Genomic DNA, 83,438 nt, shown 5'->3' on the forward strand with positions numbered 1-83,438 from the left:
TAAAATAACCCCATCCGCAAGGGAGGATATTGATCTGCTGGCTGTAGCAGAAGAACTCATACGAGAAGATTTTTATGCTGACGATTATGTTGATTCAACTATGAAACTGATTTCTGACAATATTTTCTATGAAACTGTAAAATTGAACTATATTGAGTTGATCAGAAAAATATTACGATAAGAGCTAATTCACCCACATACAAGCCCGGTAAAACTGCTTACTTTTTGAGTAACATCCTGCCGCAGTCCCTCCATGTTTTTACAGTAACTATAGATAGGCTGTACGGAATTTTCTCGACTGTAACCTCTATATTCCTATCGATTTTTAAAGTAAAAAACAAGAGAGTAAACCGTCTACTTTTCCACCTCTGGAAACATATTTATACCTCGCAACCATATCTGCATTTACGCCTACATTTGTTTTTAATCGTGATTTCTTAGGCAAATAATAAATGCCGTTCTCATATTTTTGTAGTTTTCCCTCATCGCACAGCTTTTTTAGCTGCTGGTTCACTGCTGATTTTGTAATTTCCTCAATCACTATATCCGAAAAGAATATAGGCTCTGCTTCCTTATAATTATTTTTCAAAAATTCATATAACATAAACTTCATCCCTTTCTTCTAAATTTTTGTAACCAGAGCAGAATAAAATATAAAAAAGAACTGTTACCCTTAGGATTCCTCCCAACGTCAACAGATCTTAAATTTCTACTTACATCTTCAAACTCTTTGCCAAACTCTTCAACAAAGCCGCCATATCGTAGTGCAGAGATAAGTCCTCTGCAGAGTGCACACGCCCGCAAGGGTGTATAAGTGCGCCCTTAGTTCCTAAGGGATTTTAGTATTTTGCTCCCTTGGCTTTGTCATGGTTGGTCGCTCCTTTCTGTCTGTGGCATGAAAAAAGGACAGTCGATTTTCTCGACTGACCTTTGGTAGATTATTTAATCCTTCAATAGCGATTGATTTTATTCGACTACACTCCACTGCACATAAGCCCATTGACGTTGTGTGTTATCTACTGTGTGTTCATCAATAGTCGTTCCGCATTCTTGATAAAGATAAATTTCGCTCATATCTTCATCTTGCGGATTAACATAGATTGCACAGCCTGCCAACCCAGTATCATTAGCTTCTTTTTCCGTTAAATCTCGGAGATAATGATATTCTTCGGGTAATTCTTCAACTGGCATATTCGGTGCAACATAATTCTTGTTCATTATGGTAATCAGGGGATGATACGCCTGAAAGACGAAAGAAGATTGAAGTATGGGACCTTTCGGGTTTTGAGATGGAATGCTGATAACTGGATTATTTATAAAAATGCATAGATAAAAACGTTAAAAGCGAAATCTCTGTACCGATTGTTATTTTGTATACACAATCTCATCTGTTATGTTATAATTCAATATAATACTTCCTGTCTAAAAGAAAGGAGTTTACGAATGAAGAACTGGAAATTAGGCACTAAAATCACACTAGGCATTACCATCATCGTAATCATTTGCATGAGCCAGCTTTACCTTATTGCAAATAAGACAATGACTGGCATGATGCAGGAATCTGAGCTTAATGTTATGAAAAATACCCTGAATGCCCAAGCAAGTCTGCTCAACGAATACGTCGCACGTCAGGAATCTATCCTCACTGCTTACAGTAAAACACCTTGTGTCCGCGACTTTTTAAAGGATGTCAATAATTCTGAGCAGCAGGCAATCGTGCAGAGCTATACAGAGGACTATTATAGCGGTCTTAACAACTGGGAAGGTATTTATATCGGTGAATGGAATACGCACATCGTTGCTCATTCCAATTCAAAGGTAATCGGAATGACTACCCGCGAAGGTGATAGTTTAAAAGCCCTGCAGGATGCCATGACACAAAGAAACGGTCTGTATGATGCCGGTATTATTGTCTCCCCTTCCTCCGGTGAACTTATTTTATCCATGTACTGCCCTGTATTTGATACAGATGGAAAAACAATCCTTGGATATGTAGGCGGTGGACCATTTGTAGAAGAGCTTGAAAAACAGTTATATGATTTAAAAAGCGAAAATGACACCCTCCGCTACTATATGGTCAATACCGAAACTAATATGTACATCTTTGCAGACGACAGCAGTTTGATTGCCACCGATATTCAGGATGATATGCTGTTAAACATTATTGATAAAATTAAATCCGGCGAAACCAGTGGTGATCTTAACTACAAAGAAGGTTCCGATTCTTTTGTGGCAAGCTATCAGTCTATCGCAGAACATGGCTGGGCAATTGTTTCTTATGACAGTGAAGAGAACATTTATGAGAACGTCCACAAAAATATGCGCATCTTAGGTCTGATATGTATCATCTTCGTTTTAATCATCAGTGTACTGGCATTTATCACAATTGCAATCAGTGTCAGACCTCTGTTATATGTCGAAGATGCGATTATCCAGCTTAGCAATTTAAAACTTGAAAAGAGCAAACGTCTTACGCCTTGGATTAATACCAAGAGTGAAATTGGAAAAATTGCAACTGCAATGAATTCTTTATATGATGCACTCAGTGGCATCATTGCCACTTTATCTGACTGTTCAACATCACTTAGCAGCTCTGCGACCGCAATGCAACGTTCTTCAGAAACACTGCTTAGTTGTGTGGCAGACAACTCAAAATCCACGCAGACATTTGCAGAACATTCAGAAAATATTAACGCTACTGTAAACGATGTAGGACAGCAGATTTCCGAAATGACAATGGTTGTTTCTGATATCGAAGAACGTATCCGTCAGGGTAATGTCCACAGCAGCGAGTTACTTCAAAAAGTGGAAAAAATGCAGACCTTAGCTAATAATTCCATGGTAAATACAAATACCCAGATTGCAGAAAATCAAAAAGCTATCGAAAATGCAATGGAAGAATTACAATCATTAATGCGAATTGATGAAATGGCATCTCAAATTTTAGACATTACAAGCCAGACAAACCTTCTGTCCTTAAATGCTTCTATTGAAGCTGCAAGAGTTGGAGAGGCTGGAAAAGGATTTGCTGTAGTTGCAGGCGAAATCGGTAACCTCGCATCTAATTCATCCAAAACAGCCACAGATATTCAGGCTATCTGTAATGAAACTAAAAACAATATATCACATGTCAAAACTTGTTTCGATCAGATTATTTTCTTCCTGCAAAATGACGTCCAAACACAGTTTACAGAATTGGTTCAGGAAACCCATGATTACTACCAATCCATTCAGGAAATTCAGGTTATTATATCCGAAATTGCAGAAGAGTCTGAAACCTTTGTCAACACAGTACAAAATATTCAAAACCAGATCCATGCTATTTCAGATGTTCCTGATTCCGACCATATCAGCAGTCAGGATATCTTAGAAAAGGCAAGACAAACAGAAGAAACGACACAGGAAATGTCCGTTATCGTAAATCATAACAAAGAAAATGCTTTGGAAATTAATAATATTGTAGAACGCTTTTCCTGAAAAAATAATTAATATCATATGCAAAAATTTATTACAATCAGGGAGAAACTCAACTACTTTTTCATCCGAATCTCTGGTATCAGTCTTTTCTGTCAATGACATTTTCTCCTTTTCCCTGAACGAAAAAATCGCTCAGACTAGATTATTTAATCTAATCTGAGCGATACTTCGTCAGGCCTGTTTTCATCTCTGTAAATCACCTTTCGGTACCCGTCTGGTGCTCGGAGCACCCAGAGGATATATCCATTCCGTTCCTTACAAATTACAATCTATTTTCACACAATCCATTAATTTCATCAATATCAGCCTTAACTCTACTAATATCTAAATAGCAGCACAGGATTAAAACAACACCACACATTCCAGCCAAAACATAGACAGGAAGCTGATTAACCCAGTTAAATGCATACCCAAATATCAGAACAACTGCTAATACCAGAAGATAATGAAGCAGTATACCAAGATAAATATTTGCAATATCAATCTTATACATCATGTGTTTGATTACTTCACAAACAGCACTTAGTAAAAGAGTCTCAAAGATGGTTGATATGCAGATCATTGTTCCATCATACCATAATGCAACAACAGACAGCACTATCAGTACAATAGTAGTTGTGACAAATGCATTATTCAGAAATTGTTTTATTAATAATCCCTTTCTTCCCATGATTTTTCCTTTCCAAAAAAATAAAAAGTACTATAAGAAATGAAATGGTCTGTGCCACAGTAATCCTTAAAAACATCATTTCATCTGTGCCGGTAGAGCTCTCTATATGAAGCAGATTCACAATAGTATTATTCACAAAATGATCGACCATACCCATATACAAATTGCCTTCCATATATGTAATCATTGCAAGCTTAAGCCCAACCAAAGTTGATGAAACTATAAGCATGATAGCGTTGGCTATCATCCCCTGAAATCTACTCTGTCCGTCAATATAGTTCCTTACAGGTCCAACAATATGCCAAAATCCAAAAAGTAAAGAACATATACCGGTAACCTTCCAGAATCTCCTGCTATTTAGCATTCGAGGAAACAAACCTCTAAAAAGTCCCTCTTCCATTAGTACATTAATAAAATTGCCAATGATACAAATTAGAATAAAAAGCACACTTGTCTGCTTAGCAATATTAGTATCTACGGCATACGCGCTTACATAGAATCTTATACCTGCGTATGTTCTGTTTTGCATAAGTATTAATATTTCCACAAAATAGCCAATAGCAAACATGGAAAGCCCAAGTGCCAATCCCTTTACTGCACTTCTAATATAGCCATTTTTTACAAATCCAATATCTGAAAGTGTTTCTCCACTTCTTCTTACAACAAGACAAATGACAATGATTCCAAACAGCTTATGTATAAAAGCTTCTCCTAAAATAGTCTGGTCAGTTCTTAATACAAAATACTCGAATATCCTCGCAACAAAACATACAAGATAAATTGTTAATATCTGTCTAATTACCCGCTTATCTTTCATGATCCAATTTTCCTTTCCTGCTAAAAATTAAAAGTTCTGGCTTTAATATACACAAAAAAGGATACTCTGTGATGGATTCCTGCCGGAAATACAAATATTATGTACCAAGTTACAAATTATCGGGCAAATGCTTCTTTTATACCTGCTATATAGCTTCTTGTAACAACAATATACTCATCATTGCCAAGCACTGCTTCTATTTGACTATTCTTAGATATCATCATACTTCTAAGCTTATACTTATTTATAATACAGTTCTTTCTTACTCTGATAAAACCAGCTGCCTCTAAGAGTATCTCTAACGAGAGTAGATTCTCACTACTTTCATAAACCCGACTGGCTGTATACAGATATGTACGCCTGTCAATTGTCTCAATATACTATATATCTGTTGGATATAATTTATAGATTTCATCCTCATATTTAGCCGGAATGGTAATAGAAAGAGATCTTACAAACTTCTCAACCTGCTCTACTTCCTTCGTTTGTTTATGAAAAAACATATGAACCTCAGGCTCTTCATATTTCTCATTCTTATTCATAAATAATTTCATATGTATACCCACACTATTATCAAATTATTGCACTCAGCTTTGTTCCACTTTCATTATCAAAAAGCTTAAAACTATGAAAGAAACACTCTTTCACATACGTGATACGATTCGTGTCATTCCCGCAAATGCTTATATCATGAATGTTCTTTCACATACTGCAAAAATTCCGGTGTCTTTGACCAGTATTTTACACCCCAGTTCTCAAAATTCCATTCTTCCATGTAATCATTGCACTCGAAATCAACATAATATATTTCTTCGTTATGTACAACAAAATTCGTTGGGAAATAATCAATATTTGTATTGGCAGCATATAACAGTGCACACATTCTATGCAATTGCTCGAAACTCCTTCAAAATGCGTTCATTTTTCACATCTATTTCAAGCATGGCAGGCATCTTTATTCCGATTTCTTTCAATTTCTTGTAATCCCTGATTTCTGCCTCAAGCTTGTTTCCGAACTGATAATAATCACAAGGTTCATGATGTATCTGCTTCAAAACATACCTGTTATTTCCAGACTCTGCCAAATAAGAATATCCACCTTTACCCTTTCCCAGCAATTTAATTATTGTATAGCTTTTCCCATTTACGTTCATTTCTTTATTCATGTGTTTTCTCCTTTGTTCTGCACTACATTGATTACTGATTTTTAATATTCTGGTTCAATATTACAATAGAAGTATCGTTTTCACAAAGGTTAAACATGTAACCTACCACAAAATTTTCATTCGGTTTTTGTGATATTTTCCTATATTTCAGATTACAACACAATTTTCTTCCATTTCCTAATTTTTGTCCTGAAAGTTCCAAAAGGTGCAACAGTATTCACGTGAATGTACTTATACATTTCCCATACTGCTGTTTTAGTTGCTTCATCAGCCCATTTTCTCATATGTGGTTCCAAATATCTGTATGTTCATATCAATATTCCTTCTCTATCTCTCCATCTATTCCATACATTTTCTTGAATGCATCAAGGTCTGCCTGATTCTTAATCAGCATAACCTCTTCTATCTTACCTGTATGAATGTCCTTAAAGCCTGCAACCTGCTCGCCATTACATATGCTCGCCTTGATAACTGGTTTCTTATTTTCTTTATCATATGTCTTTGTAACTGTCTTTTTCTTAAATAGTCCCACTCTGAGCACCTTCTTTTGACTTTGCCATCAGTATAAGTTTTTCAAAGGACTGTGCAAAGCGTACATCATCTTCTTCTGTACGCTTTCTCGGTCCTTTCATATGATTCTTATGAGAGCTGCGTCTTGCCTTTTTGTTAAGATGCCGCTCCATAAGCATCTGATCTATGTTCTCATTCGTGTACCACTTACCAGATTGGTGAATAGCATATGCACCTTTCCCAAGTGCCATAGCAGCGACACCATAATCCTGCGATACTACTACATCCCCCTTATGACAAATGCTGATCAGTTTATAATCTACTGCATCTGCTCCTGCACCTACTACAATCACCTCGCTGTAATCAGAATACAAAATATGATTTGTATCACACAGCAATGTGGTGGAAATATTGTATTTCTCTGCTATTGTCTCGACAATATCCATTACCGGACACGCATCTGCATCTATAAATATCTGCATTAACCTCTCTCCATTTCTCGCCGAATCCATGTCATAATTACATCTGCAAGGTAATCCTGCTGCACCTGACTCAATTCCTTTCCTGGCTGCATTTTATGCCACTTTCGAATACACCCCCTGCAGCATGTAGCAGTTGCGTGTTGTGCTATAAATACAGGATGTCCCTTCGTTAGTGTCTGTTTACCATCGTTAGAAATTACTGCCGGTGCTTCTCTCTTGGCAATAAAATCCTTTGCATGTTGCCGAATAGTGTACATTCCCTTTTCATTGATGTAATCTATATCTTTCTGCTTCAAATGAAAACTGCTACGGAATTTGGAATTACCCAATCTCTCAAAAAGTTGCTTATATCATTCTTCTTTTGTCATTAGAATTTCACTACTTCCGGCTCATGAGTAAATGATGAGAATGTAGCTGTTGCATTTTTAAAATAGAACACCTCTGTATTACCATCATCTGCAGAATACATCTTCTGTAATGAAGGATAAGCCTCAAGCATAGACTGTCTTGCTTCCCTGCGGTCATCTTCTACAAGCTCACCAGCTACACGGAGCCACTCACCATTCTTAAAAGCACAGATTTCTACCTTCGGATTAGTGTGAATCTGCTTTGAAACATCCTTAACCTTACCTGTCTGGATATATAACTTTCCCTCAAAAATATGGGCTGTTCCAAAAGGTCTTACTCTTGGCTGGTCGCCTTCTACTGTTGCTAAATAATATGTCTCTGCTTCTTTTAAAAACTTTTCTATCCCATATAAATCAAGCATTTCCGCCACTTTCACAAGCTTACTTTTCATGACGAACGCCTAGCGTTCGTCTACGACCTGGAAGATATAGAACTTCAAGTAATAACTCTCCGGCACATTCTCAGAATTTGCCCAGAGAATCGGATGGTCCGGCGCCTGTGTTCTGAATTCCACCTGGCGGAGTCTCTTGTGTGCTGCCTTTGCCGCCTCTTTGACTGTTTTTGCCAAAAGTTCCTGTGTCATGAAATGGGAGCAGGAACAAGTTGCAAGATAGCCGCCGTCTTTTACCAGTTTTAAGCCTTTCATGTTGATCTCACGATAACCTTTGATCGCATTTTTCGTTGCCTGGCGTGACTTGGTAAATGCCGGCGGATCTAAGATGACAACATCATACTGTTCACCGTCCTGTGCTAATTTCGGCAATTCATCAAGAACGTTTGCGCAGCGGAAATGAACGGTATCCTGTAAGCCGTTTCTGCGTGCATTTTCATTCGCCTGCCCCACTGCATACTCGGAAATATCAAGCCCTGTGACATCCGCTGCTCCTGCAAGTCCTGCATTTAAGGCAAATGTGCCCATATGGGTAAAGCAGTCTAACACCTTTTTCCCTTTACATATGCGCTGCATGGCAAGTCGGTTGTATTTCTGATCTAAGAAAAATCCGGTTTTCTGTCCGTTTACGACATCGACAAGATAACGGACTCCGTTTTCCTTGATCTCAACATTGGTGTCAAATTCTTCCCCGATAAATCCTTTTACCTTTGGAAGTCCTTCTTTGGTGCGCTCATTAGCGTCGCTTCTCTCGTAGACGCCGCGCACTTTGATGCCGTCTTTTGCAAGTTCTTCCTTTAATAAAGAAACGATCGTCTCCTTAAACTGCTCCATGCCAAGTGCTAAACATTCCACCACGAGCACATCCTCATATTTGTCAACGACAAGCCCCGGCAAAAAGTCTGCTTCCCCGAAGATCACACGGCAGGATGATGTATCGACCATCGTTTTGCGGTATTCCCAGGCATTTTTCACGCGCATCTGTAAAAATGTGCGGTCGATCTCCTGGTCCACATGTCTTGTCAGCATACGGATGCGGATTTTTGAATTGGTATTGATAAATCCTTTGCCCATCGGATAGCCGTCAAAATCATGCACGACCACGATCTCTCCGTTTTCAAAACTTCCCATGACCGTATCGATCTCATTATCAAAAATCCAGGCACCGCCTGCTTTGATCGTTCTTCCCTCGCCCTTTTTTAATGTCACAACTGCACTCATTTTTCATCCACCTTTCTCACGCTTTTTCTTTTCCGTAATTTACAATATAAATTCCCACGCAGACCAGCACCAATGCCACCAGGCACAGCAAAGCAGCGCACCGATCCACACCACAATGGTTTTCTGCATCCATTGTTCATTTAATTTCATTTGTTTTCCTCATTTCCTGATTTTTGCATTTACCCATTGTAGCACATTCCATACTGCCTATAAAATATTTTTTGAGCAAAAACTGTTTCTTGTAACTGCCTGTCATGTCCGATATAATAAATACAAAAATATATTGACAGATCCAGTCTTAAAAATATACACAACAGGGGGATTTTCCATGGCTACGATAAGTTTATGCATGATCGTTAAAAATGAGGAGGCTGTTCTCGCGCGATGTCTCGACTCGATTGCAGATCTGATGGATGAGATCATCATCGTGGATACCGGTTCCACGGACCACACAAAGGAGATCGCTGCAAAATATACCAGTCAGGTCTATGATTTTAAATGGACGAGCGATTTTTCCGCGGCGAGAAATTTTTCTTTTTCAAAAGCGAATATGGATTACATATATGCCGCCGATGCGGACGAAGTTTTAGATGATTTTAACCATGAGCGTTTTCTCCGGCTCAAAAATGCACTGCTGCCGGAAATTGAGATCGTTCAGATGAAATATGTGACGGATGCCGATTTCGACACCGTTTTAAATGCAAAAAAAGAATACCGTCCGAAACTGTTCAAGCGTCTGCGCACCTTTACCTGGGTCGATCCGGTGCACGAGACAGTCCGCCTGACTCCTGTGATCTTCGACAGCGACGTTGAGATTTTACATAAACCGCAGAATTTTCACAGCAAACGTGATTTTTCCATATTTATCAAAAACTTCCAGAGCGGCCACGAACTCTCTCCGAAGATCCGCACGATGTATGCCAAAGAGCTGTTAAAGACCGGTGACACAAAAGACTTTCAGGATGCGAAACCAATTTTCCAGTATATTTTAGAACATGACCTCTCCGATGATGCCATGAAAGAAGCCTCCTGCGTACTCGCGCATGTGTACCGCTTAGAGGACAACAAAAATGAATTTTTCAAGCTGACGATGAAGGATATGCTGACCACTCCATGTTCCGAGATCTGTTATGAACTTGGCACCTATTTTCTTGCACAGAAGGATTTAAATGAGGCTGTTATCTGGTTTTACAATGCCGCCTACGAGACGGAGAGCATCTTAGATGTCCACACCAACGGCGATCTCCCACTATACGGATTGGTCGAATGTTATGAACTGCTTCTCGCCGAAGCCAAATCGAATATTCCTTCCGATACCATGCTGGTCTCAAGCTATGAGGAAGCGCTGGAAAAATACCGCCGTGAGTCGCAGAGCTGGACGATGCCGGCAGAGAATTAATTGAGTTACTGTTCACTCGCAAGCTTGACACTTGCTGTCAAGCTGTGCGCCAAAGACTATATCATGCCAGATTACAGCCCCATGCATCGAAGATGCATTTAAAATGGGCTGTAATCGTTACTGCTCACACAGTATGTGTGAACAGTAACTTAATTGACTTGTCAAACTCTCCATAAAGTGTTAGGATAAGACTATGGTAAATTTTTAACAATCTTTTTATATCATGATTTTTTACAATTATGAGGAGGTATTTGTGATGGATTATTCACAGGAATACAAACAGAAACTTGTATCTGCCGACGAGGCGGTAAAATTGATCAAATCCGGTGACTGGGTTGATTTCGGCTGGTGTACAAACACCGTAGATGCCCTTGATCAGGCGCTGGCAAAACGTACCGATGAGCTGACAAACGTGAACCTGCGCGGTGGTATCCTTTTAAAACCGTTAGCTACTTTCGCACGCGAAGATGCCGGTGAGCACTTTACATGGAACTCATGGCATATGTCCGGTATCGAACGTAAAATGATCAGCCGCGGATGCGCTTTCTATTCACCGATCCGTTACTCCGAACTGCCACGTTATTACCGCGAGCTTGACTGCCCGGATGATGTAGCAATGTTCCAGGTAGCCCCGATGGATTCCCACGGATATTTCAATTTCGGACCAAGTGCCTCCCATCTCGGTGCAATGTGTGAGAGAGCAAAACACATCATCGTAGAGGTAAATGAAAATATGCCGCGCTGCCTTGGCGGAACAGAATGCGGAATTCACATTTCCGATGTTACCTATATCGTAGAGGGTTCGAATCCTCCGATCGGTGAGCTCGGTGCCGGCGGTCCTGCAACAGACATCGACAAGACGGTTGCAAAGCTGATCGTAGATGAGATCCCGAACGGTGCATGCTTACAGCTTGGTATCGGCGGTATGCCAAACGCTGTCGGTTCCCTGATTGCAGAGTCTGACTTAAAAGACCTCGGTGTCCACACAGAGATGTATGTAGATGCATTTGTTGACATCGCAAAAGCAGGAAAGATCACCGGTGCAAAGAAAAATATCGACCGTTACCGTCAGACCTACGCTTTCGGTGCAGGTACCAAAAAAATGTACGATTACTTAGACGACAACCCAGAGCTAATGAGTGCTCCGGTTGACTATACCAACGATATCCGTTCCATCTCTGCACTCGATAACTTTATCTCCATCAACAACGCCGTTGATATCGACCTCTTCGGTCAGGTCAATGCAGAGTCAGCAGGTATCAAGCAGATCAGTGGTGCCGGCGGACAGTTAGACTTCGTATTAGGTGCTTATCTGTCAAAAGGCGGCAAGAGCTTTATCTGCCTGTCCTCGACCTTTAAGACCAAAGACGGACAGGTACAGTCAAGAATCCGCCCGACATTGGCAAACGGTTCCATCGTAACTGATACCCGTGCCAACACACATTATGTTGTAACGGAATATGGTAAAGTAAATGTCAAAGGACTTTCCGCATGGCAGAAAGCCGAAGCATTGATCTCCATCGCTCACCCGGATTTCCGTGACGAGCTGATCAAAGAGGCTGAGAAAATGCACATCTGGAGACGCAGCAACAAATACTAATTGCACATAATCTATGCATGCATAAATTATGCATAAAGAAAAGGCAGAACCGCTTCATCCCCGGCTCTGCCTTTTCTTCTTATACTGTCACTCTTTGTTTTTTCAATAAATTCCACCCCAGCACTGCCATAATAACTGCTGCCACAACTCCGGCGGCAAACAGATACTGCACGATATTTTCCAGACCGATCTGTTCACCAAGCTGATGCATCTTTGCTGCCATCACTTCATTTTCACTCAATTTGACCGGCACAAGTGTGAGAAACATCCAGATCGCCCATACTACCCAGAATGCTTTCATGCCAAACCTAAGGATCACAGCCCCTAAAAACAGTTCAACAACCGTCATTCCAACGATAACCGCAAGAAGATATTTCCACTGAAAATACTGTGTAACATCCAGTATAATTTCACACTGCGGATAGATCACACTGATTAATGCAAGTTCTATCTTTCCAAGTACAAACAGTAACAATTCCAAGCCTGCAAGTTCCACCATATTAAACAATGCATAGCTTCCCACAAATGATTTTCTTGTTGCGCCCATAGACAGCGCCATATTAAACTCTCCAACAAATGAAAATGTGATTCCAAAGAAATGCATAAATACCAATATAATCATCCCAATCAGCATTCCAAGCGTTACACATTCTTTTTCCACGGTGTTTGCCCGGATAATCATCATAACAATGATTCCAAACACATAACCGCCAAATGCAGCCACAAGGAACTGCAACACTTCCATCTTTCTTGTTTTACACTGTATCAAAAAATTTTCGATCATTTTTCACACCCTGCGCCTTTCATATCGTCCCGGTTTTCTGCACAAATTTATTACACACGAACTTCATACTTTGACACAACACGAAGCATCATGACCAGGCTTATTACATAAAACACTGCCGCTGCAACTGCACCGATCACAAGCACTCCTGCAACAATACTGCCGGACAGGCTTTCAACCCATGCGATCACCGTATCACAAAACCCGACTCCTGTAACAAAACCGGCACCCACAAAAAATACCACTGCTATCGTTATAATAATTCCTACCGCCATTCCCTTTTTTCCATAATGCATCTGCAATACAGCACAGATCTGTCCGAATGCTATGCAGAAAAGGAACGCTTCCGCAATCAGTATATTTTTAAAGCCTTCCAATCTGCCAACTGACATATAGCCTGTAAAAAGGATAAACAGATATGACGTGACTGCATAGACTGCATACAAAAGCTGTGCTCCCCATGCAGCCTCTTTTCTGCCAGAGCCAAAGGAAATGACCATCGGGATATACGCACCTGCATAACTGATTGGTCCGATGTAATTAAACATAATTCCTATAAGGATGGCAAAAAGATTGGCATTTTGCCAGAATCCATCGTCGGCACTGTTACCCAGGCTGAAAAAGAAGCCATACAATATAACAAAACCCATAAGGATCGCTGTCATCTGCACGCCATATTTCCCCCAGAAAAGCAGATTCCTTTTTATTATCATTTTAGACTGTTCCATTTTCCATTCCTCCCGCTATTTCCTAGTCATCTAATCCGCACAGTGAAACAAATAATTTCTCCAGGCTGATTGGCTGTATCGTCACATCATAACCCTTTGGCAGCGCCTGGTCTTCTTTTAAAAGTATGGTCACACTCTTGCTGCGTCCCATTTTTTCCTCGTGATGTTTCTCATATCCTTCCGTCGCCCGGTCTACCACTTCCGCAAGTCCGCTGACATGGTAACTTCTCTCCAACAGATCCTGTGTATTTTCTTTCAGCAAAAGACTGCCATCCTTAATCATAATGACCTCTTCCATCAGGTCTGCTGCCTCCTCGATAATGTGCGTGGATATCACAAAAGTCCGTCCTGTCTCTGTATACTCTTCCATCAGTTTATGGTAAAAGTACTCGCGCATCACAACATCTAACCCCGCCACCGGCTCATCTAAAAATGTGAAATCCGCTTTGCTGGCAAGTGCAACAATGATCGTTACCATGGAAAGCATACCTTTTGACATTTTGTTGATGCGCTGTTTCGTGTTCAATTCAAACTTCTCGATCAGCTCATCTGCCATCTTCTGATCCCAGTTCGGATAATAATAAGATGCATTCTTTAAATACTCTTTTACTTTTAAAGCACTGGCACCGCTTCCATACAGGTTGGTCGACAGTTCTCTCGAAAAGCAGATATGATCTAATGCTTTTCTATTTTCCCAGACCTTTTCACCATTCCATGTCACACTTCCCTCTGTCGACGGATTCTGCGCGGACAAGATTGATAACAGTGTTGTTTTTCCTGCACCGTTTCTTCCGATCAGACCATAGATTTTTCCTTTTTCCAGTGTAAAATCTATATTTTTTAAAACCTCTTTTTTCCCATAACTCTTATTGACATTGCTGCAAATGATTGCTTCCATTTTATTTTCCCCCTTTTATTTATCTGCTGACTGGATCATTTTAATGACCTCATTTTTATCAAGTCCTAAACTCGCTGCTTCCTCTAATAACTTTTTGACATAGTGCGTATAAAACTCATTTCGTCTGCGGTTTAAAATGTTTTCTTTTGCCCCTTCTGCTACAAACATGCCGATTCCTCTTTTCTTATATAAGATTCCTTCATCTACCAATATATTTACGCCCTTTGCTGCGGTCGCCGGGTTGATCGCATATAGCTTTGCCAGCTCATTAGTACTCGGCACACGCTCTTCCTCCAGAAGAATATCCCTCAAAATATCTGTTTCGATCATTTCTGCGATCTGCAGATAAATGGATTTCTCCTGCGTTAATATTTCATTCATGCATAATGGCTCCTTTCTCAAATTTTTATATTTCGTCACTTCGTTATTTAGTTATGTGGTTCATTACTTGTGTAACTAACCATAGCACTAAGATGTGATATTGTCAACTATTTTATTCAAAAAATTTTTTATAATAAAAAAGCAACACCATCATAACTGATCTGTAAATCAGATCGTTATGTGTGTTGCTTTAAACATTCCCCTTTTATTCCTGCGTTCTGCCCCCGTCCATCCGCTCACGGATCTCCACTCCGGTCGGTGTTCCGGCAAGTCCACCTTTTCCTGTCTCCCGGATATCTTCGGACATGCTTCTTCCAATGCTTCGCATCGCATCGATCACTTCATCCGGCGGAATTTTACTGAATATGCCGGCTCTCGTCAGATCGGCAGAAGTCAGCGCATTGACTGCTCCCATCACATTTCGTTTGACACACGGCACTTCCACTAATCCGGCAACCGGATCACAGGCAAGTCCCAGCAGATTTTTTAATGCCAGTGCTGCCGCATTTGCGATCTCTTTTGCACTGCCTCCTAATAAGTGCATGACACCGCCAGCCGCCATCGCAGATGCCGAACCTATCTCCGCCTGACAGCCGCCCGCTGCACCAGCTAAAAAAGCCCGCTCTGCGATTACGCCGCCGATGCCTGCTGCCACAAACAATGCCTCCACCATTTTCTCTTCGGAATATCCCTTTTCTTCCTGCAGACTCAGAAATACTGCTGGAACAACACCACATGAACCAGCCGTCGGCGCCGCCACGATACGCTTCATGCAGGCATTCGACTCACTGGTTTTTAATGCCTTTTCCATGACTTTCCCAATAAAATCGCCGCATAGTAAATTACCCGCAGCCCTTGCATCCATCATTTTTTTGCCCTCTGTGCCGACAAGCCCGCTCTCGGATTTTAATTTTTCATCATAACGCTCGTCCGCATCCTTCATTGCTTGATACATCGCGCGCATCTGCCCAAAAGACACATCCTCCGTGATTCCCTGTTCCCGGCAGTCATCCTCCTGCACGATCTTCCAAAATGGTTTCCCGGATGCTTCTTCTAATTCACATAATTCCTGTAATGATCCATACATAAAAATCTCCATTCCTGCGTGTGAAAAATGTTATTTTTCACACTACTTCCAACTTTCTATGATATATTTGATTAATGTATCAAAAGGTGTATTAATCTCTACTCTTCCACCAGGCTGCAATACGTTACCTTTAATATACCCTCTAAGCGCTCTAACCATGCAAGTGATTCTTTCGGCACTTCCTGGTCACACTCTATGACCATGACAGCATTGCCGCCTCTGCTTTTCCGGTAAAGCTGCATTGTGGCAATATTGACGCCTTTATGGGCAAGCATGGATGTTACCTCGGTAACATGTCCCGGCTGGTCGATATTATGCACGATCAGTGTCGGATAATCGCCACTGAAATTGGCAGTGATCCCGTCAAGCTCGCAGATCTGTATCCGCCCGCCTCCGATCGAAGCTGCAATCACTTCAAGTGTACGCCCGGAAATACCTGTCAGATTCATTTTCACCGAATTTGGATGAACATCACCGAGGTCGATCCCCTCCAGGGAAAATCTCATTCCTCTCTTCTCCGCAATCCTGAAACTGTCCGGTATTGCCGGATCATCCACCTGCATTCCTAATAATCCGGCAATCAGCGCCTTATCTGTGCCGTGTCCCTTGCCCGTCGCAAGGAACGAACCATGAAAGTATATTTTTGCTTCTTTTACTTCTTCCGCCAGCAGTTTACGGCTGACTCTCCCGATTCTGACGGCTCCCGCCGTATGCGAACTGGACGGGCCGACCATTACAGGTCCGATGATATCTAACAGGTTCATATCTTATCTCCGTTCTCATAAGTATTTACTTATGTTTTCTATAATTTTATCCTATTTGAAGTTATATCAAATTTATGATACATTTTAATTGCTATATACACACACACATTTATAGCATAGAAAAGAACAGTATTTCCACCGTAGAAATCCTGTTCTTTTTTTATGTAATAGGAAATTTTACTCTACCTCTCATCATTCCCATATTGACGTACAATATCCATAAAATCACGCAGTGGATCATTCCAAACCTTATGTGGATGATATACCAGATTTAAGTTTCTTTCAAGACAAATATCTTCTACTTTTATTTCCACCAGACGGCCAGCCTTTAAATATTCCTCAATCAGAAAATATGGCAGTACCGAAATACCAAATCCATCTTCCACCGCCTGTACGAGTACTTTTGTGCTCCGGCTCTCCCATAAAGGTTCGATTACGCAGTCTTTTGTCCTTAAAATAGCTTCAAACCGGTCACGTACACCGGCTCCCTTTTCCCGCAAAAGAAAAGTTTCTTTTTTCAGATCCTCAAACCTGACATGCTCCATGCCCGCCAACGGATGACCGGGTGCTGCAACAACAAGAGTCCTGTCCTTTGCAAACGGCTCCTGTATATAGTCCGTCTCACCAGGCAGATCTTCCATGATACCCAGATCGATCTGATGCGTTCTTAAAAGTTCCATCAGCTTTACCGATCCACTGACAATCACTTTCACACGAATGTCCGGATATTTTTTTTCAAATGTACGGATAAATCCACGCAGCATTTTTACTCCAACCGAAAGGTTTGCACCGATACGGATCGTCCGCACACCTTCCGTTTCTTTCAAATGCTGTTCTAAATCATGATACAGTCCAAGGATATGACACGCATACTGATAGAGCAGCCTGCCGCTCTCCGTCGGTACTACTTTGCGGTTATAGCGCTCTAAAAAGCAGACACCGCTCTCCTGCTCTAACTCCTTGATGGTCTGGCTGACTGCGGGCTGTGTCATATAAAGTTTTTCGGCTGCCTTTGTCATGCTTCCTTCTTCACATACTGTACGGAAAATGGTCAGTTGTCGGTTATTCATAGGCATTATCCCTCAACAATAAAATATCTTTTGCATCCACTGCCAGACCAGAAGGGATTGGTCCTGGCGAATCTTCCTGCTCTGTTTTTGCTATTTTCCACTGAAGCCATCCACTCTCTTTCGATGGGCGGAATGAAATATTCCACTCAAACGTATCCTCAATGATGCGGTATTCCTCTATCCTTAAAATATTCATATCCTGAACAGGCTCTGCATCCACAGGATAAAACGAATGTGCCCGGATACCAACCGCTTTTGTGTCCTTTGGAATTTCCGGAACGCACAGAGTTATCCCCCAGTCCACCGCTTTTATATGACTATTATCCACAATTTCCACTGCAGAAATGTTCTTACATCCGGATAACACAGCCGCTGTCTTTGTTTTCGGATTATGGAAAAACTCTTTTGTCTCCTCAATGACTTCCATTTTTCCATGATCGATACAGCTTACCATATTACACAGACGATAAACCTCATCACGATTGTGCGATACAAAAAGTACCGGCTTTTTCACCTCTGCTAACATATCACGCATTTCCTGCTCTAACTCCCACTTGAGATAACTGTCAAGCGCAGAAAACGGTTCATCCAAAAGCAGAATATCCGGCTCTGAAGCGATCATCCGCGCCATCGCTACACGCTGTTTCTGTCCACCGGAAAGCTGCGTGGGGTAATGTTTTTCAAGTCCTTCTAAGCGGAAACGTCTGATATAAGACTTTACTTTCTCTTCATCCGGACATTTTCCCATACCAGCTTTGATATTCTGTTCCACTGTCATATTGGGAAACAGGGCATAATCCTGAAACATATAGCCGACACGACGTTTCTGTGGCGTAAGATTGATCTTTTTTGCAGAATCAAATAATACCCTGCCGTTTAATTCGATCCGTCCCTCGTCCGGTGTCTCAATTCCGGCTATGCACTTTAGTGTCATACTCTTTCCACATCCGGATGCCCCAAGAATCGCAAATACGCCACGCTCTGTCTCGAACGCGACGTCTAAACAAAAGCTGCCAAACTTCTTTTTTATATTTACTTTCAGACTCATTCCAATCTCCATTTAAAATAATGCACTTGCCTATACTCTCCATCGATCACATGAAAAACGCCTGCGTTTTTCCGCATGAAACTTAGTACTTCTTCACGAAAGAGCCTCTGCTCTGAGTAATTAGAAGTACTTTTCATGCTACCACCTGCTCACATGTTTTATACTCTTTACCGTGATGATATTTAACAAAAATATGACCAAAAATGCAATGATCAATATCACGAGCACCCAGAATCCCGCTGTCGCATAGTCTCCGTCCTGGATGACCATCGCAATTTTCTGTGAGATTGTACTTGTTTTTTTCGGAATATTTCCTGCAAGCATTGAGGTCGCACCATACTCACCAAGTGCCCTTGCAAAGGTTAAAACTGTTCCGGATGCAATACCCGGTCCCGCCGCAGGAACCACCACTTTCCAGAAAATTTTGATCTCAGGCATCCCAAGTGTCCGCGCCGCATAAATCAGATTTACATCAATCTGTTCAAACGCAGCTCTGGCATTCCGGTACATGAGTGGAAATGCGATCACGGTTGCCGCTAAAATACAGCCAAGCCAGGTCTGTACCACTTTGAAATGAAACGTATCATAAAGATATGCTCCAAACGGTCTCCTCAGGCTGAACAATAACAGCAGAAAAAAGCCTGCCACCGTCGGTGGCAGCACCATTGGCAGTGTCAGAATTCCATCTGCCACTGCCTTTATGCGCGGTCCTGCTTTCACTACTTTTCGTGCTGCATAGATGCCTAAAAAAAATGAAATAATGGTTGCTACAATTCCGGTTTTAATTGATATCAAAAGCGGGCTCCAGTCGAGTCCACTTAAATATGCTGTCAACTGACTCATAACTGCCTCCTGTTTTCATTTTTACCTTTTATTCAACATCCGTATCAAAGTAGTATTTCTGGAAAATTGTTTTTGCATCATCCGAAACCAGGAAATTGATAAAGTCCTCTGTTGCACTCTGCTCTAACTCATCTGCTTCGTTATTTACAATCTGTGCCACCGGATAAATAACATTTCCGGTAAGGTCATACGAAACTTTTTCTAGGATTTCCAGACGGTCTTCAAAACTGTAAGTATCTGAATAATATACGGTTCCGACTTCATTAGAACCTTCTGCAACTGCAGATATTACAGCTCCTACATTGGCACACTCATTGATATCCACACCACCAAGTGCATTCTGGATTTCTGTTGTCGTAATCTGTGAAACATCGTCCACTTTGTCTAACATACCCGCATTTACCATTGCCTGTCTGGTATATTTTCCAACCGGAACAGAACCATCGGCAAGTGCAATGCTTTTTGCATTTCCGATATCGGAAAGTCCGGTTACCGTCGTGCCGCTGCCTTTGTATGTAACGACACAAACCTGATTGTTTACAACGTTATGTCTGGTTCCGTTGATAACCAGTCCGTCCTGATCCTGAAGCTGATCCATCTGTTTTTGTGCTGCGGAGAAAAATACATCACAGGCTGCTCCCTCTTCAATCTGTGTCATCAGGATTCCTGAACTGTCATAACTTCCCACGATCGATACGTTCGGCTGTGTTTTGTTATACTCTGCGATCAGCTCTTCCATAACCGTATTTAAACTCTTTGCAGCAAATACAGTTACCGTTGTTGCTTCAAACGGCTCTGCTGCTGCAGCTTCGGTTTCACCTGCCGCCTGATCCTTGTTGTTTCCACATCCGGCAAACATTGTCATTGCCATAGCTGCAGAAAGTAATACACACACACATTTTTGTTTCATTTGTTTTTCCTCTTTTTTTTATTTTAAAAAGCTCTAAAAAAGCAGCTTCTTAAATCAGCTCCATATAACTCCTTTTTCTATACCATTTCTTTTAAAAATTAATTTTATGATGATTTTTTCTCGCACGCACTTCGATCAGCTGTGCCGCAATGCTGATCGCGATCTCCGCCGGAGTCTCACTTCCGATCTCAATTCCGATCGGTGCTGTCACGCGTGCAAGCTGTTCCCCGGTAAATCCCTCCGCAATCAATTTATCATATACAAATTTTGTTTTTTTCCTGCTTCCCACAACACCGATATATCTGGCAGAAGTTTTCAGTCCAAAACGCTCTGCATCCGTATCGCAGAGATGTCCTCTTGTGACGACCACAATGTAGTCTTCCGGATGAATCGTAAATGTCTCTTCCAGTTTTCCAAAATCGATCAGCCGTATCTCTTCCGCTCCCGGAAACAGTTCCGGTTTTGTAAATTCTTCCCTGTCATCCGAAACAATGCAGCGGAACCCCAGATGTGACAGCACCGGGACAAGTTCCTGTGCTAAATGTCCGCCTCCAAAAATATAAACTTTTCCATCATAGGAGAATTGTTCTACATAGAAACGCGCTCCATCAATCTCTGTCACCGACTGATGTGCAGATGTCTGAAACTCCGGCAGTATTTTTACCTTTCCTTGCTCTAACGGCATAAGGATCCAGAATGGTTTTCTTTTTTCTTCTGCCGCTTCCATCTGTCCGATCCATGCAGCATCTTCCACCGCGTCCACATAGTAAAATAAGACGGTCGCATTTCCACCGCATGCCATTCCAAGTTCTGCTGATTTTTCCTGACCAAGATTATACTCATGCAGATAATTCTTCTTTTCGGCGAGAAGCTTTTGTCCCAGCAAAATTGCCTGATATTCCAGATTACCGCCGCCGATCGTTCCGGTCACCCTGCCATCCTCGCCGACTACCATATATGCACCTGCTTTTCGCGGTATCGAGCCGCGTCCCGCTACCACAGTGATGAGCATACTATTTTTCTTTTCATTGATTCTTTTCTTAAGAGCTTCCACAATTTCTCTCATAATAATCCTCTTTTCATCGATCTATTCCGGATGTGTTACACTGATTCTATCATAAGTTCATCCCCGACATGTATCATGCCGCCCTCTAAAACAACAGCAAATACACCTTCATGCGGCATGATACATTCTCCCATCCGCTGATAAATCTGGCAATGTGAATGACACTCTTTTCCGATTTGTGTCATCTCAAGCAGCACATCCCCGCAGCGAAACCGCGTACCGACCAGAAGATTTTTAAAATCAAATCCCTCCACGATCAGGTTTTCGCCAAATGCTCCAAACGCTACATCCGCGCCTTTTGCACGAAATTCTTCTATTTTTTCAAAGGATAGCAGACTGACCTGTCTGTGCCATTTTCCTGCATGCGCATCACCCTGAATGCCCCAGTCCCTGATAAACTCAGCCTCAGGCACTTCATGCTTTTCTGTTCCTCTTTCTTTGCTGATGCAAATTCCTTTTATGATTCCCATATATAACTGCTCTGCTTTCTAAATAATTTTCGTCTGTTTCTTTCATCCACCAATGCGTACCATCGCTTTATGCTCTGTCATTTCTGAAATCTGTTCAAAACAGTGTTCCATAGGTTTTTCTAAAACTGCCTCTTTCATCACTTTCTGTAAGGTCTGTTCCTTTTGGGGATCCCTGAGGACTGCTCTTAGATCAACACCTTTTTCATAACAGAGGCATAATTTTAAATATCCTTCAGAGGTGAGACGGATACGATTACAGTTCTTACAAAATTTATGATGTATGGCGCTGATAAAGCCGACATCTATATTTAATCCCGGAAAATGGCAGTAAACTGCAGGTCCTGCGCCATAGTTTTTATATGGCAGCTTCACTGTAACTTCCTGCTCTCCGGCTTTTTCAGATTCCACTTTTCGATCCGGTTCCATCGCACAGGCATTTCCATATATGTCCTCGATCTGCCGGAACAATTCTTCATTGGATCTTCCGGTATAATCTGCACCATATCCGATCGGCATCATCTCAATAAAACGTACCGGTATCTGCCTTTCATCTGCGTAAGCAAGAACGGCTCTCCAGTCCAGATTTTTATAATGAACCGTATTGATCTTTACCGGAATTTCCGCTTCCTGTGCCGCCCTGATTCCTGCTAACACTGCTTTTAATTCATTCCGTCCCGTCAGTCTTTGAAATTCTGTCTCATCTAAAGTATCCAGGCTGACATTTACACTATCAAGTCCTGCTTCTTTCAAAGTCCTTGCATACTCTGCAAGCAGAACCCCATTTGTGGTCATTCCAACCGTATCAATGCCGGATATATTTTTTATTTTTTTGACCAGCTCTACACAGCCACGGCGCACTAACGGCTCTCCACCGGTCAGACGGACATGCCGGATTCCAAGTGACACGGCAGTCTCTGTCACTTTTACAATTTCCTCGTATGTCAGCAGATTCGCCATATCCGTTGTCTCTATATCGCCAGGCATACAATACTTACAGCGCAGATTGCAGCGATCGGTAATCGAAATTCTCATATAATCAATCTCTCTGCCTGTCTGATCTTTCATTCAAATACTTCCTCATGCCTTTCCATAAATCTCATTTCAAAATCTGCTCTGTAGCTTATGCTACTGCTACCATCCTTTTCCAAAGCCGCAATTTGGGTAAATACAGTGTTCACAGTTTAAACAGAGTCCACCCTCGCCAAGTGCTGCAAGTTCTTCTGCGGCCACTTTGTCATCTGCCATAATGCGCGGCAGCACCAGATCAAAAATCGTACGCTTTGCATACATCACACAACCCGGCAGTCCAAGGATCGGAATGCTTTCTTTATAATAAGAAAGCAGAAACATTGCTCCCGGTAATACCGGTGCACCGTAAGAAATGATCTCTGCCCCGGTATTTTTGATGGCAAGCGGTGTTTTATCATCCGGGTCCACACTCATGCCCCCGGTACAGATCACAAGATCTGCTCCTGCTTCGATTGCCGCAAGACAGCCGTCCGTAATCTTTTCGTTATCATCATCAAAGGTCTCATGAAAAATGACTTCCGTATCATATTCTGCTAATTTTTCCCGGATGACCGGTGTAAAAGTATCTGCGATCCTTCCGTGATAAACTTCATTTCCCGTCGTGATGATCGCAGCTTTTTTCTTGTGAAATGGCTTTAGTGTAAAAATAGGAGCATCTGCACAAATCTGCCTTGCCCGTTCCATCTTTTCTTTTTTGATCACAAGTGGGATGATCCTTGTTCCAGCAAGTTTGTCTCCCGCTTTTACCGGTGTATTTCCATGGCGGCTGGCGATCATCATTTCCCCGAAACTGTTCACCGTTTTTAATTTTTCTTTATCAACTTTTAACAGTCCGTCGCAATCCGCGATCAGTTCAATTTTACCTTCTTTGACATCCGATGGATGCATGTAGTCATTTCTGCACATCTCATAAAGAATCTGCGCTGCCTCGTTTTCATGGAGAATCGTGTCATCTTTTTCCCAGATGTAAATGTGATCCTTTCCAACACTTAGAAGCACCGGAATATCTTCTTCTGTGATGATATGCCCTTTGCGGAAAACCGCATCTTTTGTAACACCCTTAATGATCTGTGTGATATCGTGGCAGAGTACCTGACCGACTGCATCTTCTGTTTTTATCAGTTTCATGAAGCATATGCTCCTTTCTTTTTATGATAAATTGTCAGTGTCAAAAGCACAGACAACTTCAAGCACACTGCCTGCAATACAGCGCGCTTTATCCGAAATGGTAAAACAGTTCGAAAGTTCGCTTTTGCGCGGATCGATATCTGCAATCTTAAAGCCTTTTGTAACCGGATATCCATCACGGATCAGTCCGCGGATAATACCGGGGATCGTGGCGGTTACCGAATATCTGGCATTTTCATCCTCATTCATGATATACGCAATTCTCTCGCCCTGTTCAACAATATCGCCGATCTTATGCACATTATAAAGAATACCCGGTGCGCCTGCATGAATCACACGTTCTGCCGCATAGCCGCCAATATTGCCCGGTATTCCGGTATTGGGAATAGCTGATCCCTCACGGATGATCCGGCCAAGATTATGTCCTCGCTTTGTCTCAATAACGATATCCACATCTTCCCCCGCAGTAAATCCGGGACCAAGTCCTACCGTAAGTGCTGCCATATTGCGTGTTGTTCCGAGATTTTTCTTTGCAAGGATTGCATCAACGACCACATCGGGCTTTAATGCTGCAATGGCTGCTCCGTCCGGATCTACCAGTAACGGAACTTTTCCAGCGCCGATCACTTTTTCTGCTTCTGTAGCATCTTTGATCAAAACAGCCTCCATGCCTTCTACCGTGGCGCTGCCCTCATAAACAGCCTCACAGATGGCTACCTGACGCCGGATTGCTGCCGGATGGTCTGTCTCAAGCACCAGAACCGGAAATCCTGCCGACCAGAGTCTGTGGATGGTTCCGGTGGCAAGATCGCCACCGCCTCTTACTATAATGAATGGTTTCTTCAATATTTCTCATCTGCCTTTCAGACAATTATCATTAAGAAAAAAAGAAAACCAATGTGGGGACTCTACCCACATTGGCTATCTTTCATTCAGCTTACACATTGCTATCTTTTATAAGAATAACCATACTTATAATTTTTGTCAAGTCAATACTGACGTATTTTATAGTGCATCACCACCATGCTCACCAGTTCTGATTCTGACCGCATCTTCTACGTCATAAATAAAAATCTTACCATCGCCAAAGTTTCCTGTCTGAATCTCCTTTACAACCTCGTCCACGATCGCCGGTGCCTGTTCATCCGTTACAACGGTTTCTACTTTAATCTTTGGCAGCAGATTAACAGAAAACTCATACTGTCTGGTCGATCTAAGATTTCCTTTTTGATTACCACATCCCATAATATTTGCGATATTCATACCATTTACCTTTTCATAGGCTTCCGGTCTCATTTTGTCTTTTCCAACAGAATGATACTTTTTTATTTAGATATATATTTCTACACTCTGTTCCATCTCAATTCCTGATTTTTCAATTTCTTTACCGGACCCTTCATAATCTCCCGGTTCCATTCTCCACGCCAGTCCACACCCTGCAGAAAGTTCTCTTGGAACCGGGATCAGCCGTCCTTTGATGGAATTCTCATTGCAATATTTTTCCATTGCCATTGCCGCTGATGTGGTATGAAATGTGATGATTCTGTAATTTTTCTTTTCTCTCATGATCTCCATCCCTGCTAACCTTATTTCGTGATGTTGGAGCCAATATCACTATTTAAATTTTGTCCGGAATTATTATAAAATATCTTAATGTAATGAATCGTCAGGCAGATTTTCCAATTATCCACACACATAAATTTCCTTTTCAGATTTTGGAAGGATCTCCCCAACTATGGCAGCCGGATGCCCTTCCTTCTTTAGATCTGCTAAAAGTGCCTCTGCCTGCTTCTCTGGCACTGCGATCAGCAGTCCGCCAGAAGTCTGTGGATCAAATAAAACCTCTTCCATTGCAAAAGTGACATTTTCAAATGAAACAGATTCACCCACATGATTCCGGTTTTTCTGACCTGCCGCCGTCAGCAAAAACTCATCTGCATAATCAAGTGCTTCTTTTATCACAGGTACCTGGTCTGCAAAAATACGGCAGGATAACTTCCCATCCATCATTTCATGCAGATGTCCTAAGAAACCAAATCCAGTCACATCGGTACATGCGTGGATATCATATGCATGGCATATATGTGAAGCAGATTTATTCAGTCTTGTCATGGAATCAATTGCAGCTTCCATTGCAGCATCAGATGCCTCTTTTACACGGTTTGCCGTACAGACAATTCCAACTCCGAGTTTCTTTGTTAAGATCAGTTTGTCACCCGGTTTTCCCTGATTATTCGGGTAGATCTTGTCCGGATGCACAATTCCCATGACAGAAAGTCCATACTTCACATCTGTATCGGCAATGGAATGACCGCCTGCAAGAGTTCCTCCCGCCTCAATGACTTTTTCGGAGCCGCCCCGCATGATCTCACCTAAAATATTCAAATCCATACTCTCCGGAAAACATACGATATTTAATGCTGTCTTTACTTCGCCGCCCATCGCATAGATATCACTGAGCGCATTTGCCGCCGCAATTTTTCCAAAGGTGTACGGATCATCCACCATTGGGGGGAAAAAATCAAGGGTCTGTACGATTGCCGTATCATCGGAAATACGATAGACTGCTGCATCATCCTTGCTGTCATATCCGATGAGAAGATTCTCATCTGCCGGGCCTTTCGGCAAACGCTCTAACACTCTGCTTAAAATGCCTGCACCGAGCTTTGCAGTGCATCCGCCACCCTTGCAAAATATGATTTTTTCCTGATTTTGTTCCATATCTGTCTTACACCTCCGTGATCTGTGCGCACTCTGTTTTATGCCTGAAAGGATGAGAGTTATTGACATTTTCTATAAATTAATTTGTGAAATATTTTTCAAACAACGTCTGTGCATCCTTCTTTAACTCCGCATCCATCGCCTGATACTTTTCCAGGAAATTCCTTCCCTGTTCTGTCAATGTCATATTGCCGCCGCCTTTTCCACCACTATTTCCGGTCATAAGTGAAAAGCCAAGTTCATTTTCAGCGCGTTTTACAATTCTCCAGCCTTTCGAATATGCCATCTGCATCTGACGGCACGCCTCAGAAAGAGATCCCGTTTTCTCCACAAGTTCCATAATTTGTGCAATGCCAGGTCCGAATATAAGCTCATCTCCATAAATACGCAGCCTCACCTGTTCATGAAGCTTTCTTTTTCCCAAACTCATATCTATCCTCTTTTCTTTGCCGCTTATTATGCAGACTCTTTCCGTCATGCTTCCTCCGCAATCTCCCGCACAGCCCGCACCGCAGCATCCACTTCCTCATCCGTATTAAAATGGGAAAAGCTGAATCTTACTGCCCCCTGCTCTTTTGTTCCAAGCGTCTCATGCATCATAGGCGCACAATGTGCCCCCGCACGGACTGCGATCTCATAATCTTCCCAGAGCCAGTCGCTTACACTGCCGGAATCTAAATCCCTGATATTTAATGAGACAACTGCCACTCTGTTTTCCGTTGTAAAATCTCCATAAATGTTTACACCGGAAATATCTTTTACGCCATTATAAAACCGATCTGCCAGAGCCATCTCACGTTTATAGATCATACCAATGCCCATTTTTTGCAGATAACCCAAAGCAGCGTACAATCCGGCAATCCCATGTCCGTTTAATGTCCCAGCTTCAAGCGCGGTCGGCATTTCTTCCGGCTGCGTTTTACTGTAACTTTTGACTCCGGTTCCTCCCGCTAAAAGCGGTCGGATATCCACACCTTTCCGCACATAAATTCCTCCGGTTCCCTGCGGGCCAAGTAATCCTTTATGACCGGTAAAACAGAGTACATCGATATTCTGTTTCTGCACATCGATTGGAAGTACTCCGGCGGTCTGTGCAGCATCCACGATTAACAATAGATGATGCTTTTGTGTAAATGCTGCGATACGTTCTAAATCTGTCACATTTCCTGTCAGATTTGACGCATGTGTGATCACAACTGCTTTCGTATCAGACTGATATGCATGTTCCAGCTCATCATACAAAATCCGCCCCTTAGAATCTGCGGGAAGATACGTTACTTTCACACCACGCTGCTCCATCAGATACAATGGACGCAGGACAGAGTTATGTTCACATACCGATGTGATCACGTGATCTCCCGGTTCAAATAAACCCTGAATCGCAATATTTAACGCTTCTGTCACATTACAGGTAAATGCAATACGTGATGCATCTTCCGCGTGAAATAATTCTGCAAGCCGCTCTCTGGTTCCATAAATGATCCTGGATGCATCAAGTGTTGCCGCGTGCGCTCCTCTTCCTGCATTTCCAAGTGTATGAAATGCCTCCGTGACGGCTTGTTCTACCTCCGGTGGTTTTGGAAATGTAGTTGCCGCATTATCTAAATAAATCATGGTTTTACAATATTTCCTGCCTGTGTCATTTTCTCAGCAATCACATACATATTTGTTACACTTCCCACCTGAAGTTTATCCGTAAGTCCATAGTGATTAAGGCATGTACCACAGGTTAAAATCTCCACGCCCTGTGCCTCTAATGATTTCAGATCCTCAAGTGTCGGTGATTCCTCACAGGTCAGTTTTGCACCTCCGTTATAAAAAAGCATGGTTTTCGGTAATACATCCTGCTCTGTCAGCGCATAAATAAATCCTTTGATGAGTACCTTTCCAAGTTCCTCAGCACCCTCACCCATATGATCTGCAGAGATCACAACAACCGTATTTCCATGGATTGCATTTGGAGTACAGATTTCTTTTTCTGTATCTGTTGCAGACATTGCATCACTCTGATTTACTGATCCTTCTCCAATCTCCATCGTCACTTTATACTGTCCCTCTGCTATTTTCTCAGACTTCACGCCATAGCCTTTCTGATTTGCCATCTTCGTCAGATTCTGAACCGCGATCTCGTTATCCACCAGTGTCTCCACAACACCAGAACCTTTAAGCTCTTTGATTGCATTTTTTGTTTTTACTACCGGAATCGGGCAGGTATCGCCCATTGCATTTACTGTGATCATCTTTTTTCCAGCCTTTCTGCTAAATTTTTCATTATTCTTATAAAGATTCCATATACCATAGGCAACTCTTAACTTCCTGCTACATCAATTTTGAACTGCCTTATAATACGGGAAACCATATGAATCAGAAAAGGGCATTACGGAATCTCTCCAGTAACACCCTCGTTATTCTTTTATAAGTATAACACTATTTTCTCAGCTTGAAAATAGTATTTTAAAAATATCTCACAAATTTTAACCGGCAGACACACCTCATTCAGCACCACACAGCTATCCTCTCCGCGCACATTCCCCATCTCTCCCCAACAAAATATCCATCCCATGTTCCAGCGAATCTAAGATATAAGTCAGGCTTTCCTCGACCGCTTTTGGACTGCCCGGCAGATTTACGATCAGGGACTGCCCCCGGATCGCACTTGCACCACGGCTTAACATGGCACGCTTCGTAATTGTCATGCTGTAAGCCCGGATTGCCTCCGCAATTCCCGGTGCATTCCGGTCACAAACGGCAAGCGTTGCCTCCGGTGTCACATCCCGCAGGGAAAATCCGGTTCCGCCTGTCGTTAAGATCAGGCTGCATTTACATTCATCCGCAAGCCTTATCATTTCCTGTTCCAGCTCTTTTTGCTCGTCCGGCAGCACCCGATAGGATATAATTTCGTATTTTTCAGACGGCAGTATTTCTCTGATCCGTTTTCCACTGATATCCTCACGCTCTCCCTTTGAACCTTTGTCGCTTGCTGTTATGATTCCGACTGTGTACTTATTATTCATCTTACTCTCCATTTCTATGCTGATTTGTTTCAATAATATCCATGCTTGTTGATAACTGTTAATAATTCCATGAACCTGCCCGCCAAATGCTGGTTTGGGTGTGAGTTGAGTTCCCCGGTGAAGGGTGGTTCCGGGGTTTTTGATTGGCAAATTGCATCAAGCCGGGACTGTTTTGTTCCGTTGTCCGAAAATAAGAAAGTCTAAGTATGCCTGATTTATATTGTGGTGGAGTGACGTGTGCGTCTTAAATGTGCCATCCGGGCACATTAAGACTTGTGCTGCCGTCCGTGGCAGCACAACACTGTATTTCGGGCAGGCATACTAAGACTTTCTAATTTTCTCCCAAAGTCACAAAACAAGTTCCGGCTTGATGCGATTTGCCAGCCACAAGGTTGTGAACCACCCTTCGCCGGGGAACTCATTTTACAACCTTGGGAGTGCGTAAATTTTTAGTGTTTTGTGTCTTTATTGCCATACACATTTGAAAAAATATTCTGTGTTATTTGGTCTGGCAATTTGCCAAGTAATCCGTATTATGCAATGCAGCAGATAAAAATTCTAGCAATTCCTTAGGATGAATATTAATGATACAGCACATTAGCATTTTAAGCATATTTTCATTCAAGCGAATATCAAAAATTCGCACCTACGCCCCCAGTTTTGAGATGAACCGCCCACCCAAATGGTGTTCATAACCTGACGGCTGGCATCTTGCGCAAAGTCGGAGCTAATTTTGTGACTTTGGGAGAAAATTAGAAAATCTTGGTATGCCTGTCAACACACAGTGATGTTCTGCCACGGATGGCAGAACGAGGCAGCATCGAGTCATGGATGACTCGTTGTTGCCGGTCACGTCACTCCGAGAAAACCTAAATCAGGCATACCTAGACTTTTCTTATTTTCGTACAACGGAACAAAAATTACTTCGGCTTTGCGCAAGATGCCATTCACAAGCCTATGAAACACCATTTGGACGGGCGATTTATTTCATAAACAAACCATCATTTGGCGGGCACCAATCTTATTTTCCACAGACATAATGTCCACTCTTGCCACCATCCTTTTCCAGCAAATGAATGTCGGTGATCCGCATCCCACGGTCCATCGCCTTGCACATATCGTAAATGGTCAGAAGTGTCACACTCACCCCTGTCATCGCCTCCATCTCAACACCAGTCTTTCCGATACAGGAGGTCTTACAGATTGCCTCAATAGCACTTTCCTCATCATGCATCTTAAAGCTGACTTCACAGTCTGTCAGTGCAATGATATGACATAGGGGGATCAGTTCCGAATTTTTCTTTGCAGCCATGATTCCTGCAATGCGCGCCACCCCAAGAACATCTCCTTTTTTTGCGGTATGTCCCTTGATTGCCGCATACACCTCCTCATTGACATATATCTTTCCGGCTGCCACTGCCACACGGTAAGTATCATCCTTGGCATGAACATCCACCATGATCGCATTTCCTTCCTTATTAAAATGAGTAAACTTTCCCATATGTGGCTCTCCTTTCCCGACGCAACATTTTCCTGATATGCCTGTGCAGACAGCACTTTATAATATCTGGGGCTTATCTGATTACCTTCTTTCCTTATTATATAGGAGATTTGCACACTTGCAATCCCAATTTTCTTCCTGTTTTTACCTGTTTTGGACATATTTTGTTCATTTTTTATTCATATTCAATAGAAAAACACAGATTGTTCATTCTTTTTTATTCATCTTTCCGATTGATTTTTTACCTGAGAAGCGATATATTCTCTTAGTGTCAAAAATAATATTTTTACACAGGGTTTACGTACCTTTTACAAAATACCAAAAACAACAGCATTTCCATTTAAAGATAGACAGTTTGATATTATACGAAACTTTGGGAGGTCACCATGAAAGAAAAATTACATCTTTGTCTTGATAAGATTTCTCTTATCCGTTCAAAATTACCAAAGAAAAAGCCACACGGCGAAAAATATTATAAAATGATAGCATTTTTAAACAAGTACTCATTAGTATTTCATTTTATCTTAGCATGCATGCTGACATTTGCGATCGAAGTGATTTCAAGAAGAGATTTTCTTTCAACCATCTCTTTCTTACATAATCACACACTTGCATACCTTTACAATGCATTTATCGTATTTGCATCGCTCTCGATCGTATACCTGTTCCGGTGCAGGGCGCAGCTACGTGTACTGATCAGTGGTTTATGGCTGTTTCTTGGTACAATCAACGGTCTGATCCTTTCAAACCGTGTCACACCTTTCAGCTACACCGATCTAAAATGTATCTCTGACCTGTTCGCAATGCAGAATACAAACTATTTTACCGCAGAAGAGGCAACTCTTGTAGTCGGTGTTGTTGTTGCATTTTTTGTATTTTTAGGTTTCTTTTTTGCAAAAGGGCCAAAATATCAGGGAAAACGTCATTTTGTATTAGGACCAGTTGCGATTGCTGCCTTACTTTTAGTAGGACTTCCGATCACAACACAGGCTGCACAGGGTTCTAACATCCTTGCTTCCTATTTTTCCAACATTGCCCAGGGTTATGCTGATTATGGTTTTGTATACGGTTTCTCCACCAGCGTGGTTGGCCGTGGTATGAGCAAACCGGATGATTATTCTGAGGAAACTGTCGACGCGATTGAAACTCTGGTCAATTCTTCCAAGGAACAGACAACAGTTTCAAAAGACAGCGAACCAAATATCATTTGTGTCCTGTTAGAGTCATTTACAGATCCTTACGAAGTAAACTTTTTAAATATGTCCGAAGATCCGATTCCGAATTTCCATAATTTAGAGAGTAACTACTCGACCGGATATCTTACCGTTCCGGTTGTCGGCGCAGGTACCGCAAACACAGAGTTTGAAGTTTTAACCGGCATGAGCATGCAGTATTTCGGAACCGGTGAATATCCTTACAAAACCATTTTAAAACAGACAGACTGCGAAAGTATTGCATCTGACTTATCAAAGATCGGTTACGGAACACATGTAGTTCACAATAATACAGCTACTTTTTACAGCAGAAACAATGCTTTCTCCATGATGGGATTTGACACATTTACCAGTAAAGAGCTGATGAACATCACACAGTACACACCAAACGGCAACTGGCCAACGGATGATGTACTGGTTCAGGAAACTGTAAAAGCCTTGGATTCCACAAAAGATCAGTCCGATTTTGTATATACGATCACCGTAGAAGGCCACGGTGATTACCCGACCGAAAAGATTTTAACTGATCCGGCAATCAAAGTTACCGGCGCAGCAACAGAAGAATCAAACAATCAGTGGGAATATTACGTAAATATGATCCATGAGGTAGATGATTTCATCGGCGATCTGATCTCCGCTGTTGACCGTCGTGGTGAGGATACCATCGTCGTAATGTTCGGCGATCATCTTCCGACCATGGGACTTTCTGATTCTGATATGAAATCCGGTGATATTTTCAAGACAAAATATATCACCTGGAATAATATGGGACTTCCGAAAGAAGATGCTGATCTGACCGCTTACCAGCTTCTTTCCCAGATCACAGATCAGGCAGGTATCCACGAAGGAACCATGTTTAATTACCATCAGACACAGCGCAATTCCGAGACATACTTAAATGGTCTTGAGAATCTGCAGTATGATTTACTTTACGGCAAAAGATATACTTACAGCGGCGAGGATCCCTATCCTGCTACTGACCTTCAGATGGATGTGGAGGATGTTACGATTTCCAATCTCCGCAAAAATTCTGACCGCAATATTTTTGCTGTGTACGGTTCAAGATTTACCAAGAATACAAAGATCTTTGTAAATGGCGAGAAAGTTCCTACCAACTACATTTCTTCTGCACTTGTTACAACCAGTCTCGATAACGTAAAAGATGGAGATACGATCAGCGTAAATATTCTCGGTTCAAAGGGGATCCTTCTTCGTACCGGAGTTGATGAGGTTGTTTATGAAGATCCAGATGTGATCCATGAGACAGAGACGGAAAATCCGACCGAGACAACTGAAGTACCAGTCCCTGCATCCACATGGAATCTGAACATGCCTTCTTCGGAAAAGACAGATATGAAATCTTCTGAAAGCACGGAAGTGAAATCTTCCGAAGATACGGAGGTGAAATCTTCCGAAAATACGGAGGTAAAATCGTCTGAGAGTACTGAAGTGAAATCGTCTGAGAACACTGAGGTAAAATCCTCTGAAAGTACAGAAGTGAAATCCTCTGAAAGCACGGAAGTGAAATCTTCCGAAAATATCTCTGACACACTTGGCAGATAGCTTTATTAAAAAATCAAAATAACAGACAAGTCCGATATGTGGCAAGATGCTGCTATTGGGCTTGTTTTTTTGCAAAATAATTTTGATTACATTATGTCCTGTGTTAAAATGGAATCAATAAATCGTTGTTTGTAAAGAAGTATAGTGCATTATGTAATATGAGGAGGTGTGTGTATGGTAGCAGATGAGAAGATAAAAAATTCTAATGAACTTGAATTTGCTATATTCTGCATTGAAAATGTTGCGGCAAAGTTAGGGGTGGATGCGGAACGCGTTTATCAGGCATTTACCGAAAAGAGCGATATTCTTAACGGTTATATTGTGCCAGAATATGAAATTTTGCATACGCAGAGCCGGGAATATATTGTAGATGACCTCCTTGATGTGATGGGAGAAAAGGGGGTGGAAGTATGATTCTTTACCATGGTTCTTTTTTAGGAATCGCACAGCCTGATTTGATTCATTCCCGTCATAACGTAGACTTTGGGAGAGGCTTTTATGTCACGCCGTTGTATGAACAGGCTGTAAAATGGTGTGGAAAATTCAAACGCCGAGGAAAAGACGGTATTATTTCAAAATATGAATATGATGAGAGCCGAGAATCTGAACTGAAAGTTTTGAAATTTGACTCCTATTCCGAGGAATGGCTTGATTTTATTCTGAATTGTCGTAGCGGAAAAGATATGACAGATTATGACCTTGTGCTTGGTGGTGTTGCTAATGATAAGGTATTTAATACTGTGGAATTGTTTTTTGACGGATTGATTGATAAAGCAGAGGCTATCAATCGGTTGAGATATGAAAAGCCGAATCTGCAAAGTTGTTTTCGCACAGAAAAAGCACTATCTTTGCTACATTTTGAAGGGAGTGAAAGAGTATGAAGGCAAATCCGATTTTACTTCAGAAAAAATATAGTCGTGTCATCGAGCGTTTTTCAAAACAGCAGGGTCTTTCATTAGATGAGGCATTGGCCTTTTTCTACAATTCTGAGGTTTATCAGCTGATGCGGGACGGCGTATCGGATATGCACTGCATGAGTGATGCATATTTAGCGGATGAATTAGAACAGGAATATAACAAATAAGCTTTCGGAATCTTGAGCTTCCTGATCAAATCCATCGGTCGGATGGACTTTGAACCTAAAGCGGAATAGCGTTTTACTGCTGAAATAAGGGACATAGAACCGAGGAGGAGTATTTTGAGAACATACGAGAATAAAGATGAACTTAAGAACGAGATAAATAAAAGTTTTGCAAAGTACATTTCAGAATTCGATATTATTCCAGAATCATTAAAAGATAAGAGAGTTGAGGAAGTTGACAGAACTCCGGCAGAAAATCTTGCTTATCAGGTTGGCTGGACAACGCTTGTTATTAAATGGGAATCTGATGAAAGAAAAGGTCTTCATGTCAAGACTCCTTCAGATAATTTTAAGTGGAATCAGCTTGGCGAATTATATCAATGGTTTACAGATACATATGCTCATCTTTCGCTTCAGGAGCTGAAAGACATGCTGAATGAGAATATTAATTCGATTTATGAAATCATTGACTCATTAAGCGATGAAGAGTTATTCGAGCCACATATGAGAAAGTGGGCCGATGAAGCAACCAAAACAGCGGTCTGGGAAGTATACAAGTTTATACATGTTAATACGGTTGCTCCGTTCGGAACTTTCAGAACTAAGATTAGGAAATGGAAAAAGATTGTACTATAAAAATCTGAATTGACCGAGCTCTTTAGAGCGAGGGATACTTCTTGTCCGAAGGGCAAGAAGATGGAACAGAGAAAGAGTTTAACAACTCGGTATTTACGAAAGAGGTACAGAACATGAAGAAAATCAATTTAGTAGTTTTGCCAGCTATAACAATAGCGTTAGAAATATTGCCGCTGGGGGCAGTTTGTACTTTTGCTCCATCTCCGACAGAAAGAGTAAAAGAAACATTCTCATACTTTAGTCCAATACCGTTTGGCTATGCAAATTTTGCTCCACTTATTACAGCCGTACTTACTGTTGTTATCTTGTTGCTGTCGTTGATTTCATTAAAGAAAAATGGAGTTTTCAATTCTATGTTTGTTCTTTCAATTATTACAACAGTTATTTCTCTTTTGCCGTTGGTGTATGGATTGAGTTATTTCACCTTTGTGGGAGCCTTGATAACGATGGCACTTGTAACCGAATGCATTTTGATTAAGACGCAACAGAAGTAAAGTAAAGCGACAACTTCATGTTTGACGAACTGGTAATATACAAAAAATAATATTAGAGTAGAATAGGCTCATAGATATGCTATAATAAAACTAATTAGCGGGACGGGTTTTGTTGGGAGGGATATTATGATGGGAAATATTATAGGGTTTGTTATATGGGCGATTGGTGGCGTTATTATCATTGGGCTTGGAATAAGCGCATATTTTTCAAGAAAAGTGGTTGGCTTTTGGGCAAACATAAAACCTATATCTATAAATGATATCGCGGGTTACAATCGTGCTGTTGGTAAGTTGTTTGTTATTTATGGAGTGATTTTGATTGCATTGGGATTGCCGCTGCTTTCAGGACAGAATTCTCCGTTTATTTTACTGTCAGTATTGGGTGTAATGATAGAAACAATAGTAATCATGGCGGTTTATAGTTTGTGCATTGAAAGGAAGTATAAAGAACAATAGAAAACTTCCAGTTTATTAGGATGATAAATTTTATTTTGAATAGGACAGGTGTTTATGAAAAAAAGCGCGAGCGCAGTTTCTGTTATTGGAGGAGCCGATGGACCGACCTCCATTTTTTTTAAGAAAAATGCAAAACTTACTCTAAAACAGAAAATTCAAAGAGCAAAAAATAAAATTAAGCGGTTCTATGTGGATAAAACCCTTTCATGTGAAGGTCATAGTTTGGATGAAGTAATAGAGTATATCGTAAATAGATATGGGTTTGCTGAAGTCGATAAGGATGCTGAAGAATTTCCAGAAGAATATCAGCAGATGAGAGCCTCTTTTATCATTCAATATGCTCCAGAATTATTAGGAGAATCTACTGCCTGTCCTAAATTAAAGAGCGAATCGCCAAAAGATGTGGAGGCTTATATCAGGCAAAGCGAGGATCGAATGCAGAGGGCAATGGAAATCCCTTCGACAGAATTTGATATTGACTTTCATAAATTCAAAAAAGCATTTGATGATATCAATGATACCATGTATATTGTTATCGAAAAAAAATATGCATATATTGGCGGTGGGGCTGGTGGAAATAAAAAGGTGGTTAAAAACTTTCAGAGTATCTATAAAGATATATACAGATATTACGGTGTCACAAAAGAGGATAAAGTAAGCAAATCGGAACGATATAAGGATGTGGTTCGAACCTTGAGTCAGTAATACAGTTTTGCAATCATTCAAGATATAGAAAAAATCTATAAAAAAGGAGCTGAGACACTGCTGATTTTAATCAGATAGTGCGACAGCCCCGAGACCGTTTCAAGTTTTGTGTAAACGCTAAAAACTGATATAAGATTTGTGAATAGTTACAAATGGGCAGAGCCGATTTTCCGGATTCTGCCCATATCTGCATTATACAGGAGTTTTTGGGCTGTCTTTTCTTCTTGCCATAAAAATAACCTCCAAACTGAGTAATTTTATCTTACATCAGTTTGGAGGTTTACACAAACTTTGGGATGCTCCCTTTTTAGGTATTAGAATCCGGGAACGAACCATTTTTAAGGCAGCTTAGAATCCAGAAACATCTGGCACCGCCTGGGCTCTTCTTTACTTCTTCATTACACGCATCAGGTTCACCATCTCGATCGCACCCACAGCGCATTCATATCCCTTATTTCCCGCCTTGCTTCCGGCACGCTCGATTGCCTGTTCAATATTATCTGTCGTGAGAACGCCAAACATAACCGGAATTTTGCTCTGTAAGGAAACGCTTGCAATCCCTTTGGAAACTTCATTGCACACATAATCATAATGGCTCGTTGCCCCGCGTATCACTGCCCCAAGGCAGATCACTGCATCATACTTTCCACTTGCCGCCATCTTCTCTGCGATCACCGGTATCTCAAACGCTCCCGGCACCCATGCCAGATCAATCTGCTCCTCCGGTACATCATGACGCTTCAACCCGTCAAGTGCACCCCCGATCAGTCTTGACACGATAAATTCATTAAACCTCGCTGCCACGATCCCAATCTTAATATCCTCTGCTCCTGTTAATTTTCCTTCTAAAACGTTCATTTTTTTATCTCCTTTTTTATAATGTTGATGTCAGGTTGACACCATAGATACTTAATATTATATTTATCCTCTTATTCAAAACGAAGCATATGCCCCATCTTTTCCTGTTTCGTCCGCAGATAAAACAGATCATACGGTGTCGCCTTCATCTGGATCGGCACGCGCTCTTTGATTTCCATGCCATAATCTTTCAACTGGTAAACTTTATCCGGGTTATTGGTCAGAAGCCGCAGCGTTTTTACACCGAGATCTTTTAAAATCTGTGCTCCGATGTAATACTCCCGCTCATCCCCCGCAAAACCGAGCGCAAGGTTCGCCTCTAACGTATCCATTCCTTTCTCCTGCAATGTATAGGCGCGCAGCTTGTTCAGTAATCCGATGCCTCTTCCCTCCTGCCGCATATAAAGCAGGATTCCGCGGCCTTCTTTTTCGATCTGTTCCATTGCCGCAGCAAGCTGTTCCCCGCAGTCACACCTCAAAGATCCGAATACATCTCCCGTCAGGCACTCGGAGTGTACACGGCATAGCACATCCTCTCCGTCTCCGATCTCACCTTTTACCAGCGCAACATGATGTTCCCCGTTTAAAATATTCTGATAACCATACGCTTTAAATTCTCCATATTTTGTCGGGAGTTTTGCGACTGCTGCGCACTCTACCAGTTTCTCATGTTTTTTGCGGTACTCCTGAATTGCCGCGATCGTGATAAAACAGATGTTCCACTTTTCTGCCAATTCCATGAGCTCTGTTGTACGCATCATTGTTCCGTCCTCACGCATAATCTCACAGCATAAACCACACTCTTTTAATCCGGCAAGACGCATCAGGTCAACGGTTGCTTCTGTATGACCGTTACGTTCTAACACACCATTCTTTTTTGCAAGCAGTGGAAACATGTGTCCCGGTCTGCGAAAATCTTCCGGTTTTGCATCCTCACTGATGCAATGCCTTGCCGTCATACCGCGTTCCTCCGCCGATATTCCAGTCGTTGTGCCGACATAATCGATCGATACGGTAAATGCGGTCTCATGGTTATCCGTATTGTCTGCCACCATCTGCGGGAGTCTTAATTTTTCACAGATCTCCTTTGACATCGGCATGCAGATCAGTCCTTTTCCATGTGTTGCCATAAAATTCAGATTTTCTGTCGTTGCAAACTCTGCCGCGCAGATAAAATCCCCTTCATTCTCACGATCTTCATCATCTGTCACAAGAATGATCTTTCCTTTTTTCAATTCTTCTAATGCCTGTTCCACTGTATCAAATTCTCTCATTATACTTCTCCCTTTCCATGCAAGAACTTTCACTTGATTTTTCTGAGTTTTCAAAATCCATTAGAAAATAAAAACTCCTTCGTGATCTTACTCTCCGTTATTTTTTCTTCCTTCCAGTTCAAAAAATGTTCTATATACTTCCCGATACAGTCATTTTCCAGATTTACCTTATCCCCCGCCTTTTTGTGAGCCAAAACCGTACACTGCGCCGTATGCGGGATAACAGACACCATAAAAGTGGTCTGTGTCGTTTCTGCAATGGTAAGGCTGATCCCATCCACTGCGACAGAACCCTTTTCAACAATGTAGTGCATGATCTTCTCAGGCGCTTTAATGGAATAATAAATCGCGATCTCATCTGATATGACTTCACAGATCGTTCCGGTTCCGTCAATATGTCCTGTCACGATGTGACCGCCAAATCTGCCGTTCGCCGCCATCGCGCGCTCCAGATTCACCGGACTGCCTGACGCTGCTTCTCCAATCGATGACCTCCGCAGCGTTTCGTGCATCACATCGGCGGTAAAATAGTTTTTTCCAAAAGATGTCACGGTAAGACAGATTCCGTTGACGGCAATGCTGTCACCAATTTTGATATCCTCCAATACTTTTTCTGCCTCTATTTTCAGTCTGGCAGAATTGCCTTTCCGGTCCGCTGTTATGATTCTTCCGACCTCTTCCACAATTCCTGTAAACAAATTTCCTCCCCTCCCTGCCTTTTTACAGTATGTTCAAACCTTATGTATCTATTTCCCTCTCATTTATTTTTCAGCTCCCCGGTGATCAGAATGTCCTCCCCCACCTGCTGTATCCTCTGATTGACTAGATGGTACGCATCATCGGGATGATCCACGCCCATTCCTGCAATCGGACTTTTGGCATCTGCACCGCCAAACAGTTTCGGTGCCACATACGCATACACCTCATTGACGATTCCGGCTTCTAACGCCGACCAGTTCAGCATGGCACCGCCCTCAAGTAATACACTCTCGATCCCGTCTGCTCCAAGCTGCCGCATCAGTTCTTTTAAATCTACTTTTCCATCCGCACGCTCTGTCACTATGATCCGGCATGCATATTTCTGATATTCCCTGATCCTTGCTTCATCCTGACAGCAGGTTGCAATGATGGTCTTCTGCTCCTCTGCGGTCTGCACGATACGGCTCTTAAGCGGTATCCGCAGTGTCGTATCACAAACGATCCTGACCGGGTCTTTTGTCTGCGGCAGACGGCAGTTTAACATTGGATCATCCGCGATTACCGTGCCTGCCCCAACCATGATTCCGGTCATTTCATGCCGCATGCGGTGTACCTGTTCTCTTGCCGCCTCTCCGGTGATCCATTGCGATTTTCCGGATGCCGATGCGATTTTTCCATCCAGTGTCATCGCATATTTCATCCGCACATAGGGCAATTTTGTCTGGATATAATGAAAAAATACCCGATTTTGGTACTCACATTCCTCCTGTAAAACTCCTTCCGTCACCAGGATGCCTTGCTCCCTTAACTGCCGGATTCCTCCTCCCGCCACAAGTGGATTAATATCTTTCGCCCCGACAAACACATGGCTGATGCCAGCTTCTATGATCGCCTGTGTACATGGAGGCGTTTTCCCGTAATGACAGCACGGTTCTAATGTCACATAAAGGTCTGCTCCCGCCGGATCTTCTCCCCTGCTCCTGCAATCCGCCAGCGCTTCCCTCTCTGCGTGAAGTCCGCCAAATTTTTTATGATAGCCTTCCCCGATGATCCTGTCCCCTTTTACAAGAACCGCACCAACCACCGGATTTGTCTTTGTCCATCCTCTGCCGAGTTCTGCAAGTTCCATTGCACGGCGCATATATCTTTCCTGTTGCATGAATACATTCCCCTTTCTGCAAGACAGAGTCTGCAATCTTTGTTGATTCATGACGATAGAATACACGCTCTGCGAAATTCTATTGTCACAAACAAAAAGGCTCTGAAATAAAACTATTCCAGAGCCTTGTATGCATTCTTACCGATCGTTTAAAACGATCCTTTCAATCCTGCTTATCCATATCTTCTTTCATCCAGACTATACTGTCGGCTTCGGAGTTACACCGAATCATGCCTTGCGGCTCGTGGGCTATACCACCGGTAGGGAATCTCACCCTGCCCTGAAGATCATATTCTGTTTTTATGTGTCCGAGTATAACACTCTTTCTTAAAATGTCAATACTTTTTTACCAGCTTCCCATAAAGATCTGCACCCAATAATAACGATATGGCGCATTCGCATCATAATAATAACCGATTCCAACCTGATCATAAGAATCGCTTAAAATATTAGCACGATGTCCCGGTGAGTTCATCCATCCATTCATAACATCTGCTGCATCGGTATAACCTGCCGCAATATTTTCACCTGCACTGCGATAATTTACCTGATACTTCTTTTCACTTAAAATAGAAAAACAGCTCTCTCCGTTTGGTCTTGTATGCGAAAACAGCTGTGTAAGCTCTTTTGCCCGCTTATCTGCTGCAGCATTTAAGGTATCATTCATTTTCAGAGAAGATTTTCCCTGCGCCTTTCTCTCTTTATTGATCAGCTTTAGAACTTCTGCTTTCTCTTTATCTGCTTTTGTCAGAACAGCTGCCGGCTTATTTTTTACCGTTACTTTGCAGGTATATTTCTTTTTCCCGACCTTTGCTGTAATTGTTGCCTTTCCTGCTTTTTTTGCAGTCAGTTTTCCACTTTTTGAAACGCTGACTACTGTTTTCTTTGAAGATGACCATTTCACTTTTTTCTGAGTCGGTCTTAACTTAAGCTGATATGTCTTTCCCTTTGTCATCGTCAGGCTCGTTTTATTCAGCTTTACAGCAGATGCCGCTGCAACAGTGACTGGCTGCATAACATCCACTGCGATCATGCTCCCGCTAAATATAAGAAGAATTGCCAACAACATTGCCGTTATCTTTTTCTTTACACTTTTCATTCCTCATCCTTCCTTTCGTACTATATTTATGATGCAAACAGCACCATTAAAATCTTACTCTAACATATAAATAAGTCCAAAACACCCCCCTCCGCAGTTACTCGTGATTGCCGCCGACGCCTCCTGCATGTATACCTGATCGAATTGCTTATATTTTTGCACTTCCTCTAAGATCATGTCTTTCGTCTCTTTTGAACACCCTGCAGACGTTATAAACAAAACTCTCTGATCAATGGAGGCAAACCGCGCCATCTGCGCACGAATATATTTTTTATAAACATTCTCCGTATCACCAAAAAAGATCGCGGACGGCACTATTTTCTTTTTGTGCAGTGACAAAACCGGATGACACTGCAGCATCTCTGTCAGTTTCCAAACCTGCTTATTTAAGAGCCCGCTGCGGTAAAGCTGCTTAGAACTGTCAAGTATAAAACTTGTCTGCACTTTTTTCTGCATCTCATCTAACTTCTGTATTATCTCATCCATATCCCTGTTTTTCAATGACATGTTTGCCGCCTGCATTACCATCAGTCCTGTGCCACTGGATAAATGTCCCGAATCATAGACCTGCACATGGGAAAATCCGGCTGCTGCCTTTCCTGCATTCTCAAATCCCTTTCCCGATCCGGAAGCAATACAGATGTGAAGCACCTGCTCTGCCTCCTCAAGCAGATTTCCAAAAAATGTCTCATACTCCCCGACTGTCGGTGCTTCTGATTTTGCATACTGATCTTTTTCAATATAAGAAAGCAGGCTGTCCGAATGGATTTCCACCATATCCTCAAAATGACCGTATTCCGTGTTTACAAAATAATGCATCATCGGTATTCCAAGCTGCCTTACCACATCATTCGGCAGATCTACCACATTATCTGTACTGATGATCAGTTTCTGTTTTTTCTTCTGTCCTAAAATACGGAATCCGTCCATTTCACTGATCTCATCCGGAGCAACCATATATTCAATACGCTCCTTCGGCAGATAACGAAGCAACATTGCCTCAAAAAGAATGCCGTTGATCGGTTTCGCAAGATAATCGGAAAATCCCATTTTACGATACTTCTCTTCCGCTCCTGACATTGCATTTGCCGTCAGGGCGATAATCGGTGTTTTCCGGCAGAATCCGCCTTCCTGATTGCGTATCAGATCCATGGTTTTTTCTCCATCCATTTCCGGCATCATATGATCCATAAAGATCACATCATAATTATTTTTCGCCGTCAGCTTTAAGCATTCCATTCCGCTGTGTGCTAAGGAAAGCTGGACTTTTGTCTCCCGGAGCAGCTTTTTGGCAACAAGCAGATTCATATCATTATCGTCCACAACAAGTACTTTTGCTTCCGGCGCTTCAAAGCTCTTTTTGTAGGAAGACCTCTGATGTCTCGATGAACTGTTGTAGTTGAGATTTCCAAGCGGTGCAGCATTCACGATCTTCTGTGGAATCGTGATCGTAAAAGTGGAACCCTTCTGATAAATACTGTCAACCGTGATCTGACCGCCCATCAGATTTACGAGCTGGCTGCAGATGGAAAGTCCAAGTCCTGTCCCTTCAATTCCTTTCGTATTGCCCTCATTGACCCGTTTAAAACTGTCAAACAGATATTTCATATCATCCTGCCGGATTCCCATACCGGTATCGATCACGGACATTTTTAAAAGGATTTCATCCGTCCCTGTCTGCTCCCCTTCCACAAACAACGTAACAGATCCTTTTTGCGTGTACTTGATCGCATTACTTAAAATATTCGTCAGAACCTGTTTGATCCTCATTTCATCGCCGTATAACATTGACGGCAGTTTTTCGGATACGTTGACACAAAACTCCAGATTTTTCTCATGTGCACGTATCCAGGTCGTATTTACGATCTCACTGAAAAGCTTACCTGTCTCATAACGTGCCGGAACAACCTCCATTTTTCCAGCCTCGATCTTCGACAGGTCTAAAATATCATTGATCAGGGATAACAGCATCTTACTTGCGCTCTGGATATTATTGGCATTTTCAATAATATCGTCCGACAGATTCTCCTCCCGCAGTGTCATTTCATTTAACCCTATGATCGTATTGATCGGCGTACGGATCTCATGACTCATATTGGCAAGAAAACGGCTCTGTGTATTCATTGCAGCAACTAGCTTTGCCTGCTGTTTTTCATTTTCTTTTCGCTGATACTCATAGAGTGTGATCTGAATAAACATAAATGCACAGGTCAGAAAAACAGTTATAACAGTACTTACAATAATGTCGACGTTAACCACAGATTCTGATTCCATATAAACAATTTTCTCCGGATAAACCATCGCTATATAAAAACAGACCGCATCTGCAATGAGCGTTATGACTGTTCCCGCGATAAGACCTTTTCCCCTGAGCAGAAAAAAAAGGGAGATAAAACCGAGTACAAACCAGAGCGGCATACCGCTTTTTAAACCCCCGGAACGCATAAATGTAACCGGCAGGAAAATCCCATTCAGTCCCAGCATCAGAATAAAGGAACAGATATCATATTGCTTAAATTTCTTTCCCGCCCAAAAAAGCACTCCCATAAAAAATGCCCCGGCAAACAATGCAATAACATTTTTTATTTCCATCCCTTCGGCAAGCGTATAAACTCCACCTACTGCCATTGCAATCGTTCCAAGCAGTGACATAAACCGGAATAACTGTGCATGAATGGAAACATCTTTCCGGATCAGTACCCGGATAATTCTGTCACTTAACTTATTCATTGCACGTCACCTCCCCATTTTTTTAATGTTTCTGCCGCACTGATAAAATCAAACAGTTCAATCTGTTCTGTCATATCAGTGATGATCTGTGCATCCGAATCCGTCAGTGAACTTCCTGCTTCATTTTTTACGTTTTCCAGCAGTTTTATTGCCTCCTCCTGATCAAAATTATCGATCGCAGCCGCTAATTTCTGTAACAAGGTCTTTTCTTCTCCCTCTGCCGTTACATATTTTGACAGTCCATCGAGAATCGCACAATAATCTGCTATCAGCTCCACATGGTTTTGTATGATATAATTTTCATTTTTATGCTCACATGCTTCCTGCATTCTCTTTGCTTTTGCAGAAAGATCTTTTGCGCCGATCGTCAGGCTCTGTCCTTTCAGAGAATGTATGTTGATCTTATAATTTTCCCAGTCTTTTTTATCATACAACTCCTGCAGTGTCTGGATCTGGCTTCTTCCCTGTTCATAAAAACACTGTACAATCTCCATATAATCCGCTTCATTATCGTCAAAATAGGAAAGTCCTAACTTATGATCAATACCTGCCACCTCAAAATTCTCTTCTTCTGATAACCCGCCGGATACTTCCTTGCTTCCATTCTGTCTTTCTTCTGACTCACCGGATACTTCACTGCTTCCATTCTGTCTTTCTTCTGACTCGCCGGATACTTCACTACTTCTACTCTGTTCCTCTTTGGACTGACCAGATATTTTCTCTGCTTCCCCGGTGTCTTTTTCAATAAATGCACTTAAATATTTGCGGAGGACACGTTCCATTGCTGACTTTTCAATCGGTTTCGCAACAAAATCATCAAATCCTTCTCTTATCAGCATCTCTCTGGCTCCGCCTATCGCATTGGCAGTCAGTGCTATGACCGGTATCTTTCTCTCCCTGAATCCCGGCAGTTCATGAATCCTGTGCATACATTCCACACCATCCATTTCCGGCATCATGTGATCCATAAACACAAGATCATAGCTTCTGTCACTTATTTTCTCTATGGCTTCTTTGCCGCTTAGTGCCGTATCGATCGTAATTCCATAATGGCTAAGCAGGCTTGAAACAACTTTTAAATTCATGGCACTGTCATCCACAGCGAGAATTTTTGCTCCCTTTATGCGGAATCTGTCATGGTGCCACCTTTCATCATAAGCATCCTGCTGAAGTTTTTCGCCATTTAAAACAGTGGCAATTGAGAACACATGGATTGGGCGGTAAATAAGCTGTACTTCTGATCCGACTTTCTGCAGATCACAATCCCTGTTTGCCATGACAACTACTTTCATTTTGTCGGTCAGGCTGTCAAAGTAACTCTGTTCCTCAAAATATTCCACATCCGCAACAAACAGGAACTGAAATGTTTCATGTTCGATACGGTTCTTTAACTCATGCATCGTAGAGCAGCGCACAGCATCTACATGAAGCTGATCGATCATCCTCTGTATACATTCAAGATAACCGTCACGAAGCTGCCCAAAGCGATATCTTTCGAGATTCATATAAAAAACGATCTTTTTATCCCCTGCATCACGTACAGATACAAGCGGCATATCCGTCAGTACTCTCTGCGGTATGATAATGGAAACGGTTGTCCCCACATCAGGAACACTCTCGATATGCATATGTCCATTCATCTTTGCGATCATTTTGCGTGAGATCGCAAGTCCTAAACCAACACCTCCGGCTCGTCTGTCGCGTGTTGTATCTACCTGATTGTATGTATTTTCCAGTGCATCTATATTTTTCTCACTCATGCCGATTCCGGTGTCTTTTACCTTCACCATGAGATTGATACCATATGGTTCCTTGCGGGCGCCAACAAACAAAATGACACCTCCGGCATCCGTAAACTTGATCGCATTGTTGATCAGATTTAAAATCATACGGTAGATCTTCTGACTGTCCCCAAGCAGATTATTCGGGATATCTGCCTCGCAATCCACAATGATCTCAAGATTCTTTTCTTTATTCCACACATGTGCCATATTTACCACATCATTGATCACAGATGTGATATTATAAGGCTCCTCCACAAGCTCCATAGTATCATTTTCAAGTTCTGAGAAATCCAGAATATCAGACACTAAGGACATCAGATTCCTGCCTGCGACCGTAATATCATATAACTGCTCTTTGGTCGTATCATCCACTTTCGCATCCAGTAACTCTGAGCCGATTCCGATGATCGAATTTAACGGTGTGCGGATCTCATGTGAAATATTTGCCATAAAATCATCTTTTGCATGTTCCGCTTCTTCAAGTTCACGCATTGCCTCGTCAAGTTCGATTTCATGCTGTATACGGTTCTTTAACTGTTTATTTTCCATGAGTTCGAGGATGATGATCGCAAGAAACTGCATAAAAATTTCCATTTCCCGTACCGGATTATCATAATTAACTTTATCTAACAGGAATGTATCAAGACCAAACAAAAGAAGCGTTGCTGCCAACGAAATATAATTAATCTCGATCTGATCAAAAAGAGACAACATCACGACACTTGCCGCAACCGTTGCCATGGTAAGAGACGATCCATCCGTAAAAACTGTATATAAAATAATGTTCATCCAGATCATTACCGAACAAAATAATTTTGCCAGTTTTGCGGATCGTCCTAACAGAATCCGAAGCCCGATGCTTGCCAAAAGTCCGCAGACTACCACTGCAGCTACCCAGCTAGGCCATTTTAAGTAAACTGCTGCCATTACCATATAAACCGTATATATGGTATAAAGTATGTACGGGATCAGTCCCGCTCTGTCCTTCCTGATTTCTCTTTTCATAACGTTTCCCCTCATTCACTGATATCCGTAATTTCCTGCTGCAATTCACAAAAAATTTCTGCAAGGTTCGGATCAAACTGGGAACCGCTGTTTTCCTTTATTATTTCAAATACTTTCGATGCGGGACGGATTGCTTTTTTGTAACACCGTTCCTGATAAAGTGCATCAAAAACATCTGCAAGTGCCATGATCCTTGCACATAACGGAATCTCCTCCCCGGCTAATCCATCCGGATATCCTGTACCATCCCATCTTTCGTGATGGTGTCTTGCTATTTTTCTGGCAATATCCACATATTCCTCATGTTCCACAGTTCCTATGATCCCGTCAATGATCTCACAGCCATCTACGGTATGCCTTTTCATGACAGCAAACTCCTCGTCAGTAAGTCTTCCCGGTTTTAAAAGGATTGCATCCGGCGTCTTAATTTTTCCAATGTCATGAAGTACCGATGCTTTTACCGTATTGAGTTCATAATTATGATCAAGTATATCTGTATAAAGTCCCCGCTCACGCAGCGCCCTCGTCAGAATCCGCACATAGTTCTGCGTATTTTTTACATGAAGTCCTGTGCTGTTGTCACGGCTTTCGATCAGGTTTGCGATACCGGTGATCACCTCATCCTGCATGCGCGTGATCTGGGCAACCTGTGATGCAACCATATCTTCTAAATGATTCTGATACTGTTTATTCTCCAGAATCCGTTTCACACGGCTTACTAATACCTGTGAGACGAATGGTTTTCCGACAAAATCCATCGCCCCTGCTTCAAAACATTTTGTCTCTGTCTCCGCATCATTATCACCGGTCAGAAACACAACCGGTATCGCAGCTCCATTTTCAAGTTCGCGAATCTTTGTCAGTGTTTCAAATCCGTTCATTCCCGGCATATTTACATCCAGAAGGATCAGATCCGGCGTCACTTTTGAAAGAAGTGATAATGCCATTTTCCCGGATGTAGTCGCAGAAATTCGAAATTCTTCCCCAAGAATTGTCTGTGCTCTTTTCAGATTACCCGGATCATCATCTACCAAAAGGATCAGTTCCCTGTTTTGTGTCTGCATACGCTTCTCCTTTGTAAAAACCTGAATTACCCTGCTCTTTTATACATAAGAATGATCGACTTTTATAATGACATAATAGTTATTTCCAAGACGATCTCTCACCTGCGATGTAATGCGTGCAACCAGCTCGTCATCCTGTATATGAAATTTATATGGTATCAGAACATCAAAAATAATATTCGTATGTGTAAGCCCCGTCACAACACGGAAATCATGCATATTGATCTGCTCATCGATTCCCTTGATAATGGATGTCACTGCAGCTTTCATCTCACTGACATGTTCATCTGATGTCACGATCGGATCCATATGTATCGTCGCATCACAGCCTAACTTTTCTTTTAATTCATTTTCAACATTATCAATAATATCATGTATCTCTAAGATATTTCCCTCTGCCGGAACTTCCGCATGCAGCGACACCATCTGTCTTCCAGGACCATAATCATGCACGATCAGATCATGAATCCCGCATATCTCCTCATGTGCCATTACGATCTGATCAATTTTCTGTACAAATTCCTCTTCCGGCGGCTGTCCCAAAAGTGGATTTAACGTATCTTTTGCTGCACCAATGCCTGCACACAAGATAAATACACCCACCAGCACACCACAATAGCCGTCCACATAAAGCCCTGTAAAATGTCCGATCAAAGTTGCTGCAAGTACCACTGCCGTTGCACAGGTATCACTCAGGCTGTCGGTTGCTGTTGCCTTCATTGCCGCAGAATCAATCTTTTTTGCCACCCCGCTGTTATAAAGATACATATACAATTTTACGAGAATCGAAACAATAAGGATCACAACCACCATTACGGAAAACTCGGTTTCTTCCGGATGAATGATCTTTACCAGCGAATCACGGATCAGCTCATATGCCATCAGAAGGATAGCTGCCGCAACGACCAGTCCCGACACATATTCAATCCGTCCATGTCCGAACGGATGCTCCGGGTCCGGTTTTGCCCCGGCTAACTTAAATCCGATCAGTGTGACTGCCGAAGATCCTGCATCAGACAGGTTGTTAAATGCATCTGCAGTTACAGCGATCGAGCGGCTGATCGTCCCTGCCAAAAATTTACCACAGAAAAGCAGGATGTTTAAAAAAATCCCCACCATACCACAAAGCATTCCGTACTCCTGCCTGATTTTCGCTTTATCCTCTTTTTCCCTGATAAAAAACTTTGAAAGAAATGTTATCATGTCTGCCCCCCTGCACCTGATGTTTACCCTCTGTCTGTCAAACTCTTTTTTATAAATTTTCTACTTAATTTTTCTGATATCCTGCAGCGGCCAGTAAATGACTTCACCCTTACCGAGTATCTTATCAATGCTTACATATTTATTATCCCAGTAACGCGCATCCCAAGAATCATTACGGTTATCTCCAAGAACCAGATAGCAGTCATCCGGCACTTCAAATAAATATGGTCCCGTCGCCACTGTCCATTCTTCTTTTAAATAATCTTCCTCAAGCGGTGTCTCATCTCCATCAATATAAATCTTTCCGTCCTCGATGCGGACTTCCTCTCCCGGCAGTCCAATGACCCTTTTTACATAAAGTTCTTCCTCGTCATCCGGATAATGGAAGATCACAACATCCCCGCGCTCCGGTGTGCTCTTTAAAAATGCCAGACGGTTTCCGATCAGACGGTCTCCCGGCATGATCGTATTTTCCATTGATCCTGTCGGCACATCCGCATTGATGATCAGATAATTTTTGATCAGAAATGCCGCTCCGATTGCTAATGCGAAAGTCAGAACCCAGCTTAGGATTTCCCGTGCTGCACCCGAACTTTTCTGTTTTTCCTCTATATTTGTCTCGTTATCCTGTCTTTTTGTTTCCATCTGTGTCCTCACTTTATGCCATAAATGCTTTCTTTATGCGGCAAAATATTTTGTATTAAACATCATTTTAGCACATTTACATTAAAATAAAAACCTTCTTTTCTGAAATCATCTGATGAGCTGCTCGCCAAATGCTGGTTTGCGGGTGACATGAGTTTCCTCGTGTAGGGTGGTTCCGGGGGTTTACGATTGGCAAATTGCATCAAGCCGGGAATGTTTTGTTTCCGTTGTCCGAAAATAAGGCAAGTCTAAGTCAGCCTGATTTAATGTTTCTCGGAGTGACGTGTGCGTCTTAAACGCCCCGTCCGGGGGCATTAAGACTTGTGCTGCCGTCCGTGGCAGCACAACACTGTGTTACGAACAGGCAGACTAAGATTGCCTAATTTTCTCCCAAAGTCACAAAACGAGTCCCAGCTTAATGCGATTTGCCAGCCACAAGGTTGTGAACCACCCTTCGCTGGAGAACTCATTTTACACCCTTGGAAGTGCGTAAATTTTTAGTGTTTTGTGTCTGAATCTGATAAAAAAATATTTCCAAATAACTATGTTTAATAGATTATTATTGGCTTGATAATACTGGAAAAACCTCAATGTATCCCGTTATGCCTATGTTTATTACCATACACATTTGAAAAAAATATTCTGTGTTATTTGGTCTGGCATTTTACGAAATAATTCATGTAATACAATGTAGCATATAAAAATTCTGGGAAGTCATTAAGCTGAATATCAATGATACAGCACATTAGGATTTTAAGCATATTTCCATTCGTGCAAATGTCAAAAATTCACACCCGCGCCCCCGATTTTGAGATGAACCGCCCACCCAAATGGTGTTTCATAACCTGGCGGCTGGCATCTTGCGCAAAGCCGAAGTAATTTTGTGACTTTGGGAGAAAATTAGAAAATCTTAGTGTGTCTATAGGTACACAGTGATGTTCTGCCACGGATGGCAGAACAAGGCAGCATCGAGTCATGGATGACTCGTTGTTGCCGGTCACGTCACTCCGAGAAAATCTAACCCAGACACACTTAGACTTTTCTTATTTTCGTACAACGGAACCAAAATTAACTCCGGCTTGCGCAAGATGCCATTCACAAACCTACGACTCACCATTTGGACGGGCGACACATATCTCAACAAACCAGCATTTGTCCGGCTTTTTCTAAAACATATATCCAAAAAAGCCACACTGCCGGTTCAATGTCACTAAATTAACATTAAATCAGCAGTGTGGCTTTTTGTCTATGATTCTATTGCAGGCTGCCATTTGTCATCTGACAGCTTTTATTATGATTGAACTTAAACAGCAAATCTTAATTCTCTGACTGACAATTGATAAAATCGGCTTAGTCAGCAAATAATGCTGTAGAGTAGTAGCGGTCACCACTGTCCGGAAGAAGGGCAACGATTGTTTTTCCTTTGTTTTCCGGGCGTTTTGCAAGCTCGATCGCAGCATATAATGCTGCGCCGGAAGAAATTCCGACTAATACACCCTCTGCTTTTGCAAGTTCTTTTCCGGTTGCAAATGCATCTTCGTTTGCTACCGGGAATACCTCATCATAAATTTTGGTATCTAATACTTCCGGAACAAATCCTGCACCGATTCCCTGAATCTTATGAGGACCTGCAGTTCCTTTGGAAAGAACCGGAGATGTCTCAGGCTCAACTGCTACAACCTTTACATCTTTATTCTGGGATTTTAAGTACTGACCAACACCGGTAACTGTTCCACCGGTACCAACACCTGCAACGAATATATCTACTTTACCGTCTGTATCTGCCCAGATCTCCGGTCCTGTTGTCTCAAAGTGAGCCTGTACGTTTGCCGGGTTTGTAAACTGGGATGGGATAAAACTTCCAGGAATCTCTTTTGCAAGTTCTTCTGCTTTTGCGATCGCACCTTTCATTCCCTTTGCACCCTCTGTTAAAACGATCTCTGCACCGTATGCTTTTAATATGTTTCGGCGCTCAACGCTCATGGTCTCAGGCATTGTTAAAATGATGCGGTAACCTTTTGCTGCTGCGATAGAAGCAAGACCGATTCCTGTATTTCCGGATGTTGGCTCAATGATAACAGAACCTTCTTTTAAAAGTCCTTTTTCCTCTGCATCTTTTACCATGTAATATGCAGCACGGTCTTTGACACTTCCTGATGTATTAAAATACTCAAGTTTTACAAGAACTTTTGCCTCAAGTCCTTTGTTTTTCTCTAATTTTGTTACTTCTAATAAAGGTGTTTTTCCAATTAAATCTGTTGCACTCTGGTATACGTTTGCCATAATAATGTCTCCTTTTCTGTGCTGTTTTGCATGAATCTGTTATTTGAATGCTGCTGTTTCCGAAATTTACAATAGATACTTTAAAACTCCGGCTGATAAAAACTACTTGTTACTTTATTGCCTTAAATGCCTCATCAAGGTCTTCAATGATATCCTTGATATTCTCTGTTCCGATGGAAAGGCGGATCGTGTTCGGGTAAATTCCCTGCTCTGCCAGTTCTGCCTCATTTAACTGTGCATGTGTGGTAGAAGCCGGATGAATGACAAGTGATTTTACATCTGCCACGTTTGCAAGTAAGGAAAAGATCTCAAGATTATCAATAAAATCTTTTGCCGTCTGCTCATCCCCTTTGATCTCAAAGGTAAAGATAGAACCGCCACCGTTCGGGAAGTATTTTTTGTACAGCTCCTGCTGCTCTTTATCCTGTGTAACGGACGGGTGATGTACCTTCTCCACCTGCGGATGATTGTTTAAATACTCTACAACCTTTAATGCATTTTCGACATGACGTTCTACACGCAAGGACAGTGTCTCAAGTCCCTGTAAAAACATAAATGCATGGAATGGCGAGATCGTTGCTCCGGTATCACGAAGTAAGATCGCACGGATTCTTGTAACGAATGCTTCCGGTCCTGCTGCCTGTGAAAAGCTGATTCCATGGTAGCTCGGATTTGGTTCCGTGATAGCAGGGAACTTGCCGGATGCCTCCCAGTCAAACTTTCCGCTGTCTACAATAACACCACCGATTGCAGTTCCATGACCACCGATGAATTTTGTTGCAGAATGAACAACGATGTCTGCACCGTATTCGATCGGGCGAAGCAGATACGGGGTTGCAAATGTATTGTCCACAACAAGTGGTATTTTATGTGCATGGGCGATCTTTGCGATTGCCTCAATGTCGCTGACATCTGAGTTTGGATTTCCGAATGTTTCTATGTAAAGTGCTTTTGTATTGTCCTGAATCGCTTTTTCAAAGTTTGAAACATCAAGCGGATCAACGAATGTTGTTGTGATTCCGTAATCCGGCAGTGTATGCTCTAACAGGTTGTAAGAACCACCGTAAATATTGTTTGCTGCAACGATATGATCACCGGCATGTGCAAGGTTCTCGATCGTATATGTGATCGCTGCTGCACCGGATGCTACTGCAAGTGCTGCAACACCACCCTCTAATGCTGCGATTCTCTTTTCAAATACATCCTCGGTCGGATTGGTAAGTCTTCCATAGATATTACCTGCATCTTTTAAGCCAAAACGGTCTGCAGCATGCTGGCTGTTATGGAATACATAAGAAGATGTCGCATAGATCGGTACTGCTCTTGCATCAGTAACCGGATCTGCTTCCTCCTGTCCTACATGTAACTGTAATGTTTCAAAACCCAGATTTCTTTCGCTCAAATGTTTTTTGCCCATAGATCACTTCCCCTTCATTTAATATAATTAGTATTCTTCTTCCTCTTCTTTTTCACTGATATCATTTACCGGACGCTCTAAGCCTTCAATCTTGATACCATTCTTCTCTGCATAATCCCAGAGTGCTGCATGGATTGCTTCCTCTGCAAGCAGGGAACAGTGTACTTTTACTGGTGGAAGTCCGTCTAATGCTTCCATAACTGCTTTGTTGGTAACTTCAAGTGCTTCCTGGATTGTTTTTCCTTTTACAAGCTCAGTTGCCATGCTGCTGGTTGCAACGGCTGCGCCGCATCCGAAAGTTTTAAATTTTGCTTCTTTAATGATTCCATTATCATCAATATCAAGATACATTCGCATGATATCTCCGCATTTTGCATTACCAACGGTACCAACACCGCTTGGATTCTCCATCTCTCCAACGTTTCTCGGATGATTAAAATGATCCATTACTTTCTCACTGTACATATCTGATTTCTCCTTCTTTATCTCTCTACGCTCAATTTGTTTTTAATTATACAAATCCATTTTTTGCTCTTGCAATTTGTTTTCATTTTGCAAATTTAAATTTTTTACTCTTACAGATCTGCTCTGATTTTATTTATTCTGTTCTTTTACAAAATCCTCATATAATGGGGACATGCCGCGCAGACGCTCAATGATCTTCTTTAACTCATCTACTGTGTAGTCGATCTCTTCCATCGTGTTCTTCTCGGATAAAGTCAGACGCAGGGAACCATGTGCGATCTCATGCGGCAGACCGATTGCAAGAAGTACATGGGATGGATCTAATGATCCCGAAGTACATGCAGAACCACTGGAACCACAGATTCCTGCCTGGTCTAAGAGAATCAGCATGGACTCTCCCTCGATGAAACGGAAGCAGAAGTTTGCATTGTTCGGCAGACGGTCTGTACGGTGTCCGTTTAATCTGGTATAAGGAATTTCTTTTAATATACGCTCGATCAGATGATCTCTTAATGCGATCTCTTTTGCACTGCGTTCTTCCATATTTTCTTTTGCAAGTTTTGCAGCTGTACCGATTCCAACGATACCCGGAACATTATGTGTACCGGCACGACGTTTTCTCTCCTGTGCACCGCCGTGGATAAAGGAACGGATCTTAACACCTTTGCGGATATACATCACACCGATACCCTTTGGTCCGTTGATCTTATGACCACTTGCACTTAACATATCAATGTTCATCTCTTCCACGTCGATCGGGATATGTCCGAATGCCTGAACTGCATCTGTGTGGAATAATACACCATGATCATGTGCGATCTTTCCGATCTCTTTGATCGGCTGGATTGTTCCGATCTCATTATTTGCTGACATAATGGATATCAGGATCGTATCCGGGCGGATCGCTTTCTCTAATTCCTCAAGGCTGATCTTTCCGTCTTCATCGACATCCAGATAAGTTACTTCATAACCTTTCTGCTCTAAGTATGCGCAGGTATGAAGGATCGCATGATGCTCGATCTTGCTTGTGATGATATGTTTTCCTTTTGACTCATATGCCTCTGCAGTTGCCTTTAATGCCCAGTTGTCTGACTCACTGCCGCCGCCGGTAAAGTAGATATCCTCCGGTCTTGCATTGATCAGATCTGCAACATTTGCTCTTGCCTCATCAACTGCTTTTTTGCTCTCTCCTGCGAAAGAATAAATAGCGGAAGGGTTGCCATAATGCTCTGTAAAATATGGGAGCATTGCATCTAATACTTCCTGATATACCTGTGTGGTTGCTGCATTATCTAAATAAATTAATTTTGCCATGATATCGTTCCTTTCTTTGTCCTTATCTTATCCATTTTATACGGTACTCATACTCGCCAAAACCCATATATTCTGTATGTATCCATAATCAGCCCGTTTTATTTCCTAGTTTGTTGATATGATATAAGTATTATACACCATCAATTCCTATTGTCAAGATAGGAATTGCAATTTTTTGTGCAAAAACAAGAACAATCCGTTTCCCTTTAAATCAAGTGACAACCCTCCTATATAATGCTATAATAAATCGTCAAACGCAACAAATATCTTAATATTCTGACAGATGATATTTTGCAGTAAATGTTTTACAAATAGAATTTAATGATGCCTCAAAATCGGGGGCAGGAATGGAGACTATTATGAACCAGTTATTTTCACCGGAACTGATTCCGGATTATATGCACGCACACCCGGAGTACGGGGTAAAACGTATTTTGACCTACACGGTCTATCGCTTTTTATCCTTTGCAGGAAAAGAGGATGATACACTTGCCGCTTATATAAAAGAAACGTTATTTCCAATGGAAGATGCACTCGACTTTTCCCTGATCAGCGATTATCTGGCTCTGGATCCTTATTTTTGTCCGATACCGGAGGAGGACAGTTTTGACGCCTTTTTCTTATATACCGCAATCAGCATCTTAGAGAATGCATTTGACGAATTTGCATTAGGTGATGAGCTTGCCATCATTGATGACCTGATTCTGACAAAATATCCGGTACTTGGTTCTGTTGCATTGGACGATGCTGATATCCGTCTGGATGCGCTGATCGGCAGCGGTGCGGAGTTTTATGCCGTTTTATATCTGGCTCTGACGAGATATCCGTCAGCACTCGGTTCACTGCTTCCACAGTTTGGCACCGCCTACCATGACAGTTACCAGTTCACCGGCGACGACACAGCACTTTACGATTTCATGGATGAATATTTTGAAACGAAAAACTGTATGCTGCAGCCATTTTTCGTGGAACTTTCCAACACGCTTGTTGACGCAACACTCGGCTATTACAAGACTGACCTTGAGACACTGCTTGCGACGGAAGTTACGGGGCTTTTAAACGGAACGGCTTCCCGCTTTGCCGTGCAGAAACGTTTCGGTGCACTCGGACTCACCAGACTGCCGGACCACGATACCTGTCTGGCACTGTTATCCGAATCTTTCCGCTATGCAGCACTTTATGAACTGCGCAGCAACCTCTTTGATTACCACCTTGAAGAAGACCGTCTGGTGACTGCGGACAACTGGAAAGATACCATCCGTTTTCACTTCGTGCAGTATCAGCATATTTATGAGCAGGCACTCGACGGATTTTATGCGGCTGTGCTTTCCAGAAAGCTGCTGCGCGCAGAGTTTTCGGAGGAATTAAAAAAACTGGGGTTCTAGTCCCCAGTTTTTTTGAATAATACCAGAAGGGGCTGCACACTAATTACCTAGTGCGGCAGCCCCCTGTTCTTAAGCCTCTCACAGCTTCTCTCACTTACATCCTATATATAAATCTTTTAATTTATCAATCAGCCCTTCAATCCGGAAGTACTGATTCCTTCTACCAGATATTTCTGGAAGAAAATAAAAATCAATACGGACGGAAGAATAGACAAACTTGCCATTGCAAACATTGCACCATAATCGGATGAAGATCCAGGATCACAGAACAGTTTCAGTGCCAGACTCACCGGATACATTGCCGTTTTATTAACATAAAGTAATGCTGAAAGGAAATCATCCCATCTCCACATAAAGGAGAAAATACATCCCGTCACTACTGCCGGCTTAATCAAAGGAACGATGACCCTGATAAAAATTCCCCAGTAGGAACAGCCGTCAATCTTTGCTGCTTCATCCAGTTCCACCGGAATGCCACTGATGAAGTTAGACATAAGATAAACAAAGAATCCCTGCGTAGCAAAGAAATACGGAATGATCAGGGGCAGATAAGAACCTACCCAGCCAAGTTTCTGATACCACAGGTACTGAGGTATCATCAGTACCTGTGCTGGGAGCATCATGGACAAAAGCATTGCCGCAAATAAGATCCCTCTGCCCCGGAATTTAAATCTTGCAAAACCGTAGGCTACCACTGCCGAAGAAAGAATTGTTCCAAAAGTTGCTAGTACGGAGATCAGAATAGAGTTTTTGAAAAATGTTGCAAATGTGATCTTTGCAAAACCCTTCCATCCGTTAATATAGTTATCCAGTGTAAAATGTTCCGGGAGCAGGGATCCTGCTGTGGTAAAAATCGTATTGGTCTCTTTAAAAGAACTCATAACCATCCATACCAGCGGGTATACCATGATCAGACCAATCAGTAAAATCACTACATGGTAGATTATAGTTCCCACCATATGTTTTTTCTCTGTACTTACCGTCTTCATGTTTATACTCCTCCTTCATATACCCAGAACTTCTTCGTTGCAAACAGAAACAGTGTGACCAGACCGATCAGCAGGAGCATTACCCATGCTAATGCTGCACCATATCCTGTATTATAGAACTCGAAAGACTGCTGATACATATAAACTGTGTAGAGCAGGGTAGAGTTCATAGGTTTTCCCTGTGTAATAATGTAACACTGGGTAAATGCCAGGAATCCATTGATCATCTGCATTACCAGGTTAAAAAAGATTGTCGGCGTCAGCAGAGGCAGTGTGATCTTAAAAAACTGATACACACCACTTGCCCCATCCACCATGGCTGCCTCATAGAGAGATGCCGGAATCTGCTTTAAAGAAGACAGAAAGATCAACATGGAAGAACCAAACTGCCATACAGCTAACAGGATCAATACCCAGATTGCTGTCTTGGTGTTGCCCAGCCAGGAAATACCGCTGTCAATTCCAATGCCTGCCAGAAGTTTGTTGACTACACCATCAATGGCAAACATACGCTTCCACAGAATTGCCACTGCTACGGATCCGCCAATGATGGATGGCAGATAATAGACAGCTCTGTAAAAACCGGACATTCTGGAATTTTTTAAAAGCAGCATTGCTACCAGCAACGCAAATACCAGTTTTAACGGAACAGATACAAAGGCAAAGAAAAAAGTAACTTTTATGGTCTGCCAGAAGGTACCATCGCCAAACATCGTTATGTAATTCTGAAGTCCTGTAAATTTTGGTGCTGACAAAATGTCGTAATCACAGAACGAATAATAAAGAGAAATCCCCATGGGAACCAGCATAAAAAAGAGGAATCCCAAAGTAAATGGAAGCGTAAACATAATTCCTGCTGTATGTTCACTGTTAAACAGTCTACGAATCGTTTTCATATAAAACCTCTATTCTGCTTATTCAGAAGCCTTGGATGCCATGATGGCGTTACCCTGTTCAAATAACTGCTGACCTGCATCTTCTGCAGACATCTGCCCATAACATACCTGCTCTTCAAACTTGTTGATCAGATCATTTACCTCACTGGAACCATCAGCACTTGGCGGATTTACCTGAGAGGAATTCGGTTCTACCACATCGTAAATAAAATCAATCACTTTCTGGCTGCTCTCATCCAGATTTGGAGAAATTGCCTCTGCTACATCACTTGACAGAGGAATACCTCTTTCTGCAAGAAGTACATTGTTGCAGTCAACGGAATTCGTAATATAATTCAGGATCTTAGCTGCTTCTGCCGGATTTTTTGAATCGGTAGAAATTGCAAAGAACTGGCTTGGTTTTAAGTAATCCGATTTGGATGGATCACTGGAAGGCCATGTGGTAATACCGATCTCCGTTCCTTCCGGAACTGCATTTTCGATTGCAGTCAACTGGTTCGAATAAGAGAATGAGCACCAGGACATTGTCTCAGGACTGGAACCATATACCAGAGGATCCTGTTCTACGGAACCGATGGTACGCTCTGCAAATACGGAAGGATCTACTACCCATCCATCTTTGATACCATCTTCATACAGCTTGAAGAAATTTATATAAGGATCTGCCGAATCGCCGCCCAGTTTGCCATCCTGATACAGTACAATATCATCTGCACGCAGGTAATATTCCAGGAACTGCTCATTCTGGTTGTAGCAAAGATTCGTCTTGTAACCGGTCTTCTCCTGGATTTCCTTGGACAGGGCAATAAACTCATCCATAGTCATGTTATCTTTTACCGTAATGCCATTTTCATCCAGTAAGGTTTTATTATAGAGAAGCGCTGGAGCGTTAATGCCGTTACACAATGCATACAGACCACCGTCTGCCTGTGCGGAATTCAGTACGTCCTGATTGCAGTTGCTGACATCAATGGTGCCGTCTTCAATATAAGGTGTCAGATCTACCAACAGGCCATTGTTTACATACTGCTGTAAATATTTATAATCCATCTGGACGATATCCGGCATGGAGTGTCCTGCTGCTGCAGTTGCAAGTTTATTCCAGTAGTCATTAAATTCAGAAAACTGTCCTTCGATCGTAACTCCCGGATTTTCCTCTGCATACATATCCAGAATACTCTGTGTACGCTCGTTTCTGGTCTGATTGCCCCACCATGCCATTACCAGGCTGGAAGAATCGCTGCTGCCGCCATTTGACTGAACAGTCTGGGAATCGTTTTCCCCGGTTGTATCAGCTCCAGCGGCATTGCCGGAATTGCTGCCACATGCTGCAAAAGATGTCACTGCCATGACTGCTGCAAGGATGCATACTAATTTCTTTTTCATACTTATAACCTCCTTAGATTCGTGAACCGAACTTTGTTGATGGTGTTATTATAGTGCACCTTTTATCTCCGTTTAATAGTTAAAACGGACATGTATGTTTAAAAAACCGACATCCTTTTTCAACTGAATTGCATTCTTTTTTTAAATTTGTATAATGTATTTAAAAGCATTTTTCAGATATAAATTAAGGAAAAAACTATGAAAAAATTTGCATCCTGGTCACTAAAATACAAAATACTTACCATTGCTTTGTTCAACAGCGTTACCATGTTATTGTGTGCTGCTTTTGGCTATCATCTTTATACCCACGCTTACAATAAACTACTTTTTGAGTCTATGGCGAGCAGCCTGTCCGTCACTTCCAAACAGATCTCACAGAAGTTAGAAAATGCGGAATACATTTCCTCTCTGATTCTTTCCTCCTCAGTCATCCAGAAAGAACTTGCCAGCCAGCCTCCTGAAAGTGACTCCATTGCCGTGGCAGAATACAATCGCACAGTCAACAATCTCCTCACCGAATACTCTGCCCTGTTTCGGACTAATGGCATTTCCTATGCAGTGCTCTATGGTGACACTTATACCAACAGCACAAACTGGGCATTGTTAAATAAGACTCCGTCCTTTTTACTGGATGCCGCTTTGGAAAATGGTTTCAAGGCAAAAGGTTCTGTTACATGGACCTACGGAGAACGTCAGCCCTATATTCTGCTCAGCCGGAATGTCAGACAGATCAGTAATCTCTCCCTGGAATCTCTGGGTAATCTGGTGATTGGTGTTGATCTCGAACAGGTTGTATCCGATGCAAGCCAGTTTGTCTCCCAATACAGGAACCAGCAGTTTATCATTGCCAGTGATTCCGGAAGCCTGATCTACGCCTCCAAAAGTCTCTCTGATGCAGATGCCAGAGAACTTATTTCGAATTTTACGGATTCCTACAAAATTGTCTCCTATGGCGGTCACAAATATTTTGCCGTAGGAGGCACTCTGCCAGATTATGAATACCGCTATGTTACTCTGGCACCTTACGATGAGGTTGCCAATGCATTGGGAGCTTCCATACGCCTGACCTACTTTCTTCTCGCCATTGGAATGCTATTGGTGTTCTATATGTCAAACCGGCTGATTCACACAATTATCAACGAATTTGACGCCCTGATCCAGAAAATGAAACTGTTTACCCAAAATGAACTGGAACTTCCTGCGGAAGATAATACCTGCTACTCTACTGAGGTCGGATCCCTGCACAGACAATTCCGTCTGATGGCAGTGCGTATCCAGAATCTGGTAAAAGTCAATTATGTAAATGAGATTCTGACCAAAGATGCCCAGCTAAAAGCGCTCCGTTCCCAGATCAGTCCACATTTTCTCTACAACACCCTGGAGACGATCAACTGGCGGGCAAAGGCTATGGGAAATGATGTCATCTCCCAGATGGTGGAATCTCTCGGAAATCTCCTGCGTGTATCCTTATCTGCCCAGGAGACACTGGTAACACTTGCCTACGAGCTGGAACTGGTAGATTCCTATATCACGATCCAGAAAATCCGCTTTGAGGAACGGCTGGAATTCCAGGTAATCACAGAGGACGCCTTTCATGAAGGCATGATTCCTCCGTTGACCATACAACCCCTGGTGGAAAATGCAATTCACTATGGCATGGAGGAAATGACCGAAGTCTGCCACATTTATCTGAAAGTCAATGTAACAGATGACATCATGGTGATTCAGATACGCAATGAGGGCTCCCATTTCGAAGATGACCTTCTGGAAAAATTGCGCAATAAAAGCCGCAATCCTCACGGATTTGGCATCGGTCTCCTGAATATTGACCAGCGGATCCAACTGTTGTTTGGCGATGAATACGGTCTGACCTTATCCAATGAAGATGATTTTGCCGTTGCTACCATAACCCTGCCCTATCGAAAGAAAGAAGGCGAATAAAATGTTAAAATTACTGATTGCTGATGATGAAAGAATTATCAGAGAAACGATTTCCAAAATTATTGACTGGAAAAAATATGATATCGAAGTGATCGGATTATGTAAAAACGGAATTGAAGCCTATGACATGATCCTCGATGAATCCCCGGATATCGTTCTTACAGATATCCGCATGCCCGGCATGAGTGGTTTAGATCTGATCCGTGAGGTCCACCAGACAGACATCCCGATTCAGTTTATCATTTTATCCGGCTACGGTGAATTTGAATATGCCAAAGAAGCCATGCATTACGGGGTCAAGCAGTATCTCCTAAAGCCATGCAATGAAACACAGATCTTAGAATGTGTGCTGGAATGTAAAAAAGACCACGACCGCATGATGCGTGAACGTACTATGCTGCAAAAACAGTTTACCCTCTATGATGGCATGCTGCACAATGTCATTTCCAGTGTCATCAACGACTGCCTCAATGAAAAACAGTCCTTAGATGAAATCGTCCTGCACTATGAACAATATGTGGATTTTCATACCACAGGGTACCATCTATTTTATGTGTATTATCTGGAATTTGATAGCCTGCCAGAATTTCTGCAGCAGTTAAAAGTCTATGTGGAAAAAGAGATGTCCCAGGTAATCTTTTACGGAATCTATGTAAAAAATACTTTTCTGCTTTTCCTTCAGAATAGTTCCGGATTTTGTGAAAACATACATAATTTCCTGAAAAACGTACACTTAAGCGGGCAAAAGGTATCCCTTGAAATTCAGGATACCAACTATCCCTCTCTAAAAATCCTGCTGTCAGATAACACAGACCGTATCATGCGTTTTCCCATGATTTATTATATCAATCATTTCCATGTCACAGCAATCTGCAACTATGACCGCGTCATTTTTCAGATCCAGCAGTTATATCAGCGGCTTCGCGGAGGAGACAGTGAAAAGTCTGACCAGGTGGCTGAGATTCTGCGTGGAATTGATAATATTGATTTTCTAAAACAACTTGTAAGCAGTTTGTTTCTCAAAATGTCTTCCAATTCCCAGATGCTTTCCCCGGTAGGTCTGGCAGAATGGCTCACTCAGATGGAAAACGAAGAAAATCTGGACAGCCTAAAAGATATGGTAGTAAACAAGTTCATGGAGTTATCCAGCATCCGTGAAACCGAGGCAAGTATCTCCCCGATGATCTCCCAGATTTATTCCTATGTCGACACACATCTGGAGGATTCTTCCCTGACCTTGAAACAGATTGCGGAAAATTATCTGTTCATAAATGTGGATTACGTCAGTAAAAAATTTTATAAAGAAACCGGACAGAAGTTTTCACAATATCTCACTGCAATGCGTATTGCCAGAGCAAAACAACTCATTGCACAGAATCCGGAAGAACCCGTAAAAAATATTGCAGAACAGGTTGGCTGCGGAAACAATCCGCAATATTTCTCCCAACTCTTCAAAAAACAGACCGGCATCACCCCTACTGACTATATTGCCTCCTTAGGACATTGATCCTTTTTGCAGAAACCACAGCATGTCGGAAATGTGGCAGACGTACTCGGTTTTTCACATTGACAAAAAACCTCTGAAAATGGAGAATAGAGACAGATTTCAGAACACATTAAGGGGGTTACCGATATGAATTATCATATAATAGAAATGGGTGCAGCCGGCGATGGAAAAAACAACGATGCTCCCATCATACAAAAAGCGATTGATCTGTGCCATGCACAGGGCGGCGGACTGGTCGTGCTGGATAGCGGACACATCTACCTGTCCGGATCTATTATTTTAAAGAGTCATGTGGAACTGGTCGTGGAAACCGGAGCAACATTAAAAGCGAGCGAAGATTTACAGGATTATAATTATATTAGTGATCTGGCGAAAAATGGACACGACCACATGGTAGAAGTCCCCACTTTTGTAAATTGCGATTACGACGGTAAACCACGTCAATACTTTATCTACTCCAAAGATACAGACGGCGTACGCATCAGCGGTGGCGGTGTCATTGATGGTTCCGAGGAAATCTACTACGGTGAGATCCGTGAAGACCAGATTGACGGCGCTTTCTATCCCCGTATCCCTCTGATTCTGATGGAGCACTGCACTCATCTGACCATCCAGAATGTAACGATCCAAAAGAGCGGCTTCTGGACAACCCATCTGGTGGGCTGCGAAGAAGTGGAAATCAGCGGCGTCCGCATCTTAAACAACCGCATGATGGCGAACTGTGACGGTATTGACCCGGATCACTGCAAACATGTCCGTATTACTAACTGTCATATTGAGGCAGCCGATGACTGCATCGTATTAAAGACCACCGAAGCAAACAGCCAGTACGGTGACTGCGAAAATATCGTAATCAGTAACTGCACCCTGGCTTCTACCAGTGCAGCGATCAAGATCGGTACCGAAAGTGTCAATAATTTCCGTGATATTATAATCACGGGCTGCAGTATCTACGATACCAACCGCGGTATCTCCTTCCAGCTCAGAGATCAGGGTAATATTGAAAATGTGTTGATTTCAAACTGCATCATCCACACAAACAATTACTCCGAATGTTGGTGGGGCTGTGCAGAACCTATTAATATCGCTTCCATCAACCGCAAAGACGACGTCCCTTCCGGCAAAATCCGTGGAATTTCCATCACCAATGTGTACTGTACCGGAGAAGGCAGTATCTATATTGCCGGAAAAGACACCTCTCCTATCGAGGATCTGACACTTGAAAATATCCGCCTGACACTTGAAAAGAATTCCAAATATCCTATCAAGGGCTATGATTTCCGTCCCTGCAGTGGTCCCTCTTTTCAGGAATGTAAGATTCATGGCGTTTATGTCAAAAATGCCAAAAACGTAAAAGCACAAAATATTGAAGTCACTGTAAAAAAAGAAATACAGGAATGGGTGGATCGTGATATCTGCTTTGAAAATACCGTCAGAACAGATTCATAAGTTTACTACAATAAACTGCAAAAAGGAGCTGCGCACTAATTACTTAGTGCAACAGCCCCTTTCCCACATCCGGCAAATATCTTATGTATCTTTTTTGTTCTTCTCTATGATCTATTCTTTTCCGTCTTTCTCTTCTGATTCCCGCAGATCACATATTCTCACCTGCTCGATCCGTTTGCCGGACATCTCTGTCACTTCTATCTCAAGTTTAAATTCCTCATCCGTATGAAAATCTCCGGCTTTCGGTATACATTCAAACAGTTCCATCACCCAGCCGCTGACGGTCTGCACATCAAATTCTGCCTCACGGTCTAAACATTCAAACAGTTTTTCCACTTTTGTTTTTCCGGCAACCAGATATTCATTGTCGCTGATGCGCTCAATTTCTGTCTCGACCTTATCGTGCTCATCCCAGATCTCACCGACAAGTTCCTCTAAAATATCTTCAAGCGTAATGATTCCAGCCGTTCCGCCGTATTCATCCATCGCAACCGCAATGTGCAGTTTCTTCTGCTGAAGTTCCCGCAAAAGATCATCGATCTTTTTATTTTTCGGTGTAAAAATAACCGGTCGCACTGAGTCACGGATCGTCACATCCGAACGGTAAATAAAGTTGTAAAAATCTTTCTGATATAAAATACCAATGATCTGGTCAATATTTTCCTCATAGACCGGAAGTCTCGAATATCCGGTGTCCGCAAATATTTTGGCGATCTCATCTTTTGGCATATCCACCGGGATACCGACAATATCAATTCGCGGTGTGTAAATATCCACTGCCTCCAGCTCATCAAACTCGATCGCGCTGCGGATCAGTACACGCTCATCTTCTCCGATACCGCCGCCTGCCTGTGCCTCATCCACAATGGTGAGCAGTTCTTCTTCTGTGATTCCCGGCTCCTCTTCTGACTTAAAGATGTGTGACAGCAGTTTTTTCCACTGTGCAAACACAAAATTAACCGGTGTCAGGATTTTTACCAGAACAGCAATGATCGGTGCGGAAAACAGTGCAAATTTGTCCGGTGATTCTTTTGCAATGCTTTTTGGTGAAATCTCACCAAAGATCAAAACCAGAACTGTCGTAACGATCGTTGAAACACTGGCCCCCTTCGCATCCCCAAGCATTTTTACAAACAGGATCGTTGCTAAGGAGGAAGATAAAATATTTACAATATTGTTTCCGATCAGGATCGTTGACAACAGGTTGTCGTACTTTTCTTCCAGTTCAAGCACCAGCGCCGCCCGTTTATTTCCTTTGTCTGCCATATTTTTCATGCGGATCCGGTTCAGCGACAAAAATGCGGTCTCCGTCGCCGAAAAATATGCTGACATGATCAGGCATATCGCAATAATGATAAAAAACAATGAGTCACTTCCCATAAAAAAATAATTCCTCTCTTTCCACGCAAAAAAGCATAGCTGCACCTGTTTGTCTCTCCAAACGGCAGTTATGCTTTCTCATATTTCAATATTGATCTTTTCATTTTGTTATTCTGATTCGGGTAAGGATCCGCGTCCCCGTCCGCACTGTCTAACATAGTACTCTCCATTTCTGCATGTGAACAATATTACCTTTCACATGATTTTCATATAAATTGTGCTATAGATGTATTATATCAAAACGCATTCTGCATAGCAAGGAATTTTTATCCATTTTCCGGTTCTGTACCCGCTAAAATACAAATAAAATTTGCTGTCAGCTCCGAATTATGGTATACTATGATAAATATATTTTAATCGGGGCACATTTCCCCTGATGGGATTCCGTTTCCTGTCAGGGGATCATCCTATAGACAGAAAAGAGGTATTTTTATGCAGGTTAACGAATCATCTGAGAACTATTTAGAGACCATCCTGATCCTTAGCAAACGTAATCCGGTCGTACGTTCCGTTGATATCGCTGAAGAGCTTGGTTTTAAAAAATCAAGTGTCAGCGTTGCAATGAAAAACTTACGCGAGAAAAATAATATCACCGTTACCAAAGAAGGATATATTTATCTGACCGATTCGGGTCGTGAAATTGCAGAAATGATCTATGAACGTCATGAACTTTTAACAGACTGGCTGACACGTCTCGGTGTTGATCCAAAGATCGCAGCCGAAGATGCATGCCGCATGGAACATGTCATCAGTAAAGAAAGTTTTGATGCGATCAAAAAACATATTAAATAACCTGATATATATACATCTATATATTAGTACATCATTTTCACAAACAACAATCTGTGCATATTTTAAACAGATCTGTTATCACAAAAACAAGAAGTGCTCACCGGAACAGATTTCCGGAAGCACCTCTTGTTTTTTTATTTATACTGTCTGCGGAACTGTACCGGCGTCATCTCATACGCTTTTTTAAACAAACGGTTAAAATGTTCCACATTCTCATATCCAACGCTTGCTGCGATTGATTCCACCGTCTGATTTGACTCTTTTAAAAGTCTTCTTGCTTTTTTCATTCGCGCAGCTTTTACCGCATCCTGGAATGTCATACCGGACTTTTCCTTGATATACTTGGAAAGATACGGTTTGGAGAGTCCGAATTTTTCAGCAAGTACATCCATCGTCACGTCCACATAATTATTCTGAATGTAATTCATGATCTCCATAATGCGCTCATCTCTGCCCTCAATGATATTTTCACTTTTCGCCATCTTATTTGTGGCAGAAACCAGTGCTGCAATAGAACTCTTGATGATATCTTCATCCACACCAACACCCCAGAAATGTTTTCCCTGGCAGATGATCTCCACGTAAGCTGCTGCCTTTGAGGAAGATCCCTCTGAAATCGCATGCTCCTGATAGGCTGCCAGCTCATAACTGATGCCAAAATACATCTTTATCGCATTGCTGACTGCATCGAGACGTCCATTTCCGGTTGTCTCGATTACTCTGCGCTCACCGTTCTGTTCAATCGTCACACTTGCAACAATACCATCTTTCTGCTCGAAGTGACAATCAGGCACATCAAATACATCTTTGATGTTGATATAGTGTTCATTAAATATCTGATAGATCATATCCGGAGTCAGTTCCTCATGTCTGTGATCAGATACACCTTTGATCAGGTAACCAACTTCTTCTTTCATCTTATCCGGCAGCGACATACCAAAGTTCTGCTTTAATACGAACGCAACCCCGCCCTTACCGGACTGGCTGTTGATACGGATAACATCAGACTCATACTCTCTTCCAACATCCTTCGGATCGATCGGCAGATACGGAACATCCCAGCGTTCACCGCTCTTTCCTGCTTCTCTCCATGCCATACCTTTTGAGATCGCATCCTGATGGGAACCGGAAAATGCGGTAAATACAAGATCTCCTGCATATGGAGTACGTTCATAAACTCTCATTCTGGTAAAACGCTCATATTTTTCACGGATTGCTGCGATATTGGAAAAATCAAGTTTCGGATCTACACCATGACATACCATGTTCATTGCAAGTGTTACGATATCCACGTTTCCGGTACGCTCTCCGTTTCCAAACAAAGTACCCTCTATACGGTCAGCTCCTGCTAACACACCAAACTCAGCGTCACTGATACCGCAGCCTCTGTCGTTGTGCGGATGTACGCTTAAGATCACGTTGTCTCTGTATTTCAAGTGTTTATGGATATACTCGATCTGACATGCAAATACGTGCGGCATTGCGATCTGTACCGTAGTCGGGATATTGATGATCGCCTTATGCTCTGCATCCGGTTTCCAGACATCCAGTACTGAATTGCAGACTTCCACCGCGTAATCAACCTCTGTTCCCGGGAAACTTTCCGGACTGTACTCAAATGTAAAGCTTCCATCTGTCTGTGCTGCAAGATCTCTTAACAGAATTGCTCCGTCCACTGCCAGCTTCTTTACTTCTTCTTTGCTCTTTTTAAACACCTGCTCTCTCTGTGCCACAGATGTGGAATTGTAAAGATGAATCACTGCATGCGGTGCACCTTTGACTGCTTCAAATGTTTTTTTGATGATATGTTCACGCGCCTGTGTTAAAACCTGTACGGTAACATCTTCCGGGATCATGTTACGCTCGATCAACGCACGCATAAAATTATACTCTGTCTCTGAAGCTGCCGGGAAACCAACCTCGATTTCCTTAAATCCGATATCTACAAGCATCTGGAAAAATTCGATCTTCTCCTCTAAGCTCATCGGCTCGATCAGAGCCTGATTACCATCACGCAGATCCACGCTGCACCAGATCGGCGGTTTTTCGATCGCATCCTTCTTTACCCAGTCATATGTAACTTCCGGCGGCATAAAATATGCCTTTCCATATTTTTCTGCAACATTAAAATTCATATTCATTCTCCTTATCCTGTTTTAACAATGATTCTATTTTCTGTGTGTCACTTTCTGTTTTCTGTCCGGAGAGCTTTTTGTGTAAGAAAAAATGTCATAATAATTTCTCATGATACAAAAAATCTCTGTATGCAAAACCTGTGTGGTTTTGTCATACAGAGACGCAAAATTTTCTTCACGCGGTACCACTCTGTTTCATGAATGACCTGTATCGTCATGCATGCACTCATCCGGCACTATCATGCCTTTTCCCTCTTACGGCGGGCGATCCGTCCAAGCCTACCCAATATCATCTGCTCATTCATAATGCATCCGATTCCTTCAGCCGGCAGCTCCAAGGCGAGTTCACAACTTCACTCTGACTGCCTCGCACCTTCCGGCAGTTCTCTGATTTCCATTCCGCTGTTACTATTCCTTTTCATTGCATTTCATTTTCTGTTCTACATAATAACATACCTTTTTCGAGTTCCGCAAGGTGTGATTTTATCAATTTTATTGATTTATTTTAATCTTCTATATTTTAAAACTGAAAATCTTCATAATCTTCCGGTGTAAAACGATGATAGATCAGATGGCAGCCCTCATCCGCGATGCAGTAACGGTAATCATCCGGCACCCCATCCTCAAAGTAAACCAGATAATCAAATTCTCCGTGTGTCGTCCGTTCTACATGTACATGATCCGAATATCTGTGAAACTGCTGTAAAAGCTCGTCTATCGTGCAGCCATGTTTTCCGATTGTTTCTATAAAACTGGAAATGAACTCACTTCCGTTCGTGTGTTCATGCACATAATCAACACCGCTCGGCGGAATTGCAATGCAGAAACGCTCACCTTTATTGGAGATTTCCACCCCGCCAAGTGTCTGCACCGTCTTTTTTGAAAATTCTGCAAGCAGTTCTGACATCTCTTTTTCTGCTACATCGGTATGGAAGAAACGGTTCAGCGAGGTAATCGGATAATATAACCGGATCAGTTCACTCCGGTAACCAAGTTTTATCTGTTCTTCCTGTATGACCTCGATGATATTTTTTTCAAGTCCCGTAAAATCCACTGCCTTTTCCATTTCTTTCTTCCTTATTATTTTACTCCCACTGTGTCAGACCGATAAATTCCGGCTTATTATTTTACTTCCACTGTGTCGGATCAATCCATTCCCACGCTTCTTATTTTCTCATAAAATTCAGATTACATACTCGCCGGCACGCTGTCTCTCGTAGTCCACTAAATCTGCGAGTGTGATACTGTCAACAACCTGGTTGATCGCCTCGTTCATTTTTTTCCACACCAGAACTGTTGCACAGTCATTCATCTTATCACAGGTGTCTTCATCCTCGACGCATGCCACCGGTGCAAGGCTTCCCTCTGTCAGGCGTAATATCATTCCGACGGTATATTCTTCCGGTCTTTTTGTCAGAATGTATCCTCCCTGTGCACCACGAATGCTCTTTACATATTTTGCCTTATTTAAAACGGAAATAATCTGCTCTAAATATTTATCTGAAATTTCCTGACGTCTCGCAATATCCTTTAAACTGATCGGCTCTCCGGTATTATTCAGTGCAAGATCCAGCATCAGGCGTAACGCATATCTTCCTTTTGTTGATATTCTCATATTTTCCTCATTTCTGCGCTGTTTTTCATATTTTAGGCTTGCGGATGCAGCGCAGCCGCAAACTTATGAATAAACGATTCTTTTATCATCGTATTAGAAGTATATCCGACTATTCATACCATGTCAATAGGAATTAAAGTATTCGTTAAAATATCTCTTTGCGCCACTGATATTTTGAGAGATCAACACATCCGTCTTTTACCTCTATGCCATCCGCTTCCAAAAGTCCGATCTGCCTGTTTTCGCCACCAAATGCAAAGGCCTCCGAAACTCTCCCCTCACGGTTTACTACCCGGTAACACGGGATTCCCTCCGGATCCGGATTTACATGCAGCGCATAGCCGACCACCCTGGCCCACCTTTTGTTGCCCGCAAGCGCTGCCACCTGTCCATAGGTTGCAACCGTACCGCGTGGAATCTGTTTTACAATGTCATATATTTTTTCGTAGGAATTTTTCTGTTCCATGCTGCTCCTTAAGTATAGACTATGATTCGCTCAGCAGTCTTATTATATCATGAAGCCCGGCTTCATGATCGTGATCTACACTCGCTCTGCTCGGCAGTCTTATTATACCATGGATTACTTTTTTGCGCCATTCACCTTGCAATCATGTTAAGAACATGCTAAAATTTTAATTTGTGTTTTTATAAATTTTTAATACTTTTTATACTTAGGAAAGAATTGGAGTACAAAAGACCTATGAACGAACTAAGACCAAAACTATTTGACGTAATGAAGGGATACACAAAAGAGCAGCTCATCAAAGATATCCTTTCCGGTATCATTGTGGCGATCATTGCTCTTCCACTTTCTATCGCACTTGCGATCGCTTCCGGTGTCGGTCCGGTACAGGGACTCTACACTGCGATCGTTGCCGGATTTTTTATTTCCTTTTTCGGAGGAAGCCGTGTACAGATTGGCGGACCAACTGCCGCATTTGTTGTTATCATCTATGGCATCGTGACCACTTACGGTACAGACGGACTGATTGTCGCAACAATCATGGCAGGTATCATTTTATGTATTATGGGTCTCTGCCATTTTGGTTCCCTGATTAAATATATTCCTTATACGATCACGACAGGTTTTACCTGTGGTATCGCAGTCACCCTGTTTGTCGGACAGATCAAAGATTTTCTTGGACTTGATATGGGTGCTGTTCCTTCTGAATTTATTGAAAAACTTGGCGCCTATGCTGCAAATATCACAACCATCAATCCGGTTACCGTCGCAATCGGTGCCGTTGCACTTGTGATTTTAATTCTGTGGCCGAAAGTAACTGACAAACTGCCGGGATCCCTGATTGCAATTATCGTGACGACTGCCATCGTTTATTTTGCTAAACTGCCGGTCAACACGATCGGAAGTGTTTACGGAGAACTTTCCTCCGAATTTCCGTCTTTCCACATGCCGGCATTCAGCTATAAATTGGTACAGGAACTGATCTCCCCGGCATTTACGATCGCGATTTTAGCCGGTATTGAATCCCTGCTTTCCGCAGTCGTATCTGATGGTATGATCGGTGACACCCACAAGTCAAATGCCGAACTGATCGGTCAGGGACTTGGAAATATTTTTTCCGGTCTGTTTGGCGGAATCCCTGCTACCGGAGCGATTGCCCGTACTGCTGCAAACGTAAGAAACGGCGGACGTACCCCGATCGCAGGTATCACACACTGTATCACTTTAAGCATTATTTTAGTTGTTTTAATGCCGCTTGCTTCCCTAATTCCTATGACAACATTAGCCGCAGTGCTTTTAGTCGTTGCATGGAACATGGCAGACTGGACTTCCTTTTTCCATCTTTGCAAAACTGCTCCAAAAAGTGATGTGATCGTACTTGTTGCGACATTTTTCCTGACTGTATTTTTTGACCTTGTCGTTGCAATTGAAGTCGGCGTTGTGCTTGCCGCACTTTTATTTATGAAACGTATGGCAGAAACTGCCGATGTCACTGCCTGGAAATATGCAGATGAGCCGGATGTCACCCCTGGCGAAGCTGAAAAAATGCGCGACATTCCGCACTCGATCCGTGTATTTGAGATCAGTGGACCGCTGTTTTTCGCCGCTGCTGACGAAATTCTTGCAATTACCAGTGACAAGTCAACCAAAGTCATCGTTATCCGTATGCGAAGTGTTCCGGCAATTGATGCCAGCGCAATGCGTTCCCTGCGTGATCTTGCTGCCCGCGCGAAGAAAAAACATATCACTTTGATCTTCTCACATGTCAACGAACAGCCGATGTCCGTTATGAAAAAAGATCACTTTATCGAGCTGATCGGGGAAGAACATTTCCTTCCGAATATTGTGGAAGCTCTCGGTTATGCGGAAAATATGGTCGCAGATTCCGGTCATAAGGCTGCGAAATAACAGAATTTATTTATTCTTATGATGAAATATCGGATTAGGATGGCTGCACACTTCCTTTTACTGTGTCAGCCATTCTATCTCCGCGTCCTCTGTCGATGTTTCCATCTCTGCCTGACCTTCCCCTTCTTTTAAAACGATGCAGTTGTGATTGTCATCCACCTGAACCTGATAAAAATATTTCAAATCGTCGCTGACACCATTACTGTACTGATATTCCACAAAATACTGCGCTTGTGCCGGTGTTTCGGCAGGTTCGAAACCAAACGACGTCTCTTTGATCTCACAATCCGAATCATATTGATCTAAATACTCCTGAAAAATTGGATCTGTGTATCCTCTTGCAATCTCACTTCGATCATACAGCTCCTGCATCACGGCATCTTCCTCTATACCGGCGGATCCGCTATTTGCTCCACATCCTGCCAAAAACATTCCCATGATAAGCAGCAAACCTGTTATTCTACTCCTGTACATCATATGTATACCTCCCCTGTAAAGACTCATACTCTGCATGCCCGGTACTCCAGGTTCCACCTTCTACCAAAAGTGATATGGTTTCAGCATCATACGCATCCAGATAAGTATTGACCACACTCCCAACGGTCGCATATTCCCCTGCTGTTCCCATCTGACCTACATATTCCTCAAACGTTTTCGACAGATCTAGTGTGATCTTATCCTCTTCCTGTTTAAAGTCAAGCACCGTCACATCCGAAGAAACTACCCCGGCATCAGCCAGTGCTGTCATGATATTTTCCGGTGTCAGTGCATCCAATGTGACTGTTTCTGTATCAAAACCATCTGCGTTTGCATTGCTTTTATATATGGTAATATTATTGTCTTCTTTATCAGCATTTTCCCGCCTGCCACAGCCTGATGCTGTCATAAGAACTATCGCTGCTAAAATCAATGCCATTTTCCGTGTTACACTTGTTCGTTTCATATTTTGCCTCCTCTTTTCCATCATTTTTCCTTTCAATCACGATTCATTTTTACCTTTTGGGTATATATGAAAATTTTGCTCGGAAAATACCCATAATTTTCCCTTAAATCCGCGTTTTTTGAGGATTTTTTTGTGATAATGGACATACACAGATAGTTTTTCATGCTATATGCCTTATACTCGCTTCGCTCGGCAGTCTTATTATATCTTATCTCATTTTGTTTTTGTTAAACCTTCGTCTAAATTAAGAAAATCTTCCATATTTCCAACCATAAAATACACGTTCTGCGAACACTCTATAATTAAGTGAAACAGCAGTCTTCACAGTTCATCCATATCTCCCCCGCAGATGCGCACCGATATCTCCGTCACATACTCCTCCACCGTCTCCGCCATCAGCTGATCCACCGTGTAAACTTCCAGGAACTCTTCCGCCAGTGTAATCTGATGTTCATCTGCATAAGCAAGAAGTTTCCGGTAAGCCTCCCCGATGTTTCTCCAGTGCCCTTTAAAATAAGTTGTCAGATATTTCCCCGCAGGCATAAAATGGCAGGACATGCCGCCCGGCTTATGTTTCATCAGCAATATTACGTTGCTGTAATTTGCATAGATCTGCCGTCTGACATCTTTTGCATACTGGATGTAACCAATCTCATAACAGATGCTTTTGCTGTTGTTCTCATAAAAATTGATCAGTTCCGCTGTGCGCTCCGCAAATTCTGATTCCGAAACGTCTAAAAATGCATCCATCAGATAATATCTGCCCGGTTTTTCACAGACAAATATTTCATCTTTTTCTTTCTCTAAATATGCCCTGATTTTTTTACTTTTTTCTTCCATCCACTGCCTGCGATCCTTTAACAGCCGGATTTTTTCTGCCAGAATCTGTTCCTCTTTTTCAAACAGCTCCAATAACTTTTCCGGAGTCCGGTCACTTAAAAAGGCCTGGATCTCTTTTAAAGACATACCAAGTTCCTTTAGCATAATGATCGCTTCGAGCACTTCGATCTGATGGATCGAATAATAACGGTACTCGTTATCAAGCACGATCTCCGGCGAAAACAAGCCGATCTTATCATAATGAAATAAAGTGTTTTTGGTGACGTGCATGAGCTTTGCAAGCTCACCAGTTGTCAGATATTGACTTTTGTCCACTTTTAATCTCCCCTCACGAAAAAAGTTCTTGACTATATGGTAACAATATAGTTTATGATAGCATTTGTGTCTCAAAACCGCAATTTTCATCCGCGCTGACACAACATTTAAAAATATTTCAAAGGAGGAACCCATTATGGCACAGTCCATTGGTCAGAAATTCACACCTGTCACTTTATTAAAATTCGCATTACCATCCATGGTCATGATGGTACTCATGTCCTGTTATACAATCACGGACGGCATTTTTATCTCGCGCTTTCTTGGAGATAATGCGCTGTCCGCAGTCAATATCGTCTATCCGGTCATCAATATCGTACTCGCCATCGGCGTCATGCTCGCAACCGGAGGAAGCGCCGTCGTCGCAAAGAAAATGGGCGAAGGGAAAGACGATGAAGCAAAAGAAAACTTTTCCATGCTCGTGTTTACCGGTGTTGTGGCTAGTGTTGTCATCCTGATACTGACGATTTTATTTTTAGAGCCAATCTGCCGCGCTCTCGGTGCAAATGATTCATTACTTGCAAACTGCAAAGCATATCTTTTTACCGTTGTTTTATTTGCCCCGGCATGTATGCTGCAGAGCCTGTTCCAGACGTTCTTCGTGACAGCGGGAAAACCGCACATTGGCATGACGTTAGTTATCAGTGCCGGCATCGCAAACGCCGTGTTGGACTATGTATTTTTATCTCCTCTTGGATTTGGCATTGAAGGAGCCGCCTTAGCCACCGGTATCGGTCAGCTCATACCTGCAGTCGTGGGACTCTTCTACTTTTTCTTTGTCAGGGGAGATCTTTATTTTACAAAATTTCATTTTCACGGAAGTGTCCTTTCCGCTGCAAGTTTTAACGGTGCATCCGAGATGGTAACGAATATTGCAAACGCTGTGATTACTTATGCATTTAACAAAATCATGCTGCGCCTTGCCGGCGAAAACGGTGTTGCCGCAATCACGATACTGCTTTATTCCCAATTTTTATTTAATGCGCTTTTTCTTGGATTTTCCATGGGTGTTGCACCTGTGATCAGTTACAATTACGGTGCAAAAAATACAGGCGGACTGAAAAGCGTCTGCAAAATCTGCAGACGCTTCGTGATCGTTTCTTCTATTATAATTACTATTTGCTGTAACCTGCTCTCCGAGCCGATCGTGCTCTTGTTTGTCGGTGGAAAAACAGCGACTTATGACCTTGCCGTCAGCGGTTTTTCGGTATTCTGTGTGACCTTTTTGTTCAGCGGATATAACATTTTTTCATCCGCTCTCTTTACGGCACTCTCAGACGGAAAAACCTCAGCGGTCATATCCTTTACAAGAACCTTTGTTTTTATCCTGCTGTCACTCCTCACACTGCCAGCCATTTGGGGGGTGACCGGTGTGTGGCTTGCAATCCCGGTGGCGGAGTTTGTGACACTGTTTTTATCGATTTTTTATCAGCGGCGCAAACGGACGGTTTATCATTATGCCTGAGCAGCCGCTTTCTTCCCAAGATATGCCAGCACATCTTTTCTGGTCACGATCCCGATAAACACCTTTTTATCATCCACAACCGGAACAAAGTTCTGGTTCATTACCTTGTCAAACAGATTCTCCATGGATTCATCAATCTTTACCGCCTGATTATCCCTTCTACGCTCAATCGATGTGATCGGCATGTCCTCAAGCAGTTTCAGATCCGGGAAATTGCGGTCCTTTAAAAACCAGAGTAGATCTCCCTCTGTGATCGTACCAATATATTTTCCTTCCACACCAAGCAGCGGAATGGCTGTGTAACCGTGATGTTCCATTTTCTCAAGCACCTGACGCATGGTGTCCGTCTCTTCCACATGTGCTACGTCCTCCTTCGGTGTCAGAAAAAATAAAATGTTCATATGTGTTGCCCCCATTTGTTTATTGATTTGTGTATTTTGATTATACTACCATTTCGGGGGTTGGACAACAAGGGAGTTATAACCTTACTATTTTCATTCCTCATCCACTAAAATCATTTCAAATATTTCATCACTTACCCTAAGTTCATGCATACTCTGGTTCTTCGCCAGATATGGTAACACCATTAATTTCTGTTGCACTTTTCCTTTATTATCAATTTCAAAATCATACTCAGAAAGTTTTGATTCCAGGCAAGCCGCATAAAATTGTTGTGCAGACAATCTTGTTTTCACACCAGTCATATGTAAAAAGTTCATATCCCGAAATCCTACATTTACTGTCTTTATATCTTTCCTTTCCCGATATATGATTAGAAACTGTTTATCATTCAGTTTTTCTTCGTATTGCTTTACAGCTTCTATCATAATCTTTAAAGCTGCTTTCTTGTCATACTTTGCCATCCATACCCCATTAACTTGAAAAAGGCTGCCCTTTCGGACAACCTTTTCTCTTTTCTTTTAATGCTGATTTTCTGTTGTCTGCCAGCCTACGAACTGGCTAAAATGTCAGATTTTTAAGGTGTCAGCGCACCCAGACAGATTTATCTGTCTGGTGAATATTCCTGTGCGGCGGAGCCGCCAGTCCAGTGTGGCGTGAGCCACCTGTCCAGACGGACTGAGCCACATAGGTTATAAATTATTCTCGTAGATTTTTAGCCAAACCGTATACTTCTCTCATGGATTTGTCATGCTCAGCATCAATACTTGTGATGTTGATGCGATAACTATCATGAGCAATGCGGTCAATGATTGCATCTGCCAGAGGACTATCATCACCACCGAGTTGGTCATACCATTCCTCGAATTCATACTGGGAGCAGAAAATCGTTGAAGATTTCTTGCGTCTCCGATGAAGCAGTTCGAAGATATCCCTCTGTTCTGAATCCGTTGGTTTCAATAGAAGCCATTCATCCAGAATCAGGACAACGGGATTGGCATACTTAGCCATGACTTTTTTGTAGCTGCCATCTGTCCGTGCCATCTCCAGATCAATAAGCAGATCAGGAAGACGGACATACTTTGTATTGAAATACTGCTTACAAGCCTCCATGCCAAAGGCACAGGCCATGTAAGTTTTACCACAGCCTGTAGCACCGGTGATAAAAAGATTCCGGTGTTCAGATATGTATTCGCAAGTTGCAAGCCGGTTAATAAGGCTCTTGTTAAGCTTGCGCCCGGAAGTGTAGTTGATATCCATGATACTTGCTTCCGGCTGGTCGAATCCAGCGTTACGAATCAGTCGTTTCTGACGATTATTTTTACGATTACTGTATTCAATGTCTACCAGCATACCGAAGCGATCCTCAAAGGGTACTTCTTTAAATTTAGAATCATCCAGCTGGTTGCGAAATGCATCTGCCATAGCAGTAAGGCGCATTTCAATAAGTTTATCTATTGTACTCTGATTTGTCATATGTGTTTACCTCCGATAGTAATCGGCACCTCTCGTGATGCCGTGTGCTTTATGTGTGATCTTGGATTCAGTCATTTCTGATTCCTGCTTTACAGAACCAGTTACGAGGATGTTTTTAATGCTCTTGTAACTGGGCGAAGATGTATAGGATAATGCTTTTTTACAGGCTGCTTCAAGCAATGCATCTGAGTATTTCTCAGCAAGCTTCAGAAGTCCCATACAGCTTCGGTAGGTCTGTTGTTCCACACGTTTGGAGGTCAGTACTGCATTGATCACAGTGTACGTATTTATGCCAATCCGCTCAGCCCATTTGCGGAACCGGTCACCGTTCCATTCCAGATATTTCTGATGGTCTTCCGGCATATGTTCCGTGACCGTGCTGTACTGCCCAGGGCGTCCTTTCAGACGACGGTGGGAAGCAATGCGGTTATGGTTGTAGAAAATTTCAATAGTGGTATCTGTTACCTTTACATCAACTTTCTTTTTGATGTATTCATAGGGAACTGAGTATAGCATTCCATCCACAGATATGTGATAATTGAACTGGACGGTGGCTGTCTTCCAGTCACTCAGTTCAAAACGGGTAGAAGGTAATGATGCCAGCAATGGTTTTTCTTCCTCAAGAAATAAGCTTCGCCGACTACCCTCTTTCTTTTGAAAGAGCCTTTGGTTGAACAGTTCGAGTTTGTCTCTGATTGCACGATTTAATTCGGCAAGGGAGAAGAACTGTTCATCCCGAAGTGCTGCTGTTATCCAGGTAGAGATATTTCCTACCGTTCCCTCAGCATTCGGCTTATCCTTGGGAGTCCTGACACGTGCCGGAATAATCGCGGTACCATAGTGTTCAGCCAGTTCCTGATAAGTTTCATTGATCTGCTGGTCTTTCCATCCGCCATTGTGAACAACTGCAGTTTTGCAGTTATCCGGTACGAGGATTCTGGCGACACCACCAAAATATTCGTACATATGGACATGTGCATTGATCCATGATTTCTGTTTCATGTCCAGAAATGCTTCCACGTATGCATACTGGCTGTAAGTCATTACACCGACAAATATGTATGCTTTGATGATTTCGCCGGTATCAGGATCAATGACTGTTGCAGGATCACCTGCCCAGTCAACTTCAACCTGTTCACCGGGTTTACGGTTGATATGCATGGTAGCACGATGCTTCTGCTCATCCTGTTGGATGTGATAGCAGAACTGTGAATACATGAGTGGTTCTTCACCGTTGGCACGGCAATCCTCCATGTATTCCGTCCATAGAAGTTTTTTGCTTACACCGTTGCGAAGCAGCTCCTTGCGGATGTAATCATAGTCAGGCATCCGTTTCTGAGGATGATTGTTTAATTGGGGATAAAATAATTTTTCAAGTACTTTGTCTGTTTGATTGTCTTGTAAAGGCCAGCACAGATTCAACTCCTGTGCTCGCTTCAAGACTTTAGCGACAGTATTTCTTGAACAAGGAACACTTAATGCAATGTTCCGGTTACTAAATCCCAAGCCAGCTAATCTTAGGATTTCACGGTATTTGGTCATTGTAGCGACCTCCTTATAATAGATTTACACAATGTTTGTGTATGAATCTATTATAAGACAGTGTGGCTCAACCGTACCGGAATGATGGCTCACTATAAAACGGAAGCGTGGCTCAATCGCACCGGACAGGTGGCTCAATCACCCCAAGATTATTCATCTGGGTACTATTATTATATGAACACCGTCTTTTTATGTCAAACAAAGCAAATTCTTTTCTGAAAATTTTGTGCATAATTACAACATCTGCACTAGCTACCCCTAATACAAATAAAACCCCCGTATACTACCGTTTCCAGCAATATACGGGGACATTTTTCAATCGTTATTTAGCTGTAATCGGGACTTATCTGCTAATTGATTAGCAAACACCCTGAGCTAACATGGCATCTTCTAAGATGTCCGCAGATTTATCGGGGTTTTGAGGTCGGTTGTATATCACGTGTATCGAGTGATTGTCTGACAATTTCGATGAATGAATATTTATACTATATATCAACTCACATTCACGGCATTTCTTCATTGCCTGTATCAATTATATACTTCTCTAAAAATATCTCAGATTTGATTAAATGAGTTTTCCACAAGATTAATTACTTGTTGATATTCATTTAGACTTGCTCTCATTTGTCTAAATAAGTCTTCAGTAAAAATAAGTGGAGTTTTATCTATCTCACCAATAAAAACTTCTCTATCTGCATGCTCATTACTACGCATTGCATGTCCCAATGCATTTCTATACTTAATAATTTCATTATAATATACTTCTGCAAATTTGTTATATTTTTTGTCTATTACCAAGCCATACTCATCAACTAAAATTTTTATTACCCTTCCAACCAAGCGAGCCTTTTTATATGAATCCAAAAAATAGTCTGGTGCACTAATAATCGCCTTTAATGCTTCTGGATTACTTTCAATTTCATCTATCTTTCTTATATACTCGTTTTTTGCTGGCACTATGAGTTTATTTTTGGTATATTCATTCAAACTCTTAATTTGAGCCTGTGAAAACTTATTAGCTGTAAGAACTAGTATATTTTGCATTTGATTTTCAAAACCACTAACATTATCCAATACCACTCCTCGCAAATTGACAATATCCTGCATTCGTCTAACCACTTTGTCTACTACTTTTTGTAGCTTAGGAAATAATTCTTCCCTTTTTCTATCCGAAAAATAAATCCCATCAACAGGTTCAATATTCATTCCTTTTTCATCAATATTATAAAGCGCCTTAACCATTTTATTATAATTGCCAGAATAGAATACTACATCTGTATAAATATCAAATTGACGCAATTTCTTTATTAATATATTACCCATGGTTCCCCTAAGTTCATAATCCATAAGAATTAAATCATACTCTTTTTTTAATTCTTCTTCAGCATCTCCCTCGTCACCTTTTTTCCAAGTAATAATGGGTACAAGATTATGACTTTCTATTATCTTTTTCATACTTCTTTCTGAAGAAGGTCTCCAACCCATTTCGTCTTCAAACCATAAAACTTTAAAGTTTACATTCATCTTTTGATCCTCACTATTAATTCAAAGCCTACTTGACATTGTTGATTTATCTCAACATGTCCATTCATGTCTTCAACCAGTAATTTAACATGATTTAGTCCAATTCCATTTCCTCCTTGCACTTTGGTAGTTGTCATTCCCAAATCAAAAATCGAATAAGGGTCTTCTATCAATGGATCCAAACCTCTACCATTGTCAGAAAAATTAATACAGATGCCATTCTCTTCATTGGAAAACTTAATATGCAATATAGATGCAGCGGCCTTTTTTGCATTACTTACAATATTATCAACAATTATACCTACAGACGAAACATCAAATATGCACAAATATTTTTCGTTCGTATCTGAATCAAAT

The 83,438-nt window shown here is 42.0% G+C and carries 86 protein-coding genes, 1 pseudogene, 1 riboswitch and 1 other annotated feature (1 of these 89 cut by a window edge); of the genes and pseudogenes, 19 read left to right on the forward strand and 68 right to left on the reverse strand.

Features of this window, described 5'->3' with window-relative positions; all coding sequences use genetic code 11:
- A protein-coding gene (locus ACDD58_RS02945) for a nucleotidyl transferase AbiEii/AbiGii toxin family protein (protein ID WP_370775631.1) crosses the window boundary here: on the forward strand, nucleotides 1-181 show its 3' portion. The gene continues 194 nt to the left of window position 1, outside the view; only the last 181 of its 375 coding nucleotides appear in the window; the start codon falls outside the window, past its left edge; it ends in the stop codon at nucleotides 179-181.
- Nucleotides 182-325: 144 nt separating this feature from the next.
- Here ACDD58_RS02945 and ACDD58_RS02950 read toward each other — a convergent pair whose 3' ends face one another.
- Together ACDD58_RS02950 and ACDD58_RS02955 are read right to left on the reverse strand one after the other, a co-directional pair.
- On the reverse strand, nucleotides 326-604 hold the full coding sequence (locus ACDD58_RS02950) for a hypothetical protein (protein ID WP_370775634.1): 279 nt from the start codon (nucleotides 602-604) through the stop codon (nucleotides 326-328).
- Nucleotides 605-966: 362 nt separating this feature from the next.
- The gene (locus tag ACDD58_RS02955) at nucleotides 967-1,218 is read right to left on the reverse strand and encodes a hypothetical protein (protein WP_370775637.1); all 252 of its coding nucleotides are present in this window, start codon (nucleotides 1,216-1,218) and stop codon (nucleotides 967-969) included.
- A gap of 225 nt (nucleotides 1,219-1,443) precedes the next feature.
- On the opposite strand from ACDD58_RS02955, the gene ACDD58_RS02960 reads away from it, so the two are divergent.
- Nucleotides 1,444-3,477, forward strand: coding sequence for a methyl-accepting chemotaxis protein (locus ACDD58_RS02960; protein ID WP_370775640.1), 2,034 nt, complete (start codon nucleotides 1,444-1,446; stop codon nucleotides 3,475-3,477).
- A gap of 262 nt (nucleotides 3,478-3,739) precedes the next feature.
- On the opposite strand, the gene ACDD58_RS02965 is transcribed toward ACDD58_RS02960, so the two are convergent.
- The 12 genes and pseudogenes from ACDD58_RS02965 to ACDD58_RS03020 all read right to left on the reverse strand — a co-directional run bounded on the left by ACDD58_RS02965 (nucleotide 3,740) and on the right by ACDD58_RS03020 (nucleotide 9,142).
- On the reverse strand, nucleotides 3,740-4,147 hold the full coding sequence (locus tag ACDD58_RS02965; RefSeq protein ID WP_370775642.1) for a DUF3021 family protein: 408 nt from the start codon (nucleotides 4,145-4,147) through the stop codon (nucleotides 3,740-3,742).
- Entirely contained in the window at nucleotides 4,107-4,964 is an 858-nt protein-coding gene (locus ACDD58_RS02970; RefSeq protein WP_370775645.1) for a CPBP family intramembrane glutamic endopeptidase, read from the reverse strand. The genes ACDD58_RS02965 and ACDD58_RS02970 overlap by 41 nt, the downstream gene beginning before the upstream one ends.
- A gap of 116 nt (nucleotides 4,965-5,080) precedes the next feature.
- A complete protein-coding gene (locus ACDD58_RS02975) occupies nucleotides 5,081-5,341 on the reverse strand; it encodes a LytTR family DNA-binding domain-containing protein (RefSeq protein WP_370775765.1) in 261 nt (86 codons plus the stop codon).
- Nucleotides 5,342-5,344: 3 nt separating this feature from the next.
- Nucleotides 5,345-5,506 (reverse strand): hypothetical protein, encoded by a 162-nt coding sequence (locus ACDD58_RS02980; RefSeq protein ID WP_370775647.1) that lies wholly within the window; start codon nucleotides 5,504-5,506, stop codon nucleotides 5,345-5,347.
- Nucleotides 5,507-5,652: 146 nt separating this feature from the next.
- Nucleotides 5,653-5,856, reverse strand: coding sequence for a hypothetical protein (locus ACDD58_RS02985; RefSeq protein ID WP_370775649.1), 204 nt, complete (start codon nucleotides 5,854-5,856; stop codon nucleotides 5,653-5,655).
- Nucleotides 5,849-6,130, reverse strand: a complete 282-nt coding sequence (locus ACDD58_RS02990; RefSeq protein WP_370775652.1) for a hypothetical protein — start codon at nucleotides 6,128-6,130, stop codon at nucleotides 5,849-5,851. The genes ACDD58_RS02985 and ACDD58_RS02990 overlap by 8 nt, the downstream gene beginning before the upstream one ends.
- A 152-nt stretch (nucleotides 6,131-6,282) precedes the next feature.
- Nucleotides 6,283-6,423: pseudogene (locus tag ACDD58_RS02995) on the reverse strand (ClbS/DfsB family four-helix bundle protein); the annotation flags it as partial.
- 20 nt (nucleotides 6,424-6,443) lie between these two features.
- A complete protein-coding gene (locus tag ACDD58_RS03000; RefSeq protein ID WP_301958898.1) occupies nucleotides 6,444-6,662 on the reverse strand; it encodes an aspartate dehydrogenase in 219 nt (72 codons plus the stop codon).
- The gene (locus tag ACDD58_RS03005) at nucleotides 6,649-7,122 is read right to left on the reverse strand and encodes a YaiI/YqxD family protein (protein ID WP_370775654.1); all 474 of its coding nucleotides are present in this window, start codon (nucleotides 7,120-7,122) and stop codon (nucleotides 6,649-6,651) included. The genes ACDD58_RS03000 and ACDD58_RS03005 overlap by 14 nt, the downstream gene beginning before the upstream one ends.
- Entirely contained in the window at nucleotides 7,122-7,451 is a 330-nt protein-coding gene (locus ACDD58_RS03010; RefSeq protein WP_370775657.1) for a DUF4186 domain-containing protein, read from the reverse strand. Before ACDD58_RS03010 ends, ACDD58_RS03005 begins: the two co-directional genes overlap by 1 nt.
- Before the next feature lie 38 nt (nucleotides 7,452-7,489).
- Complete coding sequence (locus tag ACDD58_RS03015; protein ID WP_370775659.1) at nucleotides 7,490-7,921, reverse strand: pyridoxamine 5'-phosphate oxidase family protein; 432 nt, start codon at nucleotides 7,919-7,921, stop codon at nucleotides 7,490-7,492.
- A 9-nt stretch (nucleotides 7,922-7,930) separates the two neighbouring features.
- Nucleotides 7,931-9,142 (reverse strand): class I SAM-dependent rRNA methyltransferase, encoded by a 1,212-nt coding sequence (locus tag ACDD58_RS03020; protein ID WP_370775661.1) that lies wholly within the window; start codon nucleotides 9,140-9,142, stop codon nucleotides 7,931-7,933.
- A gap of 328 nt (nucleotides 9,143-9,470) precedes the next feature.
- Here ACDD58_RS03020 and ACDD58_RS03025 point away from each other — a divergent pair, with 328 nt between their 5' ends.
- Together ACDD58_RS03025 and ACDD58_RS03030 are read left to right on the forward strand one after the other, a co-directional pair.
- Entirely contained in the window at nucleotides 9,471-10,541 is a 1,071-nt protein-coding gene (locus ACDD58_RS03025; RefSeq protein WP_370775662.1) for a glycosyltransferase family 2 protein, read from the forward strand.
- A gap of 256 nt (nucleotides 10,542-10,797) precedes the next feature.
- On the forward strand, nucleotides 10,798-12,141 hold the full coding sequence (locus tag ACDD58_RS03030; protein ID WP_370775664.1) for a butyryl-CoA:acetate CoA-transferase: 1,344 nt from the start codon (nucleotides 10,798-10,800) through the stop codon (nucleotides 12,139-12,141).
- Nucleotides 12,142-12,220: 79 nt separating this feature from the next.
- On the opposite strand, the gene ACDD58_RS03035 is transcribed toward ACDD58_RS03030, so the two are convergent.
- The 23 genes from ACDD58_RS03035 to moaC all read right to left on the reverse strand — a co-directional run bounded on the left by ACDD58_RS03035 (nucleotide 12,221) and on the right by moaC (nucleotide 31,583).
- The gene (locus tag ACDD58_RS03035; RefSeq protein ID WP_186899208.1) at nucleotides 12,221-12,925 is read right to left on the reverse strand and encodes a hypothetical protein; all 705 of its coding nucleotides are present in this window, start codon (nucleotides 12,923-12,925) and stop codon (nucleotides 12,221-12,223) included.
- Between the two features lie 50 nt (nucleotides 12,926-12,975).
- A complete protein-coding gene (locus ACDD58_RS03040; protein WP_186899209.1) occupies nucleotides 12,976-13,653 on the reverse strand; it encodes a membrane-spanning protein in 678 nt (225 codons plus the stop codon).
- Nucleotides 13,654-13,675: 22 nt separating this feature from the next.
- Complete coding sequence (locus ACDD58_RS03045; protein ID WP_186899210.1) at nucleotides 13,676-14,551, reverse strand: ABC transporter ATP-binding protein; 876 nt, start codon at nucleotides 14,549-14,551, stop codon at nucleotides 13,676-13,678.
- Between the two features lie 15 nt (nucleotides 14,552-14,566).
- Nucleotides 14,567-14,932, reverse strand: a complete 366-nt coding sequence (locus ACDD58_RS03050; RefSeq protein ID WP_186899211.1) for a GntR family transcriptional regulator — start codon at nucleotides 14,930-14,932, stop codon at nucleotides 14,567-14,569.
- 205 nt (nucleotides 14,933-15,137) lie between these two features.
- Entirely contained in the window at nucleotides 15,138-16,019 is an 882-nt protein-coding gene (sdaAA, locus tag ACDD58_RS03055) for an L-serine ammonia-lyase, iron-sulfur-dependent, subunit alpha (protein WP_370775668.1), read from the reverse strand.
- Between the two features lie 98 nt (nucleotides 16,020-16,117).
- A complete protein-coding gene (sdaAB, locus tag ACDD58_RS03060) occupies nucleotides 16,118-16,783 on the reverse strand; it encodes an L-serine ammonia-lyase, iron-sulfur-dependent subunit beta (protein ID WP_186899213.1) in 666 nt (221 codons plus the stop codon).
- A 182-nt stretch (nucleotides 16,784-16,965) separates the two neighbouring features.
- The gene (locus ACDD58_RS03065) at nucleotides 16,966-17,853 is read right to left on the reverse strand and encodes a LysR family transcriptional regulator (protein ID WP_370775670.1); all 888 of its coding nucleotides are present in this window, start codon (nucleotides 17,851-17,853) and stop codon (nucleotides 16,966-16,968) included.
- On the reverse strand, nucleotides 17,846-18,901 hold the full coding sequence (locus tag ACDD58_RS03070) for a sulfate/molybdate ABC transporter ATP-binding protein (RefSeq protein ID WP_186899214.1): 1,056 nt from the start codon (nucleotides 18,899-18,901) through the stop codon (nucleotides 17,846-17,848). Before ACDD58_RS03070 ends, ACDD58_RS03065 begins: the two co-directional genes overlap by 8 nt.
- Before the next feature lie 138 nt (nucleotides 18,902-19,039).
- Nucleotides 19,040-19,744, reverse strand: coding sequence for a molybdate ABC transporter permease subunit (gene modB / locus ACDD58_RS03075; RefSeq protein WP_117920661.1), 705 nt, complete (start codon nucleotides 19,742-19,744; stop codon nucleotides 19,040-19,042).
- Between the two features lie 28 nt (nucleotides 19,745-19,772).
- Nucleotides 19,773-20,654, reverse strand: a complete 882-nt coding sequence (gene modA, locus ACDD58_RS03080) for a molybdate ABC transporter substrate-binding protein (RefSeq protein ID WP_370775672.1) — start codon at nucleotides 20,652-20,654, stop codon at nucleotides 19,773-19,775.
- A gap of 91 nt (nucleotides 20,655-20,745) precedes the next feature.
- Nucleotides 20,746-21,720 (reverse strand): XdhC family protein, encoded by a 975-nt coding sequence (locus ACDD58_RS03085; RefSeq protein WP_370775674.1) that lies wholly within the window; start codon nucleotides 21,718-21,720, stop codon nucleotides 20,746-20,748.
- A gap of 35 nt (nucleotides 21,721-21,755) precedes the next feature.
- Entirely contained in the window at nucleotides 21,756-22,190 is a 435-nt protein-coding gene (locus ACDD58_RS03090) for an MOSC domain-containing protein (RefSeq protein WP_370775676.1), read from the reverse strand.
- A 42-nt stretch (nucleotides 22,191-22,232) separates the two neighbouring features.
- Complete coding sequence (gene moaA, locus ACDD58_RS03095; protein WP_117920665.1) at nucleotides 22,233-23,255, reverse strand: GTP 3',8-cyclase MoaA; 1,023 nt, start codon at nucleotides 23,253-23,255, stop codon at nucleotides 22,233-22,235.
- Between the two features lie 66 nt (nucleotides 23,256-23,321).
- Nucleotides 23,322-24,347, reverse strand: coding sequence for a molybdopterin-binding protein (locus ACDD58_RS03100; RefSeq protein WP_370775679.1), 1,026 nt, complete (start codon nucleotides 24,345-24,347; stop codon nucleotides 23,322-23,324).
- Nucleotides 24,348-24,368: 21 nt separating this feature from the next.
- Nucleotides 24,369-25,196: a selenium-dependent molybdenum cofactor biosynthesis protein YqeB gene (gene yqeB, locus ACDD58_RS03105; RefSeq protein WP_370775767.1), complete on the reverse strand. Its 828-nt coding sequence runs from the start codon at nucleotides 25,194-25,196 to the stop codon at nucleotides 24,369-24,371.
- Between the two features lie 156 nt (nucleotides 25,197-25,352).
- Nucleotides 25,353-25,643, reverse strand: a complete 291-nt coding sequence (locus tag ACDD58_RS03110) for a P-II family nitrogen regulator (RefSeq protein WP_186899220.1) — start codon at nucleotides 25,641-25,643, stop codon at nucleotides 25,353-25,355.
- 33 nt (nucleotides 25,644-25,676) lie between these two features.
- A complete protein-coding gene (locus ACDD58_RS03115) occupies nucleotides 25,677-25,913 on the reverse strand; it encodes a DUF3343 domain-containing protein (protein WP_117920693.1) in 237 nt (78 codons plus the stop codon).
- Nucleotides 25,914-26,030: 117 nt separating this feature from the next.
- Entirely contained in the window at nucleotides 26,031-27,068 is a 1,038-nt protein-coding gene (gene selD, locus ACDD58_RS03120; RefSeq protein ID WP_370775682.1) for a selenide, water dikinase SelD, read from the reverse strand.
- Between the two features lie 79 nt (nucleotides 27,069-27,147).
- Nucleotides 27,148-27,498, reverse strand: coding sequence for a winged helix-turn-helix domain-containing protein (locus ACDD58_RS03125; RefSeq protein WP_117920694.1), 351 nt, complete (start codon nucleotides 27,496-27,498; stop codon nucleotides 27,148-27,150).
- 44 nt (nucleotides 27,499-27,542) lie between these two features.
- Nucleotides 27,543-28,682: an aminotransferase class V-fold PLP-dependent enzyme gene (locus tag ACDD58_RS03130; protein WP_370775685.1), complete on the reverse strand. Its 1,140-nt coding sequence runs from the start codon at nucleotides 28,680-28,682 to the stop codon at nucleotides 27,543-27,545.
- Complete coding sequence (yedF, locus tag ACDD58_RS03135) at nucleotides 28,679-29,308, reverse strand: sulfurtransferase-like selenium metabolism protein YedF (protein WP_370775687.1); 630 nt, start codon at nucleotides 29,306-29,308, stop codon at nucleotides 28,679-28,681. The genes ACDD58_RS03130 and yedF overlap by 4 nt, the downstream gene beginning before the upstream one ends.
- Nucleotides 29,309-29,578: 270 nt before the next feature.
- A complete protein-coding gene (locus ACDD58_RS03140) occupies nucleotides 29,579-30,082 on the reverse strand; it encodes a molybdenum cofactor biosynthesis protein B (protein WP_118210722.1) in 504 nt (167 codons plus the stop codon).
- A gap of 1,021 nt (nucleotides 30,083-31,103) precedes the next feature.
- Nucleotides 31,104-31,583 carry a cyclic pyranopterin monophosphate synthase MoaC gene (gene moaC, locus ACDD58_RS03145; protein ID WP_370775690.1) on the reverse strand — a complete coding sequence of 160 codons (480 nt, stop codon included), beginning with the start codon at nucleotides 31,581-31,583 and terminating at the stop codon, nucleotides 31,104-31,106.
- Between the two features lie 386 nt (nucleotides 31,584-31,969).
- Between moaC and ACDD58_RS03150 the strand changes: the two genes are divergently transcribed.
- From ACDD58_RS03150 to ACDD58_RS03185, 8 genes are all read left to right on the forward strand, one after another.
- Nucleotides 31,970-34,360, forward strand: a complete 2,391-nt coding sequence (locus tag ACDD58_RS03150; RefSeq protein ID WP_186899223.1) for an LTA synthase family protein — start codon at nucleotides 31,970-31,972, stop codon at nucleotides 34,358-34,360.
- Nucleotides 34,361-34,534: 174 nt separating this feature from the next.
- Nucleotides 34,535-34,774 (forward strand): DUF3791 domain-containing protein, encoded by a 240-nt coding sequence (locus tag ACDD58_RS03155; RefSeq protein ID WP_186899224.1) that lies wholly within the window; start codon nucleotides 34,535-34,537, stop codon nucleotides 34,772-34,774.
- A complete protein-coding gene (locus ACDD58_RS03160) occupies nucleotides 34,771-35,241 on the forward strand; it encodes a DUF3990 domain-containing protein (RefSeq protein ID WP_186899225.1) in 471 nt (156 codons plus the stop codon). Before ACDD58_RS03155 ends, ACDD58_RS03160 begins: the two co-directional genes overlap by 4 nt.
- The gene (locus tag ACDD58_RS03165) at nucleotides 35,238-35,444 is read left to right on the forward strand and encodes a DUF3791 domain-containing protein (protein WP_186899226.1); all 207 of its coding nucleotides are present in this window, start codon (nucleotides 35,238-35,240) and stop codon (nucleotides 35,442-35,444) included. Before ACDD58_RS03160 ends, ACDD58_RS03165 begins: the two co-directional genes overlap by 4 nt.
- A gap of 114 nt (nucleotides 35,445-35,558) precedes the next feature.
- Entirely contained in the window at nucleotides 35,559-36,077 is a 519-nt protein-coding gene (locus ACDD58_RS03170) for a ClbS/DfsB family four-helix bundle protein (RefSeq protein ID WP_118203934.1), read from the forward strand.
- Nucleotides 36,078-36,190: 113 nt separating this feature from the next.
- Nucleotides 36,191-36,571: a hypothetical protein gene (locus ACDD58_RS03175; RefSeq protein ID WP_370775695.1), complete on the forward strand. Its 381-nt coding sequence runs from the start codon at nucleotides 36,191-36,193 to the stop codon at nucleotides 36,569-36,571.
- 126 nt (nucleotides 36,572-36,697) lie between these two features.
- Nucleotides 36,698-37,027 (forward strand): hypothetical protein, encoded by a 330-nt coding sequence (locus ACDD58_RS03180; protein ID WP_186899228.1) that lies wholly within the window; start codon nucleotides 36,698-36,700, stop codon nucleotides 37,025-37,027.
- Nucleotides 37,028-37,081: 54 nt separating this feature from the next.
- The gene (locus ACDD58_RS03185) at nucleotides 37,082-37,732 is read left to right on the forward strand and encodes a hypothetical protein (RefSeq protein WP_186899229.1); all 651 of its coding nucleotides are present in this window, start codon (nucleotides 37,082-37,084) and stop codon (nucleotides 37,730-37,732) included.
- Between the two features lie 387 nt (nucleotides 37,733-38,119).
- Here ACDD58_RS03185 and ribE read toward each other — a convergent pair whose 3' ends face one another.
- The 14 genes from ribE to nifS all read right to left on the reverse strand — a co-directional run bounded on the left by ribE (nucleotide 38,120) and on the right by nifS (nucleotide 56,731).
- Nucleotides 38,120-38,590, reverse strand: coding sequence for a 6,7-dimethyl-8-ribityllumazine synthase (ribE, locus tag ACDD58_RS03190; RefSeq protein WP_015522487.1), 471 nt, complete (start codon nucleotides 38,588-38,590; stop codon nucleotides 38,120-38,122).
- Between the two features lie 71 nt (nucleotides 38,591-38,661).
- A complete protein-coding gene (locus ACDD58_RS03195) occupies nucleotides 38,662-39,864 on the reverse strand; it encodes a bifunctional 3,4-dihydroxy-2-butanone-4-phosphate synthase/GTP cyclohydrolase II (protein ID WP_117920678.1) in 1,203 nt (400 codons plus the stop codon).
- 50 nt (nucleotides 39,865-39,914) lie between these two features.
- Nucleotides 39,915-40,562 (reverse strand): riboflavin synthase, encoded by a 648-nt coding sequence (locus ACDD58_RS03200; protein ID WP_117920679.1) that lies wholly within the window; start codon nucleotides 40,560-40,562, stop codon nucleotides 39,915-39,917.
- 59 nt (nucleotides 40,563-40,621) lie between these two features.
- A complete protein-coding gene (ribD, locus tag ACDD58_RS03205) occupies nucleotides 40,622-41,722 on the reverse strand; it encodes a bifunctional diaminohydroxyphosphoribosylaminopyrimidine deaminase/5-amino-6-(5-phosphoribosylamino)uracil reductase RibD (RefSeq protein WP_370775700.1) in 1,101 nt (366 codons plus the stop codon).
- A 177-nt stretch (nucleotides 41,723-41,899) separates the two neighbouring features.
- A riboswitch (FMN riboswitch) is annotated at nucleotides 41,900-42,014 on the reverse strand.
- A 54-nt stretch (nucleotides 42,015-42,068) separates the two neighbouring features.
- A complete protein-coding gene (locus tag ACDD58_RS03210; protein WP_370775703.1) occupies nucleotides 42,069-42,821 on the reverse strand; it encodes a CAP domain-containing protein in 753 nt (250 codons plus the stop codon).
- A 54-nt stretch (nucleotides 42,822-42,875) separates the two neighbouring features.
- Nucleotides 42,876-45,551: a DegV family protein gene (locus ACDD58_RS03215; RefSeq protein WP_370775706.1), complete on the reverse strand. Its 2,676-nt coding sequence runs from the start codon at nucleotides 45,549-45,551 to the stop codon at nucleotides 42,876-42,878.
- Nucleotides 45,548-48,340 (reverse strand): response regulator, encoded by a 2,793-nt coding sequence (locus ACDD58_RS03220; protein WP_370775708.1) that lies wholly within the window; start codon nucleotides 48,338-48,340, stop codon nucleotides 45,548-45,550. Before ACDD58_RS03220 ends, ACDD58_RS03215 begins: the two co-directional genes overlap by 4 nt.
- Nucleotides 48,341-48,351: 11 nt before the next feature.
- Nucleotides 48,352-49,404 (reverse strand): HD domain-containing phosphohydrolase, encoded by a 1,053-nt coding sequence (locus tag ACDD58_RS03225; protein ID WP_370775710.1) that lies wholly within the window; start codon nucleotides 49,402-49,404, stop codon nucleotides 48,352-48,354.
- A 39-nt stretch (nucleotides 49,405-49,443) separates the two neighbouring features.
- Complete coding sequence (locus ACDD58_RS03230; protein ID WP_370775712.1) at nucleotides 49,444-50,607, reverse strand: cation diffusion facilitator family transporter; 1,164 nt, start codon at nucleotides 50,605-50,607, stop codon at nucleotides 49,444-49,446.
- A 60-nt stretch (nucleotides 50,608-50,667) separates the two neighbouring features.
- A complete protein-coding gene (gene lepB, locus ACDD58_RS03235) occupies nucleotides 50,668-51,252 on the reverse strand; it encodes a signal peptidase I (protein WP_117920686.1) in 585 nt (194 codons plus the stop codon).
- 1,350 nt (nucleotides 51,253-52,602) lie between these two features.
- Nucleotides 52,603-53,535 carry a cysteine synthase A gene (gene cysK, locus ACDD58_RS03240; RefSeq protein WP_117922080.1) on the reverse strand — a complete coding sequence of 311 codons (933 nt, stop codon included), beginning with the start codon at nucleotides 53,533-53,535 and terminating at the stop codon, nucleotides 52,603-52,605.
- A gap of 109 nt (nucleotides 53,536-53,644) precedes the next feature.
- Nucleotides 53,645-54,952 (reverse strand): O-acetylhomoserine aminocarboxypropyltransferase/cysteine synthase family protein, encoded by a 1,308-nt coding sequence (locus ACDD58_RS03245; protein ID WP_370775718.1) that lies wholly within the window; start codon nucleotides 54,950-54,952, stop codon nucleotides 53,645-53,647.
- Between the two features lie 27 nt (nucleotides 54,953-54,979).
- Entirely contained in the window at nucleotides 54,980-55,417 is a 438-nt protein-coding gene (nifU, locus tag ACDD58_RS03250; RefSeq protein ID WP_117922078.1) for a Fe-S cluster assembly scaffold protein NifU, read from the reverse strand.
- A gap of 129 nt (nucleotides 55,418-55,546) precedes the next feature.
- Nucleotides 55,547-56,731 (reverse strand): cysteine desulfurase NifS, encoded by a 1,185-nt coding sequence (gene nifS / locus ACDD58_RS03255; RefSeq protein WP_118210092.1) that lies wholly within the window; start codon nucleotides 56,729-56,731, stop codon nucleotides 55,547-55,549.
- A gap of 359 nt (nucleotides 56,732-57,090) precedes the next feature.
- Between nifS and ACDD58_RS03260 the strand changes: the two genes are divergently transcribed.
- A complete protein-coding gene (locus ACDD58_RS03260) occupies nucleotides 57,091-58,116 on the forward strand; it encodes a hypothetical protein (RefSeq protein ID WP_243244879.1) in 1,026 nt (341 codons plus the stop codon).
- A gap of 128 nt (nucleotides 58,117-58,244) precedes the next feature.
- Here ACDD58_RS03260 and ACDD58_RS03265 read toward each other — a convergent pair whose 3' ends face one another.
- From ACDD58_RS03265 to ACDD58_RS03275, 3 genes are read right to left on the reverse strand one after another with little or no spacing between them, the layout of a single operon-like run.
- A complete protein-coding gene (locus tag ACDD58_RS03265) occupies nucleotides 58,245-59,075 on the reverse strand; it encodes a carbohydrate ABC transporter permease (RefSeq protein WP_370775769.1) in 831 nt (276 codons plus the stop codon).
- A 32-nt stretch (nucleotides 59,076-59,107) separates the two neighbouring features.
- Nucleotides 59,108-60,001 carry a carbohydrate ABC transporter permease gene (locus ACDD58_RS03270; RefSeq protein ID WP_186899238.1) on the reverse strand — a complete coding sequence of 298 codons (894 nt, stop codon included), beginning with the start codon at nucleotides 59,999-60,001 and terminating at the stop codon, nucleotides 59,108-59,110.
- 18 nt (nucleotides 60,002-60,019) lie between these two features.
- A complete protein-coding gene (locus tag ACDD58_RS03275) occupies nucleotides 60,020-61,387 on the reverse strand; it encodes an ABC transporter substrate-binding protein (protein WP_370775723.1) in 1,368 nt (455 codons plus the stop codon).
- Between the two features lie 198 nt (nucleotides 61,388-61,585).
- On the opposite strand from ACDD58_RS03275, the gene ACDD58_RS03280 reads away from it, so the two are divergent.
- From ACDD58_RS03280 to ACDD58_RS03290, 3 genes are all read left to right on the forward strand, one after another.
- Nucleotides 61,586-63,328 carry a sensor histidine kinase gene (locus ACDD58_RS03280; protein WP_186899240.1) on the forward strand — a complete coding sequence of 581 codons (1,743 nt, stop codon included), beginning with the start codon at nucleotides 61,586-61,588 and terminating at the stop codon, nucleotides 63,326-63,328.
- A gap of 1 nt (nucleotide 63,329) precedes the next feature.
- Entirely contained in the window at nucleotides 63,330-64,835 is a 1,506-nt protein-coding gene (locus ACDD58_RS03285) for a response regulator (protein ID WP_370775725.1), read from the forward strand.
- Between the two features lie 126 nt (nucleotides 64,836-64,961).
- Complete coding sequence (locus ACDD58_RS03290; protein WP_186899242.1) at nucleotides 64,962-66,284, forward strand: glycoside hydrolase family 28 protein; 1,323 nt, start codon at nucleotides 64,962-64,964, stop codon at nucleotides 66,282-66,284.
- A gap of 111 nt (nucleotides 66,285-66,395) precedes the next feature.
- On the opposite strand, the gene ACDD58_RS03295 is transcribed toward ACDD58_RS03290, so the two are convergent.
- The gene (locus ACDD58_RS03295; protein WP_186899243.1) at nucleotides 66,396-67,664 is read right to left on the reverse strand and encodes an HlyC/CorC family transporter; all 1,269 of its coding nucleotides are present in this window, start codon (nucleotides 67,662-67,664) and stop codon (nucleotides 66,396-66,398) included.
- A gap of 432 nt (nucleotides 67,665-68,096) precedes the next feature.
- On the opposite strand from ACDD58_RS03295, the gene ACDD58_RS03300 reads away from it, so the two are divergent.
- Nucleotides 68,097-68,456: a metal-dependent transcriptional regulator gene (locus ACDD58_RS03300; RefSeq protein ID WP_117922073.1), complete on the forward strand. Its 360-nt coding sequence runs from the start codon at nucleotides 68,097-68,099 to the stop codon at nucleotides 68,454-68,456.
- A gap of 134 nt (nucleotides 68,457-68,590) precedes the next feature.
- Here ACDD58_RS03300 and ACDD58_RS03305 read toward each other — a convergent pair whose 3' ends face one another.
- The 4 genes from ACDD58_RS03305 to ACDD58_RS03320 form a co-directional block, all read right to left on the reverse strand.
- Nucleotides 68,591-70,597, reverse strand: a complete 2,007-nt coding sequence (locus ACDD58_RS03305; RefSeq protein WP_370775729.1) for a 2-isopropylmalate synthase — start codon at nucleotides 70,595-70,597, stop codon at nucleotides 68,591-68,593.
- A gap of 148 nt (nucleotides 70,598-70,745) precedes the next feature.
- Nucleotides 70,746-71,022, reverse strand: a binding site (T-box leader).
- Between the two features lie 89 nt (nucleotides 71,023-71,111).
- Complete coding sequence (locus ACDD58_RS03310; protein ID WP_118210096.1) at nucleotides 71,112-71,657, reverse strand: DUF3877 family protein; 546 nt, start codon at nucleotides 71,655-71,657, stop codon at nucleotides 71,112-71,114.
- A 117-nt stretch (nucleotides 71,658-71,774) separates the two neighbouring features.
- Nucleotides 71,775-72,206 carry an Rrf2 family transcriptional regulator gene (locus tag ACDD58_RS03315; RefSeq protein WP_015522474.1) on the reverse strand — a complete coding sequence of 144 codons (432 nt, stop codon included), beginning with the start codon at nucleotides 72,204-72,206 and terminating at the stop codon, nucleotides 71,775-71,777.
- 145 nt (nucleotides 72,207-72,351) lie between these two features.
- A complete protein-coding gene (locus ACDD58_RS03320) occupies nucleotides 72,352-72,672 on the reverse strand; it encodes an MGMT family protein (protein WP_006858879.1) in 321 nt (106 codons plus the stop codon).
- Nucleotides 72,673-72,906: 234 nt separating this feature from the next.
- Between ACDD58_RS03320 and ACDD58_RS03325 the strand changes: the two genes are divergently transcribed.
- Entirely contained in the window at nucleotides 72,907-74,577 is a 1,671-nt protein-coding gene (locus ACDD58_RS03325) for a SulP family inorganic anion transporter (RefSeq protein WP_370775735.1), read from the forward strand.
- A gap of 57 nt (nucleotides 74,578-74,634) precedes the next feature.
- On the opposite strand, the gene ACDD58_RS03330 is transcribed toward ACDD58_RS03325, so the two are convergent.
- The 3 genes from ACDD58_RS03330 to ACDD58_RS03340 all read right to left on the reverse strand — a co-directional run bounded on the left by ACDD58_RS03330 (nucleotide 74,635) and on the right by ACDD58_RS03340 (nucleotide 76,675).
- Nucleotides 74,635-75,054, reverse strand: a complete 420-nt coding sequence (locus tag ACDD58_RS03330) for a hypothetical protein (protein ID WP_370775737.1) — start codon at nucleotides 75,052-75,054, stop codon at nucleotides 74,635-74,637.
- On the reverse strand, nucleotides 75,038-75,520 hold the full coding sequence (locus ACDD58_RS03335) for a GerMN domain-containing protein (protein ID WP_370775739.1): 483 nt from the start codon (nucleotides 75,518-75,520) through the stop codon (nucleotides 75,038-75,040). The genes ACDD58_RS03330 and ACDD58_RS03335 overlap by 17 nt, the downstream gene beginning before the upstream one ends.
- Nucleotides 75,521-75,841: 321 nt before the next feature.
- Nucleotides 75,842-76,675, reverse strand: a complete 834-nt coding sequence (locus ACDD58_RS03340) for a MerR family transcriptional regulator (protein WP_044999509.1) — start codon at nucleotides 76,673-76,675, stop codon at nucleotides 75,842-75,844.
- Between the two features lie 136 nt (nucleotides 76,676-76,811).
- Here ACDD58_RS03340 and ACDD58_RS03345 point away from each other — a divergent pair, with 136 nt between their 5' ends.
- Nucleotides 76,812-78,140, forward strand: coding sequence for an MATE family efflux transporter (locus ACDD58_RS03345; protein WP_370775741.1), 1,329 nt, complete (start codon nucleotides 76,812-76,814; stop codon nucleotides 78,138-78,140).
- Here the strand turns inward: ACDD58_RS03345 and ACDD58_RS03350 are convergent.
- The 6 genes from ACDD58_RS03350 to ACDD58_RS03375 all read right to left on the reverse strand — a co-directional run.
- Nucleotides 78,131-78,541 (reverse strand): CBS domain-containing protein, encoded by a 411-nt coding sequence (locus ACDD58_RS03350; RefSeq protein WP_243093968.1) that lies wholly within the window; start codon nucleotides 78,539-78,541, stop codon nucleotides 78,131-78,133. The genes ACDD58_RS03345 and ACDD58_RS03350 overlap by 10 nt on opposite strands.
- Before the next feature lie 93 nt (nucleotides 78,542-78,634).
- Nucleotides 78,635-79,003 carry a PBECR4 domain-containing protein gene (locus ACDD58_RS03355; protein ID WP_015522467.1) on the reverse strand — a complete coding sequence of 123 codons (369 nt, stop codon included), beginning with the start codon at nucleotides 79,001-79,003 and terminating at the stop codon, nucleotides 78,635-78,637.
- A 235-nt stretch (nucleotides 79,004-79,238) separates the two neighbouring features.
- Complete coding sequence (istB, locus tag ACDD58_RS03360; RefSeq protein WP_370775301.1) at nucleotides 79,239-80,015, reverse strand: IS21-like element helper ATPase IstB; 777 nt, start codon at nucleotides 80,013-80,015, stop codon at nucleotides 79,239-79,241.
- A 6-nt stretch (nucleotides 80,016-80,021) separates the two neighbouring features.
- Nucleotides 80,022-81,557: an IS21 family transposase gene (gene istA, locus ACDD58_RS03365; protein ID WP_370775302.1), complete on the reverse strand. Its 1,536-nt coding sequence runs from the start codon at nucleotides 81,555-81,557 to the stop codon at nucleotides 80,022-80,024.
- Between the two features lie 555 nt (nucleotides 81,558-82,112).
- The gene (locus ACDD58_RS03370; protein ID WP_117922064.1) at nucleotides 82,113-83,081 is read right to left on the reverse strand and encodes a response regulator; all 969 of its coding nucleotides are present in this window, start codon (nucleotides 83,079-83,081) and stop codon (nucleotides 82,113-82,115) included.
- Nucleotides 83,078-83,438 (reverse strand): ATP-binding protein (locus ACDD58_RS03375; RefSeq protein WP_370775745.1); only part of this gene is annotated, 361 nt, incomplete at its 5' end. The genes ACDD58_RS03375 and ACDD58_RS03370, both read right to left, overlap by 4 nt.

Origin of the sequence: Roseburia sp. (assembly GCF_041325975.1) — a bacterium.
GTDB classification, from domain to species: Bacteria; Bacillota; Clostridia; order Lachnospirales; family Lachnospiraceae; genus Roseburia; species Roseburia rectibacter.

What these genes read in the sequence shown, in the direction of transcription:
- ACDD58_RS03115 (WP_117920693.1), bottom strand. Translation starts at nt 25,913, where the DNA reads ATGAGAGAAAAGAAAAATTACAGAATCATCACATTTCATACCACATCA.
- ACDD58_RS03150 (WP_186899223.1), top strand. Translation starts at nt 31,970, where the DNA reads ATGAAAGAAAAATTACATCTTTGTCTTGATAAGATTTCTCTTATCCGT.
- ACDD58_RS03215 (WP_370775706.1), bottom strand. Translation starts at nt 45,551, where the DNA reads ATGAATAAGTTAAGTGACAGAATTATCCGGGTACTGATCCGGAAAGAT.
- ACDD58_RS03310 (WP_118210096.1), bottom strand. Translation starts at nt 71,657, where the DNA reads ATGGAAAAGGCAGTGGATTTTACGGGACTTGAAAAAAATATCATCGAG.
- ACDD58_RS03125 (WP_117920694.1), bottom strand. Translation starts at nt 27,498, where the DNA reads ATGAGTTTGGGAAAAAGAAAGCTTCATGAACAGGTGAGGCTGCGTATT.
- modA (WP_370775672.1), bottom strand. Translation starts at nt 20,654, where the DNA reads ATGAAACAAAAATGTGTGTGTGTATTACTTTCTGCAGCTATGGCAATG.
- ACDD58_RS03180 (WP_186899228.1), top strand. Translation starts at nt 36,698, where the DNA reads ATGATGGGAAATATTATAGGGTTTGTTATATGGGCGATTGGTGGCGTT.
- ACDD58_RS03265 (WP_370775769.1), bottom strand. Translation starts at nt 59,075, where the DNA reads ATGGTGGGAACTATAATCTACCATGTAGTGATTTTACTGATTGGTCTG.
- ACDD58_RS03185 (WP_186899229.1), top strand. Translation starts at nt 37,082, where the DNA reads ATGAAAAAAAGCGCGAGCGCAGTTTCTGTTATTGGAGGAGCCGATGGA.
- ACDD58_RS03345 (WP_370775741.1), top strand. Translation starts at nt 76,812, where the DNA reads ATGGCACAGTCCATTGGTCAGAAATTCACACCTGTCACTTTATTAAAA.
- ACDD58_RS03225 (WP_370775710.1), bottom strand. Translation starts at nt 49,404, where the DNA reads ATGCAGACACAAAACAGGGAACTGATCCTTTTGGTAGATGATGATCCG.
- nifU (WP_117922078.1), bottom strand. Translation starts at nt 55,417, where the DNA reads ATGTACAGTGAGAAAGTAATGGATCATTTTAATCATCCGAGAAACGTT.
- ACDD58_RS03300 (WP_117922073.1), top strand. Translation starts at nt 68,097, where the DNA reads ATGCAGGTTAACGAATCATCTGAGAACTATTTAGAGACCATCCTGATC.
- sdaAA (WP_370775668.1), bottom strand. Translation starts at nt 16,019, where the DNA reads ATGTATGGATCATTACAGGAATTATGTGAATTAGAAGAAGCATCCGGG.
- ACDD58_RS03110 (WP_186899220.1), bottom strand. Translation starts at nt 25,643, where the DNA reads ATGAGACCGGAAGCCTATGAAAAGGTAAATGGTATGAATATCGCAAAT.
- ACDD58_RS03040 (WP_186899209.1), bottom strand. Translation starts at nt 13,653, where the DNA reads ATGGAACAGTCTAAAATGATAATAAAAAGGAATCTGCTTTTCTGGGGG.
- ACDD58_RS03160 (WP_186899225.1), top strand. Translation starts at nt 34,771, where the DNA reads ATGATTCTTTACCATGGTTCTTTTTTAGGAATCGCACAGCCTGATTTG.
- moaA (WP_117920665.1), bottom strand. Translation starts at nt 23,255, where the DNA reads ATGAAAGATCAGACAGGCAGAGAGATTGATTATATGAGAATTTCGATT.
- sdaAB (WP_186899213.1), bottom strand. Translation starts at nt 16,783, where the DNA reads ATGAACCTGTTAGATATCATCGGACCTGTAATGGTCGGCCCGTCCAGT.
- ACDD58_RS03020 (WP_370775661.1), bottom strand. Translation starts at nt 9,142, where the DNA reads ATGAGTGCAGTTGTGACATTAAAAAAGGGCGAGGGAAGAACGATCAAA.
- ACDD58_RS03315 (WP_015522474.1), bottom strand. Translation starts at nt 72,206, where the DNA reads ATGAGAATATCAACAAAAGGAAGATATGCGTTACGCCTGATGCTGGAT.
- istA (WP_370775302.1), bottom strand. Translation starts at nt 81,557, where the DNA reads ATGACCAAATACCGTGAAATCCTAAGATTAGCTGGCTTGGGATTTAGT.
- ACDD58_RS03050 (WP_186899211.1), bottom strand. Translation starts at nt 14,932, where the DNA reads ATGAATGAAATATTAACGCAGGAGAAATCCATTTATCTGCAGATCGCA.
- ACDD58_RS03355 (WP_015522467.1), bottom strand. Translation starts at nt 79,003, where the DNA reads ATGGCAAAGTATGACAAGAAAGCAGCTTTAAAGATTATGATAGAAGCT.
- ACDD58_RS02970 (WP_370775645.1), bottom strand. Translation starts at nt 4,964, where the DNA reads ATGAAAGATAAGCGGGTAATTAGACAGATATTAACAATTTATCTTGTA.
- ACDD58_RS03090 (WP_370775676.1), bottom strand. Translation starts at nt 22,190, where the DNA reads ATGGGAATCATAAAAGGAATTTGCATCAGCAAAGAAAGAGGAACAGAA.
- ACDD58_RS03175 (WP_370775695.1), top strand. Translation starts at nt 36,191, where the DNA reads ATGAAGAAAATCAATTTAGTAGTTTTGCCAGCTATAACAATAGCGTTA.
- ACDD58_RS03065 (WP_370775670.1), bottom strand. Translation starts at nt 17,853, where the DNA reads ATGAATAACCGACAACTGACCATTTTCCGTACAGTATGTGAAGAAGGA.
- ACDD58_RS02980 (WP_370775647.1), bottom strand. Translation starts at nt 5,506, where the DNA reads ATGAATAAGAATGAGAAATATGAAGAGCCTGAGGTTCATATGTTTTTT.
- ACDD58_RS03085 (WP_370775674.1), bottom strand. Translation starts at nt 21,720, where the DNA reads ATGAGAGAAATTGTGGAAGCTCTTAAGAAAAGAATCAATGAAAAGAAA.
- ribD (WP_370775700.1), bottom strand. Translation starts at nt 41,722, where the DNA reads ATGCAACAGGAAAGATATATGCGCCGTGCAATGGAACTTGCAGAACTC.
- lepB (WP_117920686.1), bottom strand. Translation starts at nt 51,252, where the DNA reads ATGGAAACAAAAAGACAGGATAACGAGACAAATATAGAGGAAAAACAG.
- ACDD58_RS03230 (WP_370775712.1), bottom strand. Translation starts at nt 50,607, where the DNA reads ATGATAACATTTCTTTCAAAGTTTTTTATCAGGGAAAAAGAGGATAAA.
- ACDD58_RS03025 (WP_370775662.1), top strand. Translation starts at nt 9,471, where the DNA reads ATGGCTACGATAAGTTTATGCATGATCGTTAAAAATGAGGAGGCTGTT.
- ACDD58_RS02990 (WP_370775652.1), bottom strand. Translation starts at nt 6,130, where the DNA reads ATGAATAAAGAAATGAACGTAAATGGGAAAAGCTATACAATAATTAAA.
- modB (WP_117920661.1), bottom strand. Translation starts at nt 19,744, where the DNA reads ATGAGTCAGTTGACAGCATATTTAAGTGGACTCGACTGGAGCCCGCTT.
- selD (WP_370775682.1), bottom strand. Translation starts at nt 27,068, where the DNA reads ATGGAACAAAATCAGGAAAAAATCATATTTTGCAAGGGTGGCGGATGC.
- ACDD58_RS03045 (WP_186899210.1), bottom strand. Translation starts at nt 14,551, where the DNA reads ATGGAAGCAATCATTTGCAGCAATGTCAATAAGAGTTATGGGAAAAAA.
- ACDD58_RS03130 (WP_370775685.1), bottom strand. Translation starts at nt 28,682, where the DNA reads ATGATTTATTTAGATAATGCGGCAACTACATTTCCAAAACCACCGGAG.
- ACDD58_RS02960 (WP_370775640.1), top strand. Translation starts at nt 1,444, where the DNA reads ATGAAGAACTGGAAATTAGGCACTAAAATCACACTAGGCATTACCATC.
- ACDD58_RS03325 (WP_370775735.1), top strand. Translation starts at nt 72,907, where the DNA reads ATGAACGAACTAAGACCAAAACTATTTGACGTAATGAAGGGATACACA.
- ACDD58_RS03275 (WP_370775723.1), bottom strand. Translation starts at nt 61,387, where the DNA reads ATGAAAAAGAAATTAGTATGCATCCTTGCAGCAGTCATGGCAGTGACA.
- ACDD58_RS03210 (WP_370775703.1), bottom strand. Translation starts at nt 42,821, where the DNA reads ATGAAAAGTGTAAAGAAAAAGATAACGGCAATGTTGTTGGCAATTCTT.
- ACDD58_RS03005 (WP_370775654.1), bottom strand. Translation starts at nt 7,122, where the DNA reads ATGCAGATATTTATAGATGCAGATGCGTGTCCGGTAATGGATATTGTC.
- istB (WP_370775301.1), bottom strand. Translation starts at nt 80,015, where the DNA reads ATGACAAATCAGAGTACAATAGATAAACTTATTGAAATGCGCCTTACT.
- yedF (WP_370775687.1), bottom strand. Translation starts at nt 29,308, where the DNA reads ATGATCACAGTAAATGCAATGGGCGATACCTGCCCGATTCCGGTAGTA.
- ACDD58_RS03140 (WP_118210722.1), bottom strand. Translation starts at nt 30,082, where the DNA reads ATGAATAATAAGTACACAGTCGGAATCATAACAGCAAGCGACAAAGGT.
- ACDD58_RS03195 (WP_117920678.1), bottom strand. Translation starts at nt 39,864, where the DNA reads ATGAGAGAATTTGATACAGTGGAACAGGCATTAGAAGAATTGAAAAAA.
- ACDD58_RS03305 (WP_370775729.1), bottom strand. Translation starts at nt 70,597, where the DNA reads ATGAATATGAATTTTAATGTTGCAGAAAAATATGGAAAGGCATATTTT.
- ACDD58_RS03165 (WP_186899226.1), top strand. Translation starts at nt 35,238, where the DNA reads ATGAAGGCAAATCCGATTTTACTTCAGAAAAAATATAGTCGTGTCATC.
- ACDD58_RS03035 (WP_186899208.1), bottom strand. Translation starts at nt 12,925, where the DNA reads ATGATCGAAAATTTTTTGATACAGTGTAAAACAAGAAAGATGGAAGTG.
- ACDD58_RS03155 (WP_186899224.1), top strand. Translation starts at nt 34,535, where the DNA reads ATGGTAGCAGATGAGAAGATAAAAAATTCTAATGAACTTGAATTTGCT.
- ribE (WP_015522487.1), bottom strand. Translation starts at nt 38,590, where the DNA reads ATGAACGTTTTAGAAGGAAAATTAACAGGAGCAGAGGATATTAAGATT.
- ACDD58_RS03015 (WP_370775659.1), bottom strand. Translation starts at nt 7,921, where the DNA reads ATGAAAAGTAAGCTTGTGAAAGTGGCGGAAATGCTTGATTTATATGGG.
- ACDD58_RS03370 (WP_117922064.1), bottom strand. Translation starts at nt 83,081, where the DNA reads ATGAATGTAAACTTTAAAGTTTTATGGTTTGAAGACGAAATGGGTTGG.
- ACDD58_RS02950 (WP_370775634.1), bottom strand. Translation starts at nt 604, where the DNA reads ATGTTATATGAATTTTTGAAAAATAATTATAAGGAAGCAGAGCCTATA.
- ACDD58_RS02965 (WP_370775642.1), bottom strand. Translation starts at nt 4,147, where the DNA reads ATGGGAAGAAAGGGATTATTAATAAAACAATTTCTGAATAATGCATTT.
- ACDD58_RS03260 (WP_243244879.1), top strand. Translation starts at nt 57,091, where the DNA reads ATGAACCAGTTATTTTCACCGGAACTGATTCCGGATTATATGCACGCA.
- ACDD58_RS03335 (WP_370775739.1), bottom strand. Translation starts at nt 75,520, where the DNA reads ATGAAACGAACAAGTGTAACACGGAAAATGGCATTGATTTTAGCAGCG.
- ACDD58_RS03100 (WP_370775679.1), bottom strand. Translation starts at nt 24,347, where the DNA reads ATGAAACTGATAAAAACAGAAGATGCAGTCGGTCAGGTACTCTGCCAC.
- ACDD58_RS03285 (WP_370775725.1), top strand. Translation starts at nt 63,330, where the DNA reads ATGTTAAAATTACTGATTGCTGATGATGAAAGAATTATCAGAGAAACG.
- nifS (WP_118210092.1), bottom strand. Translation starts at nt 56,731, where the DNA reads ATGGCAAAATTAATTTATTTAGATAATGCAGCAACCACACAGGTATAT.
- ACDD58_RS03270 (WP_186899238.1), bottom strand. Translation starts at nt 60,001, where the DNA reads ATGAAAACGATTCGTAGACTGTTTAACAGTGAACATACAGCAGGAATT.
- ACDD58_RS03280 (WP_186899240.1), top strand. Translation starts at nt 61,586, where the DNA reads ATGAAAAAATTTGCATCCTGGTCACTAAAATACAAAATACTTACCATT.
- ACDD58_RS03070 (WP_186899214.1), bottom strand. Translation starts at nt 18,901, where the DNA reads ATGAGTCTGAAAGTAAATATAAAAAAGAAGTTTGGCAGCTTTTGTTTA.
- ACDD58_RS03290 (WP_186899242.1), top strand. Translation starts at nt 64,962, where the DNA reads ATGAATTATCATATAATAGAAATGGGTGCAGCCGGCGATGGAAAAAAC.
- ACDD58_RS02955 (WP_370775637.1), bottom strand. Translation starts at nt 1,218, where the DNA reads ATGAACAAGAATTATGTTGCACCGAATATGCCAGTTGAAGAATTACCC.
- cysK (WP_117922080.1), bottom strand. Translation starts at nt 53,535, where the DNA reads ATGGCAAACGTATACCAGAGTGCAACAGATTTAATTGGAAAAACACCT.
- ACDD58_RS03220 (WP_370775708.1), bottom strand. Translation starts at nt 48,340, where the DNA reads ATGAAAAGAGAAATCAGGAAGGACAGAGCGGGACTGATCCCGTACATA.
- ACDD58_RS03320 (WP_006858879.1), bottom strand. Translation starts at nt 72,672, where the DNA reads ATGGAACAGAAAAATTCCTACGAAAAAATATATGACATTGTAAAACAG.
- ACDD58_RS03350 (WP_243093968.1), bottom strand. Translation starts at nt 78,541, where the DNA reads ATGAACATTTTATTTTTTCTGACACCGAAGGAGGACGTAGCACATGTG.
- ACDD58_RS03295 (WP_186899243.1), bottom strand. Translation starts at nt 67,664, where the DNA reads ATGGGAAGTGACTCATTGTTTTTTATCATTATTGCGATATGCCTGATC.
- moaC (WP_370775690.1), bottom strand. Translation starts at nt 31,583, where the DNA reads ATGGGAAAGTTTACTCATTTTAATAAGGAAGGAAATGCGATCATGGTG.
- ACDD58_RS03330 (WP_370775737.1), bottom strand. Translation starts at nt 75,054, where the DNA reads ATGATGTACAGGAGTAGAATAACAGGTTTGCTGCTTATCATGGGAATG.
- ACDD58_RS03030 (WP_370775664.1), top strand. Translation starts at nt 10,798, where the DNA reads ATGGATTATTCACAGGAATACAAACAGAAACTTGTATCTGCCGACGAG.
- ACDD58_RS03245 (WP_370775718.1), bottom strand. Translation starts at nt 54,952, where the DNA reads ATGGGCAAAAAACATTTGAGCGAAAGAAATCTGGGTTTTGAAACATTA.